At 68.5% G+C, this 114,740-nt stretch carries 92 protein-coding genes (2 of these 92 running past the window's edge); 35 read left to right on the top strand and 57 right to left on the bottom strand.

Features of this window, described 5'->3' with window-relative positions; translation table 11 throughout:
- Both FHT37_RS25705 and FHT37_RS20000 read right to left on the bottom strand, forming a co-directional pair.
- Positions 1-2,573, bottom strand: the 5' portion of a protein-coding gene (locus FHT37_RS25705) for a sensor histidine kinase (protein ID WP_183483865.1). Its footprint begins 643 nt before the window's first position; the window shows 2,573 of its 3,216 coding nt (coding positions 1-2,573); the start codon lies at positions 2,571-2,573; its stop codon lies beyond the left edge, outside the window.
- 223 nt (positions 2,574-2,796) lie between these two features.
- Entirely contained in the window at positions 2,797-3,564 is a 768-nt protein-coding gene (locus FHT37_RS20000; protein WP_183483863.1) for a response regulator transcription factor, read from the bottom strand.
- Positions 3,565-3,742: 178 nt separating this feature from the next.
- Between FHT37_RS20000 and FHT37_RS19995 the strand changes: the two genes are divergently transcribed.
- From FHT37_RS19995 to FHT37_RS19965, 7 genes are all read left to right on the top strand, one after another.
- Complete coding sequence (locus tag FHT37_RS19995; RefSeq protein ID WP_183484223.1) at positions 3,743-4,375, top strand: response regulator transcription factor; 633 nt, start codon at positions 3,743-3,745, stop codon at positions 4,373-4,375.
- 178 nt (positions 4,376-4,553) lie between these two features.
- Complete coding sequence (locus tag FHT37_RS19990; protein ID WP_183483861.1) at positions 4,554-5,543, top strand: alpha/beta fold hydrolase; 990 nt, start codon at positions 4,554-4,556, stop codon at positions 5,541-5,543.
- Positions 5,544-5,640: 97 nt separating this feature from the next.
- A complete protein-coding gene (locus FHT37_RS19985) occupies positions 5,641-6,294 on the top strand; it encodes a hydrolase (RefSeq protein ID WP_091730426.1) in 654 nt (217 codons plus the stop codon).
- Positions 6,295-6,323: 29 nt separating this feature from the next.
- Complete coding sequence (locus FHT37_RS19980) at positions 6,324-6,662, top strand: XapX domain-containing protein (RefSeq protein ID WP_183483859.1); 339 nt, start codon at positions 6,324-6,326, stop codon at positions 6,660-6,662.
- On the top strand, positions 6,655-8,553 hold the full coding sequence (locus FHT37_RS19975) for an amidohydrolase (RefSeq protein WP_183483858.1): 1,899 nt from the start codon (positions 6,655-6,657) through the stop codon (positions 8,551-8,553). Before FHT37_RS19980 ends, FHT37_RS19975 begins: the two co-directional genes overlap by 8 nt.
- A 79-nt stretch (positions 8,554-8,632) precedes the next feature.
- A complete protein-coding gene (locus FHT37_RS19970) occupies positions 8,633-9,085 on the top strand; it encodes a DoxX family protein (RefSeq protein ID WP_183483856.1) in 453 nt (150 codons plus the stop codon).
- On the top strand, positions 9,082-9,768 hold the full coding sequence (locus tag FHT37_RS19965; RefSeq protein ID WP_183483854.1) for a YoaK family protein: 687 nt from the start codon (positions 9,082-9,084) through the stop codon (positions 9,766-9,768). The genes FHT37_RS19970 and FHT37_RS19965 overlap by 4 nt, the downstream gene beginning before the upstream one ends.
- Positions 9,769-9,837: 69 nt before the next feature.
- On the opposite strand, the gene FHT37_RS19960 is transcribed toward FHT37_RS19965, so the two are convergent.
- Positions 9,838-10,734: a LysR family transcriptional regulator gene (locus tag FHT37_RS19960; protein WP_409072717.1), complete on the bottom strand. Its 897-nt coding sequence runs from the start codon at positions 10,732-10,734 to the stop codon at positions 9,838-9,840.
- 117 nt (positions 10,735-10,851) lie between these two features.
- Here FHT37_RS19960 and FHT37_RS19955 point away from each other — a divergent pair, with 117 nt between their 5' ends.
- From FHT37_RS19955 to FHT37_RS19945, 3 genes are all read left to right on the top strand, one after another.
- Complete coding sequence (locus FHT37_RS19955) at positions 10,852-11,733, top strand: aldo/keto reductase family oxidoreductase (RefSeq protein WP_183483850.1); 882 nt, start codon at positions 10,852-10,854, stop codon at positions 11,731-11,733.
- Positions 11,734-11,927: 194 nt separating this feature from the next.
- Positions 11,928-12,383, top strand: coding sequence for a VirK family protein (locus tag FHT37_RS19950; RefSeq protein WP_183483848.1), 456 nt, complete (start codon positions 11,928-11,930; stop codon positions 12,381-12,383).
- Between the two features lie 81 nt (positions 12,384-12,464).
- A complete protein-coding gene (locus FHT37_RS19945; protein WP_221211168.1) occupies positions 12,465-13,532 on the top strand; it encodes a beta-propeller fold lactonase family protein in 1,068 nt (355 codons plus the stop codon).
- Positions 13,533-13,655: 123 nt separating this feature from the next.
- Here FHT37_RS19945 and FHT37_RS19940 read toward each other — a convergent pair whose 3' ends face one another.
- Both FHT37_RS19940 and FHT37_RS19935 read right to left on the bottom strand, forming a co-directional pair.
- The gene (locus FHT37_RS19940) at positions 13,656-14,201 is read right to left on the bottom strand and encodes a single-stranded DNA-binding protein (protein ID WP_091730396.1); all 546 of its coding nucleotides are present in this window, start codon (positions 14,199-14,201) and stop codon (positions 13,656-13,658) included.
- Between the two features lie 223 nt (positions 14,202-14,424).
- On the bottom strand, positions 14,425-15,393 hold the full coding sequence (locus FHT37_RS19935; protein WP_147241577.1) for a diguanylate cyclase: 969 nt from the start codon (positions 15,391-15,393) through the stop codon (positions 14,425-14,427).
- A gap of 111 nt (positions 15,394-15,504) precedes the next feature.
- On the opposite strand from FHT37_RS19935, the gene recQ reads away from it, so the two are divergent.
- Positions 15,505-17,373: a DNA helicase RecQ gene (gene recQ, locus FHT37_RS19930; protein WP_091730388.1), complete on the top strand. Its 1,869-nt coding sequence runs from the start codon at positions 15,505-15,507 to the stop codon at positions 17,371-17,373.
- Positions 17,374-17,524: 151 nt separating this feature from the next.
- On the opposite strand, the gene FHT37_RS19925 is transcribed toward recQ, so the two are convergent.
- The 3 genes from FHT37_RS19925 to FHT37_RS19915 form a co-directional block, all read right to left on the bottom strand.
- The gene (locus FHT37_RS19925) at positions 17,525-17,794 is read right to left on the bottom strand and encodes a hypothetical protein (protein ID WP_147241882.1); all 270 of its coding nucleotides are present in this window, start codon (positions 17,792-17,794) and stop codon (positions 17,525-17,527) included.
- Between the two features lie 270 nt (positions 17,795-18,064).
- Complete coding sequence (locus tag FHT37_RS19920) at positions 18,065-18,247, bottom strand: hypothetical protein (RefSeq protein ID WP_091730383.1); 183 nt, start codon at positions 18,245-18,247, stop codon at positions 18,065-18,067.
- A gap of 164 nt (positions 18,248-18,411) precedes the next feature.
- Entirely contained in the window at positions 18,412-20,421 is a 2,010-nt protein-coding gene (locus tag FHT37_RS19915) for a bifunctional diguanylate cyclase/phosphodiesterase (RefSeq protein ID WP_183483846.1), read from the bottom strand.
- 292 nt (positions 20,422-20,713) lie between these two features.
- Here FHT37_RS19915 and uvrA point away from each other — a divergent pair, with 292 nt between their 5' ends.
- Positions 20,714-23,608, top strand: coding sequence for an excinuclease ABC subunit UvrA (gene uvrA, locus FHT37_RS19910; RefSeq protein WP_091730377.1), 2,895 nt, complete (start codon positions 20,714-20,716; stop codon positions 23,606-23,608).
- A 53-nt stretch (positions 23,609-23,661) separates the two neighbouring features.
- Here uvrA and FHT37_RS19905 read toward each other — a convergent pair whose 3' ends face one another.
- On the bottom strand, positions 23,662-24,450 hold the full coding sequence (locus FHT37_RS19905; protein ID WP_183483844.1) for an MHFG family PEP-CTERM protein: 789 nt from the start codon (positions 24,448-24,450) through the stop codon (positions 23,662-23,664).
- A 305-nt stretch (positions 24,451-24,755) separates the two neighbouring features.
- On the opposite strand from FHT37_RS19905, the gene FHT37_RS19900 reads away from it, so the two are divergent.
- On the top strand, positions 24,756-25,133 hold the full coding sequence (locus tag FHT37_RS19900) for a response regulator (RefSeq protein ID WP_175538417.1): 378 nt from the start codon (positions 24,756-24,758) through the stop codon (positions 25,131-25,133).
- Positions 25,134-25,235: 102 nt separating this feature from the next.
- Here FHT37_RS19900 and FHT37_RS19895 read toward each other — a convergent pair whose 3' ends face one another.
- The 9 genes from FHT37_RS19895 to FHT37_RS19855 all read right to left on the bottom strand — a co-directional run bounded on the left by FHT37_RS19895 (position 25,236) and on the right by FHT37_RS19855 (position 35,167).
- The gene (locus tag FHT37_RS19895) at positions 25,236-25,655 is read right to left on the bottom strand and encodes an SWIB/MDM2 domain-containing protein (RefSeq protein ID WP_099860657.1); all 420 of its coding nucleotides are present in this window, start codon (positions 25,653-25,655) and stop codon (positions 25,236-25,238) included.
- Positions 25,656-25,949: 294 nt separating this feature from the next.
- A complete protein-coding gene (locus FHT37_RS19890; RefSeq protein WP_183483842.1) occupies positions 25,950-27,449 on the bottom strand; it encodes a sulfite reductase subunit alpha in 1,500 nt (499 codons plus the stop codon).
- Positions 27,449-28,534 carry an FAD:protein FMN transferase gene (locus tag FHT37_RS19885; protein ID WP_310739765.1) on the bottom strand — a complete coding sequence of 362 codons (1,086 nt, stop codon included), beginning with the start codon at positions 28,532-28,534 and terminating at the stop codon, positions 27,449-27,451. Before FHT37_RS19885 ends, FHT37_RS19890 begins: the two co-directional genes overlap by 1 nt.
- Positions 28,531-29,367 carry a DUF4198 domain-containing protein gene (locus tag FHT37_RS19880; protein WP_183483840.1) on the bottom strand — a complete coding sequence of 279 codons (837 nt, stop codon included), beginning with the start codon at positions 29,365-29,367 and terminating at the stop codon, positions 28,531-28,533. Before FHT37_RS19880 ends, FHT37_RS19885 begins: the two co-directional genes overlap by 4 nt.
- 40 nt (positions 29,368-29,407) lie before the next feature.
- Positions 29,408-29,944, bottom strand: a complete 537-nt coding sequence (locus tag FHT37_RS19875; protein WP_091730350.1) for a DUF2271 domain-containing protein — start codon at positions 29,942-29,944, stop codon at positions 29,408-29,410.
- A gap of 135 nt (positions 29,945-30,079) precedes the next feature.
- Positions 30,080-30,757: a PepSY-associated TM helix domain-containing protein gene (locus FHT37_RS19870; protein ID WP_183483838.1), complete on the bottom strand. Its 678-nt coding sequence runs from the start codon at positions 30,755-30,757 to the stop codon at positions 30,080-30,082.
- An 18-nt stretch (positions 30,758-30,775) separates the two neighbouring features.
- Positions 30,776-31,456, bottom strand: a complete 681-nt coding sequence (locus FHT37_RS19865) for a Fe2+-dependent dioxygenase (protein ID WP_183483836.1) — start codon at positions 31,454-31,456, stop codon at positions 30,776-30,778.
- A 91-nt stretch (positions 31,457-31,547) separates the two neighbouring features.
- The gene (locus FHT37_RS19860) at positions 31,548-33,821 is read right to left on the bottom strand and encodes a catecholate siderophore receptor Fiu (RefSeq protein WP_183483835.1); all 2,274 of its coding nucleotides are present in this window, start codon (positions 33,819-33,821) and stop codon (positions 31,548-31,550) included.
- A 356-nt stretch (positions 33,822-34,177) separates the two neighbouring features.
- Entirely contained in the window at positions 34,178-35,167 is a 990-nt protein-coding gene (locus FHT37_RS19855; RefSeq protein ID WP_091730334.1) for a TerC family protein, read from the bottom strand.
- A 293-nt stretch (positions 35,168-35,460) separates the two neighbouring features.
- Here FHT37_RS19855 and FHT37_RS19850 point away from each other — a divergent pair, with 293 nt between their 5' ends.
- Entirely contained in the window at positions 35,461-35,817 is a 357-nt protein-coding gene (locus FHT37_RS19850; RefSeq protein WP_091731857.1) for a phage holin family protein, read from the top strand.
- A gap of 87 nt (positions 35,818-35,904) precedes the next feature.
- Here the strand turns inward: FHT37_RS19850 and FHT37_RS19845 are convergent, their stop codons facing one another.
- Complete coding sequence (locus tag FHT37_RS19845; RefSeq protein ID WP_183483833.1) at positions 35,905-37,476, bottom strand: M48 family metalloprotease; 1,572 nt, start codon at positions 37,474-37,476, stop codon at positions 35,905-35,907.
- Positions 37,477-37,537: 61 nt separating this feature from the next.
- Here FHT37_RS19845 and moaC point away from each other — a divergent pair, with 61 nt between their 5' ends.
- Entirely contained in the window at positions 37,538-38,020 is a 483-nt protein-coding gene (gene moaC, locus FHT37_RS19840) for a cyclic pyranopterin monophosphate synthase MoaC (RefSeq protein WP_183483831.1), read from the top strand.
- A gap of 33 nt (positions 38,021-38,053) precedes the next feature.
- Here the strand turns inward: moaC and FHT37_RS19835 are convergent, their stop codons facing one another.
- The 13 genes from FHT37_RS19835 to recA form a co-directional block, all read right to left on the bottom strand.
- Positions 38,054-39,853, bottom strand: coding sequence for a PglL family O-oligosaccharyltransferase (locus FHT37_RS19835; RefSeq protein ID WP_183483829.1), 1,800 nt, complete (start codon positions 39,851-39,853; stop codon positions 38,054-38,056).
- 70 nt (positions 39,854-39,923) lie between these two features.
- Positions 39,924-43,685 (bottom strand): fused MFS/spermidine synthase, encoded by a 3,762-nt coding sequence (locus FHT37_RS19830; protein WP_183483827.1) that lies wholly within the window; start codon positions 43,683-43,685, stop codon positions 39,924-39,926.
- Positions 43,686-43,734: 49 nt separating this feature from the next.
- The gene (locus FHT37_RS19825) at positions 43,735-44,409 is read right to left on the bottom strand and encodes a pilus assembly protein (protein ID WP_183495094.1); all 675 of its coding nucleotides are present in this window, start codon (positions 44,407-44,409) and stop codon (positions 43,735-43,737) included.
- Positions 44,410-44,722: 313 nt separating this feature from the next.
- Entirely contained in the window at positions 44,723-45,142 is a 420-nt protein-coding gene (locus FHT37_RS19820; RefSeq protein ID WP_183483823.1) for a pilin, read from the bottom strand.
- Between the two features lie 267 nt (positions 45,143-45,409).
- Entirely contained in the window at positions 45,410-46,192 is a 783-nt protein-coding gene (locus FHT37_RS19815; RefSeq protein WP_147240525.1) for an MBL fold metallo-hydrolase, read from the bottom strand.
- Between the two features lie 244 nt (positions 46,193-46,436).
- On the bottom strand, positions 46,437-47,093 hold the full coding sequence (locus FHT37_RS19810) for an FHA domain-containing protein (RefSeq protein WP_091730306.1): 657 nt from the start codon (positions 47,091-47,093) through the stop codon (positions 46,437-46,439).
- A 39-nt stretch (positions 47,094-47,132) separates the two neighbouring features.
- The gene (locus FHT37_RS19805; protein ID WP_091730304.1) at positions 47,133-47,927 is read right to left on the bottom strand and encodes a Stp1/IreP family PP2C-type Ser/Thr phosphatase; all 795 of its coding nucleotides are present in this window, start codon (positions 47,925-47,927) and stop codon (positions 47,133-47,135) included.
- On the bottom strand, positions 47,924-48,994 hold the full coding sequence (locus FHT37_RS19800; protein ID WP_091730299.1) for a serine/threonine-protein kinase: 1,071 nt from the start codon (positions 48,992-48,994) through the stop codon (positions 47,924-47,926). The genes FHT37_RS19805 and FHT37_RS19800 overlap by 4 nt, the downstream gene beginning before the upstream one ends.
- An 18-nt stretch (positions 48,995-49,012) precedes the next feature.
- On the bottom strand, positions 49,013-49,744 hold the full coding sequence (locus tag FHT37_RS19795; RefSeq protein ID WP_091730296.1) for a TerC family protein: 732 nt from the start codon (positions 49,742-49,744) through the stop codon (positions 49,013-49,015).
- Positions 49,745-49,938: 194 nt separating this feature from the next.
- Positions 49,939-50,832, bottom strand: coding sequence for a succinate--CoA ligase subunit alpha (sucD, locus tag FHT37_RS19790; RefSeq protein WP_091730292.1), 894 nt, complete (start codon positions 50,830-50,832; stop codon positions 49,939-49,941).
- A 27-nt stretch (positions 50,833-50,859) separates the two neighbouring features.
- Positions 50,860-52,020: an ADP-forming succinate--CoA ligase subunit beta gene (gene sucC / locus FHT37_RS19785; protein WP_091730289.1), complete on the bottom strand. Its 1,161-nt coding sequence runs from the start codon at positions 52,018-52,020 to the stop codon at positions 50,860-50,862.
- 400 nt (positions 52,021-52,420) lie between these two features.
- Positions 52,421-53,026: a regulatory protein RecX gene (locus FHT37_RS19780; protein ID WP_183483821.1), complete on the bottom strand. Its 606-nt coding sequence runs from the start codon at positions 53,024-53,026 to the stop codon at positions 52,421-52,423.
- A 15-nt stretch (positions 53,027-53,041) separates the two neighbouring features.
- A complete protein-coding gene (gene recA / locus FHT37_RS19775; RefSeq protein ID WP_091730281.1) occupies positions 53,042-54,085 on the bottom strand; it encodes a recombinase RecA in 1,044 nt (347 codons plus the stop codon).
- A gap of 312 nt (positions 54,086-54,397) precedes the next feature.
- Between recA and FHT37_RS19770 the strand changes: the two genes are divergently transcribed.
- From FHT37_RS19770 to FHT37_RS19760, 3 genes are all read left to right on the top strand, one after another.
- A complete protein-coding gene (locus FHT37_RS19770) occupies positions 54,398-55,069 on the top strand; it encodes a response regulator transcription factor (protein WP_091730277.1) in 672 nt (223 codons plus the stop codon).
- 53 nt (positions 55,070-55,122) lie between these two features.
- Positions 55,123-56,628 (top strand): sensor histidine kinase, encoded by a 1,506-nt coding sequence (locus FHT37_RS19765; protein WP_091730271.1) that lies wholly within the window; start codon positions 55,123-55,125, stop codon positions 56,626-56,628.
- A gap of 151 nt (positions 56,629-56,779) precedes the next feature.
- Positions 56,780-57,346 carry a Uma2 family endonuclease gene (locus FHT37_RS19760; RefSeq protein ID WP_183483819.1) on the top strand — a complete coding sequence of 189 codons (567 nt, stop codon included), beginning with the start codon at positions 56,780-56,782 and terminating at the stop codon, positions 57,344-57,346.
- A gap of 15 nt (positions 57,347-57,361) precedes the next feature.
- Here the strand turns inward: FHT37_RS19760 and rodA are convergent, their stop codons facing one another.
- Genes rodA through FHT37_RS19735 form a run of 5 tightly spaced genes read right to left on the bottom strand, consistent with a single transcriptional unit; the run spans position 57,362 to position 63,242 of the window.
- On the bottom strand, positions 57,362-58,516 hold the full coding sequence (gene rodA / locus FHT37_RS19755; RefSeq protein WP_091730263.1) for a rod shape-determining protein RodA: 1,155 nt from the start codon (positions 58,514-58,516) through the stop codon (positions 57,362-57,364).
- The gene (mrdA, locus tag FHT37_RS19750; RefSeq protein ID WP_183483817.1) at positions 58,513-60,645 is read right to left on the bottom strand and encodes a penicillin-binding protein 2; all 2,133 of its coding nucleotides are present in this window, start codon (positions 60,643-60,645) and stop codon (positions 58,513-58,515) included. Before mrdA ends, rodA begins: the two co-directional genes overlap by 4 nt.
- 22 nt (positions 60,646-60,667) lie before the next feature.
- Positions 60,668-61,189 (bottom strand): rod shape-determining protein MreD, encoded by a 522-nt coding sequence (gene mreD / locus FHT37_RS19745; protein WP_091730257.1) that lies wholly within the window; start codon positions 61,187-61,189, stop codon positions 60,668-60,670.
- Positions 61,186-62,145 (bottom strand): rod shape-determining protein MreC, encoded by a 960-nt coding sequence (gene mreC / locus FHT37_RS19740; protein WP_183483815.1) that lies wholly within the window; start codon positions 62,143-62,145, stop codon positions 61,186-61,188. Before mreC ends, mreD begins: the two co-directional genes overlap by 4 nt.
- A 53-nt stretch (positions 62,146-62,198) precedes the next feature.
- Positions 62,199-63,242, bottom strand: a complete 1,044-nt coding sequence (locus tag FHT37_RS19735; protein WP_091731851.1) for a rod shape-determining protein — start codon at positions 63,240-63,242, stop codon at positions 62,199-62,201.
- A gap of 361 nt (positions 63,243-63,603) precedes the next feature.
- Here FHT37_RS19735 and gatC point away from each other — a divergent pair, with 361 nt between their 5' ends.
- The 3 genes from gatC to gatB are packed head-to-tail and all read left to right on the top strand — an operon-like array spanning position 63,604 to position 66,861.
- Positions 63,604-63,903, top strand: coding sequence for an Asp-tRNA(Asn)/Glu-tRNA(Gln) amidotransferase subunit GatC (gene gatC, locus FHT37_RS19730; protein WP_091730250.1), 300 nt, complete (start codon positions 63,604-63,606; stop codon positions 63,901-63,903).
- Positions 63,900-65,390 carry an Asp-tRNA(Asn)/Glu-tRNA(Gln) amidotransferase subunit GatA gene (gene gatA / locus FHT37_RS19725; RefSeq protein WP_183483812.1) on the top strand — a complete coding sequence of 497 codons (1,491 nt, stop codon included), beginning with the start codon at positions 63,900-63,902 and terminating at the stop codon, positions 65,388-65,390. The genes gatC and gatA overlap by 4 nt, the downstream gene beginning before the upstream one ends.
- Before the next feature lie 16 nt (positions 65,391-65,406).
- Complete coding sequence (gatB, locus tag FHT37_RS19720) at positions 65,407-66,861, top strand: Asp-tRNA(Asn)/Glu-tRNA(Gln) amidotransferase subunit GatB (RefSeq protein ID WP_091730242.1); 1,455 nt, start codon at positions 65,407-65,409, stop codon at positions 66,859-66,861.
- A gap of 67 nt (positions 66,862-66,928) precedes the next feature.
- Here the strand turns inward: gatB and FHT37_RS19715 are convergent, their stop codons facing one another.
- The 3 genes from FHT37_RS19715 to FHT37_RS19705 form a co-directional block, all read right to left on the bottom strand.
- Complete coding sequence (locus FHT37_RS19715) at positions 66,929-67,654, bottom strand: hypothetical protein (RefSeq protein ID WP_091730238.1); 726 nt, start codon at positions 67,652-67,654, stop codon at positions 66,929-66,931.
- Complete coding sequence (gene pyrE, locus FHT37_RS19710) at positions 67,654-68,331, bottom strand: orotate phosphoribosyltransferase (RefSeq protein WP_091730233.1); 678 nt, start codon at positions 68,329-68,331, stop codon at positions 67,654-67,656. Before pyrE ends, FHT37_RS19715 begins: the two co-directional genes overlap by 1 nt.
- Positions 68,332-68,534: 203 nt before the next feature.
- A complete protein-coding gene (locus FHT37_RS19705; RefSeq protein WP_183483811.1) occupies positions 68,535-70,793 on the bottom strand; it encodes a TonB-dependent receptor in 2,259 nt (752 codons plus the stop codon).
- A 340-nt stretch (positions 70,794-71,133) separates the two neighbouring features.
- Between FHT37_RS19705 and FHT37_RS19700 the strand changes: the two genes are divergently transcribed.
- Positions 71,134-71,919, top strand: a complete 786-nt coding sequence (locus FHT37_RS19700; RefSeq protein WP_091730225.1) for an exodeoxyribonuclease III — start codon at positions 71,134-71,136, stop codon at positions 71,917-71,919.
- 18 nt (positions 71,920-71,937) lie between these two features.
- Here FHT37_RS19700 and FHT37_RS19695 read toward each other — a convergent pair whose 3' ends face one another.
- The 10 genes from FHT37_RS19695 to argS all read right to left on the bottom strand — a co-directional run bounded on the left by FHT37_RS19695 (position 71,938) and on the right by argS (position 84,263).
- Positions 71,938-72,930, bottom strand: a complete 993-nt coding sequence (locus FHT37_RS19695; protein ID WP_183483809.1) for a tripartite tricarboxylate transporter substrate binding protein — start codon at positions 72,928-72,930, stop codon at positions 71,938-71,940.
- Between the two features lie 83 nt (positions 72,931-73,013).
- Complete coding sequence (locus tag FHT37_RS19690; protein WP_183483807.1) at positions 73,014-75,071, bottom strand: diguanylate cyclase; 2,058 nt, start codon at positions 75,069-75,071, stop codon at positions 73,014-73,016.
- Positions 75,068-77,086: a GGDEF domain-containing protein gene (locus FHT37_RS19685; RefSeq protein WP_221211167.1), complete on the bottom strand. Its 2,019-nt coding sequence runs from the start codon at positions 77,084-77,086 to the stop codon at positions 75,068-75,070. The genes FHT37_RS19690 and FHT37_RS19685 overlap by 4 nt, the downstream gene beginning before the upstream one ends.
- A gap of 226 nt (positions 77,087-77,312) precedes the next feature.
- Positions 77,313-78,599, bottom strand: a complete 1,287-nt coding sequence (locus tag FHT37_RS19680; RefSeq protein ID WP_183483798.1) for a solute carrier family 23 protein — start codon at positions 78,597-78,599, stop codon at positions 77,313-77,315.
- 353 nt (positions 78,600-78,952) lie between these two features.
- The gene (locus FHT37_RS19675; RefSeq protein ID WP_183483796.1) at positions 78,953-79,582 is read right to left on the bottom strand and encodes a TetR/AcrR family transcriptional regulator; all 630 of its coding nucleotides are present in this window, start codon (positions 79,580-79,582) and stop codon (positions 78,953-78,955) included.
- Between the two features lie 67 nt (positions 79,583-79,649).
- A complete protein-coding gene (locus FHT37_RS19670) occupies positions 79,650-79,910 on the bottom strand; it encodes a toxin-antitoxin system HicB family antitoxin (RefSeq protein WP_147242057.1) in 261 nt (86 codons plus the stop codon).
- Between the two features lie 13 nt (positions 79,911-79,923).
- On the bottom strand, positions 79,924-80,847 hold the full coding sequence (locus tag FHT37_RS19665) for an SPFH domain-containing protein (protein ID WP_183483795.1): 924 nt from the start codon (positions 80,845-80,847) through the stop codon (positions 79,924-79,926).
- A 213-nt stretch (positions 80,848-81,060) separates the two neighbouring features.
- The gene (locus FHT37_RS19660; RefSeq protein WP_183483793.1) at positions 81,061-81,738 is read right to left on the bottom strand and encodes a thiol:disulfide interchange protein DsbA/DsbL; all 678 of its coding nucleotides are present in this window, start codon (positions 81,736-81,738) and stop codon (positions 81,061-81,063) included.
- Positions 81,739-81,834: 96 nt separating this feature from the next.
- Positions 81,835-82,512 carry an SPOR domain-containing protein gene (locus FHT37_RS19655; protein WP_183483791.1) on the bottom strand — a complete coding sequence of 226 codons (678 nt, stop codon included), beginning with the start codon at positions 82,510-82,512 and terminating at the stop codon, positions 81,835-81,837.
- The gene (gene argS / locus FHT37_RS19650) at positions 82,509-84,263 is read right to left on the bottom strand and encodes an arginine--tRNA ligase (protein ID WP_183483789.1); all 1,755 of its coding nucleotides are present in this window, start codon (positions 84,261-84,263) and stop codon (positions 82,509-82,511) included. Before argS ends, FHT37_RS19655 begins: the two co-directional genes overlap by 4 nt.
- A gap of 85 nt (positions 84,264-84,348) precedes the next feature.
- Here argS and FHT37_RS19645 point away from each other — a divergent pair, with 85 nt between their 5' ends.
- Positions 84,349-85,731: a serine/threonine-protein kinase gene (locus FHT37_RS19645; RefSeq protein ID WP_091730183.1), complete on the top strand. Its 1,383-nt coding sequence runs from the start codon at positions 84,349-84,351 to the stop codon at positions 85,729-85,731.
- 165 nt (positions 85,732-85,896) lie between these two features.
- Positions 85,897-86,220, top strand: a complete 324-nt coding sequence (locus tag FHT37_RS19640; protein WP_183483787.1) for a PsiF family protein — start codon at positions 85,897-85,899, stop codon at positions 86,218-86,220.
- Between the two features lie 167 nt (positions 86,221-86,387).
- On the opposite strand, the gene FHT37_RS19635 is transcribed toward FHT37_RS19640, so the two are convergent.
- Together FHT37_RS19635 and FHT37_RS19630 are read right to left on the bottom strand one after the other, a co-directional pair.
- Positions 86,388-86,843 (bottom strand): DUF2214 family protein, encoded by a 456-nt coding sequence (locus FHT37_RS19635; RefSeq protein WP_183483785.1) that lies wholly within the window; start codon positions 86,841-86,843, stop codon positions 86,388-86,390.
- The gene (locus tag FHT37_RS19630; RefSeq protein WP_147240654.1) at positions 86,840-87,766 is read right to left on the bottom strand and encodes a LysR family transcriptional regulator; all 927 of its coding nucleotides are present in this window, start codon (positions 87,764-87,766) and stop codon (positions 86,840-86,842) included. Before FHT37_RS19630 ends, FHT37_RS19635 begins: the two co-directional genes overlap by 4 nt.
- Positions 87,767-87,988: 222 nt before the next feature.
- Here FHT37_RS19630 and FHT37_RS19625 point away from each other — a divergent pair, with 222 nt between their 5' ends.
- From FHT37_RS19625 to FHT37_RS19585, 9 genes are all read left to right on the top strand, one after another.
- Positions 87,989-90,187, top strand: a complete 2,199-nt coding sequence (locus FHT37_RS19625; RefSeq protein WP_183483784.1) for a malate synthase G — start codon at positions 87,989-87,991, stop codon at positions 90,185-90,187.
- A 353-nt stretch (positions 90,188-90,540) separates the two neighbouring features.
- The gene (locus FHT37_RS19620; protein ID WP_183483782.1) at positions 90,541-93,228 is read left to right on the top strand and encodes a TonB-dependent receptor; all 2,688 of its coding nucleotides are present in this window, start codon (positions 90,541-90,543) and stop codon (positions 93,226-93,228) included.
- 359 nt (positions 93,229-93,587) lie between these two features.
- Positions 93,588-96,326, top strand: a complete 2,739-nt coding sequence (locus FHT37_RS19615) for a TonB-dependent receptor domain-containing protein (RefSeq protein ID WP_183483780.1) — start codon at positions 93,588-93,590, stop codon at positions 96,324-96,326.
- Between the two features lie 589 nt (positions 96,327-96,915).
- Entirely contained in the window at positions 96,916-99,603 is a 2,688-nt protein-coding gene (locus FHT37_RS19610) for a TonB-dependent receptor (RefSeq protein ID WP_183483778.1), read from the top strand.
- Positions 99,604-99,690: 87 nt separating this feature from the next.
- Positions 99,691-100,929: a geranylgeranyl reductase family protein gene (locus FHT37_RS19605; protein WP_183483776.1), complete on the top strand. Its 1,239-nt coding sequence runs from the start codon at positions 99,691-99,693 to the stop codon at positions 100,927-100,929.
- Between the two features lie 30 nt (positions 100,930-100,959).
- Entirely contained in the window at positions 100,960-101,715 is a 756-nt protein-coding gene (locus FHT37_RS19600; protein ID WP_091730145.1) for a class II glutamine amidotransferase, read from the top strand.
- An 86-nt stretch (positions 101,716-101,801) separates the two neighbouring features.
- A complete protein-coding gene (locus FHT37_RS19595; protein WP_183483771.1) occupies positions 101,802-102,941 on the top strand; it encodes a sensor histidine kinase in 1,140 nt (379 codons plus the stop codon).
- Between the two features lie 66 nt (positions 102,942-103,007).
- Positions 103,008-103,820, top strand: a complete 813-nt coding sequence (locus tag FHT37_RS19590; RefSeq protein WP_183483769.1) for a LytTR family DNA-binding domain-containing protein — start codon at positions 103,008-103,010, stop codon at positions 103,818-103,820.
- Between the two features lie 95 nt (positions 103,821-103,915).
- Positions 103,916-106,072, top strand: coding sequence for an alpha/beta hydrolase domain-containing protein (locus FHT37_RS19585; protein WP_221211166.1), 2,157 nt, complete (start codon positions 103,916-103,918; stop codon positions 106,070-106,072).
- A gap of 91 nt (positions 106,073-106,163) precedes the next feature.
- Here the strand turns inward: FHT37_RS19585 and FHT37_RS19580 are convergent, their stop codons facing one another.
- The 3 genes from FHT37_RS19580 to FHT37_RS19570 are packed head-to-tail and all read right to left on the bottom strand — an operon-like array spanning position 106,164 to position 112,108.
- Positions 106,164-107,603: an efflux transporter outer membrane subunit gene (locus tag FHT37_RS19580; RefSeq protein WP_183483768.1), complete on the bottom strand. Its 1,440-nt coding sequence runs from the start codon at positions 107,601-107,603 to the stop codon at positions 106,164-106,166.
- Entirely contained in the window at positions 107,600-110,896 is a 3,297-nt protein-coding gene (locus FHT37_RS19575; RefSeq protein ID WP_183483766.1) for an efflux RND transporter permease subunit, read from the bottom strand. The genes FHT37_RS19580 and FHT37_RS19575 overlap by 4 nt, the downstream gene beginning before the upstream one ends.
- 18 nt (positions 110,897-110,914) lie before the next feature.
- Positions 110,915-112,108: an efflux RND transporter periplasmic adaptor subunit gene (locus FHT37_RS19570; RefSeq protein ID WP_183483764.1), complete on the bottom strand. Its 1,194-nt coding sequence runs from the start codon at positions 112,106-112,108 to the stop codon at positions 110,915-110,917.
- A gap of 380 nt (positions 112,109-112,488) precedes the next feature.
- Here FHT37_RS19570 and FHT37_RS19565 point away from each other — a divergent pair, with 380 nt between their 5' ends.
- Positions 112,489-113,385, top strand: a complete 897-nt coding sequence (locus FHT37_RS19565) for a hypothetical protein (RefSeq protein ID WP_091730121.1) — start codon at positions 112,489-112,491, stop codon at positions 113,383-113,385.
- A gap of 16 nt (positions 113,386-113,401) precedes the next feature.
- Here the strand turns inward: FHT37_RS19565 and FHT37_RS19560 are convergent, their stop codons facing one another.
- A complete protein-coding gene (locus tag FHT37_RS19560) occupies positions 113,402-113,758 on the bottom strand; it encodes a hypothetical protein (RefSeq protein ID WP_141225396.1) in 357 nt (118 codons plus the stop codon).
- 176 nt (positions 113,759-113,934) lie between these two features.
- On the opposite strand from FHT37_RS19560, the gene FHT37_RS19555 reads away from it, so the two are divergent.
- Positions 113,935-114,639 carry a hypothetical protein gene (locus FHT37_RS19555; protein WP_183483762.1) on the top strand — a complete coding sequence of 235 codons (705 nt, stop codon included), beginning with the start codon at positions 113,935-113,937 and terminating at the stop codon, positions 114,637-114,639.
- A gap of 64 nt (positions 114,640-114,703) precedes the next feature.
- Here FHT37_RS19555 and FHT37_RS19550 read toward each other — a convergent pair whose 3' ends face one another.
- On the bottom strand, positions 114,704-114,740 hold the final stretch of the coding sequence (locus FHT37_RS19550; protein WP_091730114.1) for a peptide MFS transporter. Its footprint extends 1,505 nt past the window's final position; only the last 37 of its 1,542 coding nucleotides appear in the window; its start codon lies beyond the right edge, outside the window; the stop codon is at positions 114,704-114,706.

Here is a 114,740-nt window from a genome sequence, read left to right as displayed (position 1 = left end):
ACGCGCCGCACGCTCGCATCCAGCCCCAGCAGCAGCCCCTGGAAGCCCTGCAGCAGCGTGTCGTGCAGGTCTCGCGCGATGCGCTCCCGCTCGCGATGGCGCACCTCCAGCCGCATCCGCAGCCGCGCCTGCAGCGCCCGCACCCGCAGGCGATACCCGCCCCAGATGGCCCCCACCAGCGCCAACGCCAGTCCCCAGCGGAAGGCGGCGTACTCGTGCAGCGCCGGCGCGATGCGGAAAGCCAGCACCGACGGCCGGCGGCTCCACAGCCCGTCGGGATTGGAGGCCAGCACCTCGAAGCGGTAGTCGCCCGGACCGAGGTTGGCGTAGGTCGCCTCGCGCTGCGTGCCGGCGTCGCGCCAGTCCGCGTCGACGCCCACCAGCCGGAAGCGGTAGCGCACCTGCTCCGCCTTGCTCAGCACCCGGGCGGCGTAGCGCAGCGTCAGCGCATTGGTGCCCTGGGGCAGCTGCTGGCCCTGCGCGGCCGGATAGCTCTGCCCGCCGGCCATCAGCGCCTGCACGTCGACGCCGACCTCGCGCGAGTTGCGCGGCGTGCGCGCCGGGTCCAGCCAGACCACCCCGAGGTTGGTCACGAACCACAACCGGCCGCGGGCGTCGCGCACCGCGGTCGGCGTCGCCGAGGCCTGACGGGCGATGCCGGGCAGGCCGTCCGCCGCGTCCAGCAGCTGGTAGCTCAGCGGACTGGCCGAGGCCTCGAACAGCGCGGGCACCTCCGCCGCGGCCAGTCGCACCAGGCCGCGGCCGCCGTTGAGCCAGAGGTCACCGTCGAAGGACTCGACGATGCCCGACACCCGGCCGAAGGCCGGATCACGCTCGATGGGGATGGTGGCGAAACGGCCATCCCGCCCCAGCGCGACGCCGTTCTCGCCGGCGACGACCAGGCCGTGGCGGGTGTTGCGCACCGTCAGGATCCGGCCGGTGCGCAGGCCCTGCTCCGGTCCGAAGCGCAGGCGCCGGCCCAGGTCGTCGATGGCGGTGAGCACGCCGTCGTGGCCGAACCACACGGCCCCGTCCGCGTCCACCGCCAGCGAGCCCGGCGGCTGGCCGTCGAGCTCGCCTTCCCTGACGCGGGCGATGCCGGCGCGCGTGGCGTGGAACACGCCGACCTCGTGCAGCGACAGCCACAGCCCGCCGGTCGGATCGGCGGCCATGCCGCTGGCGGCGGCCCGCGTCCCGGCGGGCAGCGGCTGGGCCCAGCGCTCCCAGCGCCCGCCCGGCGGCGAGCGCCACAGCGTCTCGTTGTCCCACAGCCAGAGCGAGCCGTCGGTCGCCCGCACCGCCTGCGTGGCCGGCCGGCGCGAGCTCGGCCGCGGATCGATGCCGGTCTCGCGCACCGGACCGCCAGGCGGATCGACCCGCCAGCTCGCCGAGGAACTCGACAGCAGCACGCCGCTGCCGTCCGGCTGCACGTTGAAGCCGGTCGAGGCGGCATCCTCCAGCCGCGTGACGCGCCGGATGCGGTGCTGGCGCAGGCTGCTGACGCCGACGTTGGTGCCGACCCAGATCTCGCCGTCGTCGCTTTCCACCAGCGGCACGGTGATGGACGAGCCCAGGCCGTCGGCGACGGTGAACCACTGCCCGCGCGACCAGTCCAGCTGCTCGCCCGCCATCAGGCGGGCCGCGTCCGCGGCCTCGGTGCGGAACACGCCGCGACCGTTGACGGTCACCCACAGCCCGCCGTCGCTGGCGAACAGCATCTGCTTGACCAGCGTCGCCGGCCGGCCGTCGCGCTCGGACACCACGCTGGGGGAGAACGGTGCCGCGGCCAGGTCGTCCATCCTCACCGGCGCGGGCGCTGGCGCGGTGTCCGGCAGTTGCGCCCACGAGCGCCAGGATCCTGGCACGCCCAGCGGCCGCACGCCGCCGCGGCCGTCGGCGATCCAGAGCCGGTCCTGGCCGTCCTGCGCCATCACCGCGCTGCGGCCCAGCGGCACGCCGGTGTCCTCGAAGCGCTCGGCATTGGCGGCCAGCCGGTACAGGCGCTCGCCGGAGCTGACCCACAGGGTGCCCTGGCGGTCGCGGAACAGGTACTCGGCGCCGGCCGCGGGATAGCCCTGCGCTTCGCCGATGCGCTGCCAGCGCTGGCCGTCGAAACGCGCCAGGCCCTTGCCCGCCGCGGCCCAGAGCGCCCCGCTGGCGCGCACCAGGCGCAGCACGCGGCCGCCGGGCAGCCCCTGCGCCGCGCCGTAGCGGGTCACGCCGTCGTCGCGCAGGCGCAGCACGCCGCCTTCGAACAGGCCGATCCACAGCGTGCGGTCCTCGTCGACCAGCAAGGCGTTGATGTTGAACGCCGGCAGCGGCTGGTCGCCGGGCCGGTAACGCTCGAAGCGCAGGCCGTCGAAGCGGTACAGCCCCATGCCGGTGCCCAGCCACAGCACCCCCTCGCGCCCGCCGCCCAGCGTCCAGACATCCGCCGGCGCGCCGTCGCGGACGTTCCAGGAGCGGTGGGAGAAATCGGGCAGGCCCTCGGCAGTCGGAGCTGGAGCTGGAGCGGGAGTGGCGGCAGCGGGCGCAGCGGCACGAACTGCAGCGCGAGCGGCGGCGGCAGGCACAGAGGCTGGGGCAGGGACAGCGGCGGTCGTGGCCTGGCCGGACCCGTGCGCACCGGCGAGCCCAGTCGCGGGAACCGCGGCTGGCGCGGCAGTGGCCGCAAGCGCGACCACCAGCATCCATCCGATCCACCACCTCGCCACTCGACCTCCCTCCGTCCGGCGCCATGCCGGCCGGCGACTGTGCCGACCCGGGCCCCCTGCGGTCAAGCGCGCGTCGTCCCGGTCATGCGGCCGGCAGCGGCTGGAGCCGGTAGAGCCCCTGCGCGGCGCCGCGCGACGGACGCGCCGGCAGCGGCACCGGATCGTCGGCCACCGGCTCGTCGTCCAGCAGCCCGCGGCGCAGCGCCTCGGTGGCGGCCTGGGTGCGGCTGCGCGCGCCCAGCTTCTGCAGCAGCGTCTTCACATGCGTCTTGACGGTGCCCGCCGCGACGCCCAGCCGCAGCCCGATCGACTTGTTGTCCAGGCCCAGGCAGAGCATGCGCAGCACGTCGCGCTCGCGCGGCGTGAGCTCGTCCCCGAGCCAGCCCTCGGCCACGGCGCCAGCGGCAGTGCGGCAGAGATAACGCCGTCCGGCCGCGACGGCGCGGGCGGCGTCGCGCAGTTCCTCCAGCGCACAGGCCGCATGCACGTAGCCGAGCACGCCCGCCGCCATCGCATGACGGACGCGGCCGCCGTGCGTGACCGGACTCACCACCAGCCACTGCGGCGCGGGCACGCCGCCCGAAGCCGTGCCGGCGCCGCCGCGGCGCGGCACGCCGGCCAGCGACTGCAGTGCGCCCTCGTGATCCGCGATCACCAACCGCACCGACGTGCTCCGGCTGCCTGGCCCCGCCGCGCCCAGCGACGGGAAGCCGGACGGCAGCCCGTCGTCGCCGGTGTCGTGCGCGCGGAAGAAGGGCGACAGCGCGGCGGCGATGCCGGCGCGCAGCAGCGGATTGCGATGCACGACGATCGCGTCGAGGACGGCGGGGGGACGCTCGATCAGGGACATGGACAGCTCCCGGGGGGCGGTGAAGGGCGGTGGCGCGGGGGCGCCGGAGGACTGCGCCGATCATCGGAAGCCATGCTGCACCGCGATAGCCCCGGTCGAGTCGATGCCCGCTACCCGAAAGGGTAATGGCCCCCTGGAAGAGGGACGCCCCGAAGGGGGCCGCCCTATGATCGCCGCCATGCTGCCCGCGCCCGAACCCATCCGCGTCCTGACGGTCGACGACCACCCGCTGATGCGCGAGGGCATCGCCGCGGTGCTGGGCGAGCAGCCCGACATGGCGCCGGTGGGCGAGGCGGCCGACGGCTGGCAGGGCCTGCAGGCCTTCGAGCGGCTGCGCCCCGACGTCACGCTGATGGACATCCAGATGCCGGGCATGGACGGCCTGGAGGCGCTGTCGCGGCTGCGCACGCTGAGCCCGGGCGCGCGGGTCATCGTGCTGACCACCTTCAAGGCCGATGCCCAGGCCTGGCAGGCGCTCAAGCTGGGCGCCTCGGGCTACCTGCTCAAGACGCAGCTGCGCACCGAGCTGCTGGACGCGATCCGCGCGGTGCATCGCGGCCACCGCTGGATCCCCAACGAGGTCGCCCAGGAGATCGCCGCGCACGCCGGCCAGGAGCAGCTCTCGGGGCGCGAGATCGACGTGCTCGAGCACATCGCGCAGGGCCTGAGCAACCGCGAGATCGGCGGCCTGCTCTCGCTGTCCGAGGACACGATCAAGGCGCGCGTGAAGATGATCCTGTCCAAGCTCGACGCCCGCGACCGCACCCACGCCGTCGTGCTGGCGCTCAAGCGCGGCCTGCTGCGCCTCTGAACTCCCCCGGGCGTCCCCGCTCATTCCCTCCCCCCACGGGGGGAGGGGTCGAGGGAGAGGTCGAGGGAGAAGGGTCGCCCACCGCCTGCCTCTGACGGGAGAGCGCTGGCTGCGCCATCGGCGGCTGTCGCGCCGGACATCGGTTTCCTAGGATGCCTTCATCCCTCGGAGACCCTCGATGACGATTCCTTCGACCCCCTCGGACCTCACCCGCCGCGACCTGCTCGCGCTGGGCGGCCAGCTCGCGCTCGCCGCGGCGCTGCCGCTGGCGCTGGCCGACGGCGCCGAGGCCGCGGCCTCTTCCTCCCCCTCCACCCCCTCCCAACACCCCCTACCAGGAGCCCCCATGAGCTACGTCACCACCAAGGACGGCACCCAGATCTTTTACAAGGACTGGGGCAGCGGCAAGCCCGTCGTCTTCTCCCACGGCTGGCCGCTGAGCAGCGACGCCTGGGAAGACCAGATGCTCTTCCTCGGCCAGAACGGCTTCCGCGTGATCGCCCATGACCGCCGCGGCCACGGCCGCTCCAGCCAGAGCTGGAACGGCAACGACATGGACACCTACGCCGACGACCTGGCCGCCGTGCTCGACAAGCTCGACATCAAGGACGCGATGCTGGTCGGCCACTCCACCGGCGGTGGCGAGGTCACCCGCTACGTCGGCCGCCACGGCGTCAAGCGCGTGTCCAAGGTCGTGCTGGTCGGCGCCGTGCCGCCGACGATGATGAAGTCCGCCGCCTACCCGAACGGCCTGCCCAAGGACGTCTTCGACGGCATCCGCGCCGGCGTGCAGAAGGACCGCTCGCAGTTCTACAAGGACCTGACGACGCCCTTCTTCGGCGCCAACCGCCCGAACGCGCAGGTCTCGCAAGGCATGCGCGACAGCTTCTGGCTGCAGGGCATGCAAGGCTCGCTGAAGTCGCAGTTCGACTGCATCAAGCAGTTCTCCGAGACCGACTTCACCGAGGACCTGAAGAAGATCACCGTGCCGACGCTGATCATCCACGGCGACGGCGACCAGATCGTGCCGATCGGCAACTCCGCCGAGCTGTCGGTGCAGCTGGCCCCCAAGGCGACGCTCAAGGTCTACAAGGGCGGCAGCCATGGCCTGGCCGCCACCAGCAAGGACCAGCTGAACGCCGACCTGCTGGCCTTCGCGAAGTCCTGATCCCGCCAGTAGTCCGCTTCAACGATCCCCTCGAGGGTCCGCGCCGTTCTTCACCGCCGCGCGGACCTTCGTTTCCCCGTCCCTCCAGGAGACCCCCATGAGCAAGCTCGCCAAGGCCGTTCCCGGCGCCAAGTTGCTGAACCCCACCGACCACACGCTGGTCATGATCGACTTCCAGTCGCAGATGGCCTTCGCCACGCACTCGATCGATGCCAACAACCTGCGCACCCACGCCTCGCTGGTGGCGCAGGCGGCCGCCGGCTTCGGCGTGTCCACCATCCTGACCACGGTCGCCGAGAAGAGCTTCTCCGGCCCGATGTTCGACGAGGTCACCGCGCCCTTCCCCGGCAAGAAGATGCTGGACCGCACCTCGATGAACACCTGGGAGGATGTGGCGGTGATCGAGGAGATCAACCGCATCGGCAAGGACCGCATCGTGCTGGCCGGCCTGTGGACCAGCGTCTGCATCGTCGGTCCGGCGCTGTCGGCGATCGACCAGGGCTTCGAGGTCTACGTCATCACCGACGCCTGCGGCGACGTCTCGCTGGAAGCGCACAACCGCGCCGTCGAGCGCATGGTGCAAGCCGGCGCGCAGCCGATCACCTCGCTGCAGTACCTGCTGGAGCTGCAGCGCGACTGGGCTCGTGGCGAAACCTACGACATGACCACCGGCATCGCGAAGAAGGTCGGCGGCGCCTACGGCATCGGCATCAACTACGCCAAGACGATGTTCAACGCCCACGAGGGCTGAGCTTCGACGGCAGCGCAAAGGCGGTCCTCATGAATGCATATGTGTTGTCGGCCGCCGTGGGCCTGCTCGTCGGCGTGATCTACGGCCTGCTCAACGTGAGGTCGCCGGCGCCGCCGGTGATCGCGCTGGTGGGCCTGCTGGGCATCCTTGCCGGCGAGCAGATCCCGCCACTGCTGCGCCAGTGGCTGCAGCGCGATCCGGCGCAGGTCAGCTGGGTCGACCAGAAATTGCGCCCGCACATGTTCGGGCACATGCCCGGATGCGAGAAGACGAAGACCGCGGCGGCCCCCGGCGCGGCGCCCGAGGCGACCACCGCCCGGCGCGCGAGCACGGCCCCGGCGGCGAACGCGGAGTCCCACGATGCCTGACACCTCCTTCTCCCGCACCGCGGGCATGACGCCCGACCTGGTGCTGTTCAACGGCCGCTTCACGACGCTGGACCGCACGCGGCCGAGCGCCGAGGCGGTGGCCATCCAGGACGGACGTTTCCTCAGCGTCGGCGGCAACCAGGAGATCCTGGCGCTGGCCGGCGCGACGACGCGCCGCATCGACCTGAAAGGCCGCGGCGTGCTGCCGGGCCTGATCGACAACCACCTGCACATCATCCGCGGCGGCCTGAACTTCAACATGGAGTTGCGCTGGGACGGCGTGCGCAGCCTCGCCGACGCGATGGCGATGCTGAAGGCGCAGGTCGACATCACGCCCGCGCCGCAATGGGTGCGGGTGGTGGGTGGCTTCACCGAGCACCAATTCCATGAGAAGCGGCTGCCGACCATCGACGAGCTCAATGCCGTCGCGCCGGACACGCCGGTCTTCATCCTGCACCTCTACGACCGCGCGCTGCTGAACGGCGCGGCGTTGCGCGCCGTCGGCTACACCCGCGAGACACCCGAGCCGCCCGGTGGCCAGATCCTGCGCGACAGCGCGGGCAATCCCACCGGCCTGCTGCTGGCCAAGCCCAACGCGTCCATCCTGTACGCGACGCTGGCCAAGGGGCCGAAGCTCCCGCCGGAGTACCAGCTCAACAGCACGCGCCACTTCATGCGCGAGCTCAACCGGCTGGGCGTCACCGGCGCGATCGACGCGGGCGGTGGCTTCCAGAACTATCCCGAGGACTACCAGGTCATCCAGCAGCTGTCCGACGCCGGCCAGCTGACGATCCGCCTGGCCTACAACCTGTTCACCCAGAAGGCGGGACAGGAAAAGGAAGACTTCCTCAACTGGGCGAAGTCGGTCCCCTACAAGCAGGGCAACGACTACTTCCGCCACAACGGCGCCGGCGAGATGCTGGTGTTCTCCGCCGCGGACTTCGAGGACTTCCGCCAGCCGCGGCCCGACATGGCGCCGCAGATGGAAGGCGAGCTCGAGGAGGTGGTGCGCATCCTGGTGCAGAACCGCTGGCCGTGGCGCATGCATGCGACCTACGACGAGACGATCTCGCGTGCGCTGGACGTGTTCGAGAAGGTCCATCGCGACACGCCGATCGACGGGCTGAACTGGTTCTTCGATCACGCGGAGACGATCTCGACGCGCTCGATGGACCGGATCGCCGCGCTGGGCGGTGGCGTGGCGGTGCAGCACCGCATGGCCTATCAGGGCGAGTACTTCGTCGAGCGCTACGGCGCACGAGCCGCCGAGGCGACGCCGCCGGTGGCCGAGATGCTGCGCCGGGGCATGAAGGTCTCGGCCGGCACCGACGCGACGCGGGTGGCCTCGTACAACCCGTGGGTGTCGCTGTCCTGGCTGGTCACCGGCCGCACCGTCGGCGGCCTGCAGATCACGCCGCAGCGCAACTGCCTGGACCGCGAGGCGGCGCTGCGCATGTGGACGGAGAACGTCACCTGGTTCTCGAACGAGCAGGGCAACAAGGGGCAGATCGCGGCGGGCCAGCTCGCCGACCTGATCGTGCCGGACCGCGACTTCTTCGGCTGCCCGGAGTCGGACATCGCCGACACCAGCGCGCTGCTGACCATGGTCGGCGGCAAGGTGGTGTGGGGCGCCGGCGATTTCGCGTCGCTGGATGAATCGGCCCCGCCGCCGGCGATGCCGGACTGGTCGCCGGTGCGGCGCTACGGCGGCTACGGCGCCTGGGGCGCGGAAGGCAAGCCGCTGCAGGCGGCGATGCGGCGCACCGCGTGCTGCGACACCGCCTGCGGCGTCCATGGTCATGCGCATGCGAATGCCTGGGCGTCGGAGGTGCCCGCCTCCGACCTGAAGAGCTTCTGGGGCGCGCTGGGATGCGCGTGCTGGGCGGTCTGATGATGGACTTGGACACACGAGCCGCCCCGATGCGGCGCGCCGAAGCCGGGTACAACCGGCGGCACCTGGAGGCCCCACGATGAGCGAGTACCGATCCACCCGTCTGTTCTCCCCCGCCGTACCGCGCTGGGTGGAGGCGGTGCTGCAGTGGCCCACCTTCGGGGTGATGCTGCGCCTGTGCCTGGCGTCGGCCTACCTGATCGGTGGGATCGACAAGGCGATGGACTTTCCCGGCGCGGTGGCGGAGCAGGCGCATTTCGGCCTGCAGCCCGCGGTGCTGTGGGCGGTGCTGGCGATCGCGGTGGAACTGATCGGCGCGTTGCTGCTGATCCTGAACCGCTGGGTCTGGCTGGCGGCCGGCGCGCTGGGCGTGCTGACGCTGGTGGCGATGCTGGTGGCCAACGACTTCTGGCACCTGAGCGGCCAGGCGCGCTTCATGGCCAAGAACGCCTTCTTCGAGCACCTGGGCCTGATCGCCGGGCTGGCCTGCGCGGCGCGGATCGCGGTGCTGGAAAGGAAGGTGCTGGCATGACGGGCGTGAAGCGTTTGCTGGTGGCCAGCCTGACGCTGGGTTTCATCGGCGGCTATGTGGACACGGTGGGCTTCGTGGCGCTGTTCGGGCTGTTCACGGCGCACGTGACCGGGAACTTCGTGCTGATCGGCGCGGAGCTGAGCCGCACCAGCGGCGGCAGCGTGCTGCTGAAGCTGCTGGTGTTCCCGACCTTCGTGGTGTCGGTGGCACTGGCGCGGATGGTGGCCCTGCGCTGCGAGCGGACGAAGACGGTGGCAAGCCGGCCCTTGCTGGTGATGCAGGCGGCGCTGCTGGTGGTGGCGCTGATCTGCAGCGTGCCGGCGGGTGCGGCGCTGGCGCCCGACGCGCCGTGGGCGATGGCCACGGGCCTGTTCATCACCGCGGCGATGGGCGTGCAGAACGCGGCCGGCCGCCTGGCCTGGCCGGCGCTGACGCCGACGACGGTGATGACGGGCAACGTGACGCAGGTGGTGATCGATGGCGTGGACCTGCTGCGCGGCGCGGCCGGTCCGGACGTGCGGGAGCGGCTGGGCCGCTTCATCTGGCCGGTCGCGGCCTTCGCGGTGGGCGCGTTGACGGGCGCATTCGCGTATGTGGCGTGGAAGTTCTGGGCGCTGCTGCTGCCGCTGGCGATGCTGGCCGGGCTGGTGGTGATGGATGTGAAGGCGGATAAGAAGGGGTAAGCCGGCCAGCGGCCTGTCGTCGGTGCCGCGTGCGCCGCGTGCGCCGCGGGTATGCGCCCAGGCCGCCGCTCAGTCTTCGGCGTAACGCGTCCGCAAGAAGTCGACGAAGGCCCGCAAGGGCGCGGGCACGTGGCGCCGGCCGGGGTAGTACAGGAACGGCCCGGTGAACGGGCGCCACCATGTCTGCAGCAATGGCTCCAGCGCGCCGCTGGCCAGATGGGGCTGGAGCCAGTCCTCGAACAGGTGGATGACCCCGCTGCCGGCCAGTGCCGCATCGATGGCGAGGTCCACGCCACCGCCGGCCCGCACGACCAACGGTCCGGCCGGATCGACCGTCACGACCTCCGACTTGCGCTGGAACTCCCAGGGCGGCATGGCACCGCTGGCGAAGCGCACCCGCAGGCAGGCGTGCTGCAGCAGGTCGCGGGGATGCAGCGGCCGGCCGCTGCGCGCGAGATAGCCCGGCGCGGCGGCCGTCGCCATGCGCTGGTGACGCGGGCCGATGGGCAGGGCGATCATGTCCTGCTCCAGGCGTTCCTCGTAGCGGATGCCGGCGTCGCAGCCCGCCGCCACGACGTCCACGAAGCCTTCGTCGACGATCACTTCCAGTCGGATGTCCGGATAGGCGGCGAGGAAAGGCGGCACCAGGGCCGGCAGCACCAGGCGCGCCGCGCTGACGGGAACGTTCAGCCGCAGCGTGCCCGCCGGACGGTCACGGAATCCGTTGATCTCGTCGAGCGCCGCTTCCACCTCGCCCAACGCGGGCCCCAGCCGATGAAGCAGTCGCGCGCCGGCTTCGGTGGGCACGACGCTGCGCGTGCTGCGGTGGAGCAGCCGAACCCCCAGGCGGGCTTCCAGCCTGCGCAAGGCCTCGCTGAGGCTGGACGCGCTGACGCCCTCGCCGCGCGCCGCCTGCCGGAAGCCTCCGGCGCGCGCCACCGCCACGAAAACCGCCAGATCGGCCATGTGATCCGCCATCGCACCCGCCACTGTTCTGTTTTCCGCACGACCCGTGCGGATTGGAGCCACTTATCGTACGCCGCGGCGCTGCCTAGAGTGAGCCACCTTCGAAAGGACATGCTCATGAACTCACTCGACAAGGCCGGCACCTTCCGCATCGGCAACCGCAACGTGAAGCGCCTCGGGTACGGCGCGATGCAGCTCGCCGGACCCGGCGTCTTCGGCCCTCCCAAGGACCGGGCCGCCGCCGTGGCGGTGCTGCGGGCGGCCGTGGAGCGCGGTGTCGACCACATCGACACCGCTGACTTCTATGGCCCGCACATCACCAACCAGATCATTCGCGAGGCGCTGCACCCCTATCGCCAGGATCTGCTCATCGCCACCAAGGTGGGCGCCAAGCGGGGGACCGATGGGTCGTGGCTGCCTGCCCTGTCCGCCGACGAGCTGACGAGGGCGGTGCACGACAACCTGCGCCACCTCGGTCTGGAGTCGCTGGAGCTGGTCAACCTGCGCAGCATGCTGGACGTCCACGGGCCTGCCGAGGGCTCGCTGGAGGAGCCGCTCACCGCTTTGGCCGAACTGCAACGGCAGGGCCTGATCCAGCACATCGGGCTGAGCAACGTGACCGCGCGGCAGGTCGAGGATGCGCGTCGCCTCTGCGCCATCGTCTGCGTGCAGAACCATTACAACCTCGTCCATCGGAACGACGACGCGCTGGTGCGGCAATTGGCCGGGGACGGCATTGCCTATGTCCCGTTCTTTCCGCTCGGTGGCTTCACGCCCTTGCAGTCGAGCGCCTTGTCGGAGGTCGCCAGCCAACTCGGCGCCACGCCGATGCAGGTGGCACTGGCCTGGCTGCTGCAGCGCTCGCCCAACCTGGTGCTGATTCCGGGCACCTCATCGGTCCAGCATCTGCGGGAGAACCTCGCGGCCGCTGAACTGCGGTTGCCCGAGGAAGCGGTGGGGCGTCTGGATCGGATGGCTGAGGTCGCTCCACACGCATGACCGGACGCCGGTGATGCGGGGCCCCTCTCTGCGATCGGCGAGGATCCCATAGAGACTTCCATCGAGACAATTTCAGTCGTTTACCGGCTTCAACCGCTGATTGCAAACTCGGCCGAGAACGCGGCGCCTGGCCACTCTCCAGCCAGGCAAGACATGGCACGCTGACGTTCTCTTCAACGCCACCGACCATTCCCATGACCTCCGCGTTCCCCAAGAAATCGCTCGTCCTGCTGCCCCTGCTGCTGGCCGCCGCCCTCAGCCACGCCGAGCCGACGACCACGCTCAACCAACCTGCAGCGCTCCTGGAGGCGCTCGACGCAGGCCAGAAGGTCTCCGTCACCATCGACCTGAGCCGCTGCCAGCCCCAGGCCGGCGGCCGGCCGTCGCAGACCAAGGGTGGCCTGTTGGCCATCGATGCCTATCGCGTCCTGCCCGACGGGACCATCTCCTTCGCCGACACGCATTTCACGGCGTCCGACAGCGCCGCGCCGCTGTTCCAGACGCTGCGCTATCAGGTCAAGGTCGATGGCAGCGTGAACTTCCGTCAGGTGCTCTTCAACCTGCCGGACTACGCCCTCGTGAGCCAGTCGAGCTTCAACTGCACCATCGGCAATGGCGTGGAGTTCCGGACCGCACGTCGCGGCTGGTGACACTCCGCGCCGGCAGAATGCGGGCGCACCAGCATTCATTACAGGCCCGGAGCAGAGTCGATGCGCAAGCTCAGAAGTGGAATGATCAAGATCGCCAGCGCCGCCGCCATGGCGATCGCCGCCGCCGTCCCGGTCTCGGCCAAGACCTACGTGTATGTCTCCGCGGCGCAGGACGGCGTCATCGACGCGTTCGAGATGGACGCCGCCGGCGCGCTCACGCCGCTGGGCAAGACGGCGGCTGGCAAGCTCGTGATGCCGATGGCTGTGGATCCCGCCAGACGGCATCTGTACGCAGTCGTGCGCTCCGAGCCATTCCGCGTGCTGAGCTACGACATTGATGCCGCCAGCGGCGCCTTGCGCCAGAAGGCCGACGCGCCACTCCCGGCCAGCATGGCCTACGCGTCCACCGACCGGACCGGACGCTTCCTGTTCACGGCCTCCTATGACGGAAGCCGGATCGCGATCAGCGCGATCAAGGACGGCCTGGTCGAGCAGGGCGCCATCCAGGTCCTGCCCACCGGCGAGAAGGCACACAGCATCCGGATCGACGCCGGCAATCGCTTCCTGTACGTCACCAACCTCGGCAGCGATCAGCTCCTGCAGTTCGGATTCGACGCCGCCAGCGGAACGCTGACGCCGCTCGATCCGCCGCTCGTCAAGACGAAGCCGGGCAACGGCCCGCGGCACATCGAGTTCTCCCCCGACGGGCGATTCCTCTACGTGATCAGCGAGCTGAGCGGCAACGTCATCCAGTTCGGGAGGGATCGCGATCGGGGGACGCTCACCGAGCTCTCGACCACGCTGACGGTGCCGGCGAGCGACGAGCAGCGACGCATCTGGTCCTCCGACATCGCCATCACGCCGGACGGCCGGTTCATGTACACGTCCGAACGGACGAGCAGCACGATCTCGTTGCTGACGCTTGCCGCGGCGTCCGGCAAACCGAGCTTGGTGGGCGCCTATCCGACGGAAACGCAGCCGCGTGGCATCCGCATCGATCCGACCGGGAAGTTCCTGCTCGTGGCCGGAGAGAAATCGGAGCGGCTGTCGGTGTACCGCATCGATCCGGACAAGGGCGCGCTCCGGCTGATCGGCCGGCAACCGGTGGGACGGGCCGCGAATTGGATCGAGATCATGGACCTGCCCTGAGCGACGGCCATTTCGGCTGAAGGTGGGCGTCCGGCTCGAAAAGGAAAAAGCCCGCGGCGTGTACGCCAACGGGCTTCCTTCATCTTGATCATCCGACCCCGGCACAGCCGGGATCGCTATCGATCAGAACGGAATATCGTCATCCATGTCATCGAAGCCGGTCGCCGGCTTCGGCGCGGGGGCAGGGGCGCGAGGCGCCGCGGCGCGCGGGGCCGGCGCGCGCGGTGCGTCGAAGTCGCCGCTGTCGCGACCGCTGCCGCCACTGCCGCGCTCCGACGAGCGCTCACGGCTGTAGCCACCACCACCGCCGCCGCCCATGTCGTCGCCGCCGCCTTCACGGCCGCCCAGCAGCTGCATCTGCTCGGCGATGATTTCCGTCGTGTAGTTGTCCTTGCCTTCCTTGTCCTGCCACTTGCGGGTCTTCAGGCGACCCTCGACATAGACCGGACGGCCCTTCTTCAGGTACTCGCCCGCGATCTCGGCCAGGCGGTCGTAGAACACCACGCGGTGCCATTCGGTCTCCTCCTGGCGCTCACCGCCTTCACGGCTCTTCCAGTTGCGCGTCGTCGCGATGCTGACGTTGCACACCGCGCTGCCGCTGGGCGTGTAGCGGAGTTCGGGATCACGGCCCAGGTTGCCGAGGATGATGACTTTGTTGACCGAGGCCATGAGGGTTGCCTTCGCTTGCGTGTCGTTGAATGTTCGGAATGGGAAACTCGGCGCCGCCCATCGCCCGGGACATCGGGTCGGAAACAGCGGCGCAGGGGGCGGATTATGCCGCCCGCCCATTCCGCCGACGATCCCCGGGAAACGCCGATCCGCTGCCTGCTTCGCGTCAGCCGATCACCGGATTCAGGGCCGCCGTGGCCGCCGCGCCCGCGCGGGCGGGCCGTCAGCCCATGCGGCGCCGGCTCTGCTTGTGCGCGTACATCGCCGCGTCGGCCTGCTGCATCAGCTCCTCCAGCGTCAGCGGTCGGTCGGCGGCCATCGCGGCGTCGCCGACGCTAAAATCCAGCGCGTAACCCCGCTGCGCCCTCAGGTTGAGCGCCCCGACCTGCGTGCGCACCCGCTCCAGCGCGGGCGACATCTGCTCGGTCGCCGTGCCGCTGAGCAGCACCACGAACTCGTCGCCGCCGGTGCGCGCGATCACGTCCGAGGCCCGCAGGCAGAAACGCAGGATGTCCGCAAAGGACTTCAGCGCCCAGTCGCCCTCCGCATGGCCATAGCGGTCGTTGACATGCTTGAAGTGGTCGAGGTCGAAGTACAGCATCGTCGCCGGCCACTGCTTGCGCCGGCACAGCGCCAGCACATGTCCGGCCTGCGATTCGAAGCCGCGCCGGTTCGCCAGCCCGGTCAGCTCGTCCACCATCGCCATGTACATCGCCGCGAACTGCTGCTCGACCATGAAGGCCAGGTCGCGCAGCGTCGCCTGGTCGTCGGCGTCGAAGCCGCGCGGCACCCGGTCGATCAGGCACAGCGTGCCGAGCCGGTGACCGCTGGGCGCCCGCACCGGGCAGCCGGCGTAGAAGCGGATGTGCGGCGCCCCGGTCACCAGCGGGTTGTCGACGAAGCGCGGATCGGCATGGGTGTCAGGGATCAGCAGGATGTCGTCCGACAGGATGGCGTGGCCGCAGAAGCTGACGTCGCGCGGGGTCTCCGGCACGTCCAGGCCCTGCGCCGACTTGAACCACTGCCGGTCGGCGTCGACCAGGCTGACCAGCGCGATCGGCACCTCGAACAGGCGCCGCGCCATGCGCGTCAGGCGGTCGAAGCGTTCCTCGGGATCGGTGTCCAGCACCTGCAGCACGCGCAGCGTGGCCAGCCGGGCATTCTCGTCGTCGGGCAACGGCGCAGCGATCATGAGCAGGTCTGTTCGGTGCGGAGGAGCAAGGCGCTCGGAAAGCGCCGTCCACGACGGATCGGGACCGGGTGAACGGCGGGCCCGTCGATGTGCAGGACAATCGAGGGCTCCATGAGTTCGTCCAAGCATCATCCCGTCCCGCTAGCCATCCTGCAAGAGGTGTTCGGTTACAGCGCCTTTCGCGGCCAGCAGGCGGCGATCGTCGACCACGTGACCGCCGGCGGCGACGCGCTGGTGCTGATGCCCACCGGGGGCGGCAAGTCGCTCTGTTACCAGATCCCCGCGATCGCCCGGCAGCGCGCCGGCCATGGCGTCACCGTGGTCGTCAGTCCGCTGATCGCCCTGATGCATGACCAGGTCGGCGCGCTCGAGGAAGCGGGCGTCGAGGCCGCCTTCCTGAACTCCACGCAGACGCTCGAGGAAACCCAGCGCATCGAGCGCGAGATGCTCGCCGGGCGCCTGACGCTGCTGTACGCGGCGCCGGAGCGGGTCAACACGCCGCGCTTCATCGCGCAGATGCAATCGCTGTACGAGCGCGGCCTGCTCGCGCTGTTCGCGATCGACGAGGCGCACTGCGTGAGCCAGTGGGGCCACGACTTCCGCAGCGAATACCTGTCGCTGAGCCTGCTGCACGAGCGCTTCCCCGACATCCCGCGCATCGCGCTGACCGCCACCGCCGACGACATCACCCGCGCCGACATCATCGAGCGGCTGCAGCTCGACAGCGCGCGGATCTTCGTCGCCTCGTTCGACCGCCCCAACATCCGCTACCTGATCGTCGAGAAGGACAGCCCGCGCGAGCAGCTGCTGCGCTTCATCCAGGACGAGCACGAGGACGAGGCGGGCGTCGTTTATTGCCAGAGCCGCAAGAAGGTCGACGAGACGGCGGAGTGGCTGCGCGCCAAGGGCATCAACGCGCTGCCTTACCACGCCGGCATGGAACAGGAGCAGCGCAAGCGCCACCAGGACCGCTTCCTGCGCGAGGACGGCATCGTGATGGTCGCCACCATCGCCTTCGGCATGGGCATCGACAAACCCGACGTGCGTTTCGTCGCCCACCTGGACCTGCCCAAGAACATCGAGGGCTACTACCAGGAGACCGGTCGCGCCGGCCGCGACGGCGAACCGGCCCAGGCCTGGATGGCCTACGGCCTGGCGGACGTGGTGCAGCAGCGCCGCATGATCGACGAGAGCCCGTCGTCGGACGAATTCAAGCAGGTGCAGCGCGGCAAGCTCGACGCGCTGCTCGCGCTGGCCGAGGCCATCGACTGCCGCCGCGTGCGGCTGCTGGCCTACTTCGGCGAGGACAGCCAGCCCTGCGGCAACTGCGACAACTGCCTGAATCCGCCCGCGACCTGGGACGCGACCGAGGCGGCGCGCATGGCGCTGTCGTGCATCTACCGCTTTCACCAGGTCACTGGCTTCAGCTTCGGCTCCGGCCACCTGATCGACGTGCTGCGCGGCAAGGAGACCGACAAGGTCGCCCAGTACCGGCATCACGAACTGTCGACCTGGGGCGTCGGCGCCGCGCTCAGCGAGCAGCAGTGGCGCGCGGTGATCCGCCAGCTGATCGCGCTGGGCTATGCGGTGACCGAGGGCGAATACAACACGCTGTCACTGGGCGGCGATGCCAAGGCCGTGCTGCGTGGCGAGGTGCGCATGCTGCTGCGCCAGCCCGCGGTGCCGACGCGCAAGAGCAAGTCGAGCCGCGGCGGGTCGTCGTCCAGCCGGCGCTCGGAGGCCGAGGCCGACCTGGACGCCGCGGCGCAGGCGCGCTTCGATGCGCTCAAGGCCTGGCGCGCCGAGGTGGCGCGCGAGCACGGCCTGCCGGCCTACGTGATCTTCCAGAACGTGACCCTGGCCGAACTGGCGCGGGCGCAGCCGCGCTCGCTCGACGAGATGTCCGGCATCAGCGGCATCGGCGCGAAGAAGCTCGAGGCCTATGGCGAGGCGCTGCTGCGGGTCCTGGCCGAGGACTGAGCCGCTTGGGCCCTCGATCGCGTCACGCGATCGTCACCAGGAAAACTCACCGACAAAAAGAAGAACGCCCGGCAACTGCCGGGCGTTCTCGTGGGCGATCGCTACAGCTGGACCGTCGCGGTCGCCGCCTTGACAGCGCAACCGCCGGAGCTCAGCAGAGCTGGGTCGTGCAGCCGGCCGGCGCGGCCGAAGCCAGCTGCTGGCCGTCGGCCGCAGTGTCGCGGCGGCCGGTGATGTAGACGGTGGGCAGTTGCTCGCGCTTGGCGGTGATGACCACCGGATCCAGCGTGATGACGGCCGCGCGTTGCTCGCGCTGGTCCTGCACGTGCAGCAGGCTGACGGCGATCGCCAGCGTGGCGCCGATGCCGAAGGCAAAGGCCTTGAAGCTGGTGCGGGCGGTCTTGAAAGAGGGGGTGCTCATGTCGATCTCCTTGATGGGGTTGCGTGTGTCAGTGAAGTCAGTGTCGTCATCGCGCCCCCGTTCCGCGAGCCGCAAGCGACGAATGCGCGCGGCGACGGAGTGAACTGCGCGGAACCGCGACGAATGGATGAGCCCGGACCGTCGATCGCCGGGATGCCCCATTCCATCGATGTTCCCGACGATCGAGCCGAAAAAAAAGAAGCCCGCTGGTCAGGCGGGCTTCGAAATGCCGGGGGAAGCGTGGCGTCTATCGGAGCGCAGGCCGCGGGGTCATCCGCGCGGCTTGCTGGCCTGGTCGGCCTGAGGTCCCGGCATGGTCTGCTCGGCCCAGTGCAGGGGCAGGGGATGGGACGGACGCGCGGCCTCGTTCGTGTCCGCCAGCCACAAGGCGATGACAGCGGCGCTGGCCACGGCGGCCAGGGCGGTGAGGAAAGTCTTGGCGGCGTCGTTCATGGTGGTCCCCTGCGGTGCGATCCCTGTCCTGGCATTTCAACGAGGATGCACTGTGCGCCGCCACCGGCGGCAAGACCACGACGACGCGACGAATTGCCGCTATCGCGCGCCGAAATGCCGGTCGGTCGGGCGAATGGGTCCTGGGGGGCGATCCTGGCGAGGCTTCAGCCGCGCGCTGCCCGCGCTGCCCCAACCTGGGGCGGCCAGACGGCCAGGCGCGCCGCCAGCGCGGTGGCCGGCTGCGGCCGGCAATAGAAATAGCCCTGCTGCTGCCAGCAGCCCAGCGCCAGCAGCGCGTCGCGCTGCGCCTCGGTCTCGACGCCCTCCGCCACCACGTCGATGCCCAGCGCCTCGGCCATGCCCATCATGGCGCGCACCAGCGCCCGGTCGTCGGCGCTGCTGGGCAGGTCCCGGACGAAGGCCCGGTCGATCTTCAGCCGGGCCGGGCGCAGCAGCTTCAGGTAGGCGAGCGAGGAATACCCGGTCCCGAAGTCGTCCACCGACAGGCTCAGCCCCAGCTCGGACAGGCGCGCCAGGGTCTGGAGCACCGTGTCGGTGTCGGTCAGCAGCGAGCTTTCGGTCAGCTCGATCGCCAGTTCGCCGGGCGCGACCGCGTGGCGGCCCATTGCCTCGGCGATCCGCTCGGCCAGCCGGGGCTCGCGGAACTGCAGGGCCGACAGGTTGATCGAGATCGGCCCCGGATGCCGCCCCGAGGCCTTCCAGCGCGCCAACTGCGCGCAGGCCTGCTCGATGGTGCTCCAGCCCAGGTCCAGGATCTGCCCGGTCTCCTCGGCCAGCTCGATGAACTGGCCCGGCATCACCAGCCCGCGCTGCGGATGCTGCCAGCGCATCAGCGCCTCCAGCCCCGACCAGGCGCCGGTGCGGGCATCCACGACGGCCTGGTAATGGAGCAGCAGTTCGTCGCGTTCCAGCGCCAGCTTCAATTCGCGCTCGAGCTCCATCCGCTGCACCGCCGCCGCGTCCATGTCCTGCTGGAAGAAGCTGTAGCGCGAGCGCCCCAGCTGCTTGGCGCGGTACATCGCCAGGTCGGCATGGCGGACCAGGGTGTCGAAGTCGTCGCCATCGCGCGGGAACAGCGCGATGCCGACGCTGGCCGACACGCTGGCCACGCCGCCCTCGAGCTGCAGCGGCGCGTTCAGCGCCTCGATCAGGCGCTGCGCCGCGGAGGCGACGTGCTCGCTGGAATCGCGCATCAGCAGCAGGAACTCGTCGCCGCTGACGCGGCAGGCCAGGTCGGACTCCCGCACCGCCTGGCGCAGCCGCTCGCTGGCCTGCAGCAGCATGCGGTCGCCGGCGGCATGACCGAGCGAATCATTGATCGCCTTGAACCGGTCCAGGTCGACGAACAGCAGCGCCAGGTGGCTCTGCTCGCGCCGCGCGACCGCCGCCTCGTGCAGGAAGACTTCCCGGAACAGCGTCCGATTGGGCAGGCCGGTGAGGTGGTCGTACATCGCGAGCTGATGCAGTTGCGCGTTCTTGCTCTCCATGTCCGCCAGCAGGCCGGCGATCTGCTGCCCCATCTGGTCCAGGTGCACGCCCAGCTGGCCCAGCTCGTCCTTGCGGTTCCAGCGCAGCCGCGGCACCGGCTGGCGCTCGGCGATGGCGTTGGCCAGGCGCTTGAGCCGGTCGATCGGGCGGACCATCCTCAGATAGAAGACCATCAGCACGATGCCCACGCCCACCGCCACCTGCGCGGCCACGATCAGCGCCGTCTGGCGGCGCCCCTCCTCGAGCATGCGTTCCTGCGCGGCATCGTCGAACTGCACCCGCAGGCTGCCCAGCACCTGGCCCTCGCGCTGGATGGTCGCGGCGAGCGTGACCGTCGGCCAGCCGGGGCTGCACTTGGCACGCACGATGTCGCGGGTGTCGACGCGCTCCTCGTTGAGCTCCACCGCGCAGACGTTGACGTCAGACAGCAGCTGGTCGAGCGCCCGCTGCACCGCCGGGCTGTCCACCGTCCACAGCGGCTCGACCAGGCCATTGGCGGCCAGCGTCAGCACGGCCGCGCGCTGGCCCTCCAGCACCGGCTCGAGGCTGCGGCGGATGAACGCATCGCTGTAGGCGAGCAGCGCCAGGGCCGGCGCCGCGATCCCGACCACCACCGCGAGCAGGATCACACTGCGCAGCGACAGCGACGGCGCTTTGAACTTCATCGAGGGGGGAAGGGGCAGGAGGGGATGCGGCGATTCTGCACCCCCATGTGGCCGGAGGGCCCCCGCAAAGGCGGGGTCGCGGGGAAGGATTTCGGCATTCCTCCCGCTGCCACGCGGTGTCAGCAGGGATCGGCGCGGGAACGGGGCTGGCCCTATCATGGCGAGTTCGCCTCCAGCTGTGTCCGGCCCCATGTCCACGAAAGTCCCGCCCGCCGTCCCCGCCCCGTCCGAGCCCACGGCCGCGCCGCAGCCGGGCCCGGGCGGCCGGTATCTGGGCCAGGTGCTCGGGCGGATGGGGGACGAGCCGCCGATGATCCGCGTCCGCGGCGCCCGCACCCACAACCTCAAGAACATCGACGTCGACCTGCCGCGCAACCAGCTGGTCGTCATCACCGGGCTGTCGGGCTCGGGCAAGTCCTCGCTCGCCTTCGACACGCTGTACGCCGAGGGCCAGCGCCGCTACGTCGAGAGCCTGTCAGCCTACGCGCGCCAGTTCCTGCAGCTGATGGACAAGCCCGAGGTCGACGTGATCGAGGGCCTGTCGCCGGCGATCTCGATCGAGCAGAAGGCCACCAGCCACAACCCGCGCTCGACGGTGGGCACGGTCACCGAGATCCACGACTACCTGCGCCTGCTCTACGCGCGCGCCGGCACGCCCTTCTGCCCCGACCACCACCTGCCGCTGGAGGCCTCGAGCGTCGGCCAGATGGTCGACGCGGTGCTGGCCATGCCGGACGACTCGCGCCTGATGGTGCTGGCGCCGGTCGTGCGCGACCGCAAGGGCGAGTTCATCGAGCTCTTCCAGGACCTGCAGGCGCAGGGGTATGTGCGCTTCCGCGTCGACGGCCAGACCGTCGAGGTGCCGGACCTCCCGGCGCTGAAGAAGGCGGAGAAGCACGACATCGATGTCGTCGTCGACCGCATCAAGCTGCGCCACGACAGCGCCGACCAGCTGCGCCAGCGTCTGGCGGAAAGCTTCGAGGCCGCGCTGCGCCTGGCCGACGGCCGCGCGCTGGTGCTCGACATGGACCGCGGCACCGAGTCGATCTACTCCAGCAAGTTTGCGTGCCCGATCTGCAGCTATTCGCTGCCGGAACTCGAGCCCCGGCTGTTCTCGTTCAATTCGCCGGTGGGCGCCTGCCCCTCCTGCGAGGGCCTGGGCCTGGTGACCGTCTTCGATCCGGAACGCGTCGTCGCCTTCCCGACGCTGAGCCTGGCCAGCGGCGCGGTCAAGGGCTGGGACCGGCGCAACGCCTACACCTTCTCGATGCTGGAATCGGTCGCGAAGCATTACGGCTTCGACATCGAACAGCCCTTCGAGGAACTGCCCGAGCTGGCGCGCCAGGTCCTGCTGCAGGGCTCCGGCGAGGACGAGATCACCTTCACCTACCAGGCCGAAGGCGCCAACGGCCGCAAGCGCAGCGTCAGGCGCTCCCACCCGTTCGAGGGCATCCTCCCCACCCTGCAGCGGCGCTTCCGCGAGACCGATTCCGCCGCGGTGCGCGAGGAACTCGCGCGCTACCAGAGCGCCAAGCCCTGCCCCCATTGCGAGGGCTCGCGCCTGAGACGCGAGGCGCGCCACGTGCTGCTGCAGCCGGCCGACGCCGCCGAGGGCGAGCGCGGCAAGCCGATCTACGAGGTCGAGCACGCGACGCTGCGCGAGGCGCTGGCCTATTTCGAATCGCTGAAGCTCAAGGGCGCGAAGGCGGAGATCGCCGACAAGGTGATCCGCGAGATCGCCTCGCGGCTGCACTTCCTCAACGACGTGGGGCTGAACTACCTGAGCCTGGACCGCAGCGCCGACACGCTGTCCGGCGGCGAGGCGCAGCGCATCCGGCTGGCGTCGCAGATCGGCTCCGGGCTGACCGGCGTGATGTACGTGCTGGACGAACCCAGCATCGGTCTGCACCAGCGCGACAACGACCGCCTGATCGCGACGCTGCGGCGCTTGCGCGACCTGGGCAACTCGGTACTGGTCGTCGAGCACGACGAGGACGCGATCCGCGCCGCGGACCATGTACTGGACCTGGGCCCCGGCGCCGGCGTGCATGGCGGCCGGATCATGGCGCAGGGCACGCCCGAGGAGGTCGCGGCGAATCTCGAATCGTCCACCGGCCGTTATCTCAGCGGCGTGGAGCGCATCGAGGTGCCCAAGCAGCGTCACGCGCTCAGCGACAGCGCCGATCCGCGCACGCTGAAGATCGTCAACGCGCGCGGCAACAACCTCAAGGGCGTGACCGCCGAATTCCCGGTCGGCCTGCTGACCTGCGTGACCGGCGTGTCCGGCTCGGGCAAGAGCACGCTGGTCAACGACACGCTGTACGCCGCCGTCTCGCGCAAGCTCTACCAGAGCCATGCCGAACCGGCCGAGCATGACGAGATCGAAGGCATGGACGCCTTCGACAAGGTGATCAACGTCGACCAGTCGCCGATCGGCCGCACGCCGCGCTCCAACCCGGCGACCTACACCGGCCTGTTCACCCCGATCCGCGAGCTCTTCGCCGAGATGCCGACCGCGCGCGAGCGCGGCTACGGCGCGGGCCGCTTCAGCTTCAACGTGGCCGGCGGCCGCTGCGAGTCCTGCCAGGGCGACGGCGTGCTGAAGGTGGAGATGCACTTCCTGCCCGACGTCTACGTCCCCTGCGACACCTGCGGCGGCAAGCGCTACAACCGCGAGACGCTGGAGGTGCTCTACAAGGGCAAGAACATCTCCGAGGTGCTGGGGCTGACGGTGGAAGACGCGCTCGCCTTCTTCAGCGCGGTGCCGACGCTGGCGCGCAAGCTGCAGACGCTGATGGACGTGGGCCTGGGCTACGTGAAGCTCGGCCAGAGCGCGACGACGCTGTCAGGCGGCGAGGCGCAGCGCGTCAAGCTGGCGCTGGAGCTCTCCAAGCGCGACACCGGGCGGACGCTGTACATCCTGGACGAGCCGACCACCGGCCTGCACTTCGCCGACATCGCGCTGCTGCTCAAGGTCGTGCACCAGCTGCGCGACGCGGGCAACACGATCGTGATCATCGAGCACAACCTCGACGTCATCAAAACCGCGGACTGGCTGATCGACATGGGTCCGGAGGGCGGCTCCGGTGGCGGACGGCTGCTGGTCGCGGGCACGCCCGAGGACGTCGCCGCCTGCGAGGCGAGCCACACCGGCCGCTACCTCAAGCCGCTGCTCGCGCGAGGCTGAAGCGCGCGGCTCAGGGGCGCAGTTGAGCGGGCGCGGCTGAGTCGCGCGCCAGTTCAGGCGGCGCGGCGCTTCGCCGCGATGGCCAGGGCACCCAGTCCCAACGCGAAGAGTACCCAGGTCTGCGGTTCCGGCACCCCCTGCACGACGGGCAGGTTGCCGCCACCACCGTTGCCCGCCGGCAGCTGCGGCAGCGTGATGACGCCCGGTCCGCCGACGCCGGTGGGCGGCGGCGCCACCGGCGCCCCGCCGCCGCTGCCGCCCGGCGTGGGCGCGATCAGGCTGGTGTCCGAGGTGGCCGTGGGTGGCAGCGCGGCGGTGCGCGCGAAGCTGCCCGGATCGCCGGCACCGCCGTCGGCGGCCGCACCGGCCGCCGGGGGCTCGAACATCAGTGGTTCGTCCTCGGCCTTGGCGGTCGGGCCACCGGCCGCGCCCGGCTTCAGCGGTCCGCGCGCGATGCGGCTGACGTTGCGGCACACGGTCGGGACGAGTATGCATTGGCCGTCCTCGCAATAGACCAGGCCGCGCTCCAGCGTCTGCGCGGTCCACTTCGTCCGCGTGACCGTGCGGCAGACCGAACCAGCGCCGAAATGCATGTCGCGGATCTCGCTGCCGTACTCGTAGCGGCCGACGATGCTGTCGCGGTGGATGTCGACGATCTCGTCGTACTGGCGCGCGGCCATGCGCGCCTTGAGCCTGGCGCGGGTCGCCGCCGGGATGTCCTTGTACCGGTCCACGGCCGCGACGAGGTCGCCCATGAACGGATTGACGCCCGGCTTGTCCCAGGAACAGTTGGGCAGCGTCACGGTGGACGCGGCCAACGCGAATGCGGCCACCAACGACATGACAGTTCTCTTTTTCGGCGGCCGCCTCCGCGAGACATCTCGTCGGGGTCAAGCCTTGCCGTTTGTGGCTCCTGTTTCCATCCGTCGCTTTGCATCACCGGATGTGACAGGAGTTACGGCGAGTGTAGGGAGCGAAGACCCGCCGCATCGGGCCGTCCCCCTCAGCCGGGGGTATGGCCACGCGTGGTTTTTGTCACGGTGCTCCCGCAGATCGCACGGGCGGTGAAGAAGCGGTGACGGCATGGACAAGACGGGCCGTCCAGGCAATCGCTGGTATCGTGCGTTGTCCCCTGCCTGTCCTCGCCATGTCCTCCCCCACCGCCGCCCGCCACGTCCTCTACGTCGAGGACGACCGCATCAACATCGTGCTGATGGAGGAGGTGTTCCGCCTGATGCCCGGCTGGACGCTGGACGTGGCCGAGACCGGCGCCCAGGCGATGGAGATGCTGCCGCGCGTCATGCCCTCGCTGGTGCTGATGGACATGAACCTGCCGGACATGAATGGCCTGGAACTGATGGCGCTGGTGCGCGCGGACGCGCGCCTGGCCCAGCTGCGCTGCATCGCGCTGTCGGCCGACGTGATGGACGACCAGCGCCAGCGCGCTCGCGCCGCGGGCTTCCAGGATTACTGGCTCAAGCCGATCGACGTGCGCCAGCTGCGCGCCGCGCTCGAGCGGCTCTGAGGCGATCGCGCCGCGCCTGCCCACGGACCGGCGCGGACGCAAAAAAGCCCGCGCGAGGCGGGCCTTGTCCTGAACGCGGAAGAGGCCTTGCGGCCTCGGCGCTCAATCCTTCAGGTGGCTGTTGATCAGGCGGGTCATCTCGAACATGTCGGCCTTGGGCTTGCCGAAGATTTCCTTCAGCTTGGCGTCGGCGTTGATGACGCGCTTCTGCGCAGCGTCCTGCAGGTTGTGCTTCTTGATGTATTCCCAGACCTTCTTCACCACGTCGGTGCGCGGCAGCGGCTTGTCGCCGACGATCGCGGCCAGCGCGGGGCTGGGGGTCAGGGCCTTCATGAAGGCGGCGTTGGGGGTGCGCTTCTTGGCGGGAGCGGCAGCCTTCTTCGCGGGAGCTGCCTTCTTCGCGGGCGCGGCCTTCTTCGCAGGTGCCGCCTTCTTCGCGGGCGCGGCGGCCTTCTTCGCCGGTGCCGCCTTCTTGGCCGGTGCCGCCTTCTTGGCGGGCGCGGCCTTCTTCGCAGTTGCCATTTCGATTCTCTCCATCAAGGGTTGTTGATGTGCCGGGCCCTGGTGAAGGTCTGACGCCTTCGGTACTCGTTGGCACCCTGCGCGGGCAATGGTACTGCGCACCTCCTGCATTGAGAAGGCTCTGGCAGGGGGAAAACGGCCTCGAAGTCAACGCCGTCCCCCGTGTTTGTCGCGGGCGCGCATCAATCTCCGCATGTCCGACACGCGCGATGCCTGCGCGCCTACGGGGTTCCCCGTGGTCGCCGTGGTCCGCGCGACGCGCGCCTCACGACGCCGACAGCACCGGCGCACCGCTCAGTACACGTCGCGCCGGTAGCGCCCTTCGCGGATGAGCGCGTCGACATCGGCCTCGCCGAGCGTCTCGCGCAGCACCGCGTCGACGGCGCCGGCCATGCCTTGCAGGCTGCCGCAGACGTAGATCGCCGCGCCGTCCGCGATCCATTCGCGCAGACGCGGCGCCTCGCGCGCGAGCAGGTGCTGCACATGGACGCGTTCCGCCTGGTCGCGCGAGAAGGCCCAGTCCACGCGGGCCAGCACGCCGTCGCGCTGCCAGGCCTCGATCTCGTCGCGGTAATGCGCGTCGTGCGCCGATTGCCGTTCACCAAAGAGCAACCAAGCCCTCACGGCGCCGTTCCCCGTGTTCATGCGGGCTTGCGCGCGGACCTTCAAGTGCGCCCGCAACCCCGCCAGCCCGGTGCCGTTGCCGACGAGGATCAGCGGCCGGTCGGCGTTGGCGCCGATGCGGAAGCTCGCATGCGGTCGCAGGCGCAGCGCGACGCCCCCACCGACGGCCAGGCGCTCCGTCAACCATCCCGACGCCAGGCCCGGCGAGCCGTCCTCGCGCTCGGTGCGACGCACCATCAGCTCGACGCGGCCGTCCGCGGGCAGCGAGGCGATCGTGTACTCGCGCGGTCGCCGCGCGTCGTCATCGATCGCGTCGGCCGCGCCGGCCGCGCCGGCCGCATGGGCCGCATGGGCCGCATGGGCCGCATGGGCCGCATGGGTCGCTTCCCCGGCCACGCTCACCTGCACGAGATCGCCGGCCTCCCAGGCGGGCAGCGGCGATCCGCCCGCGGGCACCAGCTCGAGGTGGAACACCGGTCCGCCCTGGCTCCCTGGATTCAGATGGCGGCGCGCCGCCAGCCGCCAGTCGGTGAACACCGGCGCCTCCCACTCGGCCAGGTCGGCGGTGCCGGCCAGGTGGCTCAAGCGCTGCCGCCACTGCGACAGCGCGTGTTCATCGGTGCGGTCGGCCTCGATGCGATCGAACATCGACCGCGCGCCGCGCTCGCGCAACCAGGCGTCGAGCGCGCGGCCGAAGCCGCAGAAGTGGGTGTAGGTCGCATCGCCCAGCGCCAGCACGCCCACCTGCAGCGACGACAGGTCCAGGCCGGTGGCCGCGTCCGAGGCCTGCGCCGCCATCAGGTCGCGCGCGAACGGTGCCGCGCTGTCGGGGGCGTCGCCCTCGCCGTAGGTGCTGGCGATGAAGAGCGCATGCCGCGCGCCGCGCAGCGCCTCGCGGTCCACCTCGCCGAGCGCGGCGACGCGCACCGGCATGCCGGCCAGGTGCAGCGCCCTGGCGGTCTGCCAGGCGATCTCCTCGGCCTGGCCGGTCTGGCTCGCATGCAGCACTAGCACCGGCGGGCCGGCGTCGGAGGCCGGCAGCAGCGCGGCGGATTCCGCGGCCGCCTGGCGTTGCCGGCGGCGGTACCGCCACCACAACGCGGCGCACATCAGCAGGTAGAGCGCGAGCAGCAGCAGCGCCGCCGCGGGACGGGACAGGATCGCAGTCATCAGAGCATCAGCGCGCGCATCGCCGCGGAGAAGCGCTCCTCGAAACCGCCGCCTTCGGCCGGCGGGCGGCGCCGCACGAGCCGCGCCGCCAGGCCGAGCCGGTCGGCCAGCGCGAGGCCCTCGTCGGGCCCGAGGACCATCAGCGCGGTCGACCAGCCATCGGCCGCCATCGCGCTGTCATGCACCACGGTGACCGATGCCAGGCCGTGCTCGACGGGCCGCCGCGTGCGCGGATCGATGGTGTGGGAGCGCCACTGGCCGGTGGCATCAACGAAGCACTTGCGGTAGTCGCCGGAGGTCGCGACCGACAGGCCATGAAGCGCGATGCGCAGCGGCGCCAGGCCGCAGTCGGCGGCGGGCGGCTCGAGGTCCACCCACCAGGGTTGCCCGTCGGGCTTCAAGCCCGCGCCCCGCAGTTCCCCGCCGATCTCGACGAGGTGATCGCGCAGGCGGAGCGCACCCAGCAGCTCCGACACACGGTCGACGGCGAACCCCTTGGCGATCGCCGACAGATCCAGCGCGACACCGCCGGCCTGCGTCAGCGTGCGACGCGCGCCGTCCCACGGCAGCGCGTCCCAGCCGCAGTGGACGCGGGCGCAATCCTGCGGCGACGGGGCGCGGAAGGCGGGATCGTCGTGGCGCGGCGCGAGCGCCGTCTCGCCCGACGGACCGAAGCCCCACAGCGCCACCAGCGCGCCGGCGCTGGGGTCGTAGGCGCCGCCGCTCGCGGCGGCGATCTTCAGCGCCGCATCGAGCACCGTCGCGAAGTCGTTTGGTAAGGGACACACGGTGCCGGCGGGCGCGCGATTGAAGCGGCTCAGGTCGGACGCGGCGTCCCAGCCGCTCATCTGCGCGATGACCTCATCGCAGGCGCGGACGATGGCTGCCTCGATCGCGGCGAGCCGCAGCCCTTCCGGTCCGATGAAACGCACCGACCAGGTCGTGCCCATCGTCTCGCCGTCCAGCGCGTGCGGCACCTGCCCCAGCGCCGGCGGCTCGCCGTCGATGCGCAGCGGGACCAGCACGCGCGGCTCGGGCGCGAGGCCCGGCGTCCGCGCGTGGCTCGTCCCGCTCGCCGGGCTCACTTGGGCAGCACCTCGAAGGTGGCGCTGACACCGGCGCGCTGCACCGGCGCCTGACGCGTGCCGGCCGGCGCGTTGGGGCCGCGCGCCGGGCCGGTGCTCGCGCCGAGGAAGTAGCGGCCCGGCTCGGTCCACTCGACGGTGAACTCGCCCTGGGCGTCGGTCTTGAGCTCGACCTCGCCGAACTTGTAGCGGTAGCGGTTGCCTTCACGCACCAGCTTCAGCTGCACGTCGGCGGCCGGCTTGCCGTCCAGCACGAGACGGAAGCGCGTCTTGTCGCCATGGCTCAGGTCGGTGACCGGGCCCAGCGGCAGCAGCTCCAGGCCATCGCCCTCGGGCTTGAAGTCGACCTTGCCGGCCTCCTCCCTGCTGACGAAGGTCTGCTGGCGATTGGTCATCACCGTCAGCGCGGTGATCTCGGCGTCGGCCGGCACGTCCTTGGCGAAGCTCGCCGGCGTGCCGCGGAAGCGCTTGGTCTCGCCGCCCTGCTTGTAGCTGCCCATCATGGACTGGCTGACGTTGCTGATGCGCCAGGTGCCGTCCTGCGTCAGCTTCACGTCGAAGCTCTCGCGGTGGCGGGCGGTGCTGCGGTTCTCGGCCTCGACGGTCTTGCCGTCCGGGGCGGTGATGCGCAGCGTGTCGAGCTTGAGCGCGCGCTCGAAGTTGAAGAGGTCTTCCGAGACCGCCGCGTCGAAGGAGGCCACCGGCTCCTTGCCGTCGAAGGCGGACTTGTTGGGCAGCAGCCAGGTCATGTGGGCGTGCGCGGCCAGCGGCAGCAGCGCGGCGACGGCCAGGGCGACGGGGGCGAGGCGGGATGCGATCGAAGTCTTCGTCATGGTGGAGTGCTCCGTGTCGTGTCGGGGGACGGGATGCCGCTCAGGGCTTGACGTTCAGTTCCAGCGCGCCGAGCTCGTGCTCGCCCTGCGCCTTGGCGGTGGCCGCGGCCTTGACCGGCCAGGTCAGCGGCAGGCGCTGCACCTCGCGGCCGCCGGCTTCGCGGCTGGACTCCACGACGATGTCGTACTTGCCCGGGGGCAGCGCGGCCAGCGCCGGATGCGTGTCCAGCGAGATCGCATGCTCGCCGGGCGCGCGCGTGGCGGCGCTTACGCCGTCGGCGGGCACCGTCAGGTTGCGACCGCCCTGGCGCCACCACTGGCGCATGTCCTTGAGCCACTTGGTGCCGGCGTTGTTCTGCTTCTTGATGTCGTACCAGACCGCCAGCTGCGCGACGGCCGGGCCGGACTCGCCGGCCTTCTCGACCCAGACGGCGATGTAGGGACGGTGGTACTCGGCCACGTTCAGGCGCGGCAGCTCGAGCTTGAGCTGGACGGTGGCAGCCCAGGCGGACGAGCCCGTGGCCAGGGTGCCCAGGGCACCGATCGTGAGGAGGGTACGACTTGCGGAGCGATTCATGGTCGATGTCTCGGTGGAGGTCGGGAGGATCCTGGCGATGGCTCGGAACGGGAAGAAGGGTGGGAAGGACAGCAGGAAGGACGGGACCGGCGCCGCGCCGTGGCGGGCGCCGGTCCAGGTCGTGTGAGGATCAGGTCAGTGGATCAGCAGCAGCGCCAGCAGCGCGGGAATGACGAGGCCCAGGCCGACCAGCGGCCAGGTGCTGGGCCGGCTGACCGCATGGAACTTCAGGATCAGCAGGCCGGTGACGGAGAACAGCAGGCAGGCGACGGCGAAGAGGTCGATGAACCAGCTCCAGGCCACGCCGGCATGGCGGCCCTTGTGCAGGTCGTTGAAGTAGGAGATCCAGCCGCGGTCGGTGTCCTCATACTCGACCTCGCCGCTGTCCCGCGCGATACGGACCCAGGCGTCACCGCCGGGGCGCGGCATCGCGAGGTAGACCTCGTCGCGGTTCCATTCGGCCTCGCGGGCATCGATGGGCCGGCCGAGTTCCTTCGCCAGCCAGGCGCGCACGGGCGCGGGCACGGCCGCCTTGCGATCGGCCTCGCTGGCCTCGTCGGCCGAGCGCGGCTTGAGCGTCGCGGCGAGCTCGGCGGGCAGCTGCGCGGTCTTGCCGACGATCGCGGGCTTGGACTCGATGTCGGCGGCGTGGTTCAGCGTGATGCCGGTGACGGCGAACAGGATCATGCCGATCAGGCAGATGGCCGAGCTGATCCAGTGCCACTGGTGCAGCTGCTTGAGCCAGGCCGCGCGCGCGGCGGGGCCCTTGCCGGGCTTGGCGGCGGAGGAGGAAGAGGTATCGGCCGGCGTCATCGGAACGGTCTCGCGCGCTCAGGTCTCGGCCCAGAGCCGCAGCAGGTTGTGATAGTGGCCGGTGAGGGCGGTGGTCTCGGCGTCGTCGCCGAGCCGGGCGCGCAGCTTCTGGACGGTCTGGTCGAGCTCGAACAGCATCGCCCGCTGCCAGTCCTGGCGGATCAGGCTCTGCGTCCAGAAGAAGGAACACACCCGCGCGCCGCGCGTCACCGGTGTGACGCGATGCAGGCTGGTGCTGGCATAGACGATCAGGTCGCCCGCGGGCAGCTTGACCTCGTGGGTGCCGTAGGTGTCGACGACCTCCAGCTCGCCGCCCTCGTACTCGTCGGGCTCGCTGAGGAAGAGCGTCGAGGACACGTCGCTGCGCAGCGGCTGGTCGGTGCCCTGCTGGCGCATGATCGCGCCGTCGATGTGGAAGCCGTACTGCTCGCCGCCCTCGTAGCGGTTGAACAGCGGCGCCAGGGTGCGCAGCGGCAGCGCGGCCGAGATGAACAGCGGATGCCGCGCCAGCATCTGGCGGATGTGGGCGCCGATCTCGCGCGCGACCGGATGGTCGACCGGCAGCTGGCGGTTCTGCTTGACCTTCGCGCCCTGCTCGCCCACGGTCGCGCGGCCGTCGGTCCAGTCGGCGGCATCCAGGAGCTTGCGCATCTCGCGCACGTCCTGCTTGCTGAGCACTTCGGGGATGTGAAGCAACATGTCCGGATCGATTCGGTTCTGGGGCGGGACGGACGAACGGCCCGCCCCCGCCAGAACGGGAACGGGCCGCGCGTACGCTACCTCAATCGGCTCAGAAGCCGATGTTGGCCATCAACGTCACCGCACGCGGAGCGCCCAGCACCAGACGGCTGCCGCCGTTGTTCAGCGAGGACATGTATTCCTTGTCGAACAGGTTGGTGACGTTCAGCTGCAGGCTGAGGTTCTTGTTGACGCGGTAGGCGCCCATCACGTCCACGACGGTGAAGGCCGGCAGCGCCGCCAGGCCGTTGGCCGGCGCGGCATTGACGGTGACGATGCGCTTCTGCTCGGCCGTGTGGCGCACGCCGCCACCGATGGTGAAGTCGTTCCACTGGTACGAGTTCCACAGCGTGGCCGACCACTTCGGCGTCCAGCGCACGCCATCGGTGGTGGTCTGCACGCCGGTGGTCGAGTTGAAGCTGCGCAGGCTCAGCGCCTTGGCGTCCATGGTCTGGAAGCCGGCGGTGATCTGCCAGAAGTTGGTGATCTGGCCGACGGCCGCCAGCTCGATGCCCTGGACGCGGGTCTTGCCGCTCTGCGTGGCGACGTTGGTCACCGCGTCGACGCTGACCTGGCCGTCGTTCTCGCTGCGGTACAGCGCGGCCGTCAGGTTCAGGCGCTTGTGCAGCAGGTCCCACTTCGTGCCGACCTCGTAGTTCTTGGTCTCCTGCGCGTCGGCGGCGGTGGCGTTCTGGCCCGAGGCGGCCAGCGTCGAATTGGCGCCCCCCGGCGGCGTCAGCGAGTTGGCGGCGGCGGCGTAGACCGTGCCGTTCTCGGACAGCTTGTACAGCGCGGCGACGTTCCAGCTGGTCACCCACTTGCCGGTGTCCAGCGCGCCGGTGGCGGCGCTGCTGTACTTGACCTTGTAGTGCTCGGTGCGCAGGCCGGCGGTGAGCTTCAGCGCGTCGGTGATCGAGATCGTGTCCAGCGCGTAGATCGCCGTGGTGGTCGTGCTGCCCGAGGTATCGGCGGCGGCATTGCGCACCGAGCCGCCCAGGTCGACGTTGGGGTTCGGGTTGTACAGGTTGGCGACGTTGGTGCCGGCCGGGACCACGGCGGTGTAGCCGCGGTTGTCCTGGCTCTCGTACATCAGCTCGATGCCGGTGGACAGGTCATGCTTGAGACCACCGGTGGCCAGCGTGGTGTTGAGGCTGGTCTGGTTGGCCAGGATCTCGTTGGTCTGGTTGACGCGCTGACGCGAGCGGCTGATCGTCCAGGTGCTGCGGTCGGCCGGGTCGACCGCGACGATCGAGTTGATGCCGGTGACCAGGCGGTCCATGTAGGTGCGGCCGTAGCGCGAGACGTTGCGCACCGTCATCTGGTTGCCGATGTCCATCTCGAGCTTGGCGGTGACCATGTCGGCCTTGACGTCCTCGTAGTCGTGGACGCTGCCGTAGAAATTCTTGCGGTCGACCTTGGGCGCGGCCATCAGCGCGGCGGCCTGGGCCGGCGTCACCGTCGCGGACGACACCGCCGTGTAGCCGGGCCAGCCGATGGTCGGCACGCCGCCGTCCGGGCGGTTGTTCTGGCGCAAGTGCTGCGAGTACAGGAAGAAGCGGGTCGGCGTGTTCAGGCCGAACGCGATCGAGGGCGCGATGCCGTAGTTCTTGCGCTTGACCTCGTCGCGGCCGGGGACGCCGTAGTCCTGCCACACCGCGTTCAGGCGCACGGCGCTGTTGTCGAAGATCTTCTGGTTGACGTCGACCGAGGCCCGCTTGCGGCTGGCGTCGCCGATCGTCACCGAGCCGTCGATGAAGTCATCGATCTGCGGCAGCTTGGTGATCAGGTTGATGTAGCCGGCGCTGGCGGCGCGGCCGGTGTCGGCACCCGCCGGGCCCTTCACGACTTCGATCTGCTCGACGTTGAACACGTCGCGGGTCACCGCGCCCAGGTCACGGATGCCGTCGACGAAGGTCGAGGTGCTGGCGCTGAAACCGCGCATCTGGAAGGTGTCGCCGGCGGAGGTGTTGCCGTTCTCGCCCAGCTGCATCGTGATGCCGGGGGTGTTCTGCAGCGCTTCGATCAGCGAGACGGCGCCCTGCTCGCGCAGCACTTCCTTCTTGATCACCGAGATCGTCTTGGGCGTCTCCAGCAGCGGCTGGGTCAGCTTGGAGGAGGCGCTCTTGTCGGCCTTGTAGGCGGACTGGGCGGTGCCTTCGATCTTCACCTGGGGCAGGTAGGGCGCGGCGGAGGAGGACGCGGCGGTCGAGCCGGCGTCGGCGGGGGCAGTGGCTTCGGCGGCGTGTGCCAGCGGGAGGGTCAGGGAGGCGGCCAGTGCGGCCAGCGGGGCCACCGCGTGCTTGCGGCTCTTGATGTAGCGGGACATGGGGATCGAGCTCCGGGGGGAGAAGTTCTTATGGAAATCGGCTCGGCTGGCTGCGCGCTGGCGGCGTCGTCCCGACGCTTCACGGCGCACGGTGGCGGGCCCCTCCCTGATCGCGACTGGCTGGCGGTGGCGGGTGATTGAGGCCGGTTCTGGACTCAAAGGCCGCAAATGCTAAGCATTCTCATTTGTACATGTCAAAGATTTGCTGGTGAATAGCGCTTCCGCGTGGCGAACGCGCGACGCCTGGGCCTGCTCGGAATCTGCTCGGAAATGCAAAAACCCGCGGGACGCTGGCGCGTCACGCGGGTCGGAGGGGGATGGCGGGGCGGGGAAGCGCCCTGCCCGTCAGCGGGCCGTCAGTTCAGCGCGTCCGGCGACTCGTTCGAGCGATGCTCGGGCAGCTTGGGAGCGGTGCGCAGGCTCCAGATCATCGTGATCGCGAGGATCGCCACCACCACGCCCAGCGACAGCAGCACCGGGATCTTGATGACGTCGATCAGCATCATCTTGGCGCCGATGAACACCAGCACGACGGCCAGGCCATAGCTCAGGAGGTGGAACTTGGACGCCATCGCCGCAAGCAGGAAGTACATCGCGCGCAAGCCGAGGATCGCGAAGATGTTGGAGCTCAGCACGATGAAGGGATCGCTGGTGATCGCGAAGATCGCCGGGATCGAGTCCACCGCGAAGATCACATCGGTCATGCCCACCAGCGCGATCACCAGCAGCATCGGCGTGGCGATGCGCTTGCCGTTCTCGACGGTGAAGAAGCGTTCGCCGTCGAAGTTCTTGCTGACCGGCAGCACACGACGCAGCAGCTTCAGCGCGGGGTTGTCCTCGAGGTCCGGTTCCTTGCCGGCCGCCCACCACATCTTGATGCCGGTGATCAGCAGGAAGGCGCCGAAGAGATAGAGGATCCAGTGGAATTGCGCGATCAGCCAGCCGCCGACCAGGATCATCACCGTGCGCAGCACGATGGCGCCGATGATGCCCATCATCAGCACCCGCTTCTGGTAGGCCGATGGCACCGCGAAGTAGGTGAAGATCATCAGGAAGACAAAGATGTTGTCGACCGCCAGCGATTTCTCGATGAGATAGCCGGTGATGAACTCCAGCGCCTTGGTGTTGGCGAGCGCCGTGTCGCCGGTGCCGTCCTTGACGGCCCACCACAGCAGGCCCATGAAGGCGACGCTCAACGCCACCCACACCAGCGACCAGTTGATCGCTTCCTTGACGCCCACCTCGTGCGCGCCCTGCTTGCGCAGGACAACGAAGTCGAGGAACAGCGACACCACGACGATGCCGACGAAAACCACCCACAACCAGGTGGGCACGATCGTGCTCATGAAGACTCCTTGCAAGAACGGGGCGGACTGTACCGATCCCCAAGACACTCGCGACGATCGAGCGACCGCCGTCCGGCCAAAAGGTCTTGCAAGACTGGCGCCAGGCCGCGTCGGTGACGGCGGTCCGGTGTCAGGTGCAGAGCCCGGCTGCCAACAAGGCAACGTACTGACGGGCGTCTGCCGCGGCCTGGGCCGCGTGGCTACTCCCCTTTCGGAAGGTTCGGATTATCTTGTGTTGTTGGCGATTTCAAGTTCGTATTTTTCTGATGATGCCTGCCGGTATGCTGAGCGGCATGAAAACGCTGACCCGTTGGCTGCTTCTGGCGGCCGCGCTGCTGCTGGTGGCGCATCTCTACCCTGGCGTCCAGGTGAAGGGCTTCGGCACGGCGCTGATCGCGGCCTTCGTGCTGGGCTTGTTCAACACGATCCTGCGACCGGTGCTGGTGCTGCTGACGCTGCCAGTCACGCTGTTGACGCTGGGCCTGTTCCTCTTCGTCATCAACGCGCTGCTCTTCTGGGCCACGGCCACCGTGCTGGACGGCTTCACCGTCGCGGGATTCGGCGCGGCGCTGATCGGCTCGCTGATCTACTCGCTGTGCGGCATGGCGATCGACGTGCTGATCGAACGGCTGTTCCCCGACAGCGAATGAGCCGACCTCGCTGGCTCCACGGCACCTCCGCCACATGAAAAAGGCCGCTCATCGAGCGGCCTTCGTTCTGGTGCCTGCGAGATGCGCTCAAGGCTCCGCGCCAGGTGGCACCCCGCGGGGATACATCTCCATCAGCATCTGGCGGCGCTCATAACGAAGATCGCGCAGCCGGGAGTCGATCACCGACGCCTCGAACTGGTCCGCCGAACGAGCGCGACCCTGGCGTTCCGCCGACGCGAGGCGGTCGATCGCGCCGGTGATGTCGCCGAGTGCCGCGCGGTTCTCGCCCTGAGCCCGCAGCGAGCGCAGCGGTTGGCCGAGCTGCTGCCACAAGGTGCCGCTTTCCTGCCAGGCCAGCGCGTCCTGCGCATGCAGCGCCAGGTGGGTCTGCAACGCCTCGGCAGCTTCCCGCTTCACTTCCGGCCGCGGGTCCGCCTGCGCCAGATCCGCGCGGATCATCAGCATCGGGCGCGAGCGCTCGTTCTTGAGCGGCTCCAGCGCCGCGAAACCAGCATCCGGCCTGCCGCGGGCGACTTCCAGTTCGGCATGCGCGTAGACGAGCAGCCGCTTCGCGCCTGGGTCGGCGCCGAGCAGGCCCGCCAGCGCGTCGGCCGTCTTCAGCGTGGCTTCCGCGCGGGAGAAGTCCCTCAGCTTGATCGACGCGAGCGCGCTGGTGTAGCGCGCGGCGAGCTGATCGATGTTTTTCTCGCCGGCTCTCGAGCCAGCGTCCAGGCCCTGGAGCACGCGCCAGGGATCGGTGCGCTGGTCCATCAGCACACGGGCGCGCGCGGCCATCAAGACATGCTCCGAGGTGCCGACCAGCTTGGTCTGCGCGGCCGTGCCCAGTCGCGCGCGCGCCTCGCCGATGCGCTCGCTGGTCAACGGGTGACTGCGCAGGTAGGGATAAGCCCCCGAATCCATCAGGTGATAAGCCTGCTCCATGCGCTCGAACATGCTGGCCATGCCGGCGGGCTGGTAGCCCGCCTGCGTCATGACCTGGAAGCCCACCCGGTCCGCCTCGCGCTCCATGTCGCGCGAGAAGTTCAGTTGCGCTTGCGCCGCTGCCGCCTGGCTGGTGACGATCGCGGCCTGGGCGCCGTCGACGCTGCGGCTCTTCGCGGCGGCGAGGATGCCCAGCAAGAGCCCCACCGTCGCGAGCGCACTGGTCCGGGCATCGCCGACGATGCTCCGCGCGATGTGCCGCTGCGTGACGTGCGACAACTCGTGCCCCAGCACCGAGGCCAATTCGTCACGCGCCCCCGTCATGGCGATCAGCCCGAGGTGTACGCCCACGTAGCCGCCGGGCAGCGCGAACGCGTTCACCGAGCGGTCGCGCACCAGGAAGAGTTCCCAGGCGAAACGGTCGCTGGTGTCGTCGCTGATGTTGCCGAGCCGGCGCGCCGCGTTCACCAGCGGCTGCCAGGTGTTCTGCGCGTACTCGAGCAGCAGCGGATCGTCGATGTAGTCGGGGTCCGGCCGGATCTGCCGCATGACCTGGTCGCCGAGCTTCTTCTCGGCGCCGATGCTGACGTCCGCGGACACCGAGTCGCCCAGGGCGGGCAGGTTCACCTGCGCAGCGGCGCCCTGGCCGAGCAGCATCGCGCTGAGCAGCACCGCCAGGCAACGACGGCTGAAGGGAATGGGGTTCGGTCGCTTCAAGGGATCTCCAGGGCGGGAACTATGATGACGCCTCTTCGGTTTCGCGATTGTTGCCGCGCCCATGAGCTCGCCTCTGACCCATTTTGACGCCGACGGACAAGCCCACATGGTGGACGTCTCCGGCAAGGATGTCACGCACCGCGTGGCGCGCGCGGCGGGGCGCATCCGGATGAAGCCGGCGACGCTGGCTTTGATCCGCGATGGGAACGCAAAAAAGGGCGATGTGATCGGCGTCGCGCGCATTGCCGCGATCCAGGCCGCGAAGCGGACGTCGGATCTGATTCCGCTGTGCCATCCGCTGCCGATCACGCGGGTGGCTGTCGAGTTCGAACTCGATGAGGCGGCGAGCGCGGTGGTCTGCACCGCGCAGGTCGAGACGCTGGGGCGTACCGGCGTAGAGATGGAGGCGCTGACCGCCGTGCAGGTGGGACTGCTGACCGTCTACGACATGTGCAAGGCGGCGGACCGAGGCATGGTCATGGAGCAGATCCGCGTGCTGGAGAAGCACGGCGGGAAGTCGGGCGACTGGACCGCCGAGGTCTGATCGTCGAAACGCCGCCCGACTCGCTTCAAACGGTCAGCGCAGTTCGCGGAAGCCGTATTCGCGCGAGGGCGCTTCGCACTGGAACGGCTTGGCCGCGGCGCCCAGTTGCGCGACCTCTTCACATTCGTTGAGCCACTCTTCGCTGGCGGTGTTGCGGAACTCTCTGAGGCGCTGGACCAGGTAGCGTGCCTTGTCGGTCTCGCCGACCGCGTTCAGCGATTTCGCCCAGGCCATCAGCAGGCGCGTATCGATCAGGTGATGCCCGGTTCGGCGTGCGGCCTCTAGCGCCACAGTGCCGGGTGGCTGCACCGTTGCCTGGGCGTAATCGGCTTGGAGCGCGAACAGCGGCGAACGCTGGCCGGCCGCGATGCGGTCGTCGAGCGAAGCGGCACCGGTCGGCGGTGCATAGATGTGGACGATGCGCAGGTAGTCGATCACGACCAGCGGCACGGCGGCCGCGACCACGACGCCCAGCGCCGCCAGCCATGGTCGACGCTGGCCTGTCGTCGACGCCGGCTCGCCGGCATCCTCGCCCGCCATGCAGAGCCCATAAGCGAGTGCAGCCGGAAGAAGGAAATAGGCGTACCAAAGGGGGTACTCGAACTGGCTGTGGAGGCCGATCATCGCGACCAGCATGGCCGCGCAACGGGTGGCCGCGCTGCCGCGCACGGCGCGGGCGAAGCCTGTCCACAGCCCCGCCGCGAGCAACGCGAGCGTGAGCAGCCCCAGCGGCAGGCCCATCTCGACCAGCAGCTGCAATTCGAGGTTGTGGGTGTGATCGAAGAACGCCACCGGGCGGTCGGGGAACGGCGTCATCGTCCACGCGAAATTGAAATCGCCCCAGCCGGAGCCGGTCAGCGGATAGCGCTGCAGCAGGCCGATGGCATTCTTCACGATCGCGATCCGCGACGGGGAGCCGGCGCCTTCCTCGGACACGCGCGACTGGGCGCCGAAGGCGTGATGGCTCAGCGCGGTGTAAGCCTCGAGGATCCCCCATCCGAGGGCGAACATCACGAGCGTCGAGCCCAGCGCGATGCGCACGCGGGGCGCGAGCCGGGCATCGACGGCACCCCAGAGGGCGAGCATCACCACGCCGATCATGCCCGTGCGGGAGGCGCTGAGCAGCACGCAGAAAACGAAGAGGAAGAGCAGTACGTGCAGTGCGACGGTGCCTCGCAGAGCTCCGCCCAGACGGCGGGCGAGCCAACCGCCTTGCGCCAGCCACACGGACGCGACGCACGCCCACATCAGCAGGCTCGCGAGGTGATTGGGCTGGCGCATGTTGCCGACCGCGCGACCGACGAGCCCCGAGCGTGCGATGACGTTGCCGTCGGCCAGCGACGGGAAGAACATCTGGACGAGGCTGACGGCAACGCTCAGCACACCAGCGCCGACGAGGGCAACGCAGAAGAGCGTCAGCACTTGGTCTCTCTGGTTGGCCACCACGGCGCGACCGGTTTGCGCTGCGAGCAATGCGCCGAGCAGCATTGCAATGCTGGTCAGCGACATGGACCAGGGGAGTCCATGGGTGAACGGCGCCGCCAAGGCGACGGCGGTCATCAGCAGCAGGGAGAGGGACACGCCGTCGTTGCGCCAGCCTGCGCGCAGGGAGCGTCCCCACGCCAGACCGGCGACCAGCAGCCCGAGACCTGCAAAGGCCATCAGCTGGTTGTAAAGCGTGGCCGACGGCGTCTGGTTGAAGGCGATCAGCGGGGCGAGCGTGACGCCAACGAGCAGGCCCAGGAGGATAAGCGGCCGGCGGGGCGGTACGACCGACTGCCCCGGATCAAAGGTGGACATATCGGCGGTACGAGTCGTCGCGGCGGGCGTCATGGGCAATTTGCGTCTTGCGGACTGACTACTTTACTGTCCTGGCGCATCAACGCCGCCGACGCCTCACTCATCAGCGGGTAGCGGCGGAAGCCGGAGCCGTCGGTATCGAAGGTGACGCGCTGAAGCGTTGCAGCACCGCCAGATTCTGTTGTTGTGAGGCCAGCGGGTCACGAACATTGGCTCGTGGCGTGCTGTACTCGAGTCGCACATTGTCGTCGGTGCTAACCCACACGGCGGGCGCTACGCCTGAACTGGCCACAAAGCGATCCACCCCATCGGGTGCGAGCAACCGGTCTCCGATCAGCGCTCGGAGTGGCCGGCCAAGGATTGTCCGAACCTCCTCAAGCTCCGCAAAGGACTCCAGCGTCTGCACCGCTTGCAGTCGAGGCATCGCGCGAGCGGGATCGTTGGTGGCGACCAAGACGCCCTGCCCACCCAACACATACAGGCTCACGAAGTGGAACGAGCTGCGCAGGCTGGCCACGACGGTTAGGATGTCCTCAGGCGTCAACCGGTGCAATTGCACCCACTGCTGTAGCACACCGTCCTCCGTCATCCTGCGCTTTGCCAGTTCATAGAACTCATGGTTGTAGAGCGAGGCGGCGCCCGCGAACCAGATAGAAGTCAGCTCGATGCTGACTACATCGTATTGATCTCGCGACAGCAACAGTAGATTGCGGCCGTCGGTCACACTGAGGTGCACGCCTGGCTGCGACGAGACCTGACGGTTGATCGCCGGAAAATGCTGGTCAGCGAGCCGCACGATATCGGCGCTGAGTTCCGCAATATCCACTCGCTTGAAACCCGCCTCGTGAAAAACGCGGCTGGTTGCCCCGGTTCCGTAGCCGATCACAAGCGCCCGCTCCCGACGCTCCTGATGCATTAGCGGCGCCATCGCGAAGCCGATCTGTGCCTGCATCTCTCCGGTGAGCCAGTCATTGCCTTGGAATTTTCCGTTGGTCAGCAGCGTCTTCAGAGGCCGGCCTTGAAGGTCGCCTTGCGCCACTGCGGTTAGGCCACCGTCAATGCTTTCTGCGTGGTCCACCACACGCCCCCAGTCCTGCGCCGCGAAATACACATTGGCACCTGAACTGAGAGTGCGGTAATCCAGCGTGGCGTCGCGGTGTTGCCAAAGGAGCCCGAGTGTTGCGACGGCGAATAGAGCGACCCAGCGTCGCGATCGTCCAGCAATGGAGGTTGTGAGCAGGATGAGTCCGAGCGCTATCGCGCAGAAAGCGATCAACAGAGCCGCATCCAAGCCGCCCCAGCGCGGCAACACAACGAATCCAAACAGCAGCACACCGACGATATTGCCCAGGGTATTGATTGCCGCCGCGGCACCGAGTCGCTTGACAGTAGCGCCAGAGGTCGCGATTTCCATCGCGAAAACGTAGGCCGCGCCGATGCACAGGGTCGGTGGCACCATGATCAGCATGCATACCATGCCGCGGATCGCTTCGCGGCTGCCGAAGCTTCGTACCGCCCCGTACTGTTGAAAACTGGCGAAATAGTCTGGGATAGCGTTCCATCCGCCAGTAGTGAGAACAATCGACGCGGCAAGGCACAGCAGGGCTGCGGCCAGGCCGGCCACAGGGGACAGTCGTCCGAGGAGTCGGCGCGCGCCTTCGCCCCCGAGCGATAGGCCCATGAGGAACGCGGCCAGCATCAACCCAAATGCATAGACGCTGTTGCCCGCCACGATCGACAGCAGGTGCACGTAGGTGACCTCCAGGCCAAGCGACAGCATGCCACCGATGCCCAGCGCCGCCATGGCCAACGTCACCTGCCGGCTGCCGAACGGCGTCTGGCTGGAGCCGGCCAGAGCGGCCGGCACGGCAGCACGGTCTGCGGCCGGCTGCTTGAGCAATTCAAGCGCGCCGAGCGCCACCATGAGGTTGAGCAAAGCGGCGATAAGCACAGTGCGCTGGATACCCACCGCCGGAATCACGAAGTAGGCCGTCAGGAGTGCGCCGAGCGCCGCGCCAATGGTGTTGCAGAAGTAGAGCCAAGCCACCCGATTGCCCAGCGAGCCGGCGGTGGCACCGAGCGCCTGAGCGAGCAACGGCAGCGTCATACCCATCAGTACCGTCGGCACGGAGAGTACTGCAGCGCCGAGCGCGATCCGCAGCACCAGCAGCTGTGGCGCGTCGGGTGGCACGCCCGCAGCCAAGGCCACGTATGCGGCCTGCGCGAGATCGAACAAGAAGGGCGATAGCACGCAGTAGCCTGCGATCGCAAGTTCGACGATGGCGTAATCGCGCAGCGGTCGATGCGAGCGTGTCGCTAGTACGCCGCCAATCAGTGCGCCGATCGACATGCCGCCGAGGAATGTCGCCAACACCGTGAAGGTCGCAGTGGCCGTGCTGCCGAAAACCAGAGCCAGCTTTTTCGCGAAGACGACCTGATACACCAATGCCGCAGCACCGGAAGTTACGAACATCAGACCGAAGCGATGCAGCCATCGACGCTGCACTTCAAGCTCCGCAGTGGCTTGGGGGCTTGGTGCTGGTTCGATGGGGGTGATCGCGTGCGCCTCGAATTGGCGTCGCCACGAGATCTGCAAGACCACGACCGCGATCGTGACGAGGAGCATACCGAAGGCGATCCATTGATGCTCCTGCAAGAAGGGCATCGCAAAGCGCATGCACAGCACCCAGACCAGCCACTGGCCAAAGCCGGCGATAACGACCCGCCGCTTGGCTGCCGACGTCCACGGAACTCCAGTCGTGACCATTGCCATTGCGCCAAGCACGAATGGGATGGCCACTATCAAGTCAATCAGATAGTGCTCGCCCAGGGCGATTGTTGCCGAGGCAACGCCCAAGGTCGCCAAGGCGCCAACAAGGCGCGGCAGCCAATGCCGCACGGTCTGCCATAACACGATGCACGCCGCCAAGGCCCAGCCGAAGTGCATCGACGGCATGCCGTTACGGGGGTAAGGGGCAAGCACAAGGACCTGCTGAAGAGTAACGGGCTTGGCGATTGCAGTCGCGAAACCCACGTCACCAAAGACGTAGCGCGGGCCTGTGATGGGAAACAGGTGATAAGCGACGCAGGCGGACATCGTCATCAACAGCCATATCAGCGTCACGCTCGGCACATGGGCCCGCTTGCCTGCGAGTTGCAAAGCCACCGCGCCAAGTAGGAACGCAGGCGTATAGGTGTAGAGAAACTCATGTAGTTCAAGCAACCCAGGAGATCCGCGGACAGCCTGCACAACCGACGCCGCGAAGCCAAAGTTCAGCAATTGATCCATGGCCAGCGCGTGGGTGTCCATGACCTCGGGATGAGCCGCCGCGGTCAATTGAAGCGCGGCGTTCGCAAGAACAATATTGAGCAACAGAAGAACCAAGACGCCGCGCATTCGGTAACCGATCAAGTCGGCAGGAATGGAACGACCAGCGAGCACAGCACGATGAATAACCAGCGCGATACATGGCACGCCGTATGCCAACAAGATGTGTTCGGGGTTGGAGGGGCGAAACACATCGGGTAGCAGCAAGGCAAGCAAAGCGTAGACCGCTGAGCCACCCATGAGCGACACGGCCATTGCGGTACGGCTAGGCAATGTTCCCCAAAACAGGATCACGAACAACACCGCAACGCTATCCACGACATTGAAGCGCTGAATGGCCGTGCCGAAGAACAAACTCGGAATGATTGAGGCTCCAGGCCAACTGCAGAGGCCAAGGCTGGCCGCTAACGCAAGAATCAGCAATGCAACCAACGCTGCCTTGATGGCTAGCTTGGTGTCTCGTACGCATGCGTCACTTGTGGACGTCGCAGGGTGAAGAGTCAGCGACGACGGCACTGCAGGCAAATATTCAGTCATGTAGGGAATGCGTGGTCCGCAGATGTGTGTCAGGCAATGAAGCGGAGCTTCAGAATGACTCGACGGGCGCAAATCCGACCGGATCGCCCGTGGTCTTGTCGATCAGCACGGACCAATCCAGACGACGCGCAATCACGGGAATCACCAGCAGCTGATCTGCGGGGCGGCCTGTGCGAGCAATGGCCGCGTCCACCTCCACGCGATTCGCCAACGACGTCAGGAGTGGCTCGAGTGGCTTGCCCACCTTTAGGGTTTCGCGGCGGGCGTCAGGCCCCCAAGTCCGCCAGAACAACGGTCGTGCGCCGAGGTCCGCCCCCGCCATGGCCATGAAGATGGCATCACCTTGTTCTTGCGCCGATGGCTCGGCCGTTGCCACCAACCATGGTCCGTTCAGTGGTAAAGACCTAAAGCCTTCCTGCGCACGCGGCAATTCCTCCGACACGACCTGAACCGCCGTGGTGACACGGAAACGCGACCCCTCCAGCGCCAGCGCGATCGGGCGTGCGACATAAACCGTATGCAAGCCATAGAAGAGCGCAGCAATTTGCAGGGCGACAATGACAATCAGGTCCCGCTTGAGCACCCGCATCGGCTTGCGGGGGTCGAAGATCGCAAGAGTAATCAGCGGGCCCATGACGATATCAACGCCCATCACAAGAAAAAGTAGGTGTTCGCCGCCCGAGATCACCCGATATGGCCAGGGATACCAAACCAGCAATACCAACGCTGCGACAGCCGTCGCTACCGCGATGCAACTGACCAGGTGGATGGCACTAGCACGGACACGAGTTCGCCATGCGAAGCGCGCGTCAGGGGGCGGTGTCAGCGGAAGCATGAATAAACCCGTGGGTGGGGAGAACGGCAGGTGTGGCCACTCGGTGTCGGCAGCCTTCCGTGAAATTGGAGTATTCGGGGCGGCGGTATGGTAACGCGGCAGTCCGAGGCAAAACTTCGGTTGAATACCTCCAAACGACGAAAGGAGCCCGTAGGCTCCTTCTTCATGGCGCTCCAGGCGCCTTTCAGTTCACAAGGCTAGATTACTTGCAGCTGGCCGGCAGATACTGCTTGGCAACCGTGCCGCCGGAGCAAGTCCAAACCACGACTTCGGTGTTGGCAGGCAGCGAGCTCTTGATGACCACGGTCTGGCCCGACAGCTTGGGTTCGACACTGCTGCCGGTAACCGTGATGTTGGTGCCATCGAAGGCCGTCGAGGCGACGACGCTGCCCGACGGAGCGGTCGGCATGGCGATGTCAGCGGTAGCGGGCATCGTGCCCTTGACCGTGACCCATTCCTGAATGTTGGCCTTCGGTTGAGCGGTGAACGCGTACATTTCCGACGCCTTGGCGCGGATGATGTAGTCACGATACGCCGGCAGAGCCACGGCGGCCAGGATGCCGATGATCGCCACGACGATCATCAGCTCGATCAGGGTGAAACCTTGTTGAACGCGCTTCATAAACACTCCAAAGAGAGATTAGGGGTAGAGACGACCTCCATGAACGCAGGGGTCGTGCCAGCCGCTTTCCTTCTCCGTTCCGTGACCCACTTCACAGCCTGTCGGCCGCAGCCTGACTTCAAGTGACCATTTTTGTCAGCCACCCTGCCACGATTTGTCAGTCGCCGAGGTGCTGCCAAAGTTTGTCGGCCAAGGTACGGGACCACCCGAAACAAAGCCGCCCGCAGCGAAGATCGGTGCGGGCGGCAGGTGTGGCGGCAGCGAACGTTAGGCCAGTGTGAACTCCTGGAAGTTCTCCAGGGCAGACAAGCGATGCGTCGTACGAAGCGCCATGACTGCCTCCATCACCGCCTCCCGTTCACCGGGTTTGATGTGGGTGATGTGTACATCAATCGAACCGTCTAGCTTCGCCAGTTCATCCCGCAATGTTGTCGGGCATAGGTGCTTGCTGATGCCGGCGAGCCCGCATTCGTCGTCGCCAAACGCGCATTCGATGACCAGATGCGCGACCTTGATCTCCGACAGCCGCTGCCAGAGCGCCGGATTCGGGCCGGTGTCTCCGGTGAAGACCCAGTGACCAAGCGCTCCGCCATCCACGGCAAAACCCACTGCGGGAACCGTATGCGCAGCGCTCAGCACCTCGATGCGGCGACCATCGCCGAGATCCAACCGATCGCCCACGGCGAACTCATGGAAGGTCAACGCGGGCCGATCCGTTGACGGCAAACGGGTGAAGTCCGGCCAGATGACGCCGTTGAATACGTGGGCCCGGAGGGCTTCCAGCGTTTCTCGAAGCGCATGGACCTTCACCGGCGGGCGGCCTGCCTGAGCGCGTCGGCGCTGGACCGTGTCAGCCAGCAAGCCGATCGCGAGGACGTGATCGAGGTGCGAATGCGTGACGAGGATATGGTCGACCTTGGCCATCGCCTCCACGGTGAGCTCGGCCACGCCGCTGCCGGCGTCGATGAGCACATCGTCGTCCAGCAGGAAGGAGGTGGTCCTGTAGCCGGCCGCCAGGGCGCCGGCGCAACCGAGCACGCGAATCTTCATGCCGGGGACTGTAGAGGCAGCCTTGCGCGGCGCTAAGCGCCGAATCCGCGAATCGGGGACTTATTGCCGTCGCTTACGCGACGCCGCCGGTGTGCCGTGAAAACCTGCACGCGTGTCGGTGATCGACCGACAGCGCCGAATCATCTGGATACAGGATTGGCGGCGATCCAACGCCCGATTTGACCGAAACGGCCGTGAAAAAGGGGCTCGCAAGCCCCTTTGACCGGATCTGCGGAGCGAAGCGTCAGACCTGCACGAATTGCATCTGTGTGCCGGCCAACTCGATCACATCACCGTTTTTCAACGGGACCGACTCGGCGGTCAGGGGCGCGCCGTTGACCACCGGTCTGGCGCCCCCCTCGACGTGCGCGAAGACATAACCGCTGGGCCGCTTGGTGATCGACGCCACCTGCACGCCGGGCTTGCCGACCGTCGTGACCACCTTGGTCAGCGTGACCTCACGGCCGGCTGCCGGCCCGTTGAGCACCTTGATGGCGGCGGGCGCGGTCGACACCGGCGCCGGGCCCAGACCGCCGAACGAGGACGGCAATCCAAAACCGCTGCTTGGGGCCGTGCCCGGGCGCAGGATCATCGTCTTCTCGTAGTCGGCGTTGTCCTCGACCAGATACTTGATCTTGTACTTCCCGACCTCGATCACGTCGCTGTGCGAGAGCAGCTGCTTCTTGATCGCCTTGCCGTTGATGTACGTGCCGTTGGTCGAGTTCAGATCCTCGATGAAGACATCCGCGCCAACCATCTGCAGCACGGCGTGCTCGCCGCTGACCGCCAGGTTGTCGATGACGATGTCGTTGTACGGCCGACGGCCGAGCGTGGTCTTGTCCTTGGTGACCTGCACTTCCTTGATCACCACGCCGTCGAGCGACACCACCAGCTTGCCCATGCTTGACCTCGAGTCCTGTCTTATTTGTAGCGGGCCGCCTCAACGGCGCCCATTGTTACGACTGAATGGCCACCACGCCCATGGCTTGGTGCGACTTTCCGCGCGAACCAGAACGATCGCAATATTATCCTTGCCGCCCATGTCATTGGCTGCGTCGACCAACGCCTGCGCCGCCTCAGGCAGGTCTTCGTGGCTTTGCAACACCTGTGCCACGCTGGCGTCATCGACCATGTCGGACAGCCCATCGCTGCACAGCAGGATCTGGTCGCCCGGCAGCAGCTCATGCTGATGGACTTCCAGCATCACCGTGTCCTCGACGCCCACGGCCCGCGTCACCAGATTCTTGTTGCTGCTGAAGACGGCTTCCTCGGGCGTCAGTAGACCTGCATCGATCTGTTCCTGCAGCAACGAATGGTCACGCGTCAACTGAACGAGTTGCCCTTCCCGCAAGCGGTAGGCGCGCGAGTCACCGACGTGTCCAAGCAGCAGACTCTGTTCTCTGAAGACTGCCAGAACCAGTGTCGTGCCCATGCCGGCGTAGCGCGGATTCGTGTTGGCGGCATTGAAGATCGCCCGGTTGGCGTTGTCGACGCAGATGTCCATCGCACGCCGCACATCGATGTCGGTCGCATGCTGCCCGCTCTCGGCCAGCCAGCGCCCCAGTTCCGACTTGATGAAGGTCGTCAGCATCTGGCTGGCGACTTCCCCGGCGTTGTAGCCCCCCATGCCGTCGGCGAGGACCGCCAGCCCGACGCCCGGCTCCAGGGCGACCGAGTCTTCATTGTTGTCGCGCACGCGTCCGGTGTCGGTGGCGCTGAAGAACTCCAGGGTCATGTCTTGCTGGCGGGATCGGCTGGGGGAAGGGGATTGTGCACTGCGCCCTGGGACTGTAGCCGCAAAGTTCGCTCGAATGCCTGTCCCGCTGGCGGGGGGGGTGTGGCGCCTGTGCTATTGGCCAATTCGACCGGAATCTGGCTCAACACCGCCTCCAGATCCTGAGCCATCAGGTCACCGCGCTGGTAGCGCAGCTCGGGGCGTTTCTCCAGCGCGAGAGCGACGATCAGCGCCAGCGATTCCGGGAGCTCCGGACGCAGGCGCCGGATGTCGGGCGCCGGCTGGTTGGTGATCTGATGCATCAGCGTGGCCATTGACTCGGACTGGTGGGGCAGATGGCCGGTGAGCAGCTGGAACAGCATCGCACCCAGCGAATACAAGTCGCTGCGCCCGTCCACCTGCAGGCCGGCCAGCTGTTCCGGCGACATGTAGGACGGCGTGCCCAGCACCAGGCCGGTCCGCGTGCGGCTGCCGTCGGCGACGCGCGCGATGCCGAAGTCCATGATCTTCACGCTGCCGGACTCGCGCTCCAGCATCACGTTCGCCGGCTTGATGTCGCGGTGCACGACGCCGTGTCCATGGGCGTAAGACAAGGCCCGCGCCAGCCGGGCACCGAGCAGCAGCACCTCCCGCAGGGGCAGCAGCTGCCCCGCTCGCGTGTGGTGGCTGAGATCCTGCCCGACGACGTACTCCATGGCGATCCAGGTGTCGCCGGCGCATTCGCCGGCGTCCAGGACGCGAAGGATGTCGGGGTGATCCAGGTGTCGCGCCGCGCTGGCTTCCCGCATGAAGCGGTCGCGGACGTCGATCAGGTCCTCGGGCGCGAATTCGCGTTGCAAGGCCAGCCGCTTGATCGCGACCGTTCCGCCGCTGCGCCGGTCGATCGCACGGTTGACCACCGCCATCGCCCCGCGACCGAGTTCCTCGCCGATCTCGTAGTCGTCGAGCGCCACGCCGGCCGCGCGCGGCATCGGCTGTGTCGTGGGCAGGGTGTCAGGCGCGCCATGCCCGTCCTCGTCGGACGCGCCCCGGCCCAGCAATCGCTTCAGAAAGCCGGAGGCGCTCATGGCATGGCGGGCCTTTCGTCAGGCTTCGGCCGGCTTGCGCGCAGCCAGCAGCTTGCCGACGATCAACACGAACAGTGCACCACCCACGCCCAGCGCGTAATAGACCTGCGGCAGCACTTCCGTGGTCCCGGGCTTGTCGCCCGGCTGCATCGGCACCCAGCTGTTCAGCGCCGGATCGGTGACCAGCATCGTGCCGGCGATCCAGCCCAGCAACATTGCGCCCAGCGTGATCACGATCGGGAACTTGTCCATCAGCTTGATCACCAGCTGGCTGCCCCAGACGATGATGGGGATCGAGACCAGCAGACCGAAGATCACCAGCGGCATCTGGTGATGGGAGCCCGCGCCTTCCGCGGCACCGGCGATCGCGATGACGTTGTCCAGGCTCATCACGAAGTCCGCGATGATGACGGTCTTCACCGCGCCCCAGAGCTTGTCGCTCGCTTCCATCTTCGAGTGGTCATCCTCTGCTTCCGGCATCAGCAGCTTGATGCCGATCCACAGCAGCAGCGCGCCGCCGACCAGCTTCAGGAACGGCAGCTTGAGCAGCGTGAGCGCGAAAAAGATCAGCACGACGCGCAGCACGATCGCGCCGGCAGTGCCCCACATGATGCCCTTCGTGCGAAGGTTGGGCGGCAGCTTGCGGCAGGCAAGCGCGATGACGACGGCGTTGTCGCCACCCAGCAGGATGTCGATCAGGATGATCTGGCCGACGGCGAGCCAGAACTCGGGGCTGGTGAACATGTCCATGGAGGGGAACCCGCGCCGGGCCTCGCGCAACGAGGGCCCAGTCTAAAGCGTTGGAGGGATGAACGAGAGAAGGGGCCCACTGGGCCCCTTCCTTGGTTCAGGGGGTGCGCGCGGATTGTCCCCGCCCTTCCCCTGGGATCGCAGTGCGTGAAATTACGCACCAGCGATCTTCCTCATCAGGTTTTTCCTGCTGCTTACAGCAGGCCCTTCAGCAGCTTGCCCATTTCAGACGGGTTGCGGGTCACGGTGAAGCCGCACTCTTCCATGATGGCCAGCTTGGCATCGGCCGTGTCGGCGCCGCCCGAGATCAGCGCGCCGGCGTGGCCCATGCGCTTTCCGGGAGGGGCGGTGACGCCGGCGATGAAGCCGACGACCGGCTTCTTCATGTTGGCCTTGCACCAGCGAGCGGCTTCCGCCTCGTCCGGGCCACCGATCTCGCCGATCATGATCACGGCGTCGGTGTCGGGATCGTCGTTGAAGGCCTTCATCACGTCGATGTGCTTCAGACCGTTGATCGGGTCACCGCCGATGCCGACGGCCGAGGACTGGCCCAGGCCGATCTCGGTCAGCTGCGCGACCGCTTCATAGGTCAGCGTGCCGGAGCGCGAGACCACGCCGATGCGGCCCTTGCGGTGGATGTGGCCGGGCATGATGCCAATCTTGATCTCGTCGGGCGTGATCAGGCCGGGGCAGTTCGGGCCCAGCAGCAGCGTCTTCTTGCCGCCGGCCAGTTCCTTGGCCTTCATCTTGTTGCGCACTTCCAGCATGTCGCGGACGGGGATGCCTTCCGTGATGCAGATCGCCAGGTCCAGGTCAGCCTCGACAGCTTCCCAGATCGCGGCGGCGGCGCCCGCGGGCGGCACGTAGATCACCGACACGGTCGCGCCGGTCTGGGCGGCGGCTTCCTTCACGGTGCCGTAGATGGGGATGTCCGAGAACTTCTCGCCCGCCTTCTTCGGGTTCACGCCGGCGACGAACGCGTTCTTGCCGTTGGCGTAGGCCTGGCAGCCCAGGGTGTGGAACTGACCGGTCTTGCCCGTGATGCCCTGGGTGATGACCTTGGTGTCCTTGTTGATGTAGATGCTCATGTCGTATTCCTTGGCTGGGTCTGCGGCTTACTTGACGGCGGCGACGATCTTGGTCGCGGCTTCGGCCATGGTGTCGGCGGCGATGATGGGCAGGCCGGACTCGGCCAGCATCTTCTTGCCCAGCTCTTCGTTGGTGCCCTTCATGCGGACGACCAGCGGCACATTCAGGTTGACGGCCTTGCAGGCGGTGATCACGCCTTCGGCGATGGTGTCGCACTTCATGATGCCGCCGAAGATGTTGACGAGGATGCCCTTCACCTCGGGGTTCTTCAGCATGATCTTGAAGGCCTCGGTGACCTTTTCGGCGGTGGCGCCGCCGCCGACGTCCAGGAAGTTGGCCGGCTCGCCGCCGAACAGCTTGATTGTGTCCATCGTGGCCATGGCCAGGCCGGCGCCGTTCACCAGGCAACCGATGTTGCCGTCCAGCGAGATGTAGGCCAGGTCGAACTTGGAGGCTTCGATCTCAGCCGGATCCTCTTCGTCCAGATCGCGGTAGGCGACGATTTCCGGATGACGGAACAGCGCGTTGGCGTCGAAGTTGAACTTGGCGTCCAGCGCGATCAGGTTGCCCTTGGAGTCGCAGTTCAGCGGGTTGATTTCCACCAGCGACGCGTCGGTGTCCATGTAGCACTTGTAGAGCTTGGCGAACAGGTCGACGGCCTGGTCCACCGAAGCGCCGGTCAGGCCGATGGCCGCGGCGATCTTCTTCGACTGCTCCGCGGTGATGCCGGTCAGCGGGTCGATGTACTCGGTGATGATCTTCTCGGGGGTCGAATGGGCGACTTCCTCGATGTCCATGCCACCCTCGCTCGACGCGATGAAGGCCACCTTCTGGGTGCCGCGGTCGGTCACCAGCGAGACATACAGCTCATTCTTGATGTCCGCGCCTTCCTCGATGTACAGGCGGCGGACCTTCTGGCCGGCCGGGCCGGTCTGGTGCGTGACCAGCTGCATGCCCAGGATCTGCTCGGACAGCGCCTTCACGTCGTCCAGGCTCTTGCCCAGCTTGACGCCGCCGCCCTTGCCGCGACCGCCGGCGTGGATCTGCGCCTTGACCACCCAGACCGGGCCGCCCAGCTTCTGCGCGGCTTCGACCGCTTCTTGCACCGTGAACGCGGGAATGCCGCGCGGCACCGGCACGCCGAACTGGCGCAGGATTTCCTTGCCCTGGTACTCGTGAATCTTCATAGGGAGGTCTCGCTTGATGGATGAATCAGGAAGAGGCCGCCGATGCCGCGGACGCTCCGCGATGCCGGCGTTGAGATGGGGTTTGCAGCGCCGGATTCAGCCGGGCCTCCGCGACAAGGATCCCGTCGTCGCGGCCATAGGACCTCGCGTCGACGGTTCGGCGACGTTGCGGCGGATGGCGCTCGGGGGAGGCGGTGAAAGACATAAACCGATGCAAACACGCAAAAACACGCCCGCGGACGAACGCCGGCGGGCTGGTTTGCGAAGCCGAAAATGTAGCATGCTGCGTTGCATCAAGCCCTTGGCGCGGTTGTGCCGCGCACTGGCGTGGGCTTGTCAGCGGCTCGAAAGGTGCTCGTGACGCACGAAGTTTCAGGCGGTTTCGGCGCCTGTCACCGCTTCAAGCGTCAGGTCCGGCGGCGACGCGGCGCACCGCCTTGCGGGCGAGTTCGGATCCAAAGCCTCGCCCCATCAGGAAGCGCAGCCGTTTGGCCTCCGCCGACGCGTCCACCGGCGCTCCCTCGCCGAACTTGCGACGCAGCAACTCACAAGCGCGGTCCAGCTCTCCAGCCGCCAGCGCCGATCGCTGCTCCGCGTCGAGCGCCAACCCATGCTGGGCGAGCTCCTGCTCGATGCGGCGCTGTCCGAAGCGCTGAGAGCGCGCGTGGATGCGCGACTCGACGAATCGCGATTCGTCGAGATAGCCGTTCGCCTTGAGCCAGTCGAGGACCGCGTCCACTTCCTCGGTCAGGGTGACCGCCTGGGCTTCGGAGCTGCCCGGATCCTCGGCCTCGGAACGCCCGGCGCCCGGTGCGGGGTTCGAAGAGGGATTGCCCTCGCTGGCGGCGGCCTCGATCAGCGCAGCTTGTCGATCACGGGCAATGCGCAGCAGCTTGCGGCGCAGCTCCATCGCGCTGTGCTCGCGCTGCGCGAGCAGGGCCACGGCTCTGGCCTTGAGCGACAGCGGCTGCGAGGCCGAACCCCGCCGGCTTCCGGACGGGGTCATGCCGTCGCCCGGTGCTTACTCAGCGTCGCCAGGTGCGGCGCCCAGCAGGGGGATACCCAGCGATTCGCGGATCTTGTTTTCGATCTCGACCGCCAGGTCGGGGTTCTCGCGCAGGAACTCGCGCGCGTTGTCCTTGCCCTGGCCGATCTTCTCGCCGCTGTAGGCGTACCAAGCCCCCGACTTGTCGACGATCTTCGCGGTCACGCCCATGTCGATGATCTCGCCCTCGCGGCTGATGCCCTCGCCGTAAAGGATGTCGAATTCCGCCGTCTTGAACGGGGGCGCCACCTTGTTCTTCACGACCTTGACCTTGGTCTCGGAGCCGATGACTTCCTCGCCCTTCTTGATCGAGCCGATGCGACGGATGTCCAGGCGCACCGAGGCGTAGAACTTCAGCGCATTGCCGCCGGTGGTCGTTTCGGGCGAACCGAACATCACGCCGATCTTCATCCGGATCTGGTTGATGAAGATGACGGTGCAGTTGGTCTTCTTGATGGTGGCGGTCAGCTTGCGCAGCGCCTGGCTCATCAGGCGGGCCTGCAGGCCAGGCAGCGCGTCGCCCATCTCGCCTTCAAGCTCGGCCTTCGGCGTCAGCGCGGCGACCGAGTCCACGATGATCAGGTCCACCGAGCCCGAACGCACCAGAGAGTCCACGATCTCCAGCGCCTGTTCGCCGGTGTCGGGCTGGCTGATCAGCAGCTCCTGCAGGTTGACGCCCAGCTTCTGCGCGTACTGGACGTCCAGGGCATGCTCGGCGTCGATGAAGGCGCACACGCCGTCCAGCTTCTGCATCTGGGCGATGACCTGCAGCGTCAGCGTGGTCTTGCCGGACGATTCCGGACCGTAGATCTCGATCACGCGGCCGCGGGGCAGGCCACCGACGCCCAGCGCGATGTCCAGGCCCAGCGAGCCGGTGGAGACGACCTGGATGTCCTCGATCTTCTCGCCTTCGGCCAGCCGCATGATCGAGCCCTTGCCGAACTGCTTTTCGATCTGGGCGAGGGCGGCCTGCAGGGCCTTGGCTTTTTCGGTGTTGGCGTTCTTCACGGGGGCGTCCATGCAATCTTCTCCTGTTGGCTGCGGCGGATTATGGCGCAATCTGTATATCTGTACAGTACTTTGTCGACCCGTGCCGCCCGTCGGTGCGGCTTCGGCGCTGTCGATGGCGGGATGTTAGGCCGCAGGTGGCTCACAGGATGAGCCAGCCGCACAACTCCCCCCGTTTTCGCCAAAGAGGGGGAAGAGCCGCCCCCCAAGCTGTCGCCCACCTGACTGGTGCCCCGCTCATCGACCTGAGGACGGCTCGGAAACGCCTAGGGAAGCGCCCCGGACCGCTCCCTAGAATGTCTCCATAACCAGAGGGGACGACACATGCGCATCTTGATCGCCGAAGACGACCAGGTCCTGGCCGATGGCCTGCTGCGCTCGTTGCGAGCCTCGGGTTGCGCCGTCGACCAGGTCGGCAGCGGCAGCGAGGCCGACGCCGCGCTCGCCTCGCATGAGTTCGACCTGCTGATCCTCGATCTGGGATTGCCGAAGCTGCATGGACTGGAAGTGCTGCGTCGGCTGCGGGCGCGCGGATCGTCCGTGCCGGTGCTGATCCTGACCGCGGCGGACAGCATCGAGGAGCGCGTCAAGGGCCTGGACCTTGGCGCCGACGACTACATGGCCAAGCCCTTCTCGCTGCAGGAACTCGAGGCGCGTGTGCGCGCGTTGACGCGCCGCGGCCTGGGCACCGCCTCCAGCGTGATCCGCCATGGCCCGTTGACGTTCGACGCCACCGGCCGCGTCGCTTACATCAACGATCAGATGGTGGAACTGTCGGCGCGGGAGCTGTCGCTGCTCGAGGTGCTGCTGCAGCGCGCGGGACGGCTGGTCAGCAAGGACCAGTTGGTCGAGCGCCTGTGCGAGTGGGGCGAAGAAGTCAGCAACAACGCGATCGAGGTCTACATCCATCGGCTGCGCAAGAAGATCGAGCAGGGGCCGATCCGCATCGCGACGGTGCGCGGGCTCGGCTACTGCCTTGAAAAGATTCCGGGCTGAGGCGCGGGGCGTCCCGGAGCCCCTGGGCGCACGCTTGATCGAGGACGCGCGGCATGGCGGGTGAATCGTCCGGCCATCGCTCGCTGTTCGGCGAGATCCTGGACTGGATGCTCGCCCCGCTGCTGGTCATCTGGCCGATCAGCGTCGCGCTGACCTGGCTGGTGGCGCAGGGCATCGCGAACAAGCCCTACGACCGCGAGCTCGACGAAATGGCGCGCACGCTCGGCCTGCAGGTCGCGACGGAGCCGGGGCCCGGCGACGCCTCCACGCGACGTGGGCGGTCGCGCTACGCACTGGCCCCCGAGGCCGCGGCGCTGCTGCGGGCGGACGAGTCCGACACGGTTTACTACCAGGTGCTGGGCCTGCGCGGCGAACTGCTGAGCGGCGACGCCCAGTTGCCGGTGCCCGAGGTCGAGCCGCCGATCGTGCCTTGGGAGGTCAACCGTCGCTTCGACGAGGTCAACAACGAGGCGGTGCGGGTGTCCTACCTGTGGGTGGTGCCGGAGGGGATGGCCGGTGGCGACAAGATGATGCTGGTCCAGGTCGCGGAGACGCTGGGCAAGCGCTCGCGGCTGACCAACGAGATCATCAAGGGCGTGATCCTGCCGCAGTTCGTGATCCTGCCGCTGGCGGTGCTGCTGGTGTGGCTGGCGCTGGCGCGCGGCATCGCGCCGCTCAACGACCTGCAGCGCCGCATCCGCTCGCGGGACAGTTCCGACCTGAGCCCCATCGACGAGCAGCGCATCCCCGACGAGGTGGCCCCGCTGGTGCAGGCGATCAACGACCTGCTCGAGCGGCTCGATCAATCGATCCGCGCGCAGAAGCACTTCCTGGCCGACGCCGCGCATCAGCTCAAGACGCCGCTGGCGGGGCTGCGGACGCAGGCCGAGCTCGCCCAGCGCGAGATCGACGAGGGTCGCAGCTCGCCGTCGGAGCTGCGGCGTTCGCTCAAGCAGATCGCGGTCTCCAGCCAGCGTGCGGCCCACATGGTGAACCAGCTGCTGGCGATGGCCCGCGCCGAGGACCAGGAGCACGCCGCGCGCCGCAGCGAGGTGAACCTGGCGGTGCTGGCGATCGAGACGGTGCGCGATTTCGTGCCGCGCGCGATGGAGAAGCGCCTGGACCTCGGTTATGAGGGGCCGGAGGCCAGCCAGGCGGGCCTGCGCATCCACGGCCATCCCCTGCTGATCCGCGAGCTGATCCGCAATCTGGTGGACAACGCCTTGCTGTACACCCCCAGTGGAGGGACGGTGACCGTGCGGGTGGTCGAGGATCCGTTCGGCCAGGTCTGCGTGCTGCAGGTGGAGGACTCGGGGCCGGGCATCGCGGAGGCGGAGCGCGAGCAGGTCTTCCAGCCGTTCTACCGCGCGCTGGGCACCAATGTCGACGGCTCGGGGCTGGGCCTGGCGATCGTGCGCGAGATCGTCCAGCAGCACGACGCGGAGATCGCGGTCGACGACACGCGGGCACGCCGTCAGGCGGAGGCGGAAGGTGTGGGCCCTGGCGCGCGGTTCACGGTGCGCTTCGCCGCCCATCCGCTTGCCCAGGGCGAACGTTGAACCCGGCGGCGACGCATCCTCCACCCATCCGTCATTCGGTGCCCTGAACCTGGAGCCGGCGAGCGATCCCGCCTCAGTTCGAGCTAGCGACAACCCTTCCGGGCTTTCGAAGAATCACCGCCTCCTTCCTACTGAAGCGCAGGTGACTCCGATGGCATACCGACTTCCGGCGGCAACGACGATGCAGATGACGAGCGACGATTTCCTGGCCTGGGACTCTGGCGATGGCAGCCGATATGAATTGATCGACGGCCAGCCGGTCGTCATGGAAAGCGCGAGCGAGGGCCATCAGATCGTGGCCTGCAATCTCTATGTCGCGATGCGCCAGCATCTCCACGGCGCGCCCTGCCGGGCCATCCTGTCGCTGGAGGTGCGGTGCGACGACGGCAACTGCCTGGTCCCCGACGTGATGGTGTATTGCGACAAGGACAAGCGCCCGCGCGGCATGGAGGCCTGCCCGCTGATCGTCGAGGTGCTTTCCCGGAGTTCCGCCCGTGACGACAGGACCCGGAAGTTCGCGCGCTACCGCCGGCTGGCCGCGCTGCGCGAGTACCTGGTCGTCGACTGGGAGCAGCGCGCGACGGAAGTCCACCGCCTGGCCATCGACGGCTCCTGGCAGGTGACCCGCTACGCCGGCGGCGAGGTGGTGTACCTGGCCTCGATCGATCTCGCCCTGCCGGGCGACGTCATCTTCGCCGACCTGGAAGCGGCCGCCTGATGGCCGCCGGTCGACTCAGCGCTGCGTGCCGCCGCGACTCTTGGCGATCGACATCAGCATCCCCAGCGACAGCCCCAGCGTCACCATCGCCGTGCCGCCGTACGAGATGAACGGCAGCGGCACGCCGACCACGGGCAGGATGCCGGTCACCATGCCCATGTTCACGAAGACGTAGGTGAAGAAGCTCAGCGTGATCGCCCCGGCGAGCAAGCGGGAGAACAAGGTCGGCGCCTCGTGCGCGATGGCCAGGCCCCGCAGGATCAACGCGGTGAAGCCGAGCAGCAGCCCCAGCGCCCCGATCAAGCCGAATTCCTCGCCATAGGCGGCGAAGATGAAGTCGGTGGTCCGCTCCGGGATGAACTCGAGGTGCGTCTGCGTTCCCTTCATGAAGCCCTTGCCGGTCACGCCGCCCGAACCGATCGCGATCTCGCCCTGGATGATGTGGAAGCCCTTGCCCAGCGGATCCTTGGTCGGGTCCAGCAGCGTGCAGACCCGGTCCTTCTGGTAATCCTTCAGCACCACCCACTTCACGTCGGGCTGGCAGATCTGGTCCTCGCTGAAGACCAGCGCGGTGATGCCCGCACCGGCCAGCACCAGCGCCGGAATGATCAGCTTCCACGACAGCCCGGCGAAGAAGATCACGTACAGGCCCGCGCCCAGCACCAGCAGCGAGGTGCCCAGGTCCGGCTGCTTCGCGATCAGGCCGACCGGCACCACCAGCAGCACGAAGGCGGCGACGAAATCGGGCAGGCGCAGCTGGCCCTCGCGCTTCTGGAACCACCAGGCGAGCATCAGCGGCACCGCGATCTTCAGCATCTCGGAGGGCTGGATCACGACGCCGACGTTCAGCCAGCGCGTCGCGCCCTTCTTGCTGATGCCGAACAGCGCGACCGCCACCAGCAGCGTGACACCAACGGCGTAGAGCGGCAGCGCGAGCTGCATCAAGCGCTGCGGCGGTACCTGCGCGGTCACGAACAGCACGCCCATCGCCAGCACCATGTTCCGCGCGTGATCGACGAAACGCGTGCCATGGTCGTAGCCGGCCGAGTACATGCACATCAGCCCCAGCCCCATCAGCCAGCCCATGGCCAGCAGCAACGGAATGTCGAAACCCTGGAACAGCGGTTTCACGCGCTGCAGCAGGCTGGGTTTGCTGAAGACGGCGCTCATCGTGTGGCTCCCGGGTTGGGGCGCGGCGCGACCGGCGCGAGGCGGCGTTCCGCCGTGGAGCCCGGTATCGCGGCAGGCACGGCCGACGCCGGAGCGGCGGGTCTGGGTGTCGGTCCGGCTGGACCCGAGGCCGCCACCGGCGCGGACGCTGCGGAGGCCGAAGCGTCCGGCGCGCTGGCCGCGGCGCCCGGCAGCGGGATGTCCTCGACGCGGCGCGGCGTGCCGATCGGCGCGCCCACCTGGCCGACCCGCACCTTGGCGATGTCCTCTTCGCTCGGATACGTGCCAGTCAACACGTAATCGAAGACGCGCCGCGCGATCGGCGCCGCGGACTCGGAGCCGAAGCCGGCGTTCTCCACGATCAGCGCCAGCGCGATCGTCGGTGCCTGGTACGGCGCGAAGGAGATGTACAGCGAATGGTCGCGCTTGCGCTCGTCCGCCTTGATGCTGCTGTAGGTCTGGCCGGCGCGCAGGCCCACCGCCTGCGCCGTGCCGGTCTTGCCGGCGCTCTGGTACTGCGCGCCGGCGAACACCATCCGCGAGGTGCCTTCCATCGTCACGTCGTGCATCGCGTTGCGGATCACGTCGACGTCGGCCTTGCGCAGCGCGAGTGGCGACAGCGCGTCGCTCGCGGTGCGCCGCTGCACGTGCTTGACCACGTCTTCGATCTCCCGGACCAGCCGCGGCCGGTAGCGTTCGCCGCCGCTGGCCAGCGTCGACATCGCGGTGGCCAGCTGCAGCATCGTGAAGTTGTTGTAGCCCTGGCCGATGCCCAGCGAGATCGTCTCGCCGGCGTACCACTTCTGCTGCTCGGGCCGCTTGTAGGCGCGGCGCTTCCACTCGGTGCTGGGCAGGATGCCGGTGACCTCGCCCAGCAGATCGATCTCGGTCTTGCGGCCGAAGCCGAAGGGCTCCAGCTGGTCGTGGATCATGTCCACGCCCATCTCGTTGGCCAGCGAGTAGAAGTAGACGTTGGACGAGGTCACGATCGCCAGCCGCATGTCCTTCGGGCCGGCGCGGTCGCCGGTCGCGCTGCCGAAGGTCCGCCCACCGAAGCTGTAGGTCAGGTTGTCCTGCACCACCACGTTGGCCGCGCGCTTGCCGGTGTTGAGCGCCGCCATCGCCATGTAGGGCTTGAAGGTCGACCCCGGCGGATAGGTACCGCGCAGCGCCCGGTTCAGCAGCGGCTTGTCGATGTCCTCGTTGAGCTCCTTCCAGCTGTCGGCGTCGATGCCGTCGACGAACAGGTTGGGATCGAAGGTCGGCTTGGACACGAAGGCCAGCACCTCGCCGTTGCGCGGATCCATCGCCACCAGCGCGCCGCGCCGGTCGCCATAGAGGCGCTCGACCAGCGCCTGCAGCTTGATGTCGATCGACAGGTGCAGCGTGTTGCCCGGCGTCGGCGGGCGGTTGCGCAGCCGGCGCACGGCGCGGCCGCCGGCGCTGGTCTCCATCTCCTCGAAGCCGGTCTGGCCGTGCAGCTCGCGCTCATAGGCCTGCTCCAGGCCCAGCTTGCCGATGTATTCGGTGCCGCGGTAGTTGGCGATGTCCTCTTCGGACCAGTCCTCCATCGCCTTCTTCTCGACCTGGTTGATGCGGCCGATGTAGCCCAGCAGGTGCGCGCCGACATCGCCCAGCGGATAGTTCCGGAACAGCCGCGCCTTGATGTCCACGCCGGGGAAGCGGAAGCGCTGCGCAGCGAAGCGCGCGACCTCGGTGTCGGTCAGCTTGGTGCGGATGGGCAGCGACTCGAAGTTCTTGCTCTCCTCCATCAGCCGCTTGAAGCGGCGACGGTCGCGCGGCTGGATGTCGATGACGGCGGTCAGCGCGTCGATCGTGGCCTCCAGGTCCGGCACCTTGGACGGCGTGATCTCCAGCGTGTAGGCGGAATAGTTGCTCGCCAGCACGACGCCGTTGCGGTCGACGATCAGGCCGCGGTTGGGCACGATCGGCAGCACGGTGACGCGGTTGGTCTCGGCGCGCTCGAGCAGCGAGTCGTGCTGCGTGATCTGCAGGTAGACGAGGCGGGCGACCAGCAGGCCGAAGCAGAACAGCACGAACACCGCCGCGGCGACCAGCCGCAGCCGGAACCGGCTCAGCTCCGCCTGGAGGTTCTTGATGACCGTCATCGCGGGCCCGTCCTCGGCGCGCTCAGAGCGGGCGGTGCGCGTCGGGATCCGGCGCGCGACGCTGGGGCGCGAGCAGCAGCGCCGCGGCGATCGGCCACAGTGCCGCCTGCAGCACCGGCGCCAGCACCAGGCTCCAGCCGGGCCACATGCCGCCGACGACCAGTCGCACGATCACCGCGATCGCGGTGGCCAGCACGAACAGCGGCAGCACGTGGAGCGCCTGCGCGCCGAGCGTGAACCAGAGCAGCCGGCGATGCAGCGCGACCGCGCCGAAGGCCAGCAGGCTGTAGGCCAGCGCATGCTGGCCGAGCAGTGCGCCATGGTGGACATCGATCATCAGGCCGAAGACGAAGGCCCAGCCCACGCCGACACGCCGGGGCTGGTGGACATTCCAGAACACCAGCACGATCGCCAGCACGTCCGGCATCCAGGGCTGGCGACCGACGGGCACCATGTCGATCAGCAGGCCGACGACCAGGCTGAAGGCGATGAACAGGGGATTGGCGGGCAGCAGCAGCTGGCTCGCGCCACGCGGCATGATCATCGGTGGCCTCCCTTGGGCGCGGACGCGGCGCGGCGCGGCCTGGCGCCGGATTCGGCGGCGCTCGCGGCGCTGGCCGCTTCCTGCGCGGCTTCGATGCGGGCGTCCTCCTGGCCCTGCAGCGGCTCCAGCACCAGCACGTGCCGGGCGCTGTCCGGCTGCGCGACCGGCGCCAGGCCGACGCGGGCGAAGCTGGTGTCGCCGCGGCGCTCCACCTCGGCGACCTTCGCCACCGGCAGGCCCGGCGGGTAGAGACCGTCCAGGCCGGAGGTCGCAAGCGCGTCGCCGGGCTTGATGTCGGCGTTGGCGGCGATGAAGCGCAGCTCCATCACGCCGCGTTCGCCGCCGTAGGCGACGCCGCGCTGCTGGGTGCGCGTGTTGAGGACGGGGATGGTGGCTTCGCGGTCGGTCAGCAGCGTGACCTCGGCCGACAGCGGATAGACCCGCGTCACCTGGCCGAGCACGCCCGCGTCGTTGACCACCGGCGCGCCCAGGCGCACGCCGCGGTGGCTGCCGCGGTCGATGACGATGCGGCGCGAGAAGGGATCCGGCGCCTCGTAGAGGACTTCGGCGGCGAGGCCCTTCACCGGCAGCGCTTCGCGCAAGTCGAGCAGCGCGCGAAGACGCGTGTTCTCGGCCTGCAGCTGCGCCGCGCGGCTCAGGATCACCGCCTGCGAGGCCAGTTGCTGGCGTGCCTGGTTCTCGGCCTCGGTGGCCTTTTCCATGCCGCGGGCGTAGTCGCCGGCCTGTTCCCAGGCGTCGACGGGCGCGAGCAGAGCGCGCTGCAGCGGATGCAGCGCGAGCGCGAGGCCGGCCCGTGCGGGTGCGGTCAACTGGAAGCGGGAGTCCGCCACCATGAGGAACACTGCCAGCGCGGCGCAGAAGGCCAGCTTCGTCAGCGCGGACGGGCCTTCACGGAACAGCGGTGGCGGATTGCGATCCAAGGTGCCGAGAGGCATGAAGATCTCAGCAAAGGAGATTCAACGCAAAGCGGCCCGAAGGCCGCATCGATTTACTCGTTCGTGAAGATCGAACCGAGGCGTTCCATGCGCTCCAGGGCCATGCCGCAACCGCGCACGACGCAGGTCAGCGGGTCCTCGGCCACGAGCACCGGCAGGCCGGTTTCCTCGGCCAGCAGGCGGTCCAGGTCGCGCAGCAGCGCGCCGCCGCCGGTCAGCATCATGCCGCGCTCGGCGATGTCGGCGCCCAGTTCCGGCGGGGTCTGCTCCAGCGCGTTCTTCACCGCCGAAACGATCTGGTTGAGCGGATCGGTCAGCGCTTCCAGGATCTCGTTGCTCGAGATCGTGAAGCTGCGCGGCACGCCTTCGCTCAGGTTGCGGCCCTTGACCTCCATCTCCTTGACCTCGGAGCCCGGGAAGGCCGAGCCGATGTTCTTCTTGATCGCTTCCGCGGTCGGCTCGCCGATCAACATGCCGTAGTTGCGGCGGATGTAGTTGATGATGGCCTCGTCGAACTTGTCGCCGCCGACGCGGACCGAGCCCTTGTAGACCATGCCGCCCAGCGAGATCACGCCCACTTCGGTCGTGCCGCCGCCGATGTCGATGACCATCGAGCCCGACGCTTCCGACACCGGCAGGCCGGCGCCGATCGCGGCGGCCATCGGTTCCTCGATCAGGTAGACCTCCGAGGCGCCGGCGCCCAGCGCGGCGTCGCGGATCGCGCGCTTCTCGACCTGCGTGGAGCCGCAGGGGACGCAGATGATGATCCGGGGCGAGGGACGCAGCAGCTTGGTGTCGTGCACCATCTTGATGAACTGCTTGATCATCTGCTCGGTGACCACGAAGTCGGCGATCACGCCGTCCTTCATCGGGCGGATCGCCTCGATGTTGCCGGGCACCTTGCCCAGCATGGCCTTGGCTTCGTGGCCGACGGCCTGGATCGTCTTCTTGCCATTGGGACCGCCTTCATGACGGATGGCGACGACGGACGGTTCGTCCAGCACGACGCCTTTTCCGCGGACATAGATCAGCGTGTTGGCGGTGCCCAGGTCGATGGCGAGGTCGGTGGAGAAGTAGCGGCGCAGTGAGGCGAGCATGTGTGTGGGCAAGGCCAGGACAGGACGCTTCGGCACCTGGAGCCGCCAGTCCATGTCGAACCACACGCAATCGGCGGCATTCGACGGCATCAGGCGGCGTTCGTCTGCGTTCTGTCCGGGCGGCTGCGATTCGGGGCGGTTCTTGTCGGGTAACCGCGCGGACCGGCGGCGTCCGCGCGAGCGAAATTCCTTGCCATAAGCAACGAGGCTGCAGAAGCAGCCCCGGCGCCATGGAGATAAGCGGGGATAATAACTGATCACCCCTTGGTTTGGCCCGTCTGCAAGGCTTCCGTCAGCGTTCGGCGAATGTTTCGCGCGCCCGGCGGACCGCTGGTCCGGACCGGCCCTCGAGCACATTCCCATGGCACTCACCCACGACGATGTCAGCCGGATCGCCAAACTGGCCCGGCTGGAACTTTCCGGCGACGAACAGGCCGCGCTGCTGCCGCAGCTCAACGGCTTCTTCTCGATCGTCGAGCAGATGAGCGCGGTCGACACCAGCGGCGTCGATCCCCTCTACACGCCGCTGTCGGCGGTCCAGGAAGTGGCCCTGCGGCTGCGCGAGGACCGCGTCACCGAAACCGACCAGCGCGCGCTCAACCAGCGCAGCGCTCCCGCCGTCGAGGACGGCCTGTTCCTGGTCCCGAAAGTCATCGAATGACCGCCCCCCTGCATCAACTCGGCGTCGCCGAGCTCGGCCGCGCCTTGCGCGCCAAGACGGTCTCCAGCACCGAACTGACGCAACATCTGCTTGCGCGTGTTGCCGCGGCGAAGGATCTCGGCGCCTTCCTGCACGTGGACCCGGATTACGCCCTCGCCCGCGCCAAGGACGCCGACGCGCGCTTGGCCGCCGGCGAGGCCGGCGCGCTGATCGGCGTGCCGCTGGCGCACAAGGACATCTTCGTCACCCGCGACATGCCGACCACGGCCGGCTCGAAGATGCTGGCCGGCTACCTGAGCCCGTTCGACGCCACCGTGGTCGAGCGGCTCAACGCCGCCGGCACCGTGTCGCTGGGCAAGCTCAACTGCGACGAGTTCGCGATGGGCTCGGCCACCGAGAACAGCGCCTACTTCAAGGCGCTGAACCCCTGGGACCGCACGCGCGTGCCGGGCGGCTCGTCGGGCGGCTCGGCGGTCGCGGTGGCGGCGGGCCTGGTGCCGGCCACGACCGGCACCGACACCGGCGGCTCGATCCGCCAGCCGGCCAGCTTCTCCGGCATCACCGGCATCAAGCCGACCTACGGCGTGTGCTCGCGCTACGGGATGATCGCCTTCGCGTCCAGCCTGGACCAGGCCGGCGTGATGGCGCGCTCCGCCGAGGACTGCGCGCTGCTGCTCTCGGCGATGAGCGGCTTCGACGAGCGCGACGCCACCAGCGTCCAGCAGCCGCCGCAGGACTTCCATGCGCGCATGCTGGCCGCGCGCGAGGGTGCGAGCGCCGCCCAGCCGCTCAAGGGCCTGCGCATCGGCCTGCCCAAGGAGTTCTTCCCGGCCGCCCTCTCGTCCGACGTGAACGGCGCCGTGCGCGCCGGCCTGGCGGAGCTGGAGAAGCTGGGCGCGACGCTGGTCGACGTCTCGCTGCCGCGCACCGAACTGGCCATCCCGGTCTACTACATCATTGCCCCGGCCGAGGCGAGCTCCAACCTCTCGCGCTTCGACGGCGTGAAGTTCGGTCACCGCGCCAAGGACTACGGCAACCTGATCGACATGTACGAGAAGACCCGCGCCGAGGGCTTCGGCGCCGAGGTCAAGCGCCGGATCATGATCGGCAGCTACGTGCTCTCGCATGGCTACTACGACGCCTACTACCTGCAGGCGCAGAAGCTGCGCCGCATGATCGCCGACGACTTCCAGCAGGCCTTCCAGCAGTGCGACCTGATCGCCGGGCCGGTGGCGCCGACGGTGGCCTGGAAGCAAGGCGAAGGCGCGGACGATCCGGTCAAGGTCTACCTGGCCGACATCTTCACGCTGCCGGGCTCGCTGGCCGGCCTGCCCGGCATGAGCGTGCCGGTGGGGCTGGGCGAGGGCGGCATGCCCGTGGGCCTGCAGCTGCTGGGCAACTACTTCCAGGAAGGCACGCTGCTGCACGCCGCCCATGCGCTGCAGCAGGCCACCGACTGGCACCGCCAGACCCCGGCGGGCGTGTAAGGACAACGAGCAAGCGATGAGCAAGAACAGCCAACTGGTGCGGGGCTACGAGGTCGTGATCGGCCTGGAGAACCACGTCCAACTCTCGACCGTCTCGAAGATCTTCAGCGGTTCGTCGACCGCATTCGGCGCGGCGCCCAACACGCAGGCCAGCGCGGTGGACCTGGCGCTGCCGGGCACGCTGCCGGTGCTGAACCGCGGCGCCGTCGAGCGCGCGATCCGCTTCGGCCTGGCGGTCGGCGCGAAGGTGGCGCCGCTGTCCATCTTCGCCCGCAAGAACTACTTCTATCCCGACCTGCCCAAGGGCTACCAGATCAGCCAGTACGAGATCCCCGTCGTGCAGGGCGGCCAGATCGAGTTCTTCGTCGGCGACGAGAAGAAGGTCGTGAAGCTGACGCGCGCCCATCTCGAGGAGGACGCCGGCAAGAGCCTGCACGAGGACTACCACGGCCAGTCGGGCATCGACCTGAACCGCGCCGGCACGCCGCTGCTGGAGATCGTCTCCGAGCCCGAGATGCGCTCCGGCGCCGAAGCCGTCGAGTACGCCAAGACGCTGCACGCGCTGGTGATGTGGCTGGGCATCTGCGACGGCAACATGCAGGAAGGCTCGTTCCGCTGCGACGTCAACGTCTCGGTGCGCAAGCCCGGCGAGCCCTTCGGCACGCGGCGCGAGATCAAGAACCTGAACAGCTTCCGCTATCTCGTCGACGCGGTGAACTACGAGGTCAACTGGCAGATCGACCAGATCGAGGACGGCCTGGAGATCCAGCAGGCGACGGTGCTCTACAACCCGGACACCGGCGAGACCCGCGCGATGCGGACCAAGGAGGATGCGGCCGATTACCGCTACTTCCCGGACCCGGACCTGCCGCCGCTGATGATCGGCGCCGACTGGGTCGAGCGCGTGCGCGGCGAGATGCCAGAGCTGCCGTCGGTGATGGCGGCGCGCTTCCAGGAGGTCGACGGCCTGCCGGCCTACGACGCGACGATGATGACGCAGAGCCTGGCGACGGCCCGCTTCTACGAGGCCGCGCGCGAGGCCTGCGGCGCGCCCAAGCTGGTCGCCAACTGGGTGATGGGCGAGATCTCGCGGCGCCTCAACACCGAGGAGCGCGCCATCGACGACGCCCCGGTGACGCCGGCGCTGCTGGCCGCGCTGATCAAGCGCATCCAGGACGGCACGATCTCCAACAACGCGGCGAAGCAGGTCTTCGAGGCGCTGTGGACCGGCGAAGGCCAGGACGTCGACGCGCTCATCGAAGCCAAGGGCCTCAAGCAGATGAGCGACACCGGCGAGCTCGAGCGCATCCTGGACGAGGTGCTGGCGGCCAACGCCAAGTCGGTCGAGGAATTCCGCGCCGGCAAGGAGAAGGCGTTCAACGCACTGGTCGGCCAGGCGATGAAGGCGACCAAGGGCAAGGCCAATCCGGCCGCCGTGAACGAGCTGCTGAAGAAGAAGCTCGGCGCCTGATCAGGCCCCTGAAAGGCAGAACGCCGGTGGAGCGATCCACCGGCGTTCTTTTTTGGCGTCGACGCTGTCAGCGCCCGCTGGCGGACGGCGCCTGCGGCGCTGCTTTTTCCAGCGAGCCCGGCGCGGCGCCGGCCCACAGCCGCTTCAGGCGGGACAGTTCATCGTCATAGAACTTGTTCACGCGGCCGATCTCGGCTTTCTGGTTCTCGATCGATTCGCGCTGCGCGGCCGCCGCGGCTTCATTGGCCTCGAGCTGATGCTGCAGTTTGAAAGGCACCCGCTTGCCCTTGTAGAACTCGGCCTCGTCCAGCAGCGGCTTGCGCTCGATGGCGAGCGCCTGCAGACGCTTCTCGGACTGCCGCATCGCCTCGCGGACGTCGTCGAGCGCGGCCTCGCGTGCCTTCTGGTGCGCGGCCTGGTCAGCGTAGCGCTGCAGCAGGTTGCGGTCGCGCCGGACCGCGTCCTGCTGCGCGGAGCGCTGCACTTCCTCGGCGCGTCGGCGCTGCTCGGCGGAGGCCTGCTCCTCGGGCGACATCGCCGGCGGCACCATCCGCCGCACCGAGCCATCGGAATTCAACAGGCGCTGCTCGCGCGTCTGGCACTCGGGGATCGGCCGGTCGGAGGTCAGCCGGCGGCCATCGGGCGTCGTGCAGGTGTAGATGGTCGGCGACGACGGCGCCTTGGTCTGTGCCAGGACCGGACCCGCGAGGCCGCCGCCCAGCATCAAGGCGCCAACGAGCGCCGCGGGCGCGGCCGGTCGGGACAGCAGGCGGCGTGAGATGGAAGGACGCATCAGACTCCGTAGCGATCGCGGTAGGCATGGACCGCCGCCGCGTGCGCGGAGACGGCGGTACTGCTGGTCGTCTGCAGATACTGGAGCAGGTCGGACAGCCCTGCAATCGCGACCACCGGCAGCTTCAGCTGGTCGCGCACGTACTGTACCGCCGACCATGGCAGGTCCTGCCCGTTCTCGGCGGCCTTCTCCTGGCGGTCCAGCGCGATCGTCACGCCGCAGGGCGTGGCGCCCGCGGCCTGGATCATCGCGATGGATTCGCGCACCGAGGTGCCGGCCGAGATCACGTCATCGATGATCAGCACCCGGCCCTGCACCTTGGCGCCGACCAGCGTGCCGCCCTCGCCATGGTCCTTGGCTTCCTTGCGGTTGTAGGCGAAGGGCTTGTTGTGGCCCAGGCGCGCCAGCTCGATGGCGACGGCCGCGGCCAGCGTGATGCCCTTGTAGGCGGGGCCGAAGATCATGTCGAAGGCCAGGCCCGAGTCCAGCAGCCGCTGCGCGTAGAACTGGGCCAGGCGGCCGACCTTCAGGCCGTCGTCGAACAGGCCGGCGTTGAAGAAATACGGGCTGAGGCGGCCCGCCTTGGTCTTGAACTCGCCGAAGCGCAGCACGCCGGTGTCCACGGCGAAGGCGACGAATTCCTGGGCCAGGGCGTCCTGGGGAGCGGCGGTGGTCATGGCGGGCGCGACGTCGAGACGTGACAGTGAAAGTGGGGCGGAATTGTAGGACCGGGGTTCTGCGCTGCCCGGGCGCTTCACAGGACACGCTGTCGCTGGAATCCAGGCATACCAAGCAAAAAGAAGGCCCGCTCCGTCGCCGGAGCGGGCCTGCTTCTTGCAAGGCGCGCGGCCGAAGCCGCTGCGCTGCGTCGTTCAGCCGATCAGAAGATCGCCTTGAACTGCACGCCGTAGGTCCGCGGGTCGTTGATGAAGCCCGTGTTGTTGTTGAAGTCGATCGCGCCGGTGATGCGGATCTGGTTCGTGATGTTGCGGACGAAGATCGCCGCCTCGTACTTGCCGTTGTTCCAGATGTAGCCGCCGCGCAGGCCGCCTTCCGTCAGCGCCTTGCCGGTGAACTCCTTGGCCTCGTACAGGAAGAAGTTGACCTTGGAGCGGTAGGCCCAGTCGGTGTAGATGTAGAACTCGTTGCCGGCCGCGGTCGGGAAGGCGTAGCGCGCGGTCAGGTTGGCGACCCACTTGGGCGCGTTCGGCAGCGGATTGCCGTCGATGCTGTAGTTGGTCGTCGAACCGGCCACCAGCGGATCGGTCATCGTGCAACCGCCGCCGCAAGCGGGCAGCGACAGGCTCGGGTCCTTGATCTTGGTGTTGTTCAGGCTGCCGCCGAGGGTGATCAGCAACTGGTCGACCGGCAGCAGTTCCAGATTCAGCTCGACGCCGTTGCCGGTGGCCTTCTTCGCATTCAGCAGGCGGTTGGCGTTGCTCTGACCGCCGACGGCGGTCAGCTGCAGGTCCTTGACGGTGTAGGTGAAGGCGCTGGCCGACAGGCGCGCGCGACGATCCCAGAAGTCCGACTTGACGCCGACTTCATAGGAAGTGACGTTTTCCGGCGTCGCCTGCGATTGGCCGGCGAAACGTGATGCACCTTGTACCGACGAGGCGCGGAAGCCGGTGGCCACGCGGGCGTACAGGTTGGTTTCCTTGGTCAGCGCATAGGTGCCCGAGACGTCCCAGTTCCACTTCTTGTCGGCGGTGTTGGCCGACACGCCGGTGCTGGTGTTCAGGTCGGTGTAGCTGCTGCTGACGTTGACGTCCTTCTTGTCATGCGTGTAGCGCAGGCCGCCACGCAGCGAGAAGTCCTGCGTGACCGCGTAGTTCACCGAGCCGAACGCCGCCCACGCGGTGTTCTTCTGGTAGGTGTCGACGTAGCCGGCGGCCAGGCCGGTCGAGGTCGTGTAGTCGGTGCTGCGGGCGGTATAGCGCTCGTCGAAGAAGTACAGGCCGCCCTGCCAGCGCAGCGGACCCGGCGTGGCGGATTCGACGCGGAACTCCTGCGTGATCTGGCGATGGCCGCTCATCGAGCTGGAGGACTCGGCCGGGAAACCAGCCTGGCCTTCCTGCGTGAACGGCTTGGTGCCGCCGTAGAGATAGCCGCCGTCCACGTCGCCGCGGCTGAACGGGCGCACCGACTCGTAGCCGGTGATCGAGTACAGGTTGATCTGACCCAGGCCCCAGCGCAGGCGGGCGCTGCCACCGGTGGCGTGCAGCGTCTGCTCGTTGACGCCGTCGGTGTAGGACTTCTCGGGATCGAAGCCGTCGACCAGGTCGTTGGTGCCGGGCTTGATGATCGAGGCGCGGAACACGCGCGCGCTGCCCTTCAGGTCGCGGCCGTGGAAGTTGAACAGCGCGCTGAAGTCCTTGTGCGGCTGGTACAGCGCCTGCACGCGCAGGGCGCGGTCGTCGTAGCCCTCGAGCTCGCCGGTCTTGCCGGTCGGGACCTGGTTCTTGACCCAGTCGTCGCGGTGCTGGATCTGCGCCGAGATGCGGGCGGCCCAGTCGCCGGTCAGCGGCACGTTGGCGGCGCCTTCCAGGCTCATCGTGCCGTAGTTGCCGTAGGAGACGTTCAGGTAGCCTTCCTGGCGCTGCGAGGGCTTCACCGAATCGAACTTGACCACGCCGGCCGGCGTGTTGCGGCCGTAGAGCGTGCCCTGCGGACCGGCCACCACTTCGACGGCGGCCAGGTCGAAGGCGGGGAAGCCCTTGAGGATCGGGTTCTCCTGGACCACGTCGTCATAGACCAGCGAGACCGGCTGCGATGCGTTCAGGCGGAAGTCGGTGTTGCCGTAGCCGCGGATGTAGAAGCGCGGGAAGGCGCGGCCGAACGAGGATTCGATGTTCAGGCTGGGCACGCGGCCCGACAGGAAACGCACGTCCTGACCGCCGGAGTTCAGCACGTCCAGCTTCTCGCCCGAGATCTTGCTGACCGCGTTCGGCACTTCCTTGATGTTCTCGACCCGGCGCTCGGCGGTGATGGTCACCGTCTCCAGCTGGCCCTTCTCCTTGGCCGGCGCGTCGGTGGCGTCCTGGGCCAGCGCGGGCCAGGCGAGCAGGGCCAGCGACACGGCCGCGGCGGCCTCGCGCAGGGCCGGGACGGCAGCGCGCTGGGTGGCGAATCGATTCATGGATGGAACTCCGGGGGAAGGATGGGGAAACCGGGGGGAGGCCGGCGGTGTCCCGAGGGGTGCTCCGGGTTCACAGCTGGCAAAAATGTGGGTGCGGGGTAGCGCGGTGGACGCGAATCTAGCAAGTTCGTCATAAACACGTCACCCCACGCACCTCGGTGGTGCGTTTTCTGTTGTCCAAACACTGCACCCGCTCGCGTGTCGCCCGAATGGGCGTGGACGGCGCACGCTCACCGCGCCATGTGGTGCGGGCCCGAACCTCGTGAACGTGTGGGGCGGCTGCTGTCATCTTTGGCAGGGGGCTTTGCGATACTGCCGCCCTCTTCCAGGGGCCCCCTCCATGCGCTTCATCACCCTCAACCTCAATGGCATCCGCTCCGCCGCCACCAAGGGCGTGTTCGACTGGCTGCCGCCGCAGCAGGCCGACGTGGTCGGCGTCCAGGAACTGAAGGCGCAAGCCGACGTCGTCGAGTCGCAGTTCGCCGGCTACGACACCCTCAGCGGCCACTTCCATTACGCCCAGAAGAAGGGCTACTCCGGGGTGGGCCTCTACACGAAGGAAACGCCCAGCGACGTCATCGTCGGCTTCGGCAGTTCGGAGTTCGACCTGGAAGGCCGCTGGGTCGAGAAGCGCTTCGACAAGCCCGGCCGCAAGCTGAGCCTCATCAGCTGCTATTTCCCGAGCGGCTCCAGCGGCGAGGAACGCCAGGCCGCGAAGTTCCGCTTCCTCGCGGAGATGTACCCCTACCTGATGGCGCTGCGCGCCGAGCGCGAGTTCATCCTGGTGGCCGACGTCAACATCGCCCACAAGGAGATCGACCTCAAGAACTGGAAGGGCAACCAGAAGAACAGCGGCTTCCTGCCCGAGGAACGGGCCTGGATGACCAAGCTGCTCGAGCAGGACGTCGGGCTGGTGGACGTCTTCCGCGTGCTCAACGACAAGCCCGACCAATACACGTGGTGGAGCAACCGCGGCCAGGCCTGGGCGAAGAATGTGGGCTGGCGCCTGGACTACCACCTCGCCACGCCCGGCATGGCCCACCTGGCCACCCGCGAGGCCATCTACCTCGACCAGCGCTTCAGCGACCACGCGCCGCTGACGATCGATTACGACTTCAAGATCTGAAGCTCACCGATCCGGGTGTCAATCCACTTTGGCGCCCGAGACCTTCACCACCTTGGCCCACTTGGCGGTCTCGCTCGCGATGAGCGCGGCGAACTCCGCGCTGGTGCCGCCGCCCGGCACCGCGCCCTGCGACGCCAGGCGCTCCCGGATCGCCGGCGTCGCCAGCGCCTTCGCGGCTTCACGCTGCACCCGCGCGACCTGATCCGCCGGCTGCGCCACCGGCGCCAGCAACCCGAACCAGGACGAGGCCTCGAAGGCCTTGAGCTCCGGCACGCCGCTCTCCGCGATCGTGGGCAGCTCGGGCAGCGCCTCGCTGCGGCGCGCGCTCGTGACCGCGAGCGCCTTGAGCTTGCCCGACCGGATGTGCGGCAACGCCGAAGGCAGGTTGTCGAACATCAGGTCCATGTTCCCGCCCATCAGGTCCAGCAGCGCCGGTCCCGAGCCGCGATACGGGAAATGGATCATGTAGGTGGCCGTCAGGCTCTTGAACAGCTCACCCGCCAGGTGGATCGACGTGCCGTTGCCGCTCGAGCACATGTTGAGCTTGCCCGGCTGAGCCCTGGCCACGCGCACCAGGTCGGCGACGCTCTGGATGCCGTACTTCTGCGCGTTGGCCGGATTCAGCACCAGCACATTGGGCACCGCGGCGACCAGCGTGACCGGCGCGAAGTCCTTGACCGGGTCGAAGGGCATCTTGGGATAGAGCGAGGCATTGATCGCGTGCGTGCCCACGGTGCCCATCAGCAGCGTGTGCCCGTCGGTCGCATGCGCCACCTCGGCCGAGCCGGTGTTGCCGCCCGCGCCGGGTTTGTTCTCGACGATCACCGGCTGGCCCAGCGCCTTCTGCAGCTCGGGCGCCATCGCGCGGGCCAGCAGGTCGGTGGTGCCGGCCGGCGGGAAGGGCACGACGATGCGCAGCGGCCGCACAGGCCAGCCCTGCTGGGCGCGGGCCAGGCCCGGCAGACAGGCCGCGGAGGACAGCGCGAGCAACGCGCGACGGTTCAGGCTCATGGAACGTCTCCTCGTGGTGATCTCGATGCGGGTCGTCGGCGGCGATGCGATCGTGATGCGGCGGGGATGTCCGTCCCGCCCGGCTAGTCCGCCGACTCCACCGACGCCGTCGAATCCGGCAACCCGGGCGGCTCCGGACCGAGGAGGGTCTGCAGCTGCACCCGCTCGGAGCTGCAGGCGGCATCGAAGTCGGCCTCGATCTGGATCAGCGCCTGCGCGTCGCCGGCCTCGACGGTCACGATGCCGCGCGCGCGATTGCGGCCCTGCGACTTGGCCGTGTAGAGCGCCATGTCCGCCCAGTTGACGGCCTGTTCCCAATGCAGGGCGAGCTGGGCCGGCGGCAGCGGGAAATGCGCGAAGCCGATCGAGCAGGTCACCCGCAGCGCGCCGGCCGCGGTCTGCACCGGCTGCTCGCCGACGATGAAGAGGATGCGCTCGGCCAGCAGCTGCAACTGGTCCGGCGCCACGTTGCGGGCGAAGACCAGGAACTCCTCGCCGCCCCAGCGCACCACCAGGTCCTCCGCCCGCACCGCCTGCGCGATGCGCCGCGAGACCTCGACGATCACCGCGTCGCCGGCCGCGTGGCCGTGGCGGTCGTTGACATGCTTGAAGTGATCGATGTCGATCATCAGCAGCGCGCCGGTGAACACGTCCTTGGCATGGCGGTCCATGACCGCGAGGAAGTGGCGCCGGTTGGCCAGGTCCGTCAGCGGGTCGCGCTCGCTCTGGGCGCGCAGCAGGCTCTGGTTGGCCTTGAGCCTGCGGTTGGCCTCGCGCACGCGCGCCAGCATCACGCCCATCAGGATCAGCGACAGCCCCAGCAGCGCCGCCAGCCCGACGCCGACGTACTGCGCCAGCCGCCGGTTGCCGAGCTCGCGGTCCTTGAGCGTCTGCTCGCGGCGCAGCAGCTCCAGGTCGCGCTGCCTGGCCTCGCTGTCGTACTTGAGCCGCAGCTGCTGCAGCGCGGAGTCGCGGTTGCGCCGGGCCGTCTCCGCGCTCAGCGCGCGCTCCTCGTGATAGAGCCGCAGCGCCTCCTTCCACTGCCCGACCTTGGCGTAGGCCTCGCCGAGCTCGCGCAGCTGCAGCGCGCGGCGCACCGGATCGAAGTCGCCCTGCGCCAGCTCGAGCACCCGAGCGACCTCGCGCCGCGCCGGCTCGAACTGGCGCTGCAGCACCAGCGCGACCGACAGGTTGTGGCGCAGCGTGCGCTCGACCGTCTGGTCGTTGTAGGACTGCACCACCGGCAGCGCCAGCCGCGCCAGCTGCACCGCCTTGGCGGCCTGGTCGGTGTGGATGTAGGCGTCGAGCAGGTTGTTCTGCAGCAGCGCGACGTCGCGCCGTCCGCCCGACTGCTGGGCCAGCCGCAGCGCATCCTCGAGCGCCGCCAGCTGCTGGTTGCGATCGCCGCGTCGCGACGCGACCATGGACTCGACCATCTTCGCCCGGCTCATCGCGGACGCATCGCCCTGCGCCATCTGCCAGGCCTGCGTCATCCACTGCTGCGCGGCCGCGGTCTCGTCGCGGACCTGGCTGTTCACCGCGAGCGAGCCCATCATCGCGCCGGTCGCGATGTGGTCCTGCAGCGCCTGGGCCAGCGCCAGCGCGCGGCGCAGCGAGGTGTCGGCGAAGGCGTACTCGCCCCGCGCGCCCTGCGCGCGCGCGATCAGCCGCAGGGCCTGCAGCGCGACGCGCGCGTCGCAGTTGGGCGGCACCGCCTGCGCCGCCTGCGACGGGCAGGGCGGCGACAGGGCCTCGAGCGCCTGCCGCGCCATGTCGCCCGAGCGGCCGGTCTGGCCCTGGCGGTCCTGCAGCTCGGCCAGCAGCATGCGCGCCAGTGGCTGGCCGCCGGGCCGCTGCTCCAGGTCCGCCGCGATGCGGCGCACCGTCTCCGGATGCCCGGCGTAGACGGCGTTGCGGCCGAGCGCGTAGTCGAGGTGCAGGCGTTGACCGGCGTGCGCCGGGTCCGCCGCCAGCGCGCGCAGCTGCTGGGCGGCCTTCTCCGGCTCGTTGTAGCCGTAGCGGTCCAGTTGCACGAGCTGCGCGTCCAGCGCACGGTCGGGGATCGCCGCCCACGCGGCCGCGCCGCTCAGCAGCATGGCCAGCAGCGTGGCCTTCACGACGGCGGCGAGCGGCCGGATCATGCGCGCCCCTCCTGCACCGGGCCGAGCAGGCTGACCAGCTGCACCTGGCCCTGGTGCCAGGCGGCCTCGATGCGGCCGGCCAGGGCCAGCAGCTGGTCGCGGTCGCGGGCCTGCATCGCCGCCACGCCGTAGGCCTTGTTGCGGCCATGCGCCTTGGCCATGTACATCACGGTGTCGACAAGGTCGATCGCCCGCTCCCATTCGAGCGTCAGGTCCTGCGGCGCCATCGGGAAGCTGGCGAAGCCGATCGACGCGCTGATCGGGATGCGTAGCGGCCCGTGGTCGACCGGCTGCCCGCCGATCTGGTCGAGCAGGCGCTGGCCGAGCTGGCGCGCATCCTCGGTGGCCTCGGAGTTCACCAGGATCAGGAACTCCTCGCCGCCCCAGCGCACGACCAGGTCCTGCTCACGCAGCACGCTGCTCAGGCGCCGCGCGACCTCGACCAGCACGGTGTCGCCGGCCGCATGGCCCCACTGGTCGTTGATGCGCTTGAAGTGGTCGATGTCGATCAGGAACAGGCTGCCGCGCAGGCCGCCTTCGCGCGTGCGCTGCGCGATGGCCTGCTGGAAATGGCGCCGGTTCGCGAGGCCGGTCAGCGGGTCGCGCTCGCTCTGCACGCGCAGCGATTCGTTGGTCTGCGCGAGCGCGGCGTTGGTGCGCCGGATGCGCCGGTAGGCCAGCGCCAGCAAGGCGCCCGAGAGCAGCACGCAGCCACCGACCTCCGCCCAGAGCTTGAGCTGCAGGTCGCGGGTGCGGATCTGCTCGGCCTTGAGGCTGTTGTCCTGGTTGAGCAGCCGGATCTCGCGCTGGCGCTGCTGGTCCTCGAAGCGCGCCTGCGCCTCGAGCACCGCCTTGCGGGTCTCGTCGCGCAGCACCGCGTCGAACTCCTTGCGCGCGCGGTGGTAGGCGTCGACCGCGCCGGGCAGGTCGTCGACCTTCTCCAGGTAGCCGCCCAGCTCCAGCCAGGCCTCGGCGGTGTAGCTGCCGGCCTCGCGCTGCGCATCCATCGTGATGGCCTGCAGCACGTCGCGCTTGCCCTCTTCCAGCCGCTTCAGCCCGATCTTGGCGATGCCCATGTTGTGGCGCGCCAGGATCTCGGTCGAGATCTCGCCGCCCTCATGCGCCAGCGCCAGGCTTTGCGTCGACAGCTCCAGCGCCCGGGCGTAGTTGCCGCTGCGCAGCTCGTAGTCGGCCAGGTTGCCCAGCGCCAGCGCCTGCAGGCCGGGCGCCTGCGCCTCGCGGGCGTACTGCAGCGCCTGCTCGCGGGCCTGCTGGCTCAGGCGCGGGTCCTCGTCCTGCGAGTGGACGATGCCCAGGATGGTGTAGACCGAGTACATCAGCACCGGATCCGGGTCCTGCTGCGCCGTCTCGAGCGCCTCGCGCGCGGCACGCAGGGCATGGTCGAACTGCTGACTGCGGAAGTAGTTGAAGGCGAGCGTGGCGTCGTTGGTGGCGGCCCGCCAGCGCGAGCCCATCGCGCGCGCCTGCTCCAGCGCCTTCAGGCCGCTTTCGACCGCCGCGTCGACCTCGCCGTAGTCCCCCTGCATGTAGGCGCGCAGCTCGGTCGCGCGCCACAGCATCCGGCGGTCGGCCTGGGCCGCGTCCATGTCGGCGAGGCCGCCCAGCAGGCGCACGCCGGCGCCCAGTTCGCCATTGGCCTTGAGCCATTGCGCCCGCGCCAGCATCAGGGCCAGCGGAATCTGCGCGCGCACCGGCGAGCTCTCCGGCCAGGCCTTCAGCGCTTCCACCGCGGCCTCGTGGCCGCTGCGGTCCCGCAGCTGGGCGAGCAGCGCGGCGCGCTGGCTCAGGGCTTCCAGCCGCTCGGCGCTGCCCGGCGCGGCACGGGATTCGATCGCCTGCAGCTCGCGCAGGTGCTCGCGCGGGTGCGCCGAGGCGATGCGTTCCTGCTGCTCGAGCTCGGCCTGCAGCGCCCGGTCCTGGACGCCGGTGGCGGAGGCCGCCGCGTCGCGGGTGTCGACGCCGCCCTGCGGCCCACAGCCGCTCAGCAGCGGCATCGCCAGGCTCAAGGCGAGCGCCAGGAGCGCGGCGGCCCATTCTGGCGCGCGCGCGCGTGGGCGTGCGCCGGCCCGGCCGGTGGCCGTCCTCGCTTGCTCCGTTGCTCGCAACACCCCAAGCATGCTCATCGTGCTGATGTCGAGTGGTAGGTCTCGTGACTTGAGCGCCGATCCCCGGGTTCCCGTGAAGCCTGCACGAGTCGGCGCCCGCGCACGCGGCGTGGGGTCAGTCCGTGCGGCCTCGCCGCAGCAGCGCATGCAGCAGGATCGCGCCGAAGGTGGCAGTTCCGATGCCACCCAGGGTAAACCCGCCCATTTTCAAGGTGAAGTCGCCGGTGCCGATCACCAGCGTGATGGCCGCCACCATCAGGTTGCGCGGGTCGCGGAAATCGACCTGATGGTCGACCCAGATCCGGGCGCCGGCGATCGCGATCAGGCCGAACACGACGATGCTGACGCCGCCCATCACCGCGAGCGGGATGGCCTGGATCAGCGCGCCGAACTTCGGCGAGAAACCCAGCACCAGCGCCATCAGCGCGGCGAAGACGAAGACGGCGGTCGAGTAGATGCGGGTGGCGGCCATGACGCCGATGTTCTCGGCGTAGGTGGTGACGCCGGTACCGCCGACCGCACCGCTGGCGATGGTCGCCAGGCCGTCACCGACAAAGGCGCGGCCCAGGAAGGGCGACATGTCGCGCCCGGTCATCGCGCCCACGGCCTTCAGGTGGCCCAGGTTCTCGGCCACCAGGATCAGCGCCACCGGCGCGATCATCAGCATCGCCGCGCCGTCGAAGACCGGCGCATGGAAGCTGGGCAGCCCGAACCACGGCGCGGCCGCGACCTTGCTGAGATCGATGGGCGTGCCCAGGCCGAAGCCGTTGGTCAGCAGCGCGTAGATCAGGCTGGCCTGGACCAGGCCGGCCAGGATCAGCAGCCGCTGCAGCATGCCGCGCGCATGCACCGCCACCAGCGCGACGCTGAGGAAGGTCGCGGCCTGCATCCAGGCGTCGAAGGGCGTCGGCGCCATGTTCTTGATGGGGACCGCCGCCAGGTTCAGGCCGATCACCGCCACCACCGCACCGGTCACCACCGGCGGCATCAGTCGCTCGACCCAGCCGCTGCCGGTGGCCGACACCAGCAGGCCAATCGCTGTGTACAGCACGCCGCAGGCGACGATGCCGCCCAGCGCCAGCGGCAGGTTGGGATTGGGGCCGCTGCCGGCGTACCCGGTCGCGGCGATGACGACGCCGATGAACGCGAAGCTCGAGCCCAGGTAGCTCGGCACCCGGCCACCGGTCAGGAAGAAGAACAGCAGCGTGCCCACGCCGCTCATCAGCACGGCGACGTTGGGATCGAAGCCCATCAGCAGCGGCGCCAGCACGGTGGCACCGAACATGGCGATCACATGTTGCAGGCCGAGCGCCGCGGTCTGCGGCCAGGACAGGCGTTCATCGGGGGCAATCGCCTTCTCGGGGCCGACGGTCACGGGCCGCCAGCGCATCAACCGCGCCATGGACTTTCCTCAACGGGACAAGCCAGGGAGTGTAAGGAGGCCCCATCACATCGCCACTCCGGGCATATCCCGTGACCGGGCGGCCCGACGGAGGCTTGACGGGATGGCGCATGCGATGCACGCGCCGCCGCTCAGAACAGCACCATGTCGCGGTTGTGGCGCGGCAGCATGCGCAGCAGCCGGCGCCACGACACCCAGGCGCGCCACAGCGCGCCGCCGGTCAGCAGGCTCAGGATCAGCAGGATGGTCATGGCAAGGCTCCTCGGGCTCAGGGAAGGGGAAAACGGGGCAGTTCGCACGAGCGTGCGAAATTGAGGCAGCGATTGGGCGCAGGCGGGGGCATGGCGTGTGGGTCAGCGGGAGGCTTCGACGGCCGAGGTGGGCGGCGCCGTCAGCATCGGGGCCATCAGGCGCCGATAGCTGGTCCAGGCCCGCTCGACCGCATCCGGCGTGCGCAGGAAGCGCACTTCGCGGACCAGCGCGGTGAAGAGGCCGTCCAGCTCGAAGATCAGTTGATCGAGATCCGCGTCCTCGCGCAGCTGGCCCGCGTCCTGCGCCTGGACCAGCGTGCGGCGCAGCGTCGAGCGCCAGCGCCGGACACCGTCGAGCAGGCGTTCGCGCATGGCGTCATCGCGGTCGTCGTATTCGAAGGCGCCTGCCACGTACAGGCAGTTGCCGTGCGGCCCGCCGACGCGCCCCAACCAGGCGCGCACCATCGCGTCCATGCGGGGCAGGCCGCGCGGCTCGCGCAGCGCCGGCAGGATGACCTCCTGCTGGAAGGTCTTCTCGAAGGCATCCAGCACCGCGGCCTGCAGCGCCTCCCGCGAGCCGATGCGCGAGAAGACACCGCTCTTGGACAGGTTCAGGCGCTTGGCGACCTCACCGATCGAGAGGCTGTCCAGGCCGTCGAGGCGGGCCATCTCCAGCGCGACATCGACGATGGCGCTCTGCGTCAGTTCGCTGCGGGCGGTCTTGGCTTCCATGACGCGCAAGTTAGCACGGTCGTGCGAAACCCGCCGCAGGCCCCGAATGCCACGGATGACGGCCGGGTTATTCGTCGCTGGAGTCGGCTTGTGGCGCCGTGTCGTCCATCGCCTGCCCGGTGTCCTCGGCAGCGCCGGCCGGAGGGCGTCCGCGACGCGCCGCCGGGGAAGGCGCCGGCTTGATGCCGCGGCGCTTGAGCGCCTCCCGCAGCAACAACTCGATCTGGGCGTTGGACGAGCGCAGCTCGATCGCGGCCAGCCGCTCGATCTCCTCCCATAGCGCGGGATCGAGGCGCAGCGGGAATTGCTTCTTCGCGGGACTGGCCATCTGCGCCCGCCGCTCAGTTGTAGAGCGTCCCAGCGTTCACGATGGGCTGCGTGTCCTTGTCGGAGCACAGCACCACCAGCAGGTTGGACACCATCGCCGCCTTGCGTTCGTCGTCGAGCTGGACGATCTCCCGCTCGCTCAGGCCCTTGAGCGCCTCCTCGACCATGCTGACCGCGCCGTGCACGATCTTCTTGCGGGCGCTGATGATGGCCTCGGCCTGCTGCCGGCGCAGCATCACCTGGGCGATCTCGGGGGCGTAGGCCAGGTGGGTGAGCATCGCCGTCTCGACGCTGACCCCCGCCGGCTGCAGGCGCGCCTGCAGCTCCGCGATCATCGCGGCCATCACCTCGTCGGCGCCGGCGCGCAGGGTGATCTCGCGGCTGTCGAGGTCATCGCCCTCGTCGTAGGCGAATTGCGAGGCGACATGCCGGATCGCCGCCTCCGCCTGGATGCTGACGTACTGCTCGAAGTCGTCGACCTCGAACACGGCGCGGGCCGTGTCCTCGACCCGCCAGACCACGGCGGCGCTGATCTCGACCGGGTTGCCGCGCTTGTCGTTGACCTTCAGCGTCGGCGCGTCGAGGTTGCGGGCGCGCAGCGACAGGCGGCGCTTCATCATGAACAGCGGGATCGTCCAGCGCAGGCCGGGCGTGCGGTCGGTGCCGACGTAGCGGCCGAAGAGCGTCAGCACGCGGGCCTCGTTGGGCTGCTGGATGTACAGGCCGGTCAGCAAGATGACGCCGGTCACCACCAAGGCCAGCTGCGGCAGGCCGACCGCGTCATGGCCGAGCGCGGCGAAGCGCCAGATCGCGAAGGCCAGCAGGCCCAGGCCGATGAGCAACGCGGAATAACCGTTGGCCGTGCCAGCGCGCCGCTCCAGCGGCGTCGGCGCCGCGCCGGGCGAGGGCTTGTTCTTCGGGACTGCGGTCGTGCTCATCACCAGCTCCTCCAAAAAGGTGATATCACTTTAAGCGCAACCGCCCTCGGCGCGCAAGGGCCGACGCGGAGCCACCCCCAAGAGAGGGGCCGGGCGAGAGTCCCGCAGAAAGCAGAAAGCGCCCCCATGAGGGGCGCTTTCGAGGGAGCGCTTTCGAGGGGGCGCTTTGGAGGGACCGCAGAGCCTCCGCGCTGGCGCGGCGCCCGTGGGCACTCAGCCCTTGCGGGCCAGCGGCAGCAGGAAGTTGGCCACGGCGATGCAGCGCTGGCCCAGTTCTTCCTCGCTGACGCGCAGGCCGAAACCGGCCATCGCCGGCGAGGTCAGGAAGCGCCCGCCGATCGCGACGGTCGGCACGCCGTCGATGTTGTACTGGTCCTGCAGCTTCGTCGCCTGCTGCACGCGGGTCTGCACGGTGAAGGAGTTGTAGGTCTCCTTGAACTTCGCCGGGTCCACGCCCAGCGGCGCCAGGAACTTGGCCATCGCGTCCACGTCGGTCAGGCTCTGGCCGCCGCGATGGATGGCGTTGAAGATGGCCGGGCGCACCTGCGCCTCCTTGCCCATCGCCTCCAGCGTCACGAACATCTGCTGGTGGATCTTCACGTTCGCGCGGAAGGCCACATGGACCTTGCGGTAGACGACGTCGGCGGGCAGCTGCTTGGCCCAGGCCTCGATCGTCGGTTCGAAGACGTAGCAGTGCGGGCAGCCGTACCAGAAGAACTCGATCACCTCGATCTTGCCGGGCGTCGAGCCGGGCACCGGCTTGGCCAGGCGCTGGTACTGGCGGCCTTCGATCGGGCCGCCCTGCGCTTGGGCGGGCGCGCCGCTCAGCAGCAGGCCACCGCCCGCGGCGGTCGACAGGGCCGTGAGGGCGTTGAATTCGCGACGCTTCATCTTCGATTCCTTGGTAGTTCCGCGGCGACCGGCAGCGCGGTGGCCGGCCATCCTAGAAAGTCAAACTTAGGGTGGCATTAACCACCGCCCGGCGGCTCAGCGCTGGATCGCGACGAGGTTGGCCTCGACGCCGGCCCCTTCGAGCTTCTTCTGCTGCGCTTCGGCCTCGTCGCGGGTGTCGAACGGTCCCAGGCGCACGCGGAAGACGGTGCGGCCCGCCTGTTCGCGTTCCATCACCTTGGCCGAGAACCCCTGGATGGCCAGCTTGGCGCGCTGCTGCTCGGCGTCCTCCATGCGGGTGTAGGCGCCGGCCTGGACGAAGAAGCTGCCGCGCGACCCGTCGGCGCGGGCGCCGTCGGCCGTCCGCGTCTCGGCGGGCCGCTGCTCGGGCCTGGCGGCCGGCGTGGGCGTCGTCTGGGCCTGCGGCTGCGCGGCGGGCGCGCGCTCGGCGGAACGGCCCTCGACGGCCGGCGCGGCCGTCGGACCGGCGGTGACCTGCGGCGTCTGAGCGGGCGGCGGCACGACCGCCGGCGTCACCACGCCCGAGGCGGCCTTCGCACCGGCGCGGCCGGCCAGCGGCGCGTTCGGGTCCCAGTTGCGGTTGCGTTCGGCTTCCTGGGCGTCCTGCTCCGCGGTGCGTTGCGGCAGCTTGTTGACGAAGGGCACCGGCGCCTTCGTCACGTACAGGGCCACGCCCAGCGCGATCCCAAGCCCCAGCAGCAGGCCCACGATCAGGCCCATGGCGAATCCGCCGCGCTGCTTTTCTTTGCTCATTGCTGCTCCTGCGAGTCACGTTCCATCGCGTCCGGGGCCGACACCCCCAGCACCGCCAGCGCGTTGCGCACCACCTGCCGCGTCGCGGCCAGCAGCGCCAGGCGCGCGCGCGTCAGGGCCGGGTCGTCGCCCAGCACGCGTTCGGCGCCATAGTAGCTGTGCAGCGCGCCGGCCAGGTCGCGCAGGTAGAACGCCACATCGTGCGGGGCCAGGTCTTGCGCGGCGGAGGCCAGCATGCGCGGGTAGTCCGCCAGCTTGAGCATCAGCGCGTACTCGGTCGGCGCGGTCAGCAGCGAGAGGTCGGCACCGGCGAGCGAGGCCTCGTCGTGGCCCTGCTCCACGCCCTTGCGCAGCACCGAGCAGATCCGCGCATGCGCGTACTGCACGTAGAACACCGGGTTCTCGTCATTGGCCTTGAGCGCGAGGTCGACGTCGAAGACGAACTCGGTGTCGGCCTTGCGGCTGATCAGGAAGAAGCGCACCGCGTCGCGGCTGGTCCATTCGATCAGGTCGCGCAGCGTGACGTAGCTGCCGGCGCGCTTGGAGATCTTGACCTCCTCGCCGCCCTTCATGACCGTGACCATCTTGTGGAGCACGTAGTCCGGGAAGCCCTCCGGGATGCCCACGCCGGTCGCCTGCAGGCCGCCGCGCACCCGGGCGATCGTGCCGTGGTGGTCGGTGCCCTGGATGTTGATGCACTTGGAGAAGCCACGCTTGAACTTGTTCACGTGGTAGGCGACGTCCGGCACGAAGTAGGTGTAGGTGCCATCGGACTTGCGCATCACGCGGTCCTTGTCGTCGCCGTACTCGGTGGAGCGCAGCCACAGCGCGCCGCCCTCCTCGTAGGTCTTGCCGTTGGCGACGATACGCGCGACCGCGTCCTCGACCTGGCCGCCGGTGTACAGCGAGGACTCGAGGAAGTAGTTGTCGAAGCGCAGCCCGAAGGCCTGCAGGTCCAGGTCCTGCTCGTGGCGCAGGAACGCGACGGCGAACTGGCGGATCGAATCGAGGTCCTCGGCATCGCCCGACGCGGTGAACTCGCGATCGTCGGCCTTCACCGTCTCCTTGCGCAGGAAGGCGTCGGCGATGTCCTGGATGTAGTCGCCGTTGTAGAAGTTCTTGCTCTCGGGATTCTCGGGATCGGTCGGCCAGACCGGATCGCCCGGCTTGACGCCCTGGGCGCGCAGCTGGGTGCTGCGTGCGAGGGTGCCGATCTGCACGCCCGCGTCGTTGTAATAGAACTCGCGGCTGACGTTCCAGCCCTGGGTCGCGAACAGCTGGCACAGCGAATCGCCCAGCGCCGCCTGGCGGGCATGGCCGACGTGCAGCGGCCCGGTCGGGTTGGCGGAGACGAACTCCACCAGCGCCGAGGTGTCGCGCCGGGGCTGGTGCCCGAAGCGCTCGGCCGCGGCGAAGACCTCGCTCACCACGGCCTGCTTGGCCACGGGCTTGAGGCGGATGTTGATGAAGCCCGGGCCGGCGATCTCCAGCGCGTCGACCCAGCGCTCGAAGGCCGGTTGCGCCTGCAACTGGGCGATCAGCGTCGTCGCCAGTTCGCGCGGGTTCTTCTTCAGCGCCTTGGACAGCTGCATCGCGGCCGTGCAGGCGAAATCGCCATGGGAGGCTTGCTTGGGGGTCTCGAATGCGGCCACCGGCGCGGCGGCGACGAGGCCGGCGTCGACGGCCTCCTGGCTCAGGCCCTGGAGCACGGTGCCGAGGGCGGCGAGCAATTCCTGCTTGGCTTGGATCATGGCGCCGCATTTTAGGGGACCTCCCCCGTAAGAGGCCGTACGCCCCCTTGCCGGCGCCCTCCTCGTGGGGCAGGATGCCCCTCCGATGAGCGCCCCCGTCGATCCACGCCCCGCCAGCTTCACCGATTCGACGCTCGGCGGTCTGGCCGACCTGCCGGAGCAGATCGGCAAGTACCGCGTGCTGCGCCGACTGGGCGAGGGCGCGACCAGCGACGTCTTCCTGGCGATGGACGACTTCAAGGGCCAGGAAGTCGCGATCAAGCGCATGCGCGCCTGGTCCGGCGGCGGCCCGGCGGAAGAGGACACGCTCAGCATCCGCTTCTTCGCCGCCGAGGCCGCGCTGGCGGGTCGACTCCAGCATCCGAACGTGGTGCAGATCCTGGACGCGGTGCAGGACGGCGACCTGCCCTACCTCGTCATGGAGTACGTCCATGGTGTGACGCTCAAGCACTTCTGCCGCAACGACCGGCTGCTGCCGCTGGACCAGATCGTCGAGCTCGGCTTCAAGTGCGCGATGGCGCTGTCCTACGTGTTCCGCCAGGGCGTGGTCCACCGCGACATCAAGCCCGCCAACCTGCTGGCGGTGCTCGACAGCCAGGGCCAGGTGACCGACGTGAAGGTCAGCGACTTCGGCAGCGCGCTCAACCTCAATGCCGACATGACGCAGGTGCACCGGGTCGGCTCGCTGGCCTACATGCCGCCGGAGCAGATCGAGGGTGGCGACGTGGGCGCGCAGGCGGACATCTATTCGCTGGGCGCGGTGCTGTACCACATGGTCTGCGGCCGCCCGCCCTTCGACGCGCCCAACCAGATGGCGCTGATGCATCAGATCTACCACCAGGCGCCCCAGCCGCTGCTGGGCCAGCGCGGAGGCGTGACGCCGGAGCTGGATGCGGTCATCCAGAAGGCGCTGGCCAAGCATCCGCACGAGCGCCATGCCGACTGGGAGGCCTTCGGCCAGGCGCTGTCGGAGCTGGTGGCCCGGCAGCTGGTGCCGCTGGCGCGCCTCAACGAGGTCAAGGACTCGGAGCGCTTCAACCTCCTGCGCGACCTGGAGTTCTTCGCCGGCTTTGGCGACGTCGAGCTGTGGGAAGTGGTGCGACGCGCGCGCTGGCGGCGTTATCCGCTGGACCATCTGCTGTTCAAGAAGGGCCAGGAGGGCAACACCTTCCACATCATCACGCAGGGCGAGGTGGAGGTCTGGCGCGACGGCGCGCTGGTGGCGACGCTGGGTACCGGCACCTCGGTCGGCGAGATGGCCTACCTCGCGCCGAATCCCGACCTGCGGCGCCACAGCACCGACATCCGGGTGACCCAACTTTGTACAACCGTGTCCTTCACGCCGGATTCGCTGGGGCAGCTCAGCCCCGAGTGCCAGCACCGGTTCGACCGCGCATTCATCCAGGTCCTGGTCAGGCGACTCCATCTTGCGCATGAGGCGCTGGCGTCTCCGCGCCGGATCATGTGAGTCAGGCGCCGACCGGTTCTTCCAGGCCGGGCTCGCATCCGCGTCAACCGACCCGAGTCAGCGCGGCTCTTGACCGGCATCAACCGCTATTGAGGGCCGCTCGCTGGTGTGCTCCACTGCCCCCAGGTCCTTCCCCAACCCCCTGTAGCCCTGTAGGAGAGAGTGATGAAACGCCTGACCCCGACCTCGCTGTTCGCCGGCGCGTTGCTGGCGCTGGCCGCCCTGGGCGCGCACGCCGCGGACGATGCCAAGAAGGCGCCGTCCGAGAAGCAGCTCAAGCAGCAGCAACTGATGAAGTCCTGCAACGCCGACGCCAAGGACAAGGCCGGCGACGAGCGCAAGGCCTTCATGAGCAGTTGCCTCAAGGGCGAAACCGCGCCGGCCAAGACCGCCCAGCAAACCAAGATGACGACCTGCAACGCCGAGGCCAAGGGCAAGACCGGCGAGGAACGCAAAGCCTTCATGAAAGACTGCCTCTCGGCCAAGTGACGCAACGCCGCGTCGGGCGCTCCGCGTTGTTGCAAATCCTCGCCATAGCGCCGCTATGGCTGCGGTTTGCGCCTAGCGGAGCACCCGATGCAGCGTCGCGTCACTCGGCCGATTTCGCAGTTCACTCGGCCGATCTCAGCGGTTCTATCGGCCCCGTTGCGGTGCGTTCACTTGGTCAGCACGCCGCGCGCGAGCATCACCGCCGCGATCGGGATCAGCATCAGCAAGTGGGCCTGGATCATGACCAGGCGTCGCGTCGCACGCACCTCGGTGTCGCTCGGCAGACCACCACCGCCGTCCAAGGCCTTGAGCCAGCGGCGGTAGGTCAAGGTCGGCTTGATGGAGATCAGGCCGATCACCACGAACAGCCCGAACTTGAGGTGCAGCAGTGGCTGGCCCCAGTACCAGCCCAGCCCCTTCATGCCCCACCACGTCCGCGCAAAGCCCGTCAGCAGCACCGCGACTGCGGTCATGCCGTAGATCATGTCCAGCCGCGAGAGTCGACGCACCACCGCCGCGTTCATCCATTCGGTGCGGCACAGCGCCGCCTGGCTCGACAGGAATACGACCAGGCTGAGGATCGCCAGGATGTGCAGACCGGCGAGCAGGGCTTCGAGCGTCATGAGGTCTCCCAGGTGGCGGCACGCGTCCAGTAGTCGGCGCTGCCGTAGTGTTCCTTCAGGAAGTCTATCCAGAGCCTCACCCGCAGCGGCAGGTGCTTGCGCTGGGGCAGCACGGCAAAGATGCCGTTCGGCGGCGCCGCGAAATCGTCCAGCACGCTGACCAGTTCACCCGCACGCAAGGCCGCGGCCACCTCCCAGGTGCTGCGCCACGCCAGCCCCAGGCCTTGCCGGCACCAGTCGTGCAACACCTGGCCGTCGCTGCAATCGAGCCGGCCGCTCGGCCGCAGATGCTGCACCTGCCCATCCACCCGGAAGGCCCAGCCGCGCGTCTGGCTGGCGTCGGAACTCAAGGTCAGGCACTCGTGCCGCATCAACTCGGACGGATGCCGCGGCGTGCCGGCACGCCGCAGGTAGGACGGCGCAGCCACGCAAAGCCGCCGGTTGTCAGCCAGCCGCGTGCTGATCAGGCTGGAATCGCTGAGATCCCCCACCCGCACCGCGCAGTCGAAACCCTCGTTGACGATGTCGACCACCCGGTCGCTGAGGTTCAGCGAGACGCTGACCTCCGGATGCCGCGCAAGAAAGGCCGGGACCAGCGGCGCGACGTGACGACGGCCGAAACCCGCCGGCGCGGTGATGCGCAGATGACCGCTGGCCTTCACGCCGCCCGCGCTGACGCTGGCTTCGGCGCTGGCGAACTCGACCAGCAGGCGCTGGCAGTCCTCCAGGAAGGCGATGCCTTCATGCGTCAGCGTCAGCTTGCGGGTCGTGCGCAGCAGCAGTTTCACGCCCAGCCGCGCCTCCAGCGCGTCGAGGCGGCGACCCATCACCGCGGGTGCCACGCCTTCGGCCTGCGCCGCGGCCGTCAGGCTGCCCTTGGTCGCGACCAGCACGAAGGACTCGATCTGTTTGAGGCGGTCCATGGCCGGTGATTGTTGGGCCGTTGCGCTGCCCCATGCAATGAATGCTGACCCGATGCGTTGTTATTTGTGCAAAAAAGTCAGGGATCTCCGACCAGCGTCGACATGAATCGGTGCCGTGCCGCAGCCTACAGTCGGTGCGTTCCGATGGGGGGACGACCGCGCGCCGGCCCGTGTCTTGCCCCCGCCTTCCGGTCGCCATTCCTTCGCATCTTGGGAGCCGCCATGAGCGCACGCAGCCAACACCACCGCCTCCAGGTCGACACCGCCCTGGCCCGTTTCATCGAAACCGAGGCGCTGCCCGGCACCGGCATCGAGCCCGCCGCGTTCTGGCAGGGCTTCGATGCACTGGCCCATGACCTGGCGCCGAAGAACGCCGTCCTGTTGGCGGAGCGCGACCGGCTGCAGGCCGAACTGGACGGCTGGCATCGCGCCCACCCTGGTCCGATCCGCGACATGGCGGCGTATCAGGCCTTCCTCCAGCAGATCGGCTACCTGGCGCCGCTGCCCGCCGATCCGAAGGCGACCACCGCCGACGTGGACGTGGAACTGGCGATCCAGGCCGGCCCGCAGCTGGTGGTCCCCATCCTGAATGCGCGTTACGCGCTGAACGCCGCCAATGCGCGCTGGGGCTCGCTGTACGACGCGCTCTACGGGACCGACGTCATTCCCGAAACCGACGGCGCCGAACGCGCCGGCGGCTACAACCCGGCCCGCGGCGCCAAGGTCATCGCCTTCGCGCGCCAGGTGCTGGACCAGGCCGCGCCGCTCGCGGGCGCCTCGCACGCCGACGCCACCGGCTATCGCGTCGATGGCGGCGCGCTCGCCGTCGCGCTGAAGGACGGTCGCGACGTCGGCCTGGCGGACGCGTCGCAGTTCGTCGGCTACCTGGGCGACGCCGCGTCGCCGACGGCGATCCTGCTGCGCCATCACGGCCTGCACATCGAAGTGCAGATCGATCGCGCCTCGCCGATCGGCAAGACCGACGCGGCCGGCGTGTCCGACCTGCTGATGGAGTCGGCGCTCTCGACCATCCTCGACCTGGAGGACTCGATCGCCGCCGTCGATGCCGAGGACAAGCTGCTCGCCTACCGCAATTGGCTGGGCATCCTGCGGGGCTCGCTGACCGAGGAAGTCAGCAAGGGCGGCCGCAGTTTCGTGCGCCGCCTCAACCCGGACCGCGTCTACAAGGCGGCGGACGCTGGCCAGGACGTCGTGCTGCCGGGACGTTCGCTGCTGTTCGTGCGCAATGTCGGCCACCTGATGACCAATCCGGCCATCCTGCTGGACGGCGGGCGCGAGATCCCGGAAGGGATCATGGACGCCGTCATCACGACGCTGATCGCGTTGCATGACTTGAAGCAGCTGTCGGGCTCGGGCCTGCGCAACTCGCGCCGCGGCTCGATCTACATCGTCAAGCCCAAGATGCATGGACCGGCCGAGGTCGGCTTCGCCAACGAACTGTTCGGCCGTGTTGAGCAGTTGCTGGGCCTGCCGGCATCGACGGTGAAGCTGGGCATCATGGACGAGGAGCGCCGCACCAGCGTCAACCTCGCCGCCTGCATCGCCGCGGCGCCCAGCCGTGTCGCCTTCATCAACACCGGCTTCCTCGACCGCACCGGCGACGAGATGCACACCGCGATGCTGGCCGGCCCGATGCTGCGCAAGGGCGACATGAAGACCAGCGCCTGGATCCAGGCCTACGAGCGCAACAACGTGCTGGTGGGCCTGAGCGCCGGCTTGCGCGGCCGCGCGCAGATCGGCAAGGGCATGTGGGCGATGCCCGACCTGATGGCCGCGATGCTCGAGCAGAAGATCGCGCACCCGAAGGCCGGCGCCAACACCGCCTGGGTGCCGAGCCCGACCGCCGCCACCCTGCACGCGCTGCATTACCACCAGGTCAGCGTGGCGCAGGTGCAGCAGCAGATCGAGGCGGAGGCCGCCGGCGTCGATCGCGCCGAACTGCTGCAGCGCCTGCTCACCATCCCGGTGACGGACGCGCCGAACTGGTCCGAGGCCGAGAAGCAGCAGGAGCTGGACAACAACATCCAGGGCATCCTGGGCTACGTGGTGCGCTGGATCGACCAGGGGGTCGGCTGTTCCAAGGTGCCGGACATCAACGGTGTCGGTTTGATGGAGGACCGCGCCACGCTGCGCATCTCCAGCCAGCACGTGGCGAACTGGCTTTATCACGGCGTCGTCACGGAACAACAAGTTCGGGCGACATTCGAACGGATGGCGGCCGTGGTGGATGCGCAGAACGCCGCCGACCCGCTGTACGAGCCGATGGCCGGCCGTCCGCAGAGCATGGCGTACCAGGCGGCGCTGGATCTGGTGTTCCAAGGACGGGAACAGCCCAGCGGGTACACGGAACCGCTGCTGCATGCGTGGCGGCAGCGGCGCAAGGCAACGACCGTTCAATAAGGACGGGACAACGCCAGCGCAACCACGACCATCTGCTCCAAACCTCCGCCATCGTGCGGCGTACGGGAGACTTTGCGGAGCGGCCCTCGGGCCGCTTTCGTCGTTTCTGCGCGTGTCACTTTTGCCGTTTTCAGGTATTCATCGCCCCGCGCCGAAGGATGACTTCCGGCATCACCGGTCGTTAGTTGTTCGCAAACCGTCCGGCAATGGAGGAAATCCCGTAGGGAACAGCCCTTGGATGGCCGGCAACACCTGTTCCTTAAAGTTTCTTCACCTCTGCGCAGCATCCCGTCACATGGCCACCGCCTGGGCCGGGAGGCTGCTTGTCATTTTTGCCATTTCACGGAACAGGCATGTCCCACTCCCTTCGCCAAGTCAGCCTGGCCGCAGCGATCCTCGCGGCCTCGATGGGTGCGCACGCACAGAACGCGCAACCGCAGCAGCTGGAACGCATCGAAATCACCGGCTCCGCCATCAAGCGCTCGATCGCCGACGAGGGCGCGCTGCCCATCTCGGTCATCAAGGCCGAGGAACTGCGCCAGTCGGGCGTGACCAGCGTCGAGCAGATCATCGACCTGCTGGCATCCAGCCAGTCCAGCAACACCGGCTCCAACTCGATCGGTTCCAGTACCGGCGGCGCGGCCTATGCCAACCTGCGCGGCCTGGGCACCAACAAGACCCTGGTCCTGCTGAACGGCCGCCGCATGACGGCCTTCGCCTTCGGCGCCACGGCGGTCGACCTGAACTCGATCCCCTTCGCCGTCATCGACCGCGTCGAGGTGCTGCGCGACGGTGCCTCCGCCGTGTACGGCACGGACGCCATCGGCGGCGTCATCAACTTCATCACCAAGACCAACTACCGCGGTGGCCAGATCGTGCTGGAAGCCACCCGTCCGCAGGACGATGGCGGCAAGAAGGAAGGCGGATCGGTGACGATCGGCTTCGGCGACCTGGACAAGGACCGCATCAACTTCTGGGCCTCGTACGACCAGCGCCGTCAGCAGCGCGTGCGCGCGCTGGACCGCGAGTTCGCGCGCACCGGCATCATCCCGTCGCGCGGCGTGTCGGGCAGCTCGGGCACCACCTTCCCGGGCAACTTCACCCAAGGCAGCACCTTCAGCGGCAACCCGACCGCCCCGACCTGCCAACCGCCGCTGTCGCTGGTCAGCCCGACCAACGCGGCGAACTGCATCTTCGACTTCAGCTCGACGATCGACATCATTCCCGACACCAAGCAGGACACGCTCGCGGGCCGCTTCACCGTCAAGCTGTCGGACGACCACCAGTTCTCGCTGGAAGGCACCCAGACGGTCAACGACAACATCTCGCGCATCGCGCCGGATCCGGTGACCGGCATCACGATGCAGCCGAGCAACCCGTTCTTCCCGAGCACCTATCCCGGCATCAACCTGACGCAGCCGATCAGCGTCGGCTGGCGCATGGTGCCGGCCGGTTCGCGGACCAACGGCGCCCATGCCGAAGCGCAGCGGGTCGTGGCCGACCTGTCGGGCGTGATCGCGGGTTGGGACTACAAGGTCGGCGCCCTGTACTCGCGCAGTACCGCCAATGACGCGGCCGTGGACGGCTACGTGAACGCGCCCTTCGTGCGCGCCCAGGTCGCCGCCGGCAACCTGAACCCGTTCGGCGAGGCCACCCCGGCCCAGCTGGCGGTCATCCAGCAGGCCAAGCGCGCCGGCGTCTTCGCCAACGCGCTGGGCACGACCAAGAGCGTCGATGCCCGCGTCAGCAAGGAGATCTTCGACCTGCCGGGTGGCCGCGCGGCGATCGCGGTCGCCGGTGAATTCCGCAAGGAGTTCTACAAGAACGACACCAACGACGCCGTCGTGCTGGCGATTCCGTCGGCCGGCCGTTCGCCCAACCACGTCGGCGGCGAGCGCGAAGTCAAGGCGATCGGCGTCGAGCTGCTGCTGCCGGTGCACAAGATGGTCGAGGTCCAGCTGGCGCTGCGCACCGACGACTACTCCGACGCCGGCCGCACGACCAACCCGAAGATCGGCCTGCGCTTCCAGCCCATGAAGGAGCTGGCCTTCCGCGGCTCGTACAACACCGGCTTCCGCGCGCCGGCGCTGGACGACCTGTACGCCCCCAAGTCGGTCACCTTCACCTCCGGCGCCAAGAACGACCCGGTGCTCTGCGATGCCAACGGCAACCCGATCGTCGCCCTGGGCGGCATCGGCAGCCGCGACTGCCGCCAGCAGCCGCAGGTGCAGAACGGCGGTGACGCCAACCTGCGTCCGGAGAAGTCCAAGACCTTCACGCTGGGCGCGGTGTTCGAGCCGACCAAGGCGCTGACCGTCGCGGTCGACTACTGGAACATCAAGCTGCGCGACCAGATCGACGTGCTGCCGGTGGACACGCTGCTGGCCAACTCCACCCGCTACGCCGACCGCATCGTCAGATGCAACCAGCTGCCGGTGTCCGAGCAGGCCAACCTGCAGCGCTGCTCCGGCCTGTGGGTGAATGGCCCGGCGATCGCCTACCTGATCACGCACAACGAGAACATCGGCCGCATCAAGACCGACGGCCTGGACCTGAGCGCCGCCTACAGCCAGGGCCTGGGTGGCTGGGGCAACCTGTCGCTGGCGTACGAAGCCACCTACGTTCACAAGTACGAGTACCAGACCAGCCCGGAAGACAAGTTCAAGAGCCGTCTGGCCTACTACAACGACAACAGCGTGGTCTTCCGCTGGAAGCACAACATCTCGGCCGCCTGGGCGATGAACAACTGGGGCGCGCGCCTGGCGGTGCGTCACCAGTCCGGCTATCGCGACCAGAACGACGCCACCACCGTCGTGGGCGGCCCGTCGTTCTACGGCAATGTCGACTCGTACACCCTGGTCGACCTGTCGGGCACCTACAAGTTCAACAAGGCCACGTCGCTGACGCTGGGCGTGAAGAACCTGTTCGACACCGACCCGCCGTTCTCCAACCAGTCGACGCGTTCGCAGCGCGGCTTCGATCCGCGCTACACGGATCCGCTGGGCCGCGCGTTCTTCCTGCGCGCTGCTTACGGGTTCTGATCGCGTTGTCGTGAAACCCCGGCCGCCTGTCGCGGCCGGACGACAGCCTGTTGCCGAGTCGCAACGGGCTGGGCGCATAACGCCTCCGGCTTTGTCCCCTTCGCGACATCGCCCGCATCCCCGCCACTGGCCGAAAGTCACGCGTGACCCTGGCCACGGCGGGTTTTTCGCTGGAGGGCGCCGCTCGCGTCCGACCGCCCGCCGCCGGCTCAATTGGTAGGAACCCCCGCCGATCGGCGAAGGCCGTTCATTGACACTCTTTTCACACGGCAGTCACGCATTCAAAACGCCCGACCGCCGTCCGGTAACGTTTTGCGCGCCGCCACAAGCGCCGCCGCTCAACACTTTAGGAGTGTCTTTTGAAGAACAAACTGAACGCGGTGAGCCTGGCAGTCGCCGCCACCCTCGCCGCCGCGTCGTCGGCCGCCCTGGCCCAGGCGCAGGAACAAGCCCAACTGGAACGCGTCGTCGTGACCGGCTCGGCGATCAAGCGCATCGCCGCCGAGGGCTCGCTGCCCGTGCAGACCGTCACCCGCGCCGAGATCGAGCGCAGTGGCGTGACCTCGGTCGTGGAACTGATGCAGAACCTGTCGTCCGTGCAGGGCGGTATCACCGAAGGTGACACCGTCGGCGGCGGCGGCGGCGGCCAAGCCACCGTGTCCATCCACAACCTGGGCGGCGATCGCACCCTGGTGCTGCTGAACGGCCGCCGCCTGATCGGCGAAGCCGGCGGGGCGGTGGACCTGAACATGATCCCGCTGTCGATCATCGAGCGCGTGGACGTGCTGACCGACGGCGCGTCCGCGCTCTACGGCTCGGACGCCGTGGCGGGCGTGGTGAACTTCATCACCCGCAACAACTCGACGCGCAAGAACATCAGCGCCAACGTCTCGGTCCCGCAGCACAAGGGCGGCAAGGAGCGCAGCGCGTCAATCTCCGGTGGCTTCGGCGACCTGGACAGCGACGGCTTCAACATCATGGCCGCCCTGTCGGTGGACAAGCGCGACGCCCTGACGGCCGACCAACGCGATTTCACCAAGACCGGCGTCATCAACTTCAGCCACAACGGCAACCAGTACCAGTTCTTCAACGGCTCGCCCTCGTCCATTCCGGGCAACGTGAACGTGCCGGTGATCGAGGACGGCGAACTGAGCTCGGAACTGCGCAACGTCTACCTGGCGCAGAACGGCAAGTGTGCCGAGCGCACCGTGCAGGTGGGCCAGTCCTGCTATTTCGACTATGCCGGCACGGTCCAGGCCTTCCCGGACCGCAAGCGCACCAACCTGTTCGGCTCCGCCTCGGTGAAGCTGGGCAACCACACGCTGCGTGCCGACCTGCTGCTGGGCAAGACCAAGACCAGCGGCAAGATCGCCGCCGTGCCGGGCTCGGTCGCCGTGGATCCGAACGGCCCGTTCGCCAACGAACTGGCGGCGGTCGGCTACACCCCCGCCTATCTGCAATCCATCGGCCTGGACCCGAACCGCATCGCGTCGGTGTCCTATCGCGCCTACGACCTGGGCAACCGCACCAGCACCTTCGATCGCGACAACAAGGCGCTGTGGCTGCAGCTCGACGGCCAGCTCGCCGGCTGGGACTACACCGCCACCGCGGGCTACCAACGCGCCGTGGTCGAGGAAAGCAACTCCGGCTATCCGCTGGCCAAGGCCTTCGGCGCCCTGCTGCGCAGCGGCCTGTACAACCCGTTCGTGCTGCCGGGCCAGCAGTCGCAGGCGGCGCGTGACGCGGCCTCGCAGATCATGATCTCGGGCGTCTACGACACCGAGACGAGCACCCTGTTCAACGCCGACGTCCGTGCCCAGCGCGAGATCTTCTCGACTTCCGCTGGCGGCGCCTACCTGGCGCTGGGCGCCTCCTTCCAGAAGGACAAGGTCACCGACGATCCGGGCGCCGTGGCGCGCGGCGAAGGCGGCGTCAATGGCGACGACCAGCGCTTCGGCGACAGCACCGTCGTCATCCCGTACAGCGCCAAGCGCGACTCGATGGGCGCCTTCGCCGAAGTGATCGTCCCGGTCGTGAAGAACCTGGAAGTCACCGCCGGCGTGCGCTACGACAACTACCGTCACGTCGACAGCGCGACCAACGGCAAGCTGTCGTTCAAGTACACGCCGATGCCGCAACTGCTGGTCCGCGGTTCCATCGGCACCGGCTTCCGCGCGCCGACGCTGCGCCAGCTGTACCGCCCGCTGCAGGAATTCGGCGTGACCGCCGAGCCCTACACCTGCAATGCCGGCATGGCCGCCATGGCCGCCAGCCTGGGTGCGACCTGCCAGGCCGGCGACAAGCAGTACAACGTGTTCACCGGCGGCGTGAAGACGGTGAAGCCGGAAGAGTCGAAGCAGGCCACGCTGGGCTTCCGCGTCGAGCCGACGAGCACCTTCTCGTTCGGCGCCGACTGGTGGTGGGTCGGCATCGACAAGACCTTCGGCTCGGTGGACGAGAACGAGGCCTTCAGCGATCCGCAGAAGTACTCCAACCTGTGGCTGGTCTACACCGATCCGGTCACCGGCGAGAAGTTCCTGGCCTACAACGCCAGCACGACCAACCTGGGCAAGTCGTTCAGCAGCGGTATCGACTTCGACGTGACCGGCCGCGTCAACACGCCGATCGGTCGCCTGACGTCGAATGTCCGCGCCACCTACATGCTGAACGACAAGCAGCAGCTGCTGGCCGGCGGCGAGTACTTCTCGACCATCGCGGACAACCATCCGTCGATCGGCGACGTGACCTTCCGCTGGAAGGGCCAGTGGACCAACACGCTGCAGACCGGCAACTGGGCGCATGCGGCCAACATCAACTTCCAGTCGGGCTACAAGGATTTCCCCACCGAGGTGGAGAACCTGGCGAACGGCGAGACGGAAGTGGTGCGCCTGAAGGTCAAGCCGTACGTGACGCTGGACTGGCAGACCGCCTATACCTGGAACAAGCAGCTGACGCTGTCCCTGGGCATCAAGAACGTGTTCGACAAGGAACCCCCGCTGTCGCTGCGCGTCAAGGGCGGCCACATGCTGGGCTTCGATTACCGCTACTACAGCCCGATCGGCCGCACCTTCCAGGCGCGCGCCAGCTACGACTTCTGATCCGGCTTGCGATTCGCCGCACCCGCGGCGAATTCCGCACCGCATACAAGGACCCCATCCGGGGTCCTTTTTTATTGCCCTGCCACCAGCGTGAGCGTCTTGGCAATCGGAATCCGCCCGACCGGTGCGTGAAGTAATGTTTCCATCGCTTCACCGATATTTCCAAGTCATTGAATCATATCGGCTTTTTCATATTTCACTCGCGTTCGATTCAAACCGCGCGTTGCCAATCCCCTACGTGCCTTCGCATTATCTTCACGGTATACAAACGGGTTATCAACGTTTGGTGCGAAATCCGATGGTTTTGAATCTATTTCCATATCCGACATTTCTGTGAGAGTAATGGTCATGTAAATGCGAAAACTGTGGCGCAGGCACGACCGAAATGTCACCAAACAGTAAGGAAAAACCCGCAAAAAATGCAGGTTCGACAGCTAGCCGTCAGATCCAGTGCGATCCACGAACACGGACCTATGACCTCTGGGGATTCCTCAGCACACTTTTGCACAGGCCTCGCGATGCGGGGCCGTTTCAATTCCGGCTCGCCGCACCCACAAGGAGGGCGGGCACTCTCCCCCTAGAGGTGCATATGTACAAGCTGAACGCGGTGAGCCTGGCAGTCGCCGCCACCATTGCGGCCGCGTCCTTCCCGGCGCTGGCCCAGGACCAACAAGAGCAGAGCCAGCTCGAACGAGTCGTCGTCACGGGGTCCGCGATCAAGCGGCTCGACGCCGAATCGTCGGTGCCGGTGACGACCTTCAAGATGAGCGACATCCGTCAGCAGGGCCTGACGACGGTGGAGCAGATCCTGAGCACCCTCACGGCCAGCCAGAGCAGCCTGGGCACCAGCCAGGCCGTCGGCTCGTCGACCGGCGGCGCCTCCTTCGCCGACCTGCGCGGCATCGGCGCGAACAAGACGCTGGTGCTGCTGAACGGGCGTCGCATCGCCAACAACGCGTTCGACGGCTCGGCCCCCGACCTGAACATGATCCCGCTGGCGGCCATCGAGCGCATCGAGGTGCTGCGCGACGGCGCCTCCTCGCTGTACGGCACGGACGCGATCGGCGGTGTCATCAACTTCATCACCCGTTCCGACTACCAGGGCGGCACCGTGACGCTGGGCTACGACTCGCCGCAGCACGCCGGCGGCAAGACCCGCAACGCCAACGCCGGCTTCGGCTACGGCGACCTGGACAAGCAGGGCTTCAACCTGTTCGGCTTCGTCGACCTGCAGAAGCAGGACCCGATCGGCGGCACGCAGCGCGACTACAACACGCGCTTCGTCGGCGGCAAGTCCGGCTCCACCCTGCCGGCCAACTACTACCAGGACGGCAGCACGGTCTACAACCCGGCCGCCCCGACCTGCGCCAGCGGCATCTTCCTCGTGCCGAACGCGGACCAGACGTCCTGCACGATGTCGACCTCGCGCTTCGTGGACTACGTGCCCGAAAGCCAGCGCGCCTCGGCGATGCTGAAGGGCACCGTCAAGCTGAGCAACGACCACACCTTCGGCGCCGAGTACTTCATCACCCGCTCCGAGGTGAAGACGCGCATCGCGCCGGTGCCGTATGGCTTCCTGGTGCAGAACCGCCTGCGTCCGGACGGTTCGCCGAACCCGTTCTATCCGAACAACCCCGCGCTGAGCTCGACCTACGACGGCGACAACTACGCCGGCCAGACGATGACCGACGGCGGCGCGACCATCCAGCCGGGCTACATCACGCTGAAGTGGCGTGACGCCCCGAACGGCCCGCGCGGCGACAAGAACACCAACACGCAGCAGCGCCTGGTGCTGTCGCTGGACGGCACTCTGGCGGGCTGGGATTACTCCGCCGGCCTGAGCTACAACCAGAACAAGGTCACCGAGGACCTGATCAGCGGCTACACGGACGGCAACAAGATCACCGAAGGCATCCTGACCGGCATCATCAACCCGTTCGGCGACCAGGACGCGGCCGGCACGGCCTACCTCCAAAGCGCCAACGCGCTGGGCCGCCTGATGATCGGCAAGGGCCGCACCACCAACCTGGACGCCCACGCCAGCCGCGAGCTGGGCGACTGGCTGGGTGCCGGCCGCGCCGCCGCCCTGGCGCTGGGCGCGGAGTTCCGCCAGGAGAAGTTCACGCAGGACGCGCAGGACGCCTATGCGCAGACCGTGGTCGCCTCGACCGGCATCGACCCCAACATCTACAGCTCCGGCAAGCGCGACGTCTACGCCGTCTACGGCGAACTGAACGTGCCGCTGCTCAAGACGCTGGATGTCACCGCCGCGGTCCGCTACGACAAGTACAACGACTTCGGCAGCACGACCAATCCGAAGGTCAGCTTCCGCTTCCAGCCATCCAAGGAAGTGCTGATCCGCGGTTCGTACTCGACCGGCTTCCGCGCGCCCTCGCTGTATGAGCTGCACGCCGCGCCGACCTACACGAACTCGAGCACGGTCAACGACCCGGTGCTGTGCGCCAACGGCGGCACCACGATCAACCTGTGCGACGCCCAGTTCATGGTCCGCAACGGCGGCAACGACCAGCTCAAGCCCGAGAAGAGCAAGAGCGCGTCGCTGGGCTTCCAGTTCGCCCCGCTCAACGACCTGAGCTTCGGCGTCGACTTCTGGTGGCTGCGCGTGAAGAACCTGATCGGCGTGATCGGCGATGCGTCGCTGTTCGACCCCGCCAACCTGGACAAGTTCGGTCAGTTCTATCACCGCAACTCGCAAGGCCAGCTGTCGGTCGACGGTTCGCAGTGCCCGGGCACCGACTGCGGCTACGTGGACGTGCGCCAGCTCAACCTGGGTGGCAACAACACCAACGGCTTCGACCTGAACGCCAACTACCGCCTGCGCCTGGCCGGCGCCGGCAACGTCATGCTGGGCCTGAACAGCACCTACGTGACCAAGTACGAGTACCAGGACCTGCAGGACGGCCCGTGGAACCAGAACGTCGGCGTCTACTCCGGCGTCGGCCCCGTGTTCCGCTGGCAGCACACGCTGTCGGCCGTGTGGTCCTACGACAAGTTCACCGTCGGCCTGACCGGTCACTACAAGTCCGGCTACATCGACGTGACGCCGACCAACCACGTCGGCAGCTACACGACGGCGGACCTGTACGCCTCCTGGCGTCCGATCAAGACCGCCTCGCTGACGCTGGGCGTGCGCAACATCGCGGACCGCGATCCCCCGCTGAGCTTCCAGACCCAGGTCTTCCAGGCTGGCTACGACCCGCGCTACACCGATCCGACCGGCCGCACCTTCTACGTCCGCGGTTCCTACGACTTCTGATCGCCGGGAAATCCGACACAATCCGAGGGCCCCATCCGGGGCCCTTTTTCTTTGTCCGGATCCGTTTTCCGCCGCCTCCGTCCACGTATGTCCGACACCTCTTCCACGCCGCCGTCGCGGTGCCAGGTCCTCATCATCGGCGCCGGCCCCGCCGGCAGCGCCGCGGCGCGCTGGCTGGCCCGGGCGGGCGTGGACGTGGTGTTCGCCGACCAGCAGCCGCTGGGCCGCGACAAGGTCTGCGGCGACGGCCTGATCCCCGACGCGCACCAGGCGCTCGAGCGCCTGGGCCTGCTGGACCGGGTGATGGCCAAGGCGCAGCGCTCGGCGCACGTGGGCTGCGTCGGACCGCGCGGCGGCCGCATCGACGTCCCCGGCCACCTCGCGGTGCTGCCGCGCCGGCAGCTCGACGAGCTCCTCAACCTCGGCGCGCAGGAGGCCGGCGCGCGCTTCCTGGCGCCGGCGCGCTTCGAGGCGGCGCTCGAGGACGCCCAGGGCCGGGTGCGCGGCGCCCGCTTCTCGATCGAGGGCCAGCCGCACGAGATCGCCGCCGACTGGGTCATCCTGGCCACCGGCGCCGTGCCCAAGGCGCTGACGGCCGCTGGCATGTGCGAGCGCCACACGCCCAGCGGCGTCGCGCTGCGCGGTTATGTCCGCGCGCCATCGATGGTCGGCGAGATCAAGGCGCTCGAGGTCGTCTGGTGCAAGCCGGTGCAGCCGGGCTACGGCTGGATCTTCCCGGCGCCCGACGGCAGCTTCAACATCGGCGTGGGCGTCACCGACAGCCATCAGGACCTGGCCGGCAAGGGCCAGAAGAAGGACGTCAACCTGCGCGCCATCTTCGACGCCTTCGTCGCGCATTACCCGCCCGCCAAGCGCCTGATGGCCGAGGGCGAGCTGATCGGCGAACTCAAGGGCGCACCGCTGCGCTGCACGCTCAAGGGCGCGCGCTGGACCCGTCCCGGCCTGCTGGTGACCGGCGAGGCGGCGGGCTCGACCTACTCCTTCACCGGCGAAGGCATCGGCAAGGCGATGGAGACCGGCCTGCTCGCCGCCGAGGCGATCCTGGCCCACGGCACCGGTGTCGACGGCTTCGACGCCAAGGTCCGCACCCAGTACGAGCAGGGCCTGCGCGCGCTGCAGCCCAAGTACGACCTCTACGAGCGCGGCAACCGCGTCAACCGCTTCCCGTGGCTGGCCGACCTGCTGATCTGGCGCGCGAAGAAGAGCCCGCGCCTGCTGCAGCGCATGAGCGGCGTGCTCAACGAGACCAGCAACCCCGGCAACCTGGTGAGCCTGAAGGGGATCACGCGGCTGTTCCTCGAATGAGCGCCGCGACCTGAGCCTGGAGAGACCGCGATGTGCCAGCTGATGGGCATGAACGCCCGCCGACCGACCGACGTCATGTTCAGCTTCGCCGGACTCGCGACGCGGGCCCATGAGCACAAGGACGGCTTCGGCATCGCCTTCTTCGAGGGCCGCGGCCTGCGGCACTTCGTCGACCACCACAGCGCGCGGGTCTCGCCGCTGGCCGAGCTGGTCAAGACCTACCCGATCCGCAGCGACGTCGTCATCGCCCACATCCGCAAGGCCACGCAGGGCGTGGTCTCGCTGGAGAACACCCACCCCTTCGTGCGCGAGCTCTGGGGCCGCTACTGGGTGTTCGCGCACAACGGCGACCTGAAGGGCTTCGCGCCCCGGCTGCACGCAGCCTTCAAGCCGGTCGGACAGACCGACAGCGAGCAGGCCTTCTGCTGGCTGATGCAGGAACTGGCGAAGGCCCACGCCAACATGCCGGCCATCGAGGAACTGAACCACACGCTGCGCGAGCTGCTGCCCCAGCTCAACCGCCACGGCACCTTCAACATGCTGCTGTCCAACGGCCAGGCGCTGTGGGCCCACGGCTCGACCAAGCTGCATTACCTGCTGCGCCAGCCGCCCTTCGGCCACGTGACGCTGCAGGACGAGGACCTGAGCGTCGACCTGTCCGCCAAGACCACCGAGGACGACCGCATCGCCATCGTCGCCACCGAACCGCTGACGCGCGGCGAAGCCTGGGTGCCGATCGAGCCCGGCACGCTGAAGGTGTTCCTGGGCGGCGAACCGCTCTGCTGAGCCCAGGCTGCGGGCCAGTCGTCCCCGCCAACCGCCATTCGCCGCATCCGGCGGCCTGCCCCGCACCCCTGGCCTAGACTCGCCCCATGACCTCGCCCAGCGCTCCCGCCGAAGCCGCCGCCGTCGTGCCGGCCAAGCCCGCCGCCGAAGCCGGCGCCGGGGTCCGCTTCGACTGGGCCTACTGGCTGTTCCCCGGCCCGCGCCGCCGCTTCTCCGAGGCCGAGATCGCGCGCTCCGGGCTGAAGGGCTGGTCCAGCGGCATCGACTGCTACGTGATGAGCAACGTGCTGGTGCTGGGACTGGTCTTCTACACGATGCTGCCGCGCCACCTGGCGCACGTGATCCTGATCGGCGGCCTGGCGATGGCGTCGCTGGGCCTGGGCGTCGGACGCTGGCTGTGGCGCCAGCCCACGCGCACCCGCTTCAACGGCGCCACGCTGGCGCTCAGCATCCTGATGGTGCTGATCACGCTGGTGATGGTGAAGCTGGGGTACCGCGACGAGGCGCGCGACCTGCTGCCCTTCGCCGCCGGCGGCATGACGCTGACGGTGTCGTCCTGGTGGTTCCTGACGCTGTACCGCACGCAGCAGCTGGGCGCGCGGCTGGCCGAGCTCGACGCCCAGGACGAACGCATCGCGATGGCGCAGCGGCTGGCGACGGCGCAGATCCAGCCGCATTTCCTCTTCAACACGCTGGCCTCGCTGCAGCACTGGGTCGACACCCGCGACGACCGCGCCGGCCCGATGCTGCGCTCGCTGACGCGCTACCTGCGCGCGACGCTGCCGATGTTCGAGCAGGACCGGCTGCCGCTCGAGCAGGAACTGCAGATCGTGCGCAGCTACCTGGACATCATGCAGGCGCGGCTGGGGCAGCGGCTGAGCTGGTCGCTGGACGCGGACGCCGGGTCGGCCGCCATGATCGCCGGCGCCAGCCTGCCGCCGGGCACGCTGCTGACGCTGGCGGAGAACGCGATCACGCACGGCATCGAGCCCAGCCTGAGAGGCGGCCACATCGCCGTGCGGGTGAAGGCGGCGGACGGCCGGCTGCGGCTGGAGGTGCAGGACGGCGGCCAGGGCCTGACGCCGGGCGCCTGCGACGGCCTGGGGCTGGCCAACACGCGGGAGCGGCTGCAGGCGCAGTTCGGCGCCGAGGCCCGGCTCGGCCTGGAGCCCGCGCCGGACCAGGCGCCCGGCTGCCTGGCCTGGGTCGAGCTGCCGACCGCCTGAGCGCGGCGCGCGACACGGCGCCCCGCCTCGCGGCAGGACATGGACACATCGAGGGGAGAACAACGCATGACGAAGATCCGCACGCTGATCGCGGACGACGAGGAAGGCCCGCGCGAGCAGCTGCGCGCCGCGCTGGCACGACTGGCGCCGGAGCTGGAGATCGTGGCCGCCAGCGTCAACGGCTGCGACGCCTGGGACGACTGCCTGGAACATGAGCCGCGCCTGTGCTTCCTCGACATCCGGATGCCCGGCATGTCGGGCCTGGAGGTGGCGCAGCGCCTGGCGCAGCTGGCGGAGCCGCCGCGCGTCGTCTTCGTCACCGCCTATGGCGACCACGCGCTGTCGGCCTTCGAGGCCGGCGCGGTCGACTACGTGCTCAAGCCGGTGGAGGACGCCCGCCTGGAGCACTGCCTGCAGCGCCTGCGCCAGCGTCAGGCCCAGGGCGCCGCCGGGACGGACGGCGCGGACGGCGCGTCGGAAGCCGGCGCCGCCCTGCCGGCGATGCCGGCCGCGACGCTCGAGCTGCTGCGCCAGCTGCTGCCGGCCCAGCGCCCCGCGATGCGCCCCATCCAGGCCAGCCAGGGCCGCGAGATCCAGTTGATCGCGCCCGACGACATCCTGTTCTTCCAGAGCGACAGCCGCTACACCCGGGTGGTCCACCGCGACGGCGAAGCCTGGATCCGCACCGCGCTCAAGGAACTGCTGAGCGACCTCGATCCCTCGGTGTTCTGGCAGGTGCACCGCTCGGTGCTGGTCAACAGCCGCTTCATCGCCAGCGCGACGCGCGTCGACGAGAACACGATGCAGCTGTCGCTGAAGGGCTGCGCGGAGAAGCTGCCGGTCTCGCGGCAGTTCCAGGGGCTGTTCAAGGGCCAGTGACGCCGGCCCGTGCGGGGCGGGGCGCGGGAGGGGCACCGTCGAGGTACAACGCAGGCTTCTTCCACGAGGCCCACGGCCTGACGGAGCCCACCCGCATGCGCAACGGCATCACGTCCTCGCGCGACCGGCGCGAGCGCGGTCGCGATCCCCGAAACGGCACCGCGCGCGCCGCCCTGCTGCTGGCGATCGCGGCCTTGGGCGCGTCCCCGGTGCAGGCGCGCGTGACGCGCATCGTCATCGACGAGGTGACGCCGCTGATCGGCGAGCAGCGCGGCTACGAACGGCTGCGCGGTCGCGCCTTCGGCGAGCTCGACCCGGCCGACCCGCGCAACGCGGTGATCACCGACCTGCGCCTGGGCGCGGACCCGGACGGCAAGGTGCGCTACGAGACGAACTGGGTGCTGACCCGCCCGGTCGGCCGCAAGGCCGCGAGCGGCTTCCTGTGGCACGACGTGCCCAACCGCGGCGGCGAGGTCCGGCTGCAGGCCGGCGAGCTGGCCGCGGGCGACATCGGCCTGCGCAGCGGCTGGCAGGCCGACAACGCCGGCAGCACCGGCGTGCCGCGCTGGCGCCCGGAGGCGGCGCGTCACCATTACGTCCGCGTGCCCATCGCCCGCATCGACGGCGCGCCGGTGACCGGCACGGTGATGGCGCGCATCGTCAACCGCCGCGGCGCCGATTCGCAGCCGCTGCTGGTGCAGGGCAACCCGGTGCCCTACCTGCCGGTCTCGCTCGACACCTCGCGCGCCACCTTGACGATACACACGCAGGAGACCGTCGACGGCCGCGTCACCACGGCCGGCACCGTCGATCCGAAGGACTGGGCCTTCGCCCGCTGCGACGCCGAACATCCGTTCCCCGGCACGCCGGTCGACATCGATCCCACGCGTGCGCCGGACAACCTGCCGATCCACGTTTGCCTGCGCCACGGCTTCCAGGCGGACCGCGTCTACCAGCTGACCTACACGGCGGGCAACGCCTACGTGCTGGGCGTCGGCATGGCGGCGTTCCGCGACGTCGGCGCCTTCTTCCGCCATGAGAAGGCGGACGACGCCGGCACGCCCAATCCGATCGCCGGCCAGGTGCGCGGCAGCGCGATCCGCGGCGTCTCCCAATCGGGAAACATGGTGCGGCAGTTCCTCTTCATGGGCCTGAACCAGGACGAGGCCGGCCGGCAGGTCCATGACGGCGCCTGGGCCATCATCGCGGGCCGCCGCGTCGCCGCGAACGCCCGCTGGGCGCAGCCCGACGGCGTGCTCGAGCTCTACCAGATGGGCAGCGAGGGCCCCCAATGGTGGGTCGATTGGCCGGACCGCGTCCGCGAGCTTCCCGCCAAGGGGCTGCTCACGCGTTGCACCGCCAGCAAGACCTGCCCCAAGGTGTTCGAGCATTTCGGCGCGGCCGAGGTCTATGCGCTGAAGCTCTCGCTCGAATGGGTGGGGTCGTCGGCCGATGTCGACATCCCGCTGGCGCCGGACGTGCGCCGCTACTACGTCGCCGGCAGCCCGCATGGCGGCGGGGCGGGCGGCTTCCGGCATGCCGGCGGGGCGACGCCGTTCAGCTGTCCAGGCAACCAGTTCGGGCAGGCGACGCTGGCGCCGAACCCGGTGCCGCATCGCGAGCTGCGCAACCTGCTGAGCGCGGCGATGCGCGACTGGGTGCTCAAGGGAACGCCGCCGCCGCCGAGCCGTTATCCGACGCTGGCGCGCGGCGAGCTGGTCGATCCGACGCGCGAGGCCATGGGCTTTCCGCCCGGCGTGCCGGGTATTCCGGACAGCGTCTTTAGGCCCGGGAACTTCGTGTTCCCGGTCTTCGATTACGACTGGGGGCCGGGCTTCGATCGCGTCGAAGCCGCGGGCGTGCCGGATCGCATCCCGCCGACGATCCGCCGCGTGCTGCCGGCCAAGGTGCCGCGGGTCGACGCCGACGGCAACGAGGTCGGCGGCGTGCCGACCGTGCTGACGATGGCGCCGCTGGGCACCTACCTGGGCTGGAACATCACGGCCAACGGTATCCACGCCGGCCAGGTGTGCAACTACGCTGGCGGCTACGTGCCGTTCGCGCGCACCCGCGCCGAGCGCGAGGCCAACGGCGATCCGCGCCTGTCACTGGAGGAGCGCTACGGCGATCACGCCGGTTATGTCGCGGCCGTGCGGAAGGCCGCGGACCGCGCGATGGCGCAAGGCTTCCTGCTGAAGGCCGATCGTGAGCGGCTGTTGAAGGAGGCAGCGTCCAGCGACGTGCTGCGGTGAGGCCGCTCACGAAGCCATCGAGGCCCCTCTCCCGCAGCGCGGGAGCGCGCGAGAGAGCGGTGGGGGCGAGGGATCCCGGGGGTCAGGCCCCTCAGCGAGCCGCCGTCTGCGCGGGCGCCTCGCCGTCGATGCCGCCGGCCAGCGCCTTGTAGACGCCCACCAGCGAGGTCGCGGCCGCCGTCTGCGACTGCGCCAGCTGGTTGCGCGCGGTCAGCAGTTCCCGCTCGGCGTCGAGCACCGCCAGGAAATCGCTGATGCCGACCTTGAAGCGCTCCCGCGCGATGTTGGCGGCGCGCTCCGCCGAGACGGCCGCGTCGAACAGCGCCTGCGCCTGCTGCTGGCTGCGGTTGTAGGTCACCAGCGCGCCCTCGGTCTCCTCCAGCGCGGCGAGCACGGTGCGCTCGTAGCTGGCGAAGGCCGCTTCGTTGCGCGCGTCCGCCGCCGCGATCTGCGCGCGGATGCGGCCGAAGTCGAGCAGGTTCCACACGAGCTGCGCGCCCAGGTTGTACGCATAGGCCGGCCCATCGTTGAGGTCGCCGATGCGCGAGGCGTTCTGCCCGATCGTGCCGCCCAGCGTGACGCGCGGGAACATCGCCGAACGCGCCACGCCCACGCGCGCCGCCGCGGCCGCCACCTGCGCCTCGGCCGCGCGCACGTCGGGGCGGCGGCGCAGCAGGTCCTCGGGCGTGCCGATGCGGTCCAGCGCGATCGTCTTCAGGCCCGGCAACGGCTTGACGTCCGACAGTTCCACGTCCAGCGCCGTCGGCGGCTGGCCGGTCAGCACCGCCAGGCGATAGCGCGTGCGCGCCAGCGCCATCTCCAGCGCCGGGATCGTCGCGGCCGTGCTCTGGACCAGCGCACGGGCGCGCTCGGTGTCGAAGCCGGTGCCCCGGCCCGCCTCCTGGCGGCCAGCCACCAGCTTCAGCGCGCCCTGCTGCGTGTCCAGCGACTGCTGGGCCACGCGCAGCTGCTCCTGCAGGCCGCGCAGCTCGAAGTAGTTGCGCGCCACTTCCGCGGCGACGCTGACCTGCGCCGACCGCAGGCCCGCCTCGCCGGCCAGCAGGTCGGCCGCGGCCGCCCGGCGTTCGTCGGACAGGCGACCGAAGAGATCGGCCTCCCAGCGCACGTCGAAGCCGACCGAGAACGCGTTGTTGGTCTGCGGGTTGCCTTGATAGTCCGGCGCCCGCACCCGCGCCGCGCCGGCGTTCAGGTCCACCGTCGGGAACAGCTGCGCATCGGCGAAGCGCGACAGCGCACGGGCCTCGCGCAGGTTGGCCGAGGCCACGCGCAGGTCGGTGTTGGCCTGCAGCGCGCGCTGCACCAGGGCGTCCAGCCCGGCGTCATTGAAGCCCTGCCAGAAGCGGCCCACCGGCGCCTGCGCCAGCGTGCCGGCATCGCCCTGCGGCGCGTTGGCGAAGCCGGACGCCAGCGGCACCTCGGACTTCTTCGGCGCCGGCGCCGTCGAGCACCCGGTCAGCGCGACCGTGGCGGCCGCCGCGGCGGCCATCAGAGAGACTCGGAAGAACATCATGCGTGCCCCTTCGGCGAAGTGCCCTTGGGCGGGTCGGCGTCGTCGACGCCCGGGTGGAACGGGTGCGCGGCGGCATCGATCTGATGACGCAGCTCCACCGCATGGGCGCGCTGCTTCTCCGTGCCCTTGCGCAGCAGCGAGTAGAAGACCGGCGTCAGGAAGATGCCGAACAGCGTCACACCCACCATGCCCGAGAACACCGCGATGCCCATCGCGCGGCGCATTTCACTGCCCGCGCCCGAGCCCAGGATCAGCGGGATCACGCCGGCGCAGAACGCGATCGAGGTCATCAGGATCGGGCGCAGACGCATGCGGCAGGCATGGATCACGGCGTCGACCATGGACTCACCGCGCTCCTCGAGCTCCTTGGCGAACTCGACGATCAGGATCGCGTTCTTGCAGGCCAGGCCCACCAGCACCACCAGCGCCACCTGCGTGAAGATGTTGAGGTCCCCCGCCTGCATGAAGGGCGGGAAGTGCGACAGCCAGACCCCGAACAGCGCCGACAGGATGCACATCGGCACGATCAGGATGATGGCCAGCGGCAGCGTCCAGCTTTCGTACTGCGCCGCCAGCACCAGCACCACCAGCAGCACCGAGATCGCCAGCACCGCCGCCATCGTCGGGATGGAGAAGCTGCCGGCCTTGATGTCGCGGGTGAGCCGGTCCTGGTAGGTCAGCTCGGTCCACTCGTAGGTCATGCCGCGCGGCAGGTTCTTCAGCCGCTGTTCCATCTCCGCCTCGGCCTGGCCGCTGGAGAAGCCCGGCTTCGCGGCGCCGTTGATGTCGGCGCTCGGGAAGCCGTTGTAGCGCGTCACGCGCGTCGGGCCGAAGGTCGGATCGACGTTCATCAGCGCGCCCAGCGGCACCATCTCGTTGCGCTCGTTGCGCGTCTTCAGGTCGGTGATCGCGCTGGCATTGGCGCGGAAGGGCGCGTCCGCCTGCACGATGACCTGGTAGGTCTTGCCGAAGCGGCTGAAGTCGTTGACGTACAGCGAGCCCAGGTTGATCTGCAGCGTGTCGTAGATGTCCTGCAGCCTCACGCCCATCTGCTTGGCCTTGGTCCGGTCGACGTGGGCGAACAGCTGCGGGACGTTGATGTCGTAGGTCGAGAAGGGCGTGCCGATGCCGCTCTTCTGGTCGCCGTAGATCGGCCCCAGCGTGCCCCAGACGGCGCCGTAGAGCGCCTGTTCGCCCAGGCCGTTGCGGTCCTGCACCTGCACCTTGAAGCCGCCCGCGTTGCCCAGGCCGTCCACCGCCGGCGGCGGCACGACGAACATGCGCGCGCCCTGGATCTGCTGGATCGCGCCGTTGACCTTGCCCAGGATCGCGTCCTTGGACAGGTCGGCCGAGGTGCGCTTCTCGAAGTCGTCCAGGCCGAAGAACACGATGCCTTCGTTGGGCGCGGCCGAGAAGCCCGCGATCGACAGTCCCGGGAAGGCGATCGAATCCCGGATGCCCGGCACCTTCAGCGCGATGTCGCTCATGCGGCGGATCACCTCGTCGGTGCGGTCCAGCGTGGCGCCGGCCGGCAGCTGCGCGATGCCGATCAGGTACTGCTTGTCCGGCGCCGGCACGAAGCCCGACGGGATGCGCGTGAACAGCAGCGCCGTCAGCCCCAGCAGCACGGCGTAGACGATCAGCGCGGCCGACTTGCGGCGCAGGATGCCGGTGACGCCGCGGCTGTAGCCCTCGCTGCGGCGCTGGAAGAAGCAGTTGAACCAGTGGAAGAACCGGCCGAACAGCTTGTCCATCACCTTCATGATGGGGTCCTTGGGCGCGTCGTGCGGACGCAGCAGCAAGGCCGCCATCGCGGGCGACAGGGTCAGCGAGTTGAACGCCGAGATCACCGTCGAGATCGCGATCGTGACCGCGAACTGGCGATAGAACTGGCCCGACAGGCCTGGGACGAAGGTCAGCGGGATGAACACCGCGCACAGCACCAGCGCGATCGCGATGATGGGCCCGGAGACCTCCTGCATCGCCTTCACGGTGGCCGCATGCGGCGTGAGCCCGTCCTCCAGGTTGCGCTCGACGTTCTCGACCACCACGATCGCGTCGTCGACGACGATACCGATGGCCAGCACCAGGCCGAACAGCGTCAGCGTGTTGATCGAGTAGCCCAGCAGCAGCAGGACCGCGAAGGTGCCCACGATGGACACCGGCACGGCCAGCAGCGGGATGATCGACGCGCGCCAGGTCTGCAGGAAGATGATCACCACCAGCACGACCAGCAGCACCGCCTCGATCAGGGTGTGGATGACCTTCTCGATGGAGGTGGCGACGAAGCGCGTCGGGTCGTAGACGATGTCGTAGCTGACGCCGGCCGGGAAGTTGGCCTTGAGCCGCTCCATCGTCGCGCGCACGTCCTTGGAGATGTTCAGCGCGTTGGACTGCGGGGCCTGGAAGATGCCGATGCCGACCGCTTCCTTGTTGTTCAGCAGGCTGCGCAGCGCGTAGGTGCCGGGGCCCATCTCGACGCGGCCCACGTCGCGCACGCGCACCAGGCCGCCGGTGGCGGTGTCGGTGCGGATGATGACGTCGGCGAACTCTTCCTCGGTGACCAGGCGGCCCTGCGTGTTGATCTGCAGCTGGAAGTCGGTGCCCTTGGGTGCCGGCGGCGCGCCGACCACACCGGCCGCGACCTGCGTGTTCTGCTCACGGATCGCGTTGGTGACGTCGGTGGCGGTGAGGCCGCGGCCGGCGAGCTTGGCCGGATCCAGCCAGATGCGCATCGCGTAGTCGCCCGAGCCGAAGACCTGCACCGAGCCCATGCCCTGCACGCGCAGCAGCTCGTCGCGCACCTGCAGCTGCGCGTAGTTGCGCAGGTACAGCGCGTCGCGCGAGTTGTCCGGGCTGACCATGTGCACCACCATGGTCAGGTTGGGGCTGGACTTCTCGGTCGTCACGCCGATCTGCCGGACGATGTCGGGCAGGCGCGGCAGCGCGCGGTTGATGCGGTTCTGCACCGCCGTCTCCGCGGCTTCCGGATTGGTGCCGATCTTGAAGGTCACCGTCAGCGTCATGCCGCCGTCGGCGGTGGCCTGGCTGTCGAAGTACAGGACGTTTTCCAGGCCGTTGATCTGTTCCTCGAGCGGCGTGGCGACCGTCTCGGAGATCACGCGCGGGTTGGCGCCGGGGAACTGGGCGCGCACGACGACCTGCGGCGGCGCGACCTCGGGGTACTCGGAGATGGGCAGCCGGAAGATCGCCAGCAGGCCCACCAGGAAGATGAAGATCGAGAGGACCGACGCGAAGCGCGGCCGCTCGATGAAGAAGCGGGAGATATCCATGAACGACCTCGCGCCGGGTTACTTCGACGCGGCCGGGGCGGCGGGAGCGGCGCCTTGCGGCGGGGCGACCGCGCGGCCCTTGTCGTCGAGCTTGGCCTGCTGCGGCGTGACCGGCGCGCCGGGCATCGCATGCTGGAGGCCGTCGATGATCACCAGCTCGCCGGGCTTGATGCCCTGCACCGCGCGGTAGCCGTCGAACTGGGCGCCGACGACCACCGGCCGGGGCGCCACGATGTTGTTGGCGCCGACCACCATCACGACCTTGTTGGCCTGGTCGGTGCCGATGGCGCGGTCGGGGATCAGCGTCGCGGTGTAGCTGCCGGTGCCTTCGAGCTTGACGCGGGCGAACAAGCCCGGCGTGAAGGCGCCGTCCTTGTTGTCGAAGACGGCGCGGCCGCGGATGGTGGCGGTGGCCGGGTTCAGGCGGTTGTCGACGAAGTCCATGCGGCCTTCATGCGGGTAGCCCTGCTCGTTGGCCAGGCCCAGGTGGACCTTGCTGGCCTGCTCGCGCTTGGCGCCACCGGCGCGGGCGGCGGCGGCGTACTTCAGGAAGGTCGCCTCGCTGGCGTCGAAGTAGGCATAGACCTTGTCGCTGGAGACGACGGTCGTGAGCACGGGCTCACCCACGTTGACCAGGTTGCCGGGCGTGACGTTGGCGCGCGAGCTGCGGCCGGTGACCGGGGCGCGGACCTGGGTGAACTCCAGGTTCAGGCGGGCCCGGGTCACCGCGGCTTCGGCGGCGCGGATGTTGGCGTCGTTGTTGCGGACGGCGGCCTTGAGCTGGTCGATCTCCTGCTGGCTGACGCCCTGGATCGAGACCAGCTTCTCGGCGCGGCCGAGGTCCGACTTGGACAGCTCGGCGGCGGTGCGCGCGGCGGCGAGCTGGGCCTCGGCGCGGGCGACCTCGGCCTGGAAGGGCCGGGGGTCGATGGTGAAGAGCGGTTCGCCCTTCTTGACCACCTGGCCCTCGCGGAAGTGCACCTTGTCGAGCGTGCCGGCGACGCGGGCGCGGATCTCCACGGTGTCGGGCGCTTCCAGGCGCGCAGTGAATTCATCGAAGTCCTGGACTTCGCGCGCGATCGCCGGGGCGACCGTCACGGGCGGGGGACCGCCATGCTGTTGTTGTTGATCCTGTTGTTGTCCGCAGGCGGTCAGCAGCAGCGCCACGAAGGCGCCAGCGACGGCATTGCGATGGAAAGACGGTCCGACCATGCATCACTCCCGAAAACGCCCGCGGCATCTGTTGCACCGCAGCGTGCGGCGGAATGTAAGCGGTCGGTGAATGACCGCAAAGTGCCGAGGGCAATACCTGTCCCTGAAGCTCAGGCCTTGTCAGGACGTCATTGACTGCCTGGGCAAGGTTGTGCGCAAGTCTCGTCGGGACGGATGCCGGAAAACGTCAGGAGGATTAGGCAAGGACGCCGGACTCCCTCTGAAAATGGGCGGTCGGGACGCCCGAAGGAGGAGCGCGCCTGCCAGGGATTGAAGCGCGGCGCGTTCGAAGCGGGTGTGGCTTTTTGGGGGCGAGTTCGAACCGGGAGAACGCGTCACCGACTGGTCGGTCGAATACGACGGCTGAACGAAGGAAGCAAATGACGCAAACGAAAAGATGGGCGCTCGCGAAGACGACGGCCGGCGTGGTGGTCGCCTTGCTGACAGGGGCACTCGGTTGGGCTTGGCTGGACCAGGAAGAACGCGTCATCAGCGCAAGCGTGAAGATCCCAGATCTCGTAGCGAGCAGCGTCGCGCCCTCTGCGGCGCCGAGGGTCGCCAAATTGCCGCCGACGTCGACGGCGCGGCCGGTGTCGGCCGCGAGCGGCCCCTCCGCGACGAGCATCGAGTTCCCCGCCGCATGGCCGCAACTCCTGCAGCTCGAGACGGACGACCAACGAGGGGCCAGGCAACTGCGAAGCGATCCCTTCACCGCCGTCGACAACCTGCGCGACCTCCTGGAGCGCGCGTCGAGGCAAGAGCCTGAAGCGGCGCTGCGGCTGCATGACCTGGCCGAATACTGTGATGCCCATCGTGGCGACGCCCAGCTACCGCCTGGATATGTGCGGCTTGATTGCTCTGTCCCGAAGAGCTGGACCAGGGAACAGCGGCGGGCTTGGCGGCGGCAGGCCGTGTTCAGCGGGGACCCGTCCCCGCCGATGAGCATGCTCCAGGAGGCCGAGTTCATGGCCGCCTCGGATCCGCATCGCGCGGACACGATCTCGGATGCGGTGTTGTCGTTGGACTATGCGGCCAGGCGCGGTTGCCTCGAGTGCATCCTGGCCCTGGCACGGGTGCATTCCGACGGAAGACTGGTGCAGCAGGACCTGCGAAAGTCCTTTGCCTACCTGCAGGTCGCAGCGGCGGCGACCGGGGACTCATTCCTCTCAGAGCAGGCCGAGAAGATTCGGCCCGGCCTCCGCCCTATCGACATCGAGTTCGCGCGTTCCATGCAGGAGCGTCTGGCGAAAGCGCTCGAAAGCAACAAGGCCCGCTGACGCGGGCCTTGGAATGTCAAAGCGAGGGTGACTCTGAGCGCATCGCCGCGGCCCATGAAGTGAATTTCCACCCTCTTCCTGATTGCGTAAACTTGCCCGAGTGGCCAAAGATACTTCGCCGTGCGATAGATTTCGCTTGTCTCGTGCTTCCTCCAATGTGCCCCCAATAGGACACGGCCATGATTTCACTGCCAGGAACTTCTGAAGTTGCTCCTAGTTGATACGCGAGAATTTCGGCCTTGATGGAATCCATCGCCAAGCGCTCTTCGTGGCATGCCGGCTCGAGACGAGGGCTTTGGCCGAACGCATGCTCGCTTCCCAGGAGCAGGATCAGCGAATTGAATGCGGCGCGGGAATGATGAAAGGCGAACAAGCCAGTATCTCCTTCGGTTGCAAGAGGGAGGGACCGTTGAAACGGCCATTGGCTGGCTGGTTCAGATACTGGCTCGCACTTCTCGTTCTACCGGGAGGCCGACGCGAGAACCATTACTTTCATTGGTCAATTTGCCCACTGAGATAAGTCAGTGTTACCGCCTCCAAAATCGCTACATGGCCAATCGGAAGATTTCTACCGCGACCGACGTCCGGACTTCGGAATACGCCGCTCCTTGGGCCGATTGGATCGGCTTTGAATCGGAGGCAGCACACGAGCGGCGTGTCCGTTTGGAGGATCCGTTTGCGGCGGCCCCATTTCTGGAAGCGCTCATCACGCAAAGCAGCGAAGGCGATGCCAAAGCCGCATACACGATGTATTCGTTCGCTCAATTCACCGAGCGTCGTGGGCCTTGGGCAGTGATTTCCAGCTTCGACCAGCAGGGCGCCATGGCCCCGAAGAATTGGACTCCGGAACACAAGGAAAACTGGATGCGGATCGCCGCTCGAGGCGGCTATTGGATTGCCGCTTTCGCTGCGCTGAATACCGCGGATCGACTTCCCGACGGCGACCCGCGACGCCCCGCGTTGATCGAAGACGCGATGAAGGGTTTGGAACTTGCGGTTCGCGCAGGCTCCTTGGAGGCGTTGCAAGCACTCGCCATGAAGTTGCAGTCCGGCGAGCAGGTGGCCAAGGACTTACCTCGTTCCTATGCCTATCTGCAGGTGGTCGCCCTTGCCGCCCCCGAAGGCAACGAGTACTGGGACCAATGTGCAGGCAAGGTCAGGGCGCTGCTGAACGAGGAAGACCTCCGCAACGTCCGCGTCATCCAGCAAGAACTCGCCGCGGCTCTCTCCCAGGGAACGGGCCGCCTTCAATAAAAAAACCCGGGCAAGCCCGGGTTCTTCGAGGGGGCGAACCCATCCGGGTTCGCAAGGGTGGCGCTCAATGCACCCCGTGCATCAGCTTCTTCATCCACGGG

The organism is Mitsuaria sp. BK037, from assembly GCF_014193045.1.
Taxonomy (GTDB): Bacteria; Pseudomonadota; Gammaproteobacteria; order Burkholderiales; family Burkholderiaceae_C; genus Roseateles.
This window is presented reverse-complemented; position numbering and strand designations above follow the sequence as displayed.

What these genes read in the sequence shown, in the direction of transcription:
- FHT37_RS20000 (WP_183483863.1), bottom strand. Translation starts at nt 3,564, where the DNA reads ATGTCCCTGATCGAGCGTCCCCCCGCCGTCCTCGACGCGATCGTCGTG.
- FHT37_RS19995 (WP_183484223.1), top strand. Translation starts at nt 3,743, where the DNA reads ATGCTGCCCGCGCCCGAACCCATCCGCGTCCTGACGGTCGACGACCAC.
- FHT37_RS19990 (WP_183483861.1), top strand. Translation starts at nt 4,554, where the DNA reads ATGACGATTCCTTCGACCCCCTCGGACCTCACCCGCCGCGACCTGCTC.
- FHT37_RS19985 (WP_091730426.1), top strand. Translation starts at nt 5,641, where the DNA reads ATGAGCAAGCTCGCCAAGGCCGTTCCCGGCGCCAAGTTGCTGAACCCC.
- FHT37_RS19980 (WP_183483859.1), top strand. Translation starts at nt 6,324, where the DNA reads ATGAATGCATATGTGTTGTCGGCCGCCGTGGGCCTGCTCGTCGGCGTG.
- FHT37_RS19975 (WP_183483858.1), top strand. Translation starts at nt 6,655, where the DNA reads ATGCCTGACACCTCCTTCTCCCGCACCGCGGGCATGACGCCCGACCTG.
- FHT37_RS19970 (WP_183483856.1), top strand. Translation starts at nt 8,633, where the DNA reads ATGAGCGAGTACCGATCCACCCGTCTGTTCTCCCCCGCCGTACCGCGC.
- FHT37_RS19965 (WP_183483854.1), top strand. Translation starts at nt 9,082, where the DNA reads ATGACGGGCGTGAAGCGTTTGCTGGTGGCCAGCCTGACGCTGGGTTTC.
- FHT37_RS19960 (WP_409072717.1), bottom strand. Translation starts at nt 10,734, where the DNA reads ATGGCCGATCTGGCGGTTTTCGTGGCGGTGGCGCGCGCCGGAGGCTTC.
- FHT37_RS19955 (WP_183483850.1), top strand. Translation starts at nt 10,852, where the DNA reads ATGAACTCACTCGACAAGGCCGGCACCTTCCGCATCGGCAACCGCAAC.
- FHT37_RS19950 (WP_183483848.1), top strand. Translation starts at nt 11,928, where the DNA reads ATGACCTCCGCGTTCCCCAAGAAATCGCTCGTCCTGCTGCCCCTGCTG.
- FHT37_RS19945 (WP_221211168.1), top strand. Translation starts at nt 12,465, where the DNA reads ATGATCAAGATCGCCAGCGCCGCCGCCATGGCGATCGCCGCCGCCGTC.
- FHT37_RS19940 (WP_091730396.1), bottom strand. Translation starts at nt 14,201, where the DNA reads ATGGCCTCGGTCAACAAAGTCATCATCCTCGGCAACCTGGGCCGTGAT.
- FHT37_RS19935 (WP_147241577.1), bottom strand. Translation starts at nt 15,393, where the DNA reads ATGATCGCTGCGCCGTTGCCCGACGACGAGAATGCCCGGCTGGCCACG.
- recQ (WP_091730388.1), top strand. Translation starts at nt 15,505, where the DNA reads ATGAGTTCGTCCAAGCATCATCCCGTCCCGCTAGCCATCCTGCAAGAG.
- FHT37_RS19925 (WP_147241882.1), bottom strand. Translation starts at nt 17,794, where the DNA reads ATGAGCACCCCCTCTTTCAAGACCGCCCGCACCAGCTTCAAGGCCTTT.
- FHT37_RS19920 (WP_091730383.1), bottom strand. Translation starts at nt 18,247, where the DNA reads ATGAACGACGCCGCCAAGACTTTCCTCACCGCCCTGGCCGCCGTGGCC.
- FHT37_RS19915 (WP_183483846.1), bottom strand. Translation starts at nt 20,421, where the DNA reads ATGAAGTTCAAAGCGCCGTCGCTGTCGCTGCGCAGTGTGATCCTGCTC.
- uvrA (WP_091730377.1), top strand. Translation starts at nt 20,714, where the DNA reads ATGGGGGACGAGCCGCCGATGATCCGCGTCCGCGGCGCCCGCACCCAC.
- FHT37_RS19905 (WP_183483844.1), bottom strand. Translation starts at nt 24,450, where the DNA reads ATGTCGTTGGTGGCCGCATTCGCGTTGGCCGCGTCCACCGTGACGCTG.
- FHT37_RS19900 (WP_175538417.1), top strand. Translation starts at nt 24,756, where the DNA reads ATGTCCTCCCCCACCGCCGCCCGCCACGTCCTCTACGTCGAGGACGAC.
- FHT37_RS19895 (WP_099860657.1), bottom strand. Translation starts at nt 25,655, where the DNA reads ATGGCAACTGCGAAGAAGGCCGCGCCCGCCAAGAAGGCGGCACCGGCC.
- FHT37_RS19890 (WP_183483842.1), bottom strand. Translation starts at nt 27,449, where the DNA reads ATGACTGCGATCCTGTCCCGTCCCGCGGCGGCGCTGCTGCTGCTCGCG.
- FHT37_RS19880 (WP_183483840.1), bottom strand. Translation starts at nt 29,367, where the DNA reads ATGACGAAGACTTCGATCGCATCCCGCCTCGCCCCCGTCGCCCTGGCC.
- FHT37_RS19875 (WP_091730350.1), bottom strand. Translation starts at nt 29,944, where the DNA reads ATGAATCGCTCCGCAAGTCGTACCCTCCTCACGATCGGTGCCCTGGGC.
- FHT37_RS19870 (WP_183483838.1), bottom strand. Translation starts at nt 30,757, where the DNA reads ATGACGCCGGCCGATACCTCTTCCTCCTCCGCCGCCAAGCCCGGCAAG.
- FHT37_RS19865 (WP_183483836.1), bottom strand. Translation starts at nt 31,456, where the DNA reads ATGTTGCTTCACATCCCCGAAGTGCTCAGCAAGCAGGACGTGCGCGAG.
- FHT37_RS19860 (WP_183483835.1), bottom strand. Translation starts at nt 33,821, where the DNA reads ATGTCCCGCTACATCAAGAGCCGCAAGCACGCGGTGGCCCCGCTGGCC.
- FHT37_RS19855 (WP_091730334.1), bottom strand. Translation starts at nt 35,167, where the DNA reads ATGAGCACGATCGTGCCCACCTGGTTGTGGGTGGTTTTCGTCGGCATC.
- FHT37_RS19850 (WP_091731857.1), top strand. Translation starts at nt 35,461, where the DNA reads ATGAAAACGCTGACCCGTTGGCTGCTTCTGGCGGCCGCGCTGCTGCTG.
- moaC (WP_183483831.1), top strand. Translation starts at nt 37,538, where the DNA reads ATGAGCTCGCCTCTGACCCATTTTGACGCCGACGGACAAGCCCACATG.
- FHT37_RS19835 (WP_183483829.1), bottom strand. Translation starts at nt 39,853, where the DNA reads ATGACGCCCGCCGCGACGACTCGTACCGCCGATATGTCCACCTTTGAT.
- FHT37_RS19830 (WP_183483827.1), bottom strand. Translation starts at nt 43,685, where the DNA reads ATGACTGAATATTTGCCTGCAGTGCCGTCGTCGCTGACTCTTCACCCT.
- FHT37_RS19820 (WP_183483823.1), bottom strand. Translation starts at nt 45,142, where the DNA reads ATGAAGCGCGTTCAACAAGGTTTCACCCTGATCGAGCTGATGATCGTC.
- FHT37_RS19815 (WP_147240525.1), bottom strand. Translation starts at nt 46,192, where the DNA reads ATGAAGATTCGCGTGCTCGGTTGCGCCGGCGCCCTGGCGGCCGGCTAC.
- FHT37_RS19810 (WP_091730306.1), bottom strand. Translation starts at nt 47,093, where the DNA reads ATGGGCAAGCTGGTGGTGTCGCTCGACGGCGTGGTGATCAAGGAAGTG.
- FHT37_RS19805 (WP_091730304.1), bottom strand. Translation starts at nt 47,927, where the DNA reads ATGACCCTGGAGTTCTTCAGCGCCACCGACACCGGACGCGTGCGCGAC.
- FHT37_RS19800 (WP_091730299.1), bottom strand. Translation starts at nt 48,994, where the DNA reads ATGAGCGCCTCCGGCTTTCTGAAGCGATTGCTGGGCCGGGGCGCGTCC.
- FHT37_RS19795 (WP_091730296.1), bottom strand. Translation starts at nt 49,744, where the DNA reads ATGGACATGTTCACCAGCCCCGAGTTCTGGCTCGCCGTCGGCCAGATC.
- sucD (WP_091730292.1), bottom strand. Translation starts at nt 50,832, where the DNA reads ATGAGCATCTACATCAACAAGGACACCAAGGTCATCACCCAGGGCATC.
- sucC (WP_091730289.1), bottom strand. Translation starts at nt 52,020, where the DNA reads ATGAAGATTCACGAGTACCAGGGCAAGGAAATCCTGCGCCAGTTCGGC.
- FHT37_RS19780 (WP_183483821.1), bottom strand. Translation starts at nt 53,026, where the DNA reads ATGACCCCGTCCGGAAGCCGGCGGGGTTCGGCCTCGCAGCCGCTGTCG.
- recA (WP_091730281.1), bottom strand. Translation starts at nt 54,085, where the DNA reads ATGGACGCCCCCGTGAAGAACGCCAACACCGAAAAAGCCAAGGCCCTG.
- FHT37_RS19770 (WP_091730277.1), top strand. Translation starts at nt 54,398, where the DNA reads ATGCGCATCTTGATCGCCGAAGACGACCAGGTCCTGGCCGATGGCCTG.
- FHT37_RS19765 (WP_091730271.1), top strand. Translation starts at nt 55,123, where the DNA reads ATGGCGGGTGAATCGTCCGGCCATCGCTCGCTGTTCGGCGAGATCCTG.
- FHT37_RS19760 (WP_183483819.1), top strand. Translation starts at nt 56,780, where the DNA reads ATGGCATACCGACTTCCGGCGGCAACGACGATGCAGATGACGAGCGAC.
- rodA (WP_091730263.1), bottom strand. Translation starts at nt 58,516, where the DNA reads ATGAGCGCCGTCTTCAGCAAACCCAGCCTGCTGCAGCGCGTGAAACCG.
- mrdA (WP_183483817.1), bottom strand. Translation starts at nt 60,645, where the DNA reads ATGACGGTCATCAAGAACCTCCAGGCGGAGCTGAGCCGGTTCCGGCTG.
- mreD (WP_091730257.1), bottom strand. Translation starts at nt 61,189, where the DNA reads ATGATCATGCCGCGTGGCGCGAGCCAGCTGCTGCTGCCCGCCAATCCC.
- mreC (WP_183483815.1), bottom strand. Translation starts at nt 62,145, where the DNA reads ATGCCTCTCGGCACCTTGGATCGCAATCCGCCACCGCTGTTCCGTGAA.
- FHT37_RS19735 (WP_091731851.1), bottom strand. Translation starts at nt 63,242, where the DNA reads ATGCTCGCCTCACTGCGCCGCTACTTCTCCACCGACCTCGCCATCGAC.
- gatC (WP_091730250.1), top strand. Translation starts at nt 63,604, where the DNA reads ATGGCACTCACCCACGACGATGTCAGCCGGATCGCCAAACTGGCCCGG.
- gatA (WP_183483812.1), top strand. Translation starts at nt 63,900, where the DNA reads ATGACCGCCCCCCTGCATCAACTCGGCGTCGCCGAGCTCGGCCGCGCC.
- gatB (WP_091730242.1), top strand. Translation starts at nt 65,407, where the DNA reads ATGAGCAAGAACAGCCAACTGGTGCGGGGCTACGAGGTCGTGATCGGC.
- FHT37_RS19715 (WP_091730238.1), bottom strand. Translation starts at nt 67,654, where the DNA reads ATGCGTCCTTCCATCTCACGCCGCCTGCTGTCCCGACCGGCCGCGCCC.
- pyrE (WP_091730233.1), bottom strand. Translation starts at nt 68,331, where the DNA reads ATGACCACCGCCGCTCCCCAGGACGCCCTGGCCCAGGAATTCGTCGCC.
- FHT37_RS19705 (WP_183483811.1), bottom strand. Translation starts at nt 70,793, where the DNA reads ATGAATCGATTCGCCACCCAGCGCGCTGCCGTCCCGGCCCTGCGCGAG.
- FHT37_RS19700 (WP_091730225.1), top strand. Translation starts at nt 71,134, where the DNA reads ATGCGCTTCATCACCCTCAACCTCAATGGCATCCGCTCCGCCGCCACC.
- FHT37_RS19695 (WP_183483809.1), bottom strand. Translation starts at nt 72,930, where the DNA reads ATGAGCCTGAACCGTCGCGCGTTGCTCGCGCTGTCCTCCGCGGCCTGT.
- FHT37_RS19690 (WP_183483807.1), bottom strand. Translation starts at nt 75,071, where the DNA reads ATGATCCGGCCGCTCGCCGCCGTCGTGAAGGCCACGCTGCTGGCCATG.
- FHT37_RS19685 (WP_221211167.1), bottom strand. Translation starts at nt 77,086, where the DNA reads ATGCCGCTGCTGAGCGGCTGTGGGCCGCAGGGCGGCGTCGACACCCGC.
- FHT37_RS19680 (WP_183483798.1), bottom strand. Translation starts at nt 78,599, where the DNA reads ATGGCGCGGTTGATGCGCTGGCGGCCCGTGACCGTCGGCCCCGAGAAG.
- FHT37_RS19675 (WP_183483796.1), bottom strand. Translation starts at nt 79,582, where the DNA reads ATGGAAGCCAAGACCGCCCGCAGCGAACTGACGCAGAGCGCCATCGTC.
- FHT37_RS19670 (WP_147242057.1), bottom strand. Translation starts at nt 79,910, where the DNA reads ATGGCCAGTCCCGCGAAGAAGCAATTCCCGCTGCGCCTCGATCCCGCG.
- FHT37_RS19665 (WP_183483795.1), bottom strand. Translation starts at nt 80,847, where the DNA reads ATGAGCACGACCGCAGTCCCGAAGAACAAGCCCTCGCCCGGCGCGGCG.
- FHT37_RS19660 (WP_183483793.1), bottom strand. Translation starts at nt 81,738, where the DNA reads ATGAAGCGTCGCGAATTCAACGCCCTCACGGCCCTGTCGACCGCCGCG.
- FHT37_RS19655 (WP_183483791.1), bottom strand. Translation starts at nt 82,512, where the DNA reads ATGAGCAAAGAAAAGCAGCGCGGCGGATTCGCCATGGGCCTGATCGTG.
- argS (WP_183483789.1), bottom strand. Translation starts at nt 84,263, where the DNA reads ATGATCCAAGCCAAGCAGGAATTGCTCGCCGCCCTCGGCACCGTGCTC.
- FHT37_RS19645 (WP_091730183.1), top strand. Translation starts at nt 84,349, where the DNA reads ATGAGCGCCCCCGTCGATCCACGCCCCGCCAGCTTCACCGATTCGACG.
- FHT37_RS19640 (WP_183483787.1), top strand. Translation starts at nt 85,897, where the DNA reads ATGAAACGCCTGACCCCGACCTCGCTGTTCGCCGGCGCGTTGCTGGCG.
- FHT37_RS19635 (WP_183483785.1), bottom strand. Translation starts at nt 86,843, where the DNA reads ATGACGCTCGAAGCCCTGCTCGCCGGTCTGCACATCCTGGCGATCCTC.
- FHT37_RS19630 (WP_147240654.1), bottom strand. Translation starts at nt 87,766, where the DNA reads ATGGACCGCCTCAAACAGATCGAGTCCTTCGTGCTGGTCGCGACCAAG.
- FHT37_RS19625 (WP_183483784.1), top strand. Translation starts at nt 87,989, where the DNA reads ATGAGCGCACGCAGCCAACACCACCGCCTCCAGGTCGACACCGCCCTG.
- FHT37_RS19620 (WP_183483782.1), top strand. Translation starts at nt 90,541, where the DNA reads ATGTCCCACTCCCTTCGCCAAGTCAGCCTGGCCGCAGCGATCCTCGCG.
- FHT37_RS19610 (WP_183483778.1), top strand. Translation starts at nt 96,916, where the DNA reads ATGTACAAGCTGAACGCGGTGAGCCTGGCAGTCGCCGCCACCATTGCG.
- FHT37_RS19605 (WP_183483776.1), top strand. Translation starts at nt 99,691, where the DNA reads ATGTCCGACACCTCTTCCACGCCGCCGTCGCGGTGCCAGGTCCTCATC.
- FHT37_RS19600 (WP_091730145.1), top strand. Translation starts at nt 100,960, where the DNA reads ATGTGCCAGCTGATGGGCATGAACGCCCGCCGACCGACCGACGTCATG.
- FHT37_RS19595 (WP_183483771.1), top strand. Translation starts at nt 101,802, where the DNA reads ATGACCTCGCCCAGCGCTCCCGCCGAAGCCGCCGCCGTCGTGCCGGCC.
- FHT37_RS19590 (WP_183483769.1), top strand. Translation starts at nt 103,008, where the DNA reads ATGACGAAGATCCGCACGCTGATCGCGGACGACGAGGAAGGCCCGCGC.
- FHT37_RS19585 (WP_221211166.1), top strand. Translation starts at nt 103,916, where the DNA reads ATGCGCAACGGCATCACGTCCTCGCGCGACCGGCGCGAGCGCGGTCGC.
- FHT37_RS19580 (WP_183483768.1), bottom strand. Translation starts at nt 107,603, where the DNA reads ATGATGTTCTTCCGAGTCTCTCTGATGGCCGCCGCGGCGGCCGCCACG.
- FHT37_RS19575 (WP_183483766.1), bottom strand. Translation starts at nt 110,896, where the DNA reads ATGGATATCTCCCGCTTCTTCATCGAGCGGCCGCGCTTCGCGTCGGTC.
- FHT37_RS19570 (WP_183483764.1), bottom strand. Translation starts at nt 112,108, where the DNA reads ATGGTCGGACCGTCTTTCCATCGCAATGCCGTCGCTGGCGCCTTCGTG.
- FHT37_RS19565 (WP_091730121.1), top strand. Translation starts at nt 112,489, where the DNA reads ATGACGCAAACGAAAAGATGGGCGCTCGCGAAGACGACGGCCGGCGTG.
- FHT37_RS19555 (WP_183483762.1), top strand. Translation starts at nt 113,935, where the DNA reads ATGGCCAATCGGAAGATTTCTACCGCGACCGACGTCCGGACTTCGGAA.